Source organism: Aeromicrobium alkaliterrae (genome assembly GCF_039529015.1).
GTDB lineage: Bacteria > Actinomycetota > Actinomycetes > Propionibacteriales > Nocardioidaceae > Aeromicrobium > Aeromicrobium alkaliterrae.
Genome location: NZ_BAAAME010000002.1, coordinates 451,229 through 564,000 on the forward strand (window position 1 = coordinate 451,229; position 112,772 = coordinate 564,000).

Below are 112,772 nucleotides of genomic sequence, written 5' to 3' on the forward strand. Positions count from 1 at the left end.
GCTTCGTGACCGGTTACGACGACGACGACGCGCTCTTCGGTGCGATCGGCGACCTGGTCCTGGGGCCGCTCTCGTTCGTCCTGCTGCTCTCGATCATCACCTCGGGCATCGCCTCGACCCAGACCACGATTCTGCCCGCGTCCCGCGTGTCGCTCTCGATGGGCTCGGTCGGTGCGTTCCCGAAGATCTTCGCCAAGGTCGACCCGCGCTACGGGACGCCGGCGTTCAGCACGTGGTTCATCGGCATCGCCGCGATCGTCTGGTACGTCGGTGCCAGCGCCGTCAGCGACAACTTCCTGTTCGACTCGATCTCGGCGCTGTCGCTCATGATCGCCTTCTACTACGGCCTGACGGGGGTCGCCTGCGCGATCTACTGGCGCTCGCGGCTCTTCACGTCGGTCAAGGCCTTCCTGTTCATCGGCGTCGGCCCGCTCGTGGGCGCGGCGGTGCTGTTCTACCTGCTGTTCGAGTCGGTCAAGAGCCTGGCCGACCCGGACGCCTCCTACAGCGGCTCGTCGATCTTCGGCATGGGCCTGCCGCTCGCGATCGCGGTGTTCTTCCTCGGCCTGGGGTTCGTGCTGATGATCGCCTGGCGCTTCACGCTCGGCGCCGCGTTCTTCAGCCGCAAGGGCTTCGAGAACGTCTCCGACGAGGTCGCGTTCGCGGCCCTGGGGCCCACGCGCCCCGGCACCCCCTTGGAGTGAGCACGTCCACCTGCACGAGCACGACGAGGAACGAGGAACGGTCATGAGGATCCTGCTGGTCGGCGCCGGAGGCGTCGGTGCTGCCTTCACCGCGATCGCGGCACGTCGCGACTTCTTCGAGCTCGTGGTCGTCGCCGACTACGACCTGGCTCGGGCGGAGCGTGCCGTCGCGGCGCTCGAGGACCCACGGTTCGTCGCGGCCCAGGTCGACGCGTCGTCGGCCGACGCCGTCGCTGCGCTGTGCCGTGAGCACGGGGCCACGCACGTCATGAACGCGGTCGACCCGCGGTTCGTCATGGGGGTCTTCGAGGGCGCCTACGCGGCCGGCGCCGACTACCTCGACATGGCGATGTCGCTCTCGCGCCGGCACGCGGACGAGCCGTACGCCAAGGTCGGGGTCAAGCTCGGCGACGAGCAGTTCGCGCAGGCGGGGGAGTGGGAGTCGTCGGGCCGCCTCGCGCTCGTCGGCATGGGCGTCGAGCCCGGCCTGTCGGACGTGTTCGCGCGCTACGCCGCCGACCACCTGTTCTCCTCGATCACCGAGCTCGGCACCCGCGACGGCGCCAACCTCGCGGTGCACGACGAGGACGGCAACGAGCTGTTCGCGCCGTCCTTCTCGATCTGGACCACGATCGAGGAGTGCCTCAACCCGCCGGTGATCTACGAGAAGGCGCGCGCCGGCGAGCCTGACGGCGGCTGGTACACGACGCCGCCGTTCTCCGAGCCGGAGGTCTTCGAGTTCCCCGAGGGGATCGGACCCGTGGAGTGCGTCAACGTCGAGCACGAGGAGGTGCTGCTGATGCCGCGGTGGGTCGACGCGGAGCGCGTCACCTTCAAGTACGGCCTGGGCGAGGAGTTCATCTCGGTCCTCCGCGTGCTCAACACGCTGGGGCTCGACCGGACCGATCCCGTCACGGTGCCCTCGAGCGCCGGTCCGGTGCAGGTCTCGCCACGCGACCTGGTCGCCGCCTGCCTGCCCGACCCCGCCACGATCGGGCCGCGCATGACCGGCAAGACGTGCGCCGGGCTGTGGGTCACGGGCACGGGCAAGGACGGAGCCGAGCGGGAGGTGTACCTCTACCACGTGGTCGACAACGCCTGGTCGATGCAGGAGTACGGCCACCAGTGCGTCGTGTGGCAGACCGCGGTCAACCCCGTGGTCGCGCTCGAGCTCCTCGCCAACGGCACCTGGACGGGCTCGGGCGTCCTGGGACCGGAGGCGTTCGACTCGCTGCCGTTCCTGGAGCTGCTGACGGCGTACGGGAGCCCGTGGGGCATGGAGGACCGCTGACGCGCCGGGGCCGTCGCTTGCCTTGACGTAGCGTCAAGGTCGTTGGCTGGTCGCATGACCTCGCACCCGACCTCCCCGCCGCAGGCGGACCAGGCCGTCCGTCCGTCCGCCGTCCCGCTCTACGTCGGCGGCGGCGCGTTGTCGATGCTGGGCAACGCCTCGATCGGCATCGTCCTGCCGTGGCTCGTCATCGCCACGACCGGCGACCTGTCGACCACGGCGCTCGTCGCGACGGCCGCGGGCATCGCGGCGGTGCCGGCGAGCCTGCTGGGCGGTCGGCTCGCCGACCGGTTCGGCGCTCGGCGGGTCGCCGTCGCTGCCGACCTCGGGTCGGCGCTCGCCGTCGCCGGGCTCGCGGTCGTCGACGCCACGGTCGGGCTGACGGTCGGCTGGTTCGTCGCCCTCGGCGTGCTCGGCGCGTTGTTCGACGTGCCCGGCATGAGCGCGCGTCAGGCCCTGCTCGCCGACGTCGCCCGGGTGGGCGGCCGCCGCGTCGACGTCGTCGCCAGCGCCTACCAGACCGCGTTCTCGCTGTCGTTCCTCGTCGGGCCTGCGATGGCGGGCCTGCTCCTGGCGCACCTCGACCCCGTCGACGTCGTCTGGGTGACGGCGGCCTGCTCGGCGACCGCCGGTCTGCTCACGTGGTGCGTGCCGGTCGCGAACCCGTCGGTGGCCGGCGCCGACCCGCTGCCGGGCGGAGGCTGGGGCGCCCTGCGGCGCGACCCGCGCCTGGGCGCGACGCTCGTGATCGCGTTCGCCGCGACGTTCGTCACCGCCCCGCTGCTCAGCGTCGTGCTGCCCGGACACTTCGCGGACCTCGGTGAGCCGGGGTCGTACGGGGCGACCGTCTCGGCCTTCGCGGTGGGCACGATCGTCGGATCGATCCTGTTCGCGGTGCTGTCGCGGCGCTCGCGGCTGCTGGCCTACGTCGTCGGCATCGGGGCGATGACGACCGGCATGGTCGGGATCGCCGGCCTGGGCGGCGTGCTGGTCGTCGGCGGCGCGATGGCGGTCATGGGCGTGGGCTCCGGGCTCTACGGACCGGTCTGGAACGTGTTCGTCGCCGAGCAGGTCCCGAGCGAGGTGCGCGCCCGGGTCCTGGGCGTCATCAACGCCCTCGCCCTGGTCGCCGGGCCCCTCGGTCTCGGCGCCCTCACGCTCCTGCTGACCGTCGCCGACCTCGGTGTCGCGGCGGTCGCGACCGCCGCGGTGTGGGTCTGTGTCGGGGTCTTCGCGATCCTCAACCCGCACGCGCGCGCCGTCGCCGGGGACGGGCAGGATGGCGAGCATGCTGACGATCGGTGAGCTCGCGGCGTTCGTGGGCGTCTCGACCCGCACCGTGCGCTTCTACCACTCGCTCGGACTGCTGCCGGAGCCGTCGCGCGACGCGTCCGGCTACCGACGGTACGGCGCGGAGGACGTCGTCCGCCTCTCGCGGATCGTGGCACTCGCCTCGGCCGGGGTGCCGCTCGTCCGCGTCGGCGAGCTGCTCGAGGCGGGGGAGCAGGCGTTCGCCGACGGGGTCGCGGAGGTCGACGCCGACATCAGGGCGGAGATGCGGCGGCTGAAGGCCCTGCGCTCGACCCTGGCCGACCTCGACTCGCCCGACCGGCTCGCCCTGCCGCGGGTCCTCGCCGACGCGATCGAGACGATCCGGCGCGCCGGGGCACCGGGCCGCTACGTCGACCTCTACCGGGACTCGTGGATCCTCGCCCACGCGCTCTACCCGGCCGAGGTCCGTCGGTACCTCGAGCGCCAGTCCACGAGCACGTGGTCCGACCCGGCCTACCTCGACCTGCAGGTACGGATGCTGCTGCTGGCCGAGGCGCCGGCCGACGACCCACGCGTGGCGCAGCTCGCGGCGGACACGCTCGACTGGATGGCGGGGCAGGAGCAGGAGGACACGCTGGAGGACTACGGCGAGCTCTTCAGCGACGAGCGCGCCAACCGGATCATGACGGCGCAGTGGATCATGACGCCGGCCTGGGACCGGCTGAGCGAGCTGGTCCTGGCGGGGATGCAGGAGCGGGGCCTCGGGCCGTCGACCCCCGAGGACCCGGACCCGGCGCAGCGTTAGGCTGGCGGCAAGAGCGCTGCCCATTCGTGGGGGTGGCCCAGCTGAACACGAGGAGATCGCCATGTCCCTGAACGTCGTCGTCAACGGTGAGACCAGGGGCGTCGACCCCGGTACCAAGGCCTGGCAGCTGTTCAGCGAGACGCCCGACGTCATCGCGGCCCGCATCGACGGTGAGCTGCGCGACCTCAACGTCGACCTCGTCGACGGTCAGAGCGTCGAGGGGGTCGACATCGCGTCGCCCGACGGTCTCGACATCCTGCGCCACTCGACCGCGCACGTCATGGCGCAGGCCGTGCAGGAGCTGTTCCCGCAGGCGAAGCTCGGCATCGGGCCGCCCATCACCGACGGCTTCTACTACGACTTCGACGTGCCCGAGCCGTTCGTGCCCGAGGACCTCGTCAAGATCGAGGCCCGGATGAAGAAGATCGTCAAGGAGGGGCAGAAGTTCTCCCGCCGCGAGATCGACGACGACGCCGCCCGCGCCGAGCTGGCCGACGAGCCGTACAAGCTCGAGCTGATCGGGCTGAAGTCGTCCGCCGGCGATGCCGCGGAGGGCGCGAGCGTCGAGGTCGGTGACGGCGGGCTCAGCATCTACGACAACCTCAAGCGCGACGGCTCGCTGGCCTGGAAGGACCTGTGCCGCGGCCCGCACCTGCCCACCACCAAGCGCATCCCCGCGTTCACGCTGATGCGCTCGGCGGCGGCCTACTGGCGCGGCAACGAGAAGAACAAGCAGCTGCAGCGCATCTACGGCACCGCCTGGCCCTCCAAGGAGGCGCTCGACGAGCACCTGCACCGCATCGAGGAGGCGCAGCGCCGCGACCACCGACGTCTCGGCACCGAGCTCGACCTCTACAGCTTCCCCGACGAGATCGGGTCGGGCCTGCCGGTGTTCCACCCCAAGGGTGGCGTCATCAAGCGGGAGATGGAGGACTACGTCCGCGCCCGCCACATCGAGGAGGGCTTCGAGTACGTCGGCACCCCGCACATCGCCAACGAGCAGCTCTTCTACACCTCGGGCCACCTGCCGTACTACGGCGAGGGCATGTTCCCGGCGCTCGACGTCGACGGTCAGGACTACCGCCTCAAGGCGATGAACTGCCCGATGCACAACCTGATCTTCCGGTCGCGCCAGCGCTCGTACCGCGAGCTGCCGCTGCGCCTGTTCGAGTTCGGGCACGTGTACCGCAACGAGAAGTCGGGCGTGATCCACGGCCTGACCCGCGTGCGCGGGTTCGCGCAGGACGACTCGCACTCCTACGTGACCCCGGAGCAGGCGCCCGACGAGATCCGTCACCTGTTGAACTTCGTGCTGAGCCTGCTGCGCGACTTCGGGATGGACGACTTCTACCTCGAGCTGTCGACCCGCGACGACTCCAAGCCCGACAAGTTCATCGGGTCGGACGAGGACTGGGCGACCGCCACGAAGGTGCTCGAGGACGTGTGTCTCGAGACCGGGCTCGAGCTCGTGCCCGACCCGGGCGGCGCCGCGTACTACGGCCCCAAGGTCTCGGTGCAGGCGCGCGACGCGATCGGCCGCACCTGGCAGATGTCGACGATCCAGTACGACTTCAACATGCCGTCGGCCGAGCGCTTCGACCTGGAGTACATCGCCCCGGACGGCTCGCGCCAGAAGCCGGTCATGATCCACTCGGCCAAGTTCGGCTCGATCGAGCGGTTCATGGGCGTGCTCGTCGAGCACTACGCCGGCGCGTTCCCTCCGTGGCTCGCGCCGGTGCAGGCCGTCGGCATCCCCGTCGCCGAGCGCCACACCGAGCACCTGCGGGCGCTGGGGGACCGGCTCAAGGCCGCCGGCATCCGCTTCGAGCTCGACGAGAGCGACGAGCGGATGCAGAAGAAGATCCGCAACGCCCAGACGCAGAAGATTCCCTTCATGCTGCTCGCGGGCGACACCGACGTCGAGGGGGGAGCGGTCTCGTTCCGCTTCCGCAGCGGCGAGCAGGAGAACGGCGTCCCGCTCGACGACGCCGTCGCCCGCATCGTCGAATCCGTCCGCTCCCGCACCCAGGTCTGACCCGCCGGGCGGTGAGTCTGTCGGCCTTCGACCGGCGGGCGGTGAGCTGGTCGGCCTTGCGCGCCTGTGAAGGCCGACAGACTCACCGCCGGCTCGGCGACAGCCGACAGACTCACCGCTCCACGGGGTGAGGTGTGCCACGCACTAGGGTGGCCGACGTGATCGAGGGACCCGACCGGCTGCAGCGCCTCTGGACGCCGTACCGCATGTCGTACGTGCGCGGCGAGGAGTCCGAGCCCCAGGTGGGCGACGAGCTGCCGCTCGCCGAGGGAGCCGACCCGGCGTGCCCGTTCTGCCGCATCGCGGCCGGGGGAGCGCAGTCCGAGCTCGTCGTGCACCGCGGCGAGACGTGCTTCGTCGTCCTCAACCTCTACCCGTACAACCCCGGCCACCTCATGGTCGTGCCCCACCGGCACGTCGCCGACTACACCGAGCTGACCGAGCCCGAGACGTCCGAGGTCGCCGCGCTCACCCAGCAGGCCCTGCGGGCGATCCGGCAGGTCTCGCAGCCGCACGGGTTCAACGTCGGGCTGAACCTCGGCGGGGTCGCGGGCGGCTCGCTCTCGCAGCACCTCCACCAGCACGTCGTCCCGCGCTGGTCGGGCGACGCGAACTTCATGACCGTCCTGGGGCAGACCAAGACCCTGCCCCAGCTGCTCGAGGACACGCGCGACCTGCTGGCCGCCGCCTGGTCCGACTCCTGACTCTCCCGAAGGGCCACCCCGCATGCTCGAACGCTTCCGTCAGTTCTGGACCGGCCTCCTGTCGCACCCGGCCAACCTGCTGTTGAAGTGGGGCGTCAAGCCTGACCAGGTCACGCTGGTGGGCACCGCCGGCGTCGTGTTCGGTGCCCTCTTCTTCTTCCCTCGAGGCGAGCTCTTCTGGGGCGTCATGTTCATCACGGCGTTCGTGTTCAGCGACCTCATGGACGGCTACATGGCACGCCAGCTCGGGAAGCCGAGCAAGTGGGGAGCGTTCCTCGACTCGACGCTCGACCGGGTCGGGGACGCCGCGATCTTCGGCGGCCTGGCGATCTACTACGTCTCGGTGCACGCCGAGGCCGACCTGGGGGAGGTGCGCTGGTACTTCTACCTGAGCCTGGCGTGCCTCGTGCTCGGCAACCTCACCTCCTACGCGCGGGCCCGCGCCGAGAGCCTCGGCATGCAGGCCAAGGGTGGCATCGCCGAGCGGGCCGACCGACTCGTCGCGATCCTGGTCATGACGGGGTTCAACGGCCTGCTCGGGTGGGACTTCCTGACCGAGATCACGCTGTGGGTGCTGGCCGTCGCGAGCCTCGTGACGGTCTTCCAGCGCATGGCGATCGTGCACCGCCAGGCCGTGCAGGATCCCGGCCTCCCGGGCTGACGCCCCGACCGGCTGGCGGCATCGTCGCAGGTCAGCAGCCGTGCGACACGCCACACGACCTATGTGACATCGCCGTTGACACATAGGTCGTGACGTGCACATACTGTGGGTATGACCGTGACTGACGCGCACGACCTCGACCAGACCCAGGACGATCTGCCCGGCCTCAGCAAGGCGGAGTACAACCAGACCCTGCAGCAGCTCTCGCAGGCGTCGGTCGATCGTCACTTCAACGCGTTCATCGACATCCCCTGGGACCATCCCGACTTCCAGGTCGACCCCACCGACGAGCGCTGGATCCTGCCCGACGGCATCGACCCGCTCGGCTCGCACTCCTGGTACAAGGCGCTGCCCGTCGAGCGCCAGATCGAGATCGGCATGTGGCGCCAGGCCAACATCCTCAAGGTCGGTCTGCAGTTCGAGAACATCCTGATCCGCGGCATCATGCAGTACGTCTTCACCCAGCCCAACGGGTCGGCCGAGTTCCGGTACCTCACCCACGAGGCGACCGAGGAGTGCCACCACACGCAGATGTTCCAGCAGTGCGTCAACCGCATCGGTGCCGACGTGCCGGGCATGCGCCGCTGGATGCGCGCGATCTCCGGGTTCCTGCCGCTCGTGGCCTCACGGTTCCCGGTCGGCTTCTTCATCGGCGTGCTCGCGGGCGAGGAGCCCATCGACCACACCCAGAAGCAGATCCTGCGCGGTTCGAAGCAGCTGCCCCCGGTGCTCTCGCGGATCATGCAGATCCACGTCGCCGAGGAGGCACGCCACATCTCCTTCGCGCACGCGTTCATCATGCGCAACGGTCCGAAGCTCGGCCGCGTTGAGCGCTGGGTCATCGCGATGCTCTACCCCGTCATCATGCGGGTGCTGGGCGACGCGATCCTGATCCCGCCGAAGGAGATGCGCACGAAGCTCGGCGTCCCCAAGGAGGTCCTCGACGAGCTGTACTGGGACAGCCCGGAGTCGCAGGAGTTCCTGGCCGACCTGTTCAGCGACGTGCGGATGCTGGCCGAGGAGTCGGGCCTGATGACGCGCTCGTCGCGTCGCGTGTGGCGCTGGCTCAAGATCGACGGCCGGTCCTCGCGCTACCGCAGCGAGCCCTCGGCCGCACTGGTCGACGCCGTCTCGGTCGACGCCGCCTGACGTGCCCCACGTCGTCACGCAGCCGTGCTGCGGCGATGCCGCCTGCGCCTTCGCCTGCCCGGTCAACTGCATCCACCCCACACCGGACGAGCCCGACTTCGCGACGGCCGAGATGGTCTACATCGACCCGACCTCGTGCGTCGACTGCGGCGCGTGCGTGCGCGCCTGCCCGGTGGGAGCCATCAAGCCGCACACCAAGCTGGACGACGACGAGCTCGTGTTCATGGAGCTCAACGCGCTGTTCCACGCGGGATCGGACGCCGGCAACGGCCTGGAGTCGGCCACCCGGCCGGCCCAGGCGCCCGTGCCGCCGGTCGTGCGCATCCCGGAGCGCGCGCAGCTCAGCGTCGCGATCGTCGGCGCCGGGCCGGCAGCCCTGTACGCCGCCGACGAGCTGCTGAAGCAGCGCGGGGTCGACGTCACGGTGCTCGACCGGCTGCCCACGCCGCACGGACTCGTGCGGGCCGGCGTGGCGCCCGACCACCAGCACACCAAGGACATCGGGAAGCTGTTCTCGCAGATCGAGGCCCAGTCCGGCTTCGAGTACCGCCTCGGCGTCGAGGTCGGCACCGACGTGAGCCACGACGAGGTGCTCGCGGGCTACGACGCCGTGATCTACGCGACCGGCGCCTCGCGCGACCGCCGGATCGGCATCGCGGGGGAGGACCTGCCGGGCAACGCCACCGCGACGCACGTCGTGGCCTGGTACAACGGCCACCCCGACCACGTCGAGACCCCGCTCGACCTGACGGCCGACCGGGTCGTCGTGGTGGGCAACGGCAACGTGGCCCTGGACGTCGCCCGCGTGCTGCTGAGCGACCCGGCCGAGCTCGCCCGCACCGACATCGCCGACCACGCCCTGGAGGCGCTGCGCGCCAGCGAGGTGCGAGAGGTGGTCCTCGTCGCCCGGCGCGGACCCGCCGAGGCCGCGTTCACGGTGCCCGAGATGGTCGGTCTGCTGACCCACCCCGACCTCGACGTCGTCGTGCCGCAGCAGGAGCTGCTCAGCGGCGACGACACCAAGTCGCGTCTGCTGCGCGAGGGCTCGGTCGCCACGATCGACCCCGATCGGCGCCGCGTCGTGCTGCGCTTCCTCTCGGCGCCCGACGAGATCCTCGGCACCGACCGGGTGGAGGGCCTGCGCGTCACGCGCACCCGGCTCGAGACAGGCCCCGACGGCACCGTGCGGGCCGTGCCCACCGACGAGCGCGAGGTCATCGCCACCTCCACCGTGCTCCGGTCGGTCGGGTACCGCTCCGACCCGATCCCGGGGGTGCCGTTCGACGCCCAGGCCCATCGCATCCCCAACGTCGGCGGTCGCGTGCTGACCGAGCCCGGCGGCGACCTGCTGCCGCGCACCTACGTCGTCGGCTGGGCCAAGCGCGGGCCGACCGGGTTCATCGGCACCAACAAGTCGTGCTCGCTCGAGACCGTCAACGCCCTGCTGACCGACGTCGCCACCGGACGCGTCGTCCCGCACCGGGGCGAACGGGCCGTCCTGGCCGACGGCGCGGCCCTCGACCTCGCCGACTGGAAGGTGCTCGACGCGTTCGAGCGGCGGTCCGGCCGTGCCGACGGCCGACCGCGTCGCAAGGTCACCGACCGTCTCAGGATGGTGGACGTCGTGAGGTCCGGCCAGGCCGCTCGATAGACTCGCGCAGTGAGCACCGAACAGAGCACCAGCGTCCCGAACGAGAGCGGCCCCCAGGAGTCCGGCACCGTCCGCGTGAAGCGCGGCATGGCCGAGATGCTGAAGGGCGGCGTCATCATGGACGTCGTCGACGCGACGCAGGCGAAGATCGCCGAGGACGCGGGCGCGGTGGCCGTCATGGCGCTCGAGCGGGTGCCGGCCGACATCCGTGCGCAGGGCGGTGTGGCCCGGGCGTCGGACCCGGACCTGATCGACGGCATCATCGAGGCCGTCTCGATCCCGGTCATGGCCAAGGCCCGCATCGGCCACTTCGCGGAGGCGCAGATCCTGCAGTCCCTCGGGGTGGACTACGTCGACGAGTCCGAGGTCCTCACGCCGGCCGACTACGCCAACCACATCGACAAGTGGGCCTTCAACGTGCCGTTCGTGTGCGGGGCGACGAACCTGGGTGAGGCGCTGCGGCGGATCACCGAGGGTGCGGCGTTCATCCGCTCCAAGGGCGAGGCCGGCACGGGCGACGTGTCCAACGCGGTCACGCACATCCGCAAGATCACCGGCGAGATCCGCAAGCTCCAGGGGCTGCGTGACGACGAGCTGTACGTCGCGGCCAAGGGGCTGCAGGCGCCGTTCGAACTGGTCAAGGAGATCGCCACGACCGGCAAGCTGCCCGTCGTGCTGTTCACCGCCGGCGGCATCGCGACCCCGGCCGACGCCGCGCTGGTCATGCAGCTGGGCTCGGAGGGCGTGTTCGTGGGCTCGGGCATCTTCAAGTCCGGCAACCCGCAGCAGCGCGCCGAGGCCATCGTCAAGGCCACCACGTTCTACGACGACCCCGACGTCGTCGCGAAGGTCTCGCGCGGCCTGGGCGACGCGATGGTCGGCATCAACGTCTCCGACATCCCCGAGCCCCACCGCCTCGAGACGCGGGGCTGGTAGAGCGCGCGACTCCTTCGTCGTCGCACCACCGGCTCGTTCCTCGCCGGTGCCGGGCTTCGCCCGGGGCGCTTGCCTCGCTGCGCTCGGCCGGTGGTCGGCTCGGGTGCCGGGCTTCGCCCGGCCTGGGCCTTGCCGGGGACCTGAACAAAAGTCGTGCTTCTGCTTGCGTCTGACCCGGTCCAGGCGAACGATGTGAGGTACACCACATGTCGCGGTGGCGAAATCGGGAGGGGAAAGTCGCGTCATGACCTTCGACCTGGCCCGTCTCTCGTGTGCCACGCCGCCTCGGCGTGTTCAACACTCACACTGGAGCAGCACATGAAGAAGTCCACCAAGGGCGCGCTCGCGGCAGGCGCCGCGGCCGTCATCCTCCTCGGCGGCGCTGGCACGCTGGCGTACTGGACCGCCGACACCACGATCGACGGCGGCGACATCAACTCCGGGCAGCTCTTGCTCTCGGCTGCGGACTGTGGCGACGAGTGGACGCTCGACACCGGCGAGGACGCGCCCGGCGCCGAGTTCATCCCGGGCACGACGCTGATCGTCCCCGGCGACGTCATCACCAAGACCTGCGAGTTCGACATCACGGCGACCGGCGATCACCTGCGTGCCACGCTCGCGCCGAGCGACGCCGAGTTCTCCTCGCCGGCCAACGCGCTGTCGGACGACCTGACGATCGACGCGACCTACACGATCGGCGGCGTCGCGGCGCCCGCGGAGATCACCGAGGCCAACGACGGCGACACCGTGGTGGCGGTCGTCTCGGTGACGTTCGACAGCGCGTCGACCAACGAGTCGCAGGACCTCGCGGCGACGCTCGACACGATCACGATCACGGCCACCCAGGTCCACAACTGATCGCAGCTGCTCCGGTTGTCCGCGCCGGGGCCGGCACCTCCGAGGTGCCGCCCCGGCCGGACCGAGCCGCACCCGCCATGACACGACGCGCACACGCCGCCCCCACGCTCCTCGGATGGGCCGGCCAGGTCATCGCCTGGTTCGTCATCCTCGGAGTGCTGGCCGTGCTGTGCGCCGCCGTGCTCGTGCCGCGCGTGGCCGGCGCCACGCCGTACACGGTGCTGACGGGATCGATGAAGCCTGGCATGCCCCCGGGCACCCTCGTGGTCGTCAAGCCGGTCGACGTCGACGACATCGGCGTGGGCGACGTCATCACCTACCAGCTCGAGTCGGGCCGACCCACCGTCGTGACGCACCGCGTCGTCGGTCTCGGGTTCGACAAGAACGGCGACCGGATCTTCCAGACCCAGGGAGACGCCAACTCGGCACCGGACGCCGCAACGGTACTGCCGGTCCAGATCCGCGGGGAGCGCTGGTACAGCGTCCCCCACCTCGGGCGCCTCACGACCCTCGTGAACGGCTCCGAGCGCACGATCCTGACGGGCGTCGTCGTCGTGGTCCTCCTGGGCTACGCCGCCACGATGTTCGTCTCCGCCGCCCGTGACCGTCGCGAGGCGGCAGCACCGAGACGCCAGGCCAGGAACAAGGAGGAGGTGCCGTGATGCGCAGGTCCGTCGCCGCGTCCATCGCGCTCCTGCTGCTCGTGGCCGTCCCGTCGGCCGCCGCCGCGCAGGACACCCGCATCGGCCTGAGCCGTGACGGGGTCACCTGGACCGGCACGCTCGCCTCCCCGCTGTTCGACCCCGACTTCCACTGGGTGCCCGGCGACGAGCAGGTCCGGACGTTCTACGTCCGGAACGAGAGCGTCGATCCTGCTGTGCTCTCGGTCGAGGTGCTCGGCAGCACGTCCGACTCCCTGGTCGAGACCGGCGACCTGACGATCTCGGCACGAGGCGGCGACGGTCCGTGGCACGACGTCTCCACGCCCGGCAACCACACCCTCGTGAGCGAGGTCGGGGCCGCCTCCGGTCAGCCCCGCCGGGTCGACGTGGCGGTCGCGTTCGACCCGACCTCGACCAACCCGTCCCAGGTCCGCCAGCTCGACCTCGACCTGCGGGTCACCCTGCGCCAGGACGGCGTCGGCGGATCCGGCTCCGGATCCCTCCCGACGACCGGCGGGCCCGCCGCCGTCTGGGCCGTCATCGGCCTGTTCCTCATCGCCCTCGGCATCGCCACGACGCGCACGCGTCAGAAGGAGAACCACCATGTCTGACCACCGCACCGCGCGGCGACCCCGCTCGGGTCGCGTCCGTGCCTTCCTGGCCCTGGGCGTCGCCCTCGGCATCGGTGCCACGGGCACGCTGGCGGCCTGGACCGACGACGTCGCCATCAGCGGCACGACGTTCACGTCGGGCTCGCTCGACCTGCGCGTGAACGACCAGGACGCCATCACGGCGTACACGTCGCTCAACCTGAGCAACATGGTGCCGGGCGAGTCGGTCGCGGCCGTGCTCACGGTCAAGAACCAGGGCACCTCCACGCTCAAGTGGACCGCGACGAAGTCGACGACCAACACGGTCACCGGCAAGGACCTGGCGGCCGCGCTCGACGTCAAGATCACGAGCGCCGCGGCGATCTCCGGCACCGGCCGTGCGCTGACGTGCGGCGGAACCGTGATCGCCAACTCGGCGACCACGCTGGCCACCGGCTCCAACACCTTCATCCCGACGGGCCGCACCCTCGCCGCGAGCGCCACGGAGCCCATCTGCGTGCAGGTGACGCTCAACGCCAACGCGTCGACGACCCTGCAGAGCGCCGGGACGACCGCCACCTTCACCTTCACGGGAACGTCGGACCTGTCGTGACGCGCCGAGGATTCCGCAGCACCGCCCGGGAGGTCTTCCTGACCTCCGGGGCGGTGCTCGGCGTCCTCTGCATCCTGGCGACCGTCGCGGGGGTCGCGTTCGGCCTCGTCCCGCTCGTGTTCCGGTCGGGGTCGATGTCCCCGGCGATCCAGACGGGGGACCTCGCGATCTCCCGCACGGTGCCGGCCAGCGAGGTCGAGCGGGGCGACGTCGTCTCGGTCATCGCCTCCACGGGCAGCCGGGTCACCCACCGCGTCGTCAACGTCGCCGAGAACGGGGAGCAGCGACAGCTGACCCTCAAGGGTGACGACAACGCCGACCCCGACGCCGAGGTCTACACCGTGACCTCGGTCGAGCGTGTCTGGTTCTCGATCCCGAAGGCCGGCTACGTCGTCGACGCGGCGACGAGCCCGGCCGGGATCTTCGTGCTGGGCCTGTACGTCGCCGGGATGCTCGTCCTGGTGTTCCGTCGTCGCCCCGCCGCAGGGGACTCCGGGCCCGACGACGCGGCTCCCAGCGGTGGTCGACGCAAGGGAGCGCGCTCCGCTCCGCGCGCCTCGCGCTCGACCGGCACGCGTCGCGCGCGCCGCGTCTCCGTCGTCGTGGTGGTCACGGCCACGGTGGCCCTGCTCGGCACGAGCCCCGGGTGGGCCGCGGCGTGGACCGACAGCGTCCCGTTCAACGTCACGGGCGCTCCTGCGACCTGGACGGCGCTGACGGTGCCGGCACCGACCAACGGGGCGTGCAGCAGCCAGGCCGCCGGCGCCGTCATCTCCTGGACCTCCGCCGGCACCGGCTACAGCTACCGCGTGACGGTCACGAACGCGTCCACCGGGGCGGAGGTCACCTCGACCACCACGACCGGGACGTCGGCGACGATGTCCACGGCGTTGCTCGGCAACCTGGCGTCGACCAACCTCGTGGCGACCGCGAGGGCGTACCCCACCGCGGCGACCACGTGGCTGTCGACAGGGTCGGTCGCGCAGAACTTCCGCGCACGGACCCTGGGGCTCGGCACCGTCTGCGGACACCTCTGAGACCTCGACGCCGGCGTCACTACCCTGATCCGGTGACTTCCAGCCCCACGATCGGCGTGTTCGCCCTGCAGGGCGACGTCCGCGAGCACCTGCACGCCCTCGAGCGGCTCGGTGCGCGCACCCTGCGGGTGCGACGTCCCGAGGAGCTCGCCCAGTGCGACGGTCTCGTGCTCCCGGGTGGCGAGTCGACCACGATGTTCAAGCTCGCCCGGACCTTCGACCTGTTCGAGCCCATCGTCGAGCGGATCGCGGACGGGATGCCGACGTTCGGCACGTGCGCCGGGATGATCATGCTGGCCGATCGCGTCAAGGACGGGACCCGCGACCAGGAGACGTTCGGCGGGCTCGACGTGACGGTCCGCCGCAACGCGTTCGGGCGCCAGGTCGACTCCTTCGAGGGCGACCTCGACGTCGCGGGCCTGGCCGACCCGGTGCACGCGGTCTTCATCCGCGCGCCGTGGATCGAGCAGGCGGGGGAGTCGGTCGAGGTGCTGGCTTCGGTCGCGGTGGCGGGCGCGGATAGGATCGTGGCGGTTCGACAGGGCCACCTGCTCGCCACCGCCTTCCACCCGGAGGTCGGTGACGACGACCGGGTGCACGGTCTCTTCGTCGACCTCGTCACGCAGTAGAGAACAGAGGGGACGCGCCATGTCAGGGCACTCCAAGTGGGCGACCACGAAGCACAAGAAGGCCGTCGTCGACGCCAAGCGCGGCAAGATGTTCGCCAAGCTCATCAAGAACATCGAGGTCGCGGCGCGCACCGGCGGGCCCGATCCTGACGGCAACCCCACGCTCTACGACGCGATCCAGAAGGCCAAGAAGTCCTCGGTCCCCAACGACAACATCGACCGCGCGGTCAAGCGCGGCGGTGGCATCGGCGACGAGGCCGTCGACTACACCACGATCATGTACGAGGGGTACGGCCCCAACGGCATCGCGATGCTGGTGGAGTGCCTCACGGACAACAAGAACCGCGCCGCGATGGAGGTGCGCACCGCGATGACCCGCAACGGCGGCACGATGGCCGACCCGGGCTCGGTGTCGTACCTGTTCCACCGCAAGGGCGTCATCATCGTGCCCGCCGAGCAGGAGGGCGGCGCCACCACCGAGGACGACATCCTGCTGGCCGTGCTCGAGGCCGGCGCCGACGAGGTCAACGACCTCGACGGCGCGTTCGAGGTCGTGTGCGAGCCGACCGACCTGGTGGCGGTCCGCACGGCGCTGCAGGAGGCGGGGCTGGACTACGACTCCGCCGACGCCTCGTTCGTGCCGTCGGTGCAGGTCGAGGTCGACGTCGACGGCGCGACCAAGGTGCTCAAGCTGATCGACGCGCTGGAGGACTGCGACGACGTGCAGAACGTCTTCGCCAACTTCGACGCCAGCGACGAGGTCATGGAGCAGGCCCAGGCCTGAGGCCCCGGGTCTCCCGCCCCGTGAGGTGCGAGGGCCGCCTGCGGTGCGAGCCTCGACGCCACACGTGGCGGGTGCGGCGTTCGGGCGTGTCGTCCGCCCAGGTGTCGGTCGGTCCGCCTAGGCTGTCGAACATGAGTTCGGTCGGCATTCGCGTCCTGGGCATCGACCCCGGTCTGACCCGCTGCGGCGTCGGCGTCGTGGAGGGCTCGGCCGGCCGGCCGATGTCGCTCGTCCACGTCGGTGTCGTGCGCACCCCGGCCGACCTCGACGTCGCCCGCCGCCTGCTCCTGCTGTCGGAGGGCATCGAGGAGGCGATCGCGACCCACCGTCCCGAGGCCGTCGCGATCGAGCGGGTCTTCGCGCAGCACAACGTCCGCACCGTCATGGGCACGGCCCAGGCCAGCGGTGTCGCGATGGCGATCGCCGCCCGGCACGGCCTGGGCGTCCACCTGCACACGCCGAGCGAGGTCAAGGCCGCCGTCACGGGCAACGGTCGGGCCGACAAGGCCCAGGTCGGCCAGATGGTCACCCGCATCCTGCGCCTGGCCGAGGCCCCCAAGCCCGCCGACGCCGCCGACGCGCTGGCCATCGCGATCTGCCACGTGTGGCGCGGGGGAGCGCAGCAGCGCCTCGCTGCGGCGCTGGCCCGGTCCGGCCGATGATCGCCTCGCTGCGCGGCACCGTCGCCGCGATCCAGCTCGACGGAGCCGTGCTCGACGTCTCCGGGGTGGGCTACTTCGTGCGCAGCACGCCGGGCACGCTCGCGACACTGCGCCTCGGCCAGGAGGCCACGGTCGCCACGACGCTGGTCGTCCGCGAGGACTCGATGACCCTCTACGGCTTCGGCGGCCCCGACGAGCGCGACATGTTCGAGCTCGTCCAGACCGCCAGCGGCGTCGGGCCGAAGGTCGCCCTGGCGATGCTCTCGGTGCTCGACCCCGACCGCCTGCGCAGCGCGATCGCGGGCGCCGACTACCCCGTGCTCACGTCGGTCCCCGGCATCGGCCGCAAGGGCGCCGAGCGCATCGTGGTCGAGCTCAAGGACCGCGTCGGCCTGGCCACCACCGCCACGGCGACGGGTGCCCCCGCGTGGCGCGAGCAGGTCCACGAGGCGCTGCTCGGCCTCGGCTGGAGCGCCCGCGACGCGGAGTCCGCCGTCGACACGGTCGCCGCCGACCTCCCGGCCGACGAGACCCCCGACGTCTCGCTCCTGCTGCGCGACGCCCTGCGATCCCTGGCCCGCACCCGATGAACGACGACGAGCCGGGGCTCTCAGACCTCGAGGAGAGCATCGTCGCGCCGGTCGTCGGCACCGACGACCGCGCCTACGAGGCGGCCCTGCGCCCACGCACGCTCGAGGAGGTCGTGGGTCAGGACCGGGTGCGCGAGCAGCTCGCCCTCGTCCTCGACGCCGCCACGGCACGCGGGTCGGTGCCCGACCACGTGCTGCTCTCGGGCCCGCCCGGTCTCGGCAAGACGACCCTCGCGATGATCATCGCGAACCAGCTCAGCGCGCCGCTGCGCATCACGAGCGGTCCGGCCATCCAGCACGCCGGCGACCTCGCCGCGATCCTGTCGGGCGTCATGGAGGGCGACGTCGTCTTCATCGACGAGATCCACCGCATGTCGCGCCCCGCCGAGGAGCTGCTCTACATGGCGATGGAGGACTTCCGGGTCGACGTCATCGTCGGCAAGGGCCCCGGCGCCACGGCGATCCCGCTCGAGATCCCGCCCTTCACGGTCGTCGGCGCCACGACCCGTGCCGGCCTGCTGCCGAGCCCGCTTCGCGACCGCTTCGGGTTCACCGCCCAGCTCGACTACTACGAGCCGCAGCACCTGCAGCAGATCGTGACCCGGTCGGCCGGCCTGCTCGCGCTCGACCTCACGGTCGACGGCGCGGCCGAGATCGCCGGCCGCTCGCGCGGCACCCCGCGCATCGCCAACCGCCTGCTGCGGCGCGTCCGCGACTACGCCGAGGTGCGCACCGGGGGAGTGCTCGACCTCGCGGCGGCCCGCACCGCGCTCGAGCTGTACGAGGTCGACGACCTCGGCCTCGACCGCCTCGACCTGGCCGTCCTGCGGGCGCTGTGCGCCAGCTTCGGCGGCGGACCGGTCGGCGTCTCGACCCTCGCGGTCGCCGTCGGCGAGGAGCGCGAGACCGTCGAGGAGATCGCCGAGCCGTACCTGGTGCGGCTCGGGTTCCTGGCGCGCACGCCCCGCGGTCGCGTCGCGACGCCGGCGGCCTGGCGGCACCTGGGGCTCACGCCCCCGGCCGGCGCCGAGGTACAGCTCTCCTTCGGCGACGACGTCCCCGGTGCCCAATCCTGATTTCTCGCTGAATCCGGGCCATCAGGTGCGGTGTCACGGCGTGTGACGTCTACACTTCCCGATGGCCCACGGGCCGTACCTGTCCGGCACCTGCTGCTCGGACGCACCTCACTCTCGTCTGGAGCTCTCGCGTGTCCGACCTGGCCGGCCTCATCCCTCTGGTGCTCATCGTCGTCGTGTTCTGGCTGTTCATCGTCCGGCCGGCGCGCAAGAAGCAGCAGCAGTTCTCGTCCCTGCAGGACGAGCTCCAGCCCGGGCTCGAGGTGATGACGACCAGCGGCATCTTCGCCGAGATCGTCTCGCTGGACGACCTCGAGGCGCGCCTGCGGATCGCCGACGGCGTCGAGATCCGGGTCCACCGTCAGGCCATCGGCCAGATCGTGCGCCCCGAGCCCGCCGCCGACCCCGAGATCGTCGAAGGCGACTGATGGCCCCGCCCGCTCGCGGCCGGAAGGTCCTGCGTCCTGGACGCACGCTGCTCCTGTTCATGGCCGGGGTGGTGGCGCTGTTCGCCCTGATCGGTCTGGTCGACCTCGAGGACGGCACCGGGCACGGAGCCTGGACCCCGCGGCTCGGACTCGACCTCCAGGGCGGCACGCGGATCACGCTCCAGGCGCAGTCGAGCGACGGTGACGTCACCGCCGAGAACCTCGCCCAGGCGCGCAGCATCATCGACCAGCGGGTCAACGCGACGGGAGTCTCCGAGGCGGAGGTCACGACGCAGGGCGGCAACCAGATCGTCATCGAGATCCCGGGCAAGGAACGCGGCGACATCGTGGACCAGGTCGGGCGCACGGCGCAGATGCAGTTCCGGCTGCTGTGGCAGCCGCAGGTCCAGTCGACGGGGCAGCCCCTCGACGAGGCGACCGCGGCGGCGGCCCAGGACGCCGTCGACGCCGTCGACTGGTCGGCCCTGAGCCTCGACCAGATGATCGCCGGCGAGACGCAGACCCCCGCGGCCCTGCCGCAGGAGTACCAGGCCGGCATCGCTGCCCTTCAGCAGCAGGCCCAGGCCTTCGTGTGCACCCCCGACGACCTCGCGGTCGTCGACACCGCGAACGAGCCGATCGTCACGTGCGACCCCAAGACCGGCGAGGTCATGATCCTGAGCCCCGCCGTCATCGGCGGCTCGCACGTCAAGGGCGCCAGCGCTGGCGTGCCGCAGGGCAGCGTGCAGTGGGTCGTCGACATCGAGCTCGACGGCGAGGGCGGCGACACCTTCGACACCGTCACCGCGGCGCTGACCCCGGCCCAGGGCCGCTTCGCCGTCGTGCTCGACGGCGAGGTGCTGACCGCGCCGACGTCGAACGCGCACATCACCAACGGCAAGGCCCAGATCAGCGGCAGCTTCACGCAGAAGACCGCGGTCGAGCTCGCCAACCAGCTCAAGTACGGCGCCCTGCCGCTGACCTTCGAGGTCAACGGCGTCTCGGTCGAGGGGCCGACGCTCGCCGGTTCGCAGCTCGAGGCCGGCCTGATCGCGGGTGCGGTCGGCATGGTGCTGGTGCTGCTCTACGGCCTCTTCTACTACCGCGGCCTCGGCCTGGTGGTCATGGCCTCGCTCGGCGTCGCCGCGCTCGTGACCTTCGGGCTCGTGCTGCTGCTCGGCCAGGCGATGGGCTTCACGCTGACCCTGCCCGGCATCGCCGGACTCATCGTCGCGATCGGCATCACGGCCGACTCCTTCATCGTCCTGTTCGAGCGCATCCGTGACGAGGTGCGCGAGGGCAAGTCGCTGCGCCTGGCCGTGGAGTCCGGGTGGGCCCGCGCCCGCTCCACGATCCTCGCGGCTGACGCGGTCTCGTTCCTGGCCGCCGCGATCCTGTTCATCTTCGCGATCGGGGTCGTGCGCGGGTTCGCGTTCGCCCTCGGGCTCACGACGCTGGTCGACATCCTGGTGGTGTTCTTCTTCACCAAGCCGTTGATGTCGCTGCTGGCGCGCACGAAGTTCTTCGGCCAGGGGCACCGCCTCTCGGGCCTGGACGCCGCCCACCTGGGCATCAAGGACCGCAAGGTCACGGAGATCGCCGCGAGCCCGGGAGGTCGGTCCTGATGGGACGACTCAGCACGTTCGGCCAGCACCTGTACACGGGCCGCATCTCGATCGACTTCGTCGGCCGCCGCATGGTCTGGTACCTGGTCAGCGCGGTGCTCATGATCGGCTCGGCCGCCGGACTCGGCGTGCACGGCCTCGAGCGCGGCATCGACTTCAAGGGTGGCGTCGAGTTCACCGCCCAGGTCTCCACCGCGAACGCCGCGACGGTCGACGACCTGCGCGAGGCCGCGGTCGACACGGGCCTGGACGCCGCGTCCGCGCCCGTCGTCAACACCTCCGGTGACAGCACGATCCGGCTCCAGACCGGCGCGCTCAGCCAGGACGAGACCTCCCAGGTCGTCGAGGCGCTGAAGGGCGCCGGCGCGAGCGAGGTCAGCCAGAACCTCGTCGGGCCCTCGTGGGGCACCGAGGTCGCCAAGAAGGCCCTGACGGGCCTCATCGTCTTCCTCGTCATCGTGGTGCTGTTCATCTGGGCCTACTTCCGTGAGTGGCGGATGTCGGTCGCAGCGATGGTCGCGCTGGCGCACGACATCGTCATCACGGTCGGCGTCTACGCCTGGTCGGGCTTCGAGGTCACGCCGGCCACCGTCACGGGTTTCCTCACGATCCTCGGCTACTCGCTCTACGACACCGTGGTCGTGTTCGACAAGGTGCGCGAGAACACGCGCGGCATCGCGTCCTCGACGACCCGGATCTACTCCGAGCAGGCCAACCTGGCCGTCAACCAGACGCTCGTGCGCTCGATCAACACCTCGATCACGGCCCTGCTGCCGGTCGGGGCGCTGCTCGTCGTCGGCGTCGGCGTGCTCGGCAGCGGCCCGCTGAAGGACCTCGCGCTCGCGCTGTTCGTCGGCATGGCCGTCGGCACGTACTCGTCGATCTTCATCGCGACCCCGCTCGCGGCGCAGCTCAAGGAGCGTGACCCGGCGGTGCGGGCGCACACCGAGAAGGTGCTCGCGCGGCGGGCCAAGGACCTCGTCGGCGCCTCGGCGTCGACACCGGCCTCACCGGCCCGTCCGGTGACCACCTCGGGCTCGGCGGGTCGCCAGCAGCCCCAGCGCTCGAGCCGACAGAAGCGCCGCGGACGCTGACGCGTCCGGCCCCTCGCCGCCCGCGTCCCAGTACCGTGTCCGTGAACCAAGGAGAAGAACCGATGACGTCCTCTGCCACGACCTCCCACTCCGCCCCCGCCTGGCGGCGCCCGCAGGTGCTCGCGATCGCGGGCGTGCTGGTGCTGGCGCTGGCCGCCGGCGGGTGGTTCTTCCTCCTGCGCGACAGCAGCGGCGCCTACTGCGACGACCTGCAGGCCTGGCAGGACAAGAGCGAGGAGACCCTCGCGCCGGACGCCGACCTGGAGACCTCCGCCACCTACCTGTCCGACAGCGTCACGCGCCGCCTCGACGGGGCCGAGAAGTTCTCCAAGGAGGGGCCGGACGACGTCCGCGCCGACTGGAAGCTGTTCCACGAGCGCCTGCTCGACGTCGTCGACGTGTTCAAGCAGATCGGCTACGACCTGACCGATCCGGCCGCTGTCCAGAAGTTCGCGTCCGACCTCCAGTCGGGTGCGCTCGCGTCGATCGACCCGGAGCTCCAGACCCAGGCGGCCGAGGTGCAGGCCAAGCTGGCCGACAGCGAGTCGACCGCGGCGGTCACGTCGATCACGACCGACGCCAAGGATCGGTGCGACATCGACCTGCAGCTGTCGACCTCGACCTCGTGAGCGCCGACGTGACGGTCCCGGACGTGACCGACCTGGTCGACCGCACCGTTCCGGTCGTGGCGGACTGGCCCGAGCCGGGCGTGCAGTTCCGCGACATCTCGCCGCTCCTGGCCGATCCGCAGGCCTTCGCGACCGTCGCCGACGCGATGGCGCAGGCGACCGGTGAGGTCGACCTGGTCCTGGGGGTGGAGGCGCGCGGCTTCCTGTTCGGGCTGGCCGTCGCCGAGCGCCTGGGCGTCGGCTTCGTCCCGGTGCGCAAGGCCGGCAAGCTGCCGGGCAGCACCGAGAGCGTCTCCTACGACCTCGAGTACGGCAGCGCCACGATCGAGGTCCCGTCGGGTGCCGTGGCCCCCGGTCAGCGGGTCGCGGTCGTCGACGACGTCCTCGCGACGGGCGGCACCCTGGCCGCGACGGTCGAGCTCGCCCGGCGCTGCGGCGGCGAGGTCGTGAGCGCGGTCGTGCTGATCGAGATCGAGGCGCTCGGCGGTCGAGCGGTGCTCGACGTGCCCCTCGCGGCCCTGCGGACCTACTGAGACGGCACGGCACGGCCGCGGAGCGCGCCCCTGCGCGACCGGCGTGACCACGTCTCTGCGATCCTGTGACCTCCACCGATCGGAGGAGGCCTGGTGAACCCGTCCCAGATGCGCGTCGTCGCGCTCGTGCTGGTCGCGATCCTGGTGCTCGGCACCGCCGCGTCCCTCATCAACGGTCTGCTCTGAGTCCGTAGACTGGTCAGCAGGAGGTCGTCGTGGCAGAACGTGGTGAGGTCGCCGAGGCGGCGAGCCACGTCCCGACGCCCGAGGAGGCGGCCGACCAGGCCGTCGCACCCGAGCCCGAGGCTGCGGAGGCGGCGCCCACCACGGCGCGCGTCCGGTCGCGTCTGTCTCGCATCGGCGGCAAGACCCAGACGGGTCAGGCCGTCCTCGAGCCGCTTCTGAAGATCTACCGCGTCACGCACCCCAAGGGCGACGTCACGTCGATCCAGAAGGCGTACACGATCGCCGAGCGGATGCACACGGGCCAGACCCGCAAGAGCGGCGACCCGTACATCACGCACCCCCTCGCGGTCGCCACGATCCTGGCCGAGCTCGGCATGACGGCCCCCACGCTGTGCGCCGCCCTGCTGCACGACACCGTCGAGGACACGCCGTACACGCTCGACGAGCTGCGGGTCGACTTCGGCGACGAGGTCGTCCACCTGGTCGACGGCGTCACGAAGCTCGACAAGGTCAAGTACGGCGCCACCGCGCAGTCCGAGACCATCCGCAAGATGGTCGTGGCGATGAGCCGCGACATCCGGGTGCTCGTCATCAAGCTCGCCGACCGCCTGCACAACATGCGCACCCTGCGGTACCTGCGCCAGGACAAGCAGGAGCGCATCGCGACCGAGACCCTCGAGATCTTCGCGCCGCTGGCCCACCGGCTCGGCATGAACACGATCAAGTGGGAGCTCGAGGACCTCGCCTTCGGCGTGCTCCACCCCAAGGTCTACGACGAGATCGTGCGGCTCGTGGCCGACCGTGCGCCGTCGCGCTCGACGTTCCTCGAGCGGGTCATCGGCGACGTCGAGTCCGACCTCAAGCACACGCGCATCAAGGCCACCGTCACCGGTCGGCCGAAGCACTACTACTCGATCTATCAGAAGATGCTGGTGCGGGGCCGCGACTTCGCCGACATCTTCGACCTCGTCGGGGTGCGCATCCTGGTCGACTCGGTCGCCGACTGCTACGCCGTGCTCGGCGTGCTGCACGCCCGCTGGAACCCGATCCCGGGGCGGTTCAAGGACTACATCAGCGTCCCGAAGTTCAACATGTACCAGTCGCTGCACACGACCGTGATCGGTCCGCAGGGCAAGGCCGTGGAGCTGCAGATCCGCACGTACGCGATGCACCGCCGCGCCGAGTACGGCGTCGCGGCGCACTGGAAGTACAAGGAGGACGGCACCGCGCGCGACAAGGGCTCGAAGGCCGGCGGGGCAGCCCCCGCCAGCTCGGAGATGACCTGGCTGCGCGAGCTGCTCGACTGGCAGTCCGAGACCGAGGACTCGATCGACTTCCTCGACCAGCTCCGCTACGAGATGGGCCAGACCGGTGTCTATGCGTACACGCCGCGCGGCGACCTGATCCAGCTCCCGGACGGCTCGACGCCGGTCGACTTCGCCTACTCGGTGCACACCGAGGTCGGGCACGCGTGCATCGGCGCGCGGGTCAACGGCCGCCTGGTGTCGCTGGAGTCCAAGCTCGAGACGGGCGACGTCGTGGAGGTCTTCACCTCCAAGTCGCCCGACGCGGGTCCGAGCCGCGACTGGCTCGAGTTCGTCGCCAGCCCGCGGGCCCGCAACAAGATCCGCCAGTGGTTCACCAAGGAGCGCCGCGAGGAGGCCGTCGAGCACGGCAAGGACCTCATCGCGCGCCAGATGCGCAAGGAGAGCCTCCCGCTCGTGCGGCTGTTCCGGCAGCGCACGCTCGAGGCGGTCGCGGCCGACCTCAACCTGGCCGACATCACCGCGCTGTACGCCGCTGTTGGCGAGAACCACGTCAGCGCGCAGAGCATCGTCGAGCGCGTGCTGGCGCTCTCGGGCGGGCGTGCGGGTGCCGAGGAGGACCTGGCCGAGGCCACCGTGCCGACCGTCGCGCGCCGCGTCGTGCGGTCCCGCGACGGGTCGGACGCGGGCGTCGTGGTCGAGGGGCTCGAGGGCAACGCGCTGGTCAAGCTCGCCCGGTGCTGCACGCCGGTCCCGGGCGACGACATCGAGGGCTTCGTGACGCGCACGTCCGGGGTCTCCGTGCACCGCGCGAGCTGCGTCAACCTGGTGCAGCTCCGCGCCGACGAGCCGGGCCGCCTGGTGGCGGTGCGCTGGGCGCCGAGCTCGACCAGCACGTTCCTGGTCGCGCTGCAGGTCGAGGCGCTGGACCGGCCGGGCCTGCTGTCCGACATCACGCGCGTGATGTCCGAGCAGCACGTCAACATCCTGTCGGCGGCACTGTCGACGGGCTCGGACCGGGTCGCGAAGAGCAAGTTCACCTTCGAGATGGGCGACGCCAAGCACCTCGGCCACGTCCTCAACGCCGTCCGCACGATCGAGGGCGTCTTCGACGTCTACCGCCTCACCCAGTAACGAACGACCGCTCGCGAGTGAATTCCCGCCCCTCCGCGAGTGGATTCCCGCCCCGCGGGGAGTGAGTTCCCGCCCCGCGGGGAGTGAGTTCCCGTCCTCAGAGATGACCCCACCAGCGCCGGAGCGGCACGAGGCCCAGATGCGCGCCGACCGCCTCCTCGAACGTGGCGTCCTGGCCGAAGATCGACGAGCGACGAGCCAGCACCCACCGCCATCCCCACTGCACGGAGAGGTCGTCGCGCCGCTCCTCGTCCCAGGCGAGATCCGACAGCGCCGAGTGGTGCGCGGAGCCGTCGTACTCGATGGCGACCTTCTGCACCTCGTACGCCAGGTCGATCCGACGGATGACGCCGTCATGGTCGGCCACCTCGACCTGCAGCTCGGGCGGCGGGAAGCCGGCGTCGTGCAGTCGCAGGCGGGTCCACGACTCGCCAGGTGACTCCGCGCGGGCGTCGACCAGGCCGACCAGGGAACGAGCCTGGCGGATGCCCGGGTATCCCTTGAGGTGCATGACGACACTGCTGAGCTCACCGAGGTCGACCAGCCCGGAGCGCGTCATCTGGTCGGCGGACGCGAGCGCGTACGGCCGGTACTGGCGACGGAGGAGGTCGCTGGCCGTGCGGACCGGCGTGGTCGAGAACGTCCCGAAGTCCTCGGTGACGTCGTGCGAGCCCAGCCGAGCCTGGCGACAGTCGATCCCGCTCCGGACGATCCGCGTCTCGCCGTGAGGAACCAGGAAGGTCGGCGTCATGTCGAAGCGTCGCCCAGGCGGGTGCACGTCCAGACCCATGACCCAGGCGGCGGTCTCGCTGCACGCGACGCCGTGCGGCGGGCGGATGCGCTCGACGGCCAGGACCCGCAGGTCGCGATCTTCCGGCACCCGGGCGTCGACGAACACGCCACGCAGGAGCCGGCGCACCGTTCCCGACTGGAGCGCGAGTCGGATCTGCTTGGGCGACATCACCCCGTCGTCGGTGACGAAGGGACGGCCGTCGGCGATGAGCTGCTGCATGGCGACATGCAAGCCCTCACCGCCGTCGGCGTCACCTCGTTGTCCACAGGTGCCCCGCCGCAAGGGCAGGAGTTCACTCCCCGCAGGGCGGAAAGTCACTCCCCGCGGGGCGGAAACTCACTCCTGATGGGGCGGGAATCCACTCGCGAGCGGTAGTTCTGTGGGTGGGGTGGGGTCAGGAGTAGTCGGACTGGGCCTGTTGGGCCATGGCGAGGAAGGAGCGGTGGGACTCGAGCTTGGCGGCCAGGTCCTTCGTCTTCCTCGCGTCACCGGCGGCCTCGGCCTTCGCCAGCGCCTCCTCGGCCTCGGTGATCGCGCGCTCGAGCTTGCTGACCATGTCGTCGGCGCGGGCCGACTTCTCCGGATCGGTGCGCTTCCACTCCTGGTCGCCCGCGGCCTTGATGGCCTGCTCGACCTTCTTGATGCGCCCCTCGAGCTCGGAGATGCGAGCGCGGGGGACCTTGCCGGCGGCCTCCCAGCGATCGGCGATGTCGTTCATGGCCCGGCGCGCGGTCTCGAGGTTCGTGATCGGCAACAGAGCCTCGGCCTCGACCAGGAGCTTCTCCTTGGCCTCGGCGTTGACCGCGAACTCCGCGTCGAGCGCCGCGTTGGCCTCGTCGCGTGCCTGGAAGAAGACGTCCTGGGCCGCGCGGAAGCGCTTCCAGAGCTTGTCCTCGACGTTGCGCGGCGCCGCCCCGGCGGCCTTCCAGCGCGACATCAGATCGCGGTACGCGCCGGCCGTGGCGCCGAAGTCGGTCGAGCTCGAGAGCGCCTCGGCCTCGGCGATGAGCTTCTCCTTGACCTTCTTGGCCTCGGAGCGCTTGCCGTCCTGCTCGGCGAAGAACGTCTTACGACGGCGCATGAAGGACGTGCGCGCCCCGCTGAAGCGGTGCCACAGGGCGTCGTCGGCCGCCTTGGCGAGCCGGGGGAGCGCCTTCCACTCGTCGAGCAGCTCGCTGAGCCGGTCGGCGCCTTTGCGGTAGTCGGTACCCGCGGCGACCTTCTCGGCCTCCGCGACGATGGCGTTCTTGCGGACCTCGGACTCCGCCTGCTCGGCGACCCGTGCTGCCTTGCGCTCCTCGCGGGCCTTCTCGATCTGCGGCGCGAGCGCCTCGAGACGGGTCTCGAGCGACGCGAGATCACCGAGCGCAGCGGCGTCGGTGATGTTCTCGCGGGCCTTGTCGAGCGCCTTGACGGCATCGGTGGGGGAGAGCGCTCCCGACTCGAGGCGCTTCTCCAACAGCTCGACCTCGGTCTCGAGGGCGCCGAAGCGTCGCTCGTAGAACGCGAGGGCCTCGGCGGGGTCGGATCCAGCGGCCCACTGGCCGATGAGTCGCTCGCCGTCGGCGGTGCGGAGGTGGACGTTGCCCTCGTCGTCGACGCGGCCCCACGGGTGCTCGGCGGGTGTGGTCATGGCGACAGTCTAGGAGGACGCGAGCGGGAGCCGTCAGCGCACTCGCGTACCCTGTCCGACGTGCTCCTGACGTCCTTCCCTGCCGGTCCGTTGCAGGCGAACTGCTACCTCGTCGCGCGGGGCCCGGGTACGGGGTGCGCGGTCGTCGATCCGGGCATGGACGCGATCGAGGGAGTGCGGTCCGTCGCGGCCGAGCACGACCTCACGCCGCAGGCCGTCCTGGTGACCCACGGACACTTCGACCACCTCTGGTGCGCCCAGGATGTCGCGCGCGAGTGGGACTGCCCCGTGTGGATCCACCCGGCCGACCGCCACCTGCTGAGCGACCCGATGGCCGCCATCTCGAACGAGTCCGCCGCGATGCTGCGCGGCCAGCTGGGCCTCGACGGCGAGCTGCCGGAGTTCGTCGAGCCCGCCGACGTCCGCGACGCGGTCGACGGTGCCACGGTCGACGTCGACGGCGTCACGTTCACCGTGGCGCACGTGCCCGGTCACACGCCCGGCACGCTCTACTACCTGATCGACTACCCCGACCAGCCCGAGGTCTCGCAGGTCATGTTCTCCGGTGACTTCCTGTTCGCGGGCTCGATCGGGCGCACCGACCTGGTCGGCGGCTCGCACCCGGAGATGATCGACAGCCTGCGCACCAAGGTCCTGCCGCTGCGCGACGACGTCGTCGTGCTCCCGGGTCACGGCCCGCAGACCTCGGTCGGCCGCGAGCGCGCCACGAACCCGTACCTCGTGCAGATCGCCGACGGTCTCAGCTGATGGCCAAGCTGTCCGGCTTCCCGGAGTACACCCCGCGCGAGCGCATCGTCGAGCAGGCCGTGCTCGACCACCTGCGCCGCACGTTCGAGCTGCACGGCTTCGGATCGGTCGAGACCCGCGCGGTCGAGCCGCTCGACGTGCTGCTGCGCAAGGGCGAGATCGACAAGGAGGTCTACGCCGTCAGCCGTCTGCACGGCGCGGAGGCCGCCGAGCTCGCCCTGCACTTCGACCTCACCGTCCCCTTCGCGCGCTACGTCGTCGAGAACGCGAACGACCTCGACTTCCCGTTCCGCCGCCACCAGATCCAGAAGGTCTGGCGCGGCGAGCGCCCGCAGCAGGGCCGCTTCCGCGAGTTCACGCAGGCCGACATCGACGTGGTCGGTCGCGACGTCCTGCCCGCGCACGCCGACGTCGAGGTCGCCCAGGTCATGACCGAGGCGCTCGGTGGGCTGATGGAGCTCGTGGGCTCGCCCACCGCCCACGCGACGCTGCAGGTCGCCAACCGCAAGGTCCTGGAGGGCTTCTACCTCGGGCTCGGCCTGGCCGACCCCACGGCGGTCATGCAGGTCGTCGACAAGCTCGACAAGGTCAGCCCCGAGAAGATCCGCGTCATGCTGGCCGAGATCGGCGTCGACGACGACAGCGCGACGAAGGTCCTCGGTCTGGCCGAGATCGTCACCACCGACACGTCGTTCGTGCAGCGCGTCGAGGCGCTCGGTGTCGAGCACCCGCTGCTCGCCGAGGGCCTGGCCGAGCTCGAGCACGTCGTCGGCTCGATCGTGGCGCCCGAGCGCGTCACCGTCACGGCCGACCTGCGCATCGCGCGCGGGCTCGACTACTACACCGGCACGGTCTTCGAGACCCGCCTGTCGGGCTACGAGCAGCTCGGCTCGATCTGCTCCGGCGGCCGGTACGAGAAGCTCGCCGCCGACAACCGCAGCACCTACCCCGGCGTCGGCATCTCGCTCGGCGTCTCGCGCCTGCTCGCGGCACTGCTCGCCGACGGGCTCACGACGACCCGGTCGGTGCCCTCGGCGGTGCTCGTCGCGGTTGCCGACGAGTCGGAGCGCGCGGCGGCCGACGCCGTGGCCCGGACGTTGCGCGCCCGAGGGATCGCCACCGAGGTCGCCCCCGCTGCGGCCAAGCTCGGCAAGCAGATCCGTCACGCCGAGCGTCGCGGCATCCCGTTCGTCGTATTCGCCCCCGCCGAGCCGGGCGGCGCGCACACCGTCAAGGACATCCGCAGCGGCGACCAGGTCGAGGTCGACCCGGCCACCTGGACACCGCCCGCCGCCGACCTGCGCCCGCAGGTCGTCGCCCCCAGCCCCGTACCCGAGGAGAAGAACTCGTGATCCGCACGCATGACGCCGGCACTCTGACCGCCGACAGCATCGGCCAGCAGGTGACGCTGGCCGGCTGGGTCTCGCGCCGCCGCGATCACGGTGGTGTCGCCTTCATCGACCTGCGCGAGGCCAGCGGCGTCGTCCAGGTCGTCGTGCGCGAGGACGTCGCCCACCAGCTGCGCGCCGAGTACTGCCTCAAGATCACCGGCACCGTCCAGCGCCGGCCCGACGGCAACGAGAACTCCGCCATCGCGACGGGCGAGATCGAGGTCGTCGCCGACGACGTCGAGATCCTCAGCGCGTCGGCGCCCCTGCCGTTCCCGATCGACGACGCCGCTGCCTCGAGCGCCGGCGAGGTCGGCGAGGAGGCGCGCCTGCGCCACCGCTACCTCGACCTGCGTCGCTCGGGCCCGGCCTCGGCGCTGCGCCTGCGCTCGAAGGTCAACGCCACGGCGCGCGAGGTGCTGGCCCGCCACGACTTCGTGGAGGTCGAGACACCCACGCTGACGCGGTCGACGCCCGAGGGTGCCCGCGACTTCCTCGTGCCCGCGCGCCTGCGCCCGGGCAGCTGGTACGCGCTGCCGCAGAGCCCCCAGCTGTTCAAGCAGCTGCTCATGGTCGGTGGGCTGGAGCGGTACTACCAGATCGCGCGCTGCTACCGCGACGAGGACTTCCGCGCCGACCGCCAGCCGGAGTTCACCCAGCTCGACATCGAGATGAGCTTCGTCGACCAGGACGACGTCCTCGCGCTGGCCGAGGAGATCTACGTCGCGCTGTGGAAGCTCATCGACGTCGAGCTGCCCACCCCGTTCCCGCGCATCACCTACGCCGACGCGATGAGCAAGTACGGCTCCGACAAGCCCGACCTGCGCTTCGAGCTCGAGCTCACCGAGCTGACCGAGTACTTCAAGGACACCCCGTTCCGGGTGTTCCAGGCGCCGTACGTCGGCGCGGTCGTGCACCCCGGCGGAGCCGACCAGCCGCGACGCACGCTCGACGGCTGGCAGGAGTGGGCCAAGCAGCGCGGTGCGCGTGGTCTGGCCTACGTGCTGGTGCAGGAGGACGGCACCCTCGGTGGCCCCGTGGCCAAGAATCTTTCCGACGCCGAGCGTGACGGTCTGGCCGCAGCGGCGGGCGCGAAGCCCGGCGACGCGATCTACTTCGCGGCCGGCCCGACCAAGTCGATGCGTCAGCTGCTCGGCGCCGCGCGGGTCGAGATCGCACGCCGCGAGGGCCTGATCGACGAGTCCGCCTGGGCGTTCGCGTTCGTCGTCGACTGGCCGATGTTCGAGCCGGTCAGCGAGCTCGACTCCGGCGACGTCGCGGTCGGCGGCGGGGAGTGGACCGCGGTGCACCACGCGTTCACGGCGCCGCAGGACGTCGCGACGCTGGCCACGCCGGGCGACTCGCTCGCCTGGGCCTACGACATCGTCTGCAACGGCAACGAGGTCGGTGGCGGCTCGCTGCGCATCCACCGCGAGGACACGCAGAAGCGAGTCTTCGAGATCATGGGCATCGGCAACGAGGAGGCGCAGGAGAAGTTCGGCTTCCTCCTCGACGCGTTCAAGTTCGGCGCCCCGCCGCACGGTGGCATCGCGTTCGGCTGGGACCGCACGGTCGCGCTGCTGACCGGCTCGGACTCGATCCGCGACGTCATCGCCTTCCCGAAGTCCGGTGGCGGCTACGACCCGCTGACGGCGGCTCCCGCCCCCATCACCGACGAGCAGCGCGCCGAGGCCGGCGTCGACTTCGAGCCCGAGGACGACGACACCCCGGAGGCCTGAGTCACAGGGGGCTCAGCCCCACCCGCCGTGGTCGGCGTTGCGCGCGACGCTGGGGTTCTGGCCGTGCTCCCGACCGCCGAAGGAGCGGTGCTGCTCGGCCTGCTGCGCCAGCTCCTCGCGGCTGAGCGTCGCGGGAGCAGGGCGACGCGAGCGACGTCGGAGCAGCACGAGGGCGGCCCCCGCAGCGACGACCGCGAGACCTGCGACCAGGACGATGATGCCGAGCGTGCTCATGTCGTCAGTGTCGGTCGGCCGGCCGCGCGGGTCAACGGGTCGAGTGGCCGTCGGTGAGCGTCGCTAGGCTCGCCGGGTGAGCGACGGCCTGTTCGACCTGCCCGGTGGTGGGGCCGACCTGCGCCGCGACTCGAACGGCTCGCTCGCGGGCAGCGCCTCGGCCAACGCCCCGCTCGCGGTGCGCATGCGGCCGCGCACGCTCGACGAGCTCGTCGGTCAGCAGCACCTGCTCGCGCCGGGCTCGCCGCTGCGACAGGTCATCGAGGGCGACCAGCCGCTGACGATCCTGCTCTGGGGCCCGCCCGGCACGGGCAAGACCACGCTCGCGAGCCTCATCAGCAACCACACCGACCGCCGGTTCGTCGAGGTCTCGGCGGTCAGCGCCGGCGTCAAGGAGGTCCGCGACGTCATCGCAGGATCCCGCCAGGCGCTCGCGAACACGGGCCGCGAGACCGTGCTGTTCGTCGACGAGGTCCATCGCTTCAGCAAGGCCCAGCAGGACGCCCTGCTGCCCGGGGTCGAGAACCGGTGGGTCAGCCTCGTCGCCGCCACGACCGAGAACCCGCACTTCAGCGTCATCTCACCGCTGCTCAGCCGTTCGCTGCTGCTGACGCTCGAGAGCCTGACCGACGACGACATCGCCACGCTGATGGACCGCGCCGTCACCGACGAGCGCGGTCTGGGCGGCGCCGTCGAGCTCACCGAGGAGGCCAAGGACCACCTCGTCCGGCTCGCCGGTGGTGACGGTCGTCGGGCGCTCACGTACCTCGAGGCCTCGGCCGGGGCGGCGAAGGCGCAGGGCAAGACCGTGATCGACGTCGAGGACGCCGCGCTCGCGGTCGACAAGGCGGCCGTGCGGTACGACCGCCAGGGCGACCAGCACTACGACGTCGCCAGCGCGCTGATCAAGAGCATCCGCGGCTCCGACGTCGACGCCGCCCTGCACTACCTCGCGCGCATGATCGACGCGGGGGAGGACGTCCGGTTCATCGCCCGACGCCTGATCATCTCGGCCAGCGAGGACGTCGGCATGGCCGATCCCACCGCGCTGCCCACGGCGGTCGCCGCGGCCGAGGCCGTCGCGATGATCGGACTGCCGGAAGGACGCATCCCGCTTGCGCAGGCCGTGGTGCACCTGGCGCTCGCCCCGAAGTCGAACGCCGCCTACAAGGCCATCGACGCCGCGATCGCCGACGTCCGCGCCGGCAAGGCGGGTCCCGTCCCGCCGGCGCTGCGCGACGCGCACTACTCGGGCGCCAAGAAGCTGGGCCACGGTCACGACTACCTCTACGCCCACAACGACGCGCGCGGTGTCGTGGGCCAGCAGTACGCGCCCGACGCCGTCGACGGCGCCGAGTACTACCAGCCCTCGCCCCACGGGTTCGAGGGCTCGCTGCGCGAGCGCCTGGCGCGCCTGCGCGCCATCCTCCGCGACCGCTGAGCCGCGGCACACCAGGTTCCCGTGGGTTGCGGCGCCCCCTTCGAGGCTCGTTCCTCGCACCTCAGGGGGCGGAGGGGGAACGAGGGCTGACCGGGGCGAGGCGGGCCTAGTAGCCTCGGTGCATGTCCACCGACGTCGTCGTGCTCGTCGCGACCGCGGTGCTCGCCCTGGCCGCACTCGTCGCGGCCGTCGTCACGGTCCGAGCCGCGCGGTCGGTCACGCGCGAGCGCGTGCGCCTCGAGGCCCGTCTGCGCGACGTCGAGACGGCCCAGACCGCGGCCCGCGCGAAGGCACGAGAGGCGACCCTCGTGCCGGTGCCGTTCGAGCCCGACCCCGCCGACGCGGCGCTGGTGGTGCGCAGCGGCGGCCTGCCCGAGGCCCCCACCGGCCAGACCGCCGAGACGCGCATCGTCGACGGCCGCGTCGTCGTGGTGCCCACGCAGCACGACCTCGTCGCCACTGCGCTGAGCCGCCCGGCCACGCGTTTCACGGTGCTGGTCCACGGCCTCGCCCACGCCTTGCGGCCCGAGTCGCGCGACCGCATCTCGGCCCTCATGCGGCGGGAGGTGAACCGCCGACGCCGCGAGCGCCAGCGTGCCGCCCGCCGAGCGGCTCGCGTGCACGTCCCCTCGGCGAGCCCGGCCTCGACGGCCTGGGTGTCCGCCCCGGAGGGTGAGCGGTGACGCCGCGGATCGTCTGGTTCGTCGCCGGTACCGCCGCCGGGGTCTACGCCTCGGTCAAGGCGCGCCGCGCTGCGTACCGCCTGTCCGTGCCGGGCATCGCCGACCAGGCCGCAGCCCTCGGTCTCGGACTCCGCGAGATGCGGTCCGAGGTCCGCGACGGCATGCAGGCCAAGCAGCGCGACGTCGTCGACGACCTGTACCGTCACGCTGCACTCCCGGCTGCTTCCGAGCACGCCCTCTCACTTCCCCCGACGTCACACCCCGAGAAGGACACCGACTGATGGAGACCGCCGAGATCCGGCGCCGATTCCTCGCGCACTTCGAGGCCGCCGGGCACACGGTCGTGCCCTCGGCACCGCTGCTGTTCGACGACCCGAACCTGCTGTTCGTCAACGCCGGCATGGTGCCGTTCAAGCCGTACTTCCTCGGGCAGGAGACGCCGTCGTTCGACCGGGCGACCAGCGTCCAGAAGTGCGTGCGCACCCTCGACATCGAGGAGGTCGGCAAGACCACGCGCCACGGCACGTTCTTCCAGATGAACGGCAACTTCTCCTTCGGCGACTACTTCAAGGAGGGGGCGATCACGCACGCGTGGCGCCTCATCACGGGGTCGCTCGACGACGGCGGGCTCGGCTTCGACCCGGAGAAGATCTGGGTCACGGTCCTGCACACCGACACCGAGGCGCGCGAGATCTGGAAGAAGGTCGCGGGCCTGCCCGACGAGCGCATCCAGAACCGCGGCCTGCTCGACAACTACTGGCACATGGGCGTCCCCGGTCCCGGTGGCCCCTGCAGCGAGATCTACGTCGACCGCGGCCCGCAGTACGGCCCCGACGGCGGCCCGGAGGCCGACGAGGACCGCTTCCTCGAGATCTGGAACCTCGTGTTCATGCAGGAGGAGATCACCAACGTCCGGGCGAAGGACCAGTTCGACGTCGTCGGACCGCTGCCGCAGCAGAACATCGACACGGGCATGGGCCTGGAGCGCGTCGCGTACCTGCTCCAGGGCAAGGAGAACCTGTACGAGATCGACGAGGTCTTCCCGGTCATCGCGAAGGCCGAGGAGCTGACGGGCCGCCGCTACGGCGCCGACCACGTCGACGACGTGCGGTTCCGCGTCATCGCCGACCACGTCCGCAGCGGCCTGATGCTGATGGGCGACGGCGTCACCCCCGGCAACGAGGCGCGCGGCTACGTGCTGCGCCGCCTGCTGCGTCGCGCGGTGCGCTCGATGCGCCTGCTCGGCTACGAGGACCCGGCCCTGCCGGCGCTCCTGCCGGTCAGCCTGGACCGCATGAAGGCCAGCTACCCCGAGCTCGAGGCCGACTTCGCGCGCATCAGCCAGGTCGCCTACGCCGAGGAGGAGGCGTTCCGCCAGACCCTCGGCAAGGGCACGCAGATCTTCGACCAGCAGGCCACCGCCGTGAAGCAGGGCGGCGGCACCGGGCTCAGCGGCGAAGCCGCCTTCACCCTTCACGACACCTACGGCTTCCCGATCGACCTGACGCTCGAGATGGCCGAGGAGCAGGGCCTGTCGGTCGACGCCGACGGCTTCCGTGCGCTCATGGCCGAGCAGCGGGCGCGGGCCAAGGCCGACGCCAAGTCCAAGAAGGGCGTCCACGCCGACACCACGGCGTACCGAGCGGCGCTCGACGCCCACGGTCCGACCGACTGGCTCGCGTACACCGACCTCCGGACCGAGTCGCGGGTCCTCGCGCTCCTGAACGAGGGTGCCGCGACCCCGGCCATCACCGCAGGCTCGATCGGGGAGGTCGTGCTCGACCGCACCCCGTTCTACGCCGAGTCCGGTGGTCAGAACGCCGACGCCGGCCACCTGACCTGGTCGGGCGGACGGGCCGAGGTGCTCGACGTGCAGCGACCCATCAAGGGCCTGGTCGTGCACCAGGTGCGCGTGCTCGAGGGCGAGCTGACCCTCGACACGACCCTGGAGGCGCAGGTCGATTCCGAGTGGCGCACCGGTGCCCGCCAGGCGCACTCGGGCACGCACGTCGTGCATGCCGCGCTGCGCGAGGTCCTCGGACCCACCGCGCTGCAGTCGGGCTCGTACAACCGTCCGGGCTACCTGCGTCTCGACTTCGGGTGGGGCGGCGCGCTGTCGCCCGAGCAGGTCCGCGACGTCGAGGCCGCCTCGAACCGTGCGCTGCGCGCAGACCTGCCGGTCAGCGCCAGCTACATGACGCTGCCCGAGGCCCGCGAGGCCGGCGCCCTGGCGCTGTTCGGCGAGACCTACGGCGAGCAGGTCCGCGTCGTCGAGATCGGCGGTCCCTGGTCGCGCGAGCTCTGCGGTGGCACGCACGTCGAGCACTCCTCGCAGATCGGCACGGTCGTCGTGACCTCCGACAGCTCGGTCGGCGCGGGCAACCGCCGCGTCGAGGCGCTCGTCGGACTCGAGGGCTTCGCGTACCTGGCGCGCGAGCGCGACCTCGTGTCGCAGCTCTCCGGCCTGCTGAAGGTCAAGCCCGACGAGATCCCCGGCCGGGTCGGCGACCTCGTCGAGCGGCTCAAGGTCTCCGAGCGCGAGCTCGAGAAGATCAAGGCGGCCGAGCTCCTCTCGGGCGCCGCCACGATCGCCGAGTCCGGCAAGGACGTCGGCGGCACGACCGTCGTCGCGGCCCGCCTGGAGGGTGTCGGCGGCGGTGACCTGCGCACGCTCGCGCTCGACGTCCGCGCCCGCATGGGTGCGGAGCGTCCGGCTGTCGTCGCGCTGTTCGGCGTGGTCGACGCCAAGCCGTCGGTCGTCATCGCGGTCAACAAGCCCGGCATCGACGCGGGCCTCGCGGCCGGCGACCTGGTGCGTACGGCGGGCGAGAAGATCGGCGGCCGCGGAGGCGGCAAGGCCGACGTCGCCCAGGGCGGTGGCACGGACGCGGCGGGTGTCGAGTCCGCGATCGCGGCGGTCGAGGCCGCCGTGGGCGGGGCGTAGCGGGTGCGGCGTGGGCGCCGGCTGGGGATCGACATCGGTGCGGCTCGCATCGGCGTCGCGACCTGCGACCCCGACGGGCTGATCGCGACGCCCGTCGAGACCGTCCCCACCCGGGGCGGGGCCGCCGACGAGCGCGCCATCGCGCGCCTGGCCGAGCTCGCCGAGGAGTACGACGTCCTCGAGCTCGTGATCGGCCTGCCGTACTCGCTGTCGGGCCGGGAGGGCCCGGCCGCGGCGACGGTCCGGGAGGTCGTCGCGGTGCTCGTGCAGGCCACGACACGCCCGGTTCGGCTGGTCGACGAGCGGCTCAGCACCGTCACCGCGTCGCAGCAGCTGCGGGCCAGCGGCACGAAGGCCAAGAAGCAGCGACCGGTCATCGACCAAGCGGCGGCCGTCGTGATCTTGCAGAATGCCCTGGAGGGGGAACGGCTGCGCGGGACACCGCCCGGCCAGCTGATGGCCGACGGAGGAGCTGCATGACGGAGTCAGGACTTGATCTCGTGACCGGTGGCGAGCCCCCTCGCCCGGAGCGGGGCCGACGTCGCGCCGAGAAGCCGAAGAAGAAGCGGGGCTGGCTCAAGCTGCTCCTGCTGCTGGTCGTGCTCGCCGTACTGGCGTTCGGCGGGCTCCAGGCCTACGGCTGGGCGCAGGACCGCTTCGGCGCCGCTCCCGACTACACCGGTGAGGGCTCCGGCGAGGTCGTCGTGCAGGTCGAGTCCGGCGCGAGCTGGCGCAGCGTCTCCTACGACCTGGAGGAGCAGGACGTCGTGAAGTCGGCCAAGGCCTTCTACGAGGAGGCGCTCGACGATCCCGACCAGGCCGTGCTCCAGGCAGGGTCGTACCTGATGAAGGAGCAGATGTCGGCCGAGGCCGCCTACCGGGCGCTCACGACCGAGATCGTGAAGGCCGATGCCCGGATCGCGGTCCCGGAGGGCGCTCGCGTCGACGCCATCGTCGCGTCGATCGCGGAGAAGACCGAGATCCCGCAGGCCGACCTGGAGGCCGCGCTCGCGGACCCGGCCGCGATCGGGCTCCCCGCCATCGCCGCGGGCAACCCCGAGGGCTACCTGTACCCGGCCACGTACACCGTCGACCCGGGCGAGACCGCCGTCTCGCTGCTGTCGAAGATGGTCGCCAAGGGCCTCGAGGTCGCCACGTCGCTCGACATCGAGGGACGCGCTGCCGCGCTCGGGTACACGACCGAGCAGGTGCTGACCGTCGCGAGCATCCTGGAGTACGAGGTCTCGAACGACGACTTCGCGCGGGGTGCGCGGGTCATCTACAACCGGCTCGACATGGGCATGCCGCTGCAGATGGACTCCACCGTCCACTACGTCAGCGGCCGCAGTGGCGACGTGTTCACGACCGACGAGGAGCGTGCGGCCGACTCGCCGTACAACACCTACAAGTACCCGGGCCTGCCGCCCGGACCCATCGGCTCGCCGGGGGAGGCCGCGATCGAGGCGGCGCTCAACCCCGAGGCCGGCGACTGGGTCTACTTCGTCGCCGACCCCGACACGGGCGAGACGACGTTCGCGACGACGTACTCCGAGCACCAGCAGAACTGCCGCGACGCCGGGTTCAGCTGCTGATGCGAGGCGTCTCATGAGGTGCGCGGTCCTGGGCAGCCCCATCGCCCACTCGCTGTCGCCCGTCATGCACCGGGCGGCGTACCTCGAGCTCGGCGTCGAGTGGGACTACGACGCGGTCGAGGTGACCGAGGACGGCCTGTCGGGCTTCCTCGACGGTCTCGACGCCGACTGGCGTGGCCTGTCGGTCACGGCCCCGCTCAAGCGGGCGCTCGTGCCGCTGCTCGACGACGTCAGCGAGGACGTCGAGCGGCTCGGTGTCGCGAACACGGTGCTGCTGGGGGAGGAGCGCGTCGGTTTCAACACCGACGTCCCCGGAGGCCTCAACGCGCTGCGAGAGGCGGGCATCGACGACGTCGTCAGCGCTCGCATCCTCGGTGGCGGGGCCACCGCCGCCTCGATGGCGCTGACGCTCTCGCGCCTCGGCGCCCGTCGCCTGGAGGTCGTGGTCCGTGACGTCACGCGCGCCGACGACGTCGTCGACGTCGCGCGGCGCTGCGGCATGGCAGTCGAGGTGGTCGCCCTGACCGACCACGCGCACGACGAGTCGGGCGTCGACGTCCTGGTCTCGACGGTGCCGGCAGCCGTCGTCGACCCGCACCACGCCCATCGGGCCGACGCCGTGTTCGACGTCGTCTACGACCCGTGGCCCACGGCGCTCGCCGCCGAGGCCGAGACGCGCGGGATCCCGGTCGTGAACGGACTGGACCTGCTGGCGCACCAGGCCGCGCTCCAGGTGCACCTGATGACCGGCGGCACCGTGCGGCCGTCGCTGCTGCGCGGTGCGGCGGCGCTGGAGCTCGCGGCGCGCTAGGGCCTTCGATCCTCCCGGACGCCCGGGGGGGCGGTGCTGCTCGGAGCGGCGGGCGTGGGTGTCGTTCGGCCTGGACCACCCGCGGGGCCGGGACCGGAGATGATGCTTTCGGGTCGCCCGGGGTGCCGCCATGCATCATTCGCGGTCCTCAGCGACGGAGCTCGGGGGATCACGGCAGCTGGAGCGACCACTACCCCCGGATCTTGGTCGCCTGACGGGCTGCCGGTCCCACCGCGTCGGTCCATGCGCGCTCGTCGCCCGCTACGGCGCCCGGTCGGCCGACGAACCCCCTTCGAGGCTCCTCGTTCCTCGTCGCACCTCAGAGGACGGTCTGCGCCACGCCTGTGGACGCGCTGCCCGCGCCTGCCCCTCGCCCCGGCTAGCCTCGCCGGGTGGAGATCGTGCTGAGCGCCGTCGCGGCCGCCCTGATCGGGGCCGCTGGTCCGTGGGTCGTGGCGCGGGTGCCCGAGCCCGAGGAGGCCGACGAGGACAAGGTCTCCTACGCCGACATCGCCCGTCCGCGCTGGCTCGCGCCGGCGCTGGCTGCGGTGGCCGCCCTGTTCGCGGGCACCGTGGCGTGGGGCACGGACCTGCCGGGACTGCTGCCGGCCTGGGTGCTCGTCAGCGGCGTCGGCGCCTGGCTCTCGTACGTCGACATCCGCACGCGCCTCCTGCCGTACGCGATCGTCGCGCCCCTGTACCTCGCGACCTGGCTGCTCGTCGGCCTCGCCGCACTCATCGAGCAGGACGCCCGCCTGCTGCTCCAGGCGCTCATCGCGAACATCGTGGTCTACGTGATCTTCCGGGTCCTGTACGAGATCGGCCGGTTCCTCGGCGGCGCGCTGGGGTACGGCGACGTCCGCCTCGCAGCGGTGCTGGCGGTCGTGCTGGGGCCGCTCGGTCCGGACGCGACGCTCGTCGGGATGTACGCCGGCTTCCTCGTCGGCGCGGTCGCCGGTGTCGTGCTGTCGCTGGCTCGCCTGATCGACCGGCGGAGCTTCGCCTTCGGGCAGTACCTCGTGCTCGGGGCCGTCATCGGTGCCGCCTGGGGTCCACGCCTGTACGGCTCCTGACGACCTCCCGCGGGGTCGTGGGAGAATCACGCCATGCTTCGTTGGTCCACCGCCGGTGAGTCTCACGGCCCGGCGCTCGCCGCCTTCATCGAGGGCATCCCGGCCGGGGTGTCCGTCACGTCCAAGGACGTCGACGCCGCCCTGGCGCGACGCCGTCTCGGCTACGGCCGCGGCGCACGGATGTCGTTCGAGGCCGACGTGCTCGAGATCATCGGCGGCGTCCGTCACGGCCTCACCCTCGGCAGCCCGATCGCGCTGCGCATCGGCAACTCCGAGTGGCCGAAGTGGGAGCAGGTCATGGCGGCCGACCCCATCGACCCCGAGGTGCTCGACGGGCTCAAGCGCAACGCGCCCCTGACCCGTCCGCGACCCGGCCACGCCGACCTGGCCGGCATGCAGAAGTACGACTTCGACGAGGCCCGTCCGATCCTCGAGCGCGCCAGCGCCCGTGAGACCGCGGCCCGCGTGGCCCTGGGCGAGATCGCCGCGCAGTTCGTCGAGCAGGCCACGGGCGCCACGATCGTGTCGCACGTCGTGGAGATCGGCACCGTCGCAGCCCCCGCGGGCCTCGTGCCCGCCAAGCGCGACGTCGACGCCCTCGACGCCGACCCCGTGCGCTGCTTCGACCCCGAGACGAGCGCCCGGATGGTCGCCGAGATCGACCTCGCGCACAAGGACGGCGACACCCTCGGCGGCGTCGTCGAGGTCGCGGTGCACGGACTCCCGCCGGGCCTCGGCTCGCACACCGCGTGGGACCGCCGCCTCGACTCCCGCCTTGCGGCCGCGCTGATGGGCATCCAGGCGATCAAGGGCGTCGAGCTGGGCGACGGCTTCGAGTTGGCCCGCACCCGCGGCTCGCTCGCGCACGACGAGATCGTGCCCGGGGGAGACACCGGCCTGGACAATATCCGGCGCGTGACGGGCCGCTCCGGCGGCACCGAGGGCGGCATGACGACGGGCGAGATCCTGCGCGTGCGCGCCGCGATGAAGCCCATCGCCACCGTGCCGCGGGCCCTGCGCACGATCGACGTCACGACCGGCGAGGAGACCCGGGCGCACCACCAGCGCTCCGACGTCTGCGCCGTCCCGGCGGCCGGCATCGTCGCCGAGGCGATGGTGGCCCTGGTGCTCGCCGAGGCGGTGCTCGAGAAGTTCGGCGGCGACTCCCTGGGGGAGACGCGCCGCAACGTCGAGGGCTACCTGTCCGCGTTGAGGTTCCGTTGAGCCCAGGCGGTGGCGGCCGACCGGCCGTCGTCCTGATCGGCGCGCCGGGGGCAGGCAAGACCACGGTCGGCACCACCCTCGCGCAGCGCCTCGGGCTCGGGTTCCGCGACACCGACGCCGACGTCGTCGCGTCCGAGGGGCGCGAGATCTCCGACATCTTCGTGACCGACGGCGAGCCGGCCTTCCGTGCGCTCGAGGAGGCGGCCGTGGCTGCCGCCCTCACGGAGCACGACGGCGTCCTGGCGCTCGGCGGCGGTGCCGTGCTGAGCCCGGCCACCCAGGCCCTGCTCGCCGACCACCGGGTCGTGCACCTGGAGGTCGGCCTCGCGGGCGCCGCGTCGCGCGTGGGGCTCAACGCGAGCCGGCCGCTGCTGGTCGGCAACGTGCGCGGGCGCATGAAGGCGCTGCTCGACGAGCGTCGCCCGATCTACACCCGGCTCGCGACGTGGACCGTCGGCACCGACGCCCACACCGCCGACGAGGTCGTCGACCTCGTCCTGCAGCTCCTCGAGGAGACACATGAAGCTCAGGGTTGAGACGTCGCACCCGTACGACGTCGTGATCGGCCGCGGCCTGCGCGGCCAGGTGCTGGACCTCGTGGGGCCGGGGGCCGCGCGGGTCGCGATCATCCACGCGCCGAGCGTCGCCGACCGGGCCACGGCCCTGCGGATGCCGCTGGCCGACGCCGGACTGACGGTGCGGGTCATCGAGGTGCCGGACGCCGAGCAGGCCAAGACCTCCGCGGTCCTGGCCGAGTGCTGGCGCGTGCTCGGTGAGGCCGGGTTCACCCGTTCCGACGTCGTCGTCGGCCTGGGTGGCGGTGCGACGACCGACCTCGCGGGGTTCGTGGCGGCCACGTGGCTGCGCGGCGTGCGCTTCGTCAACGTGCCCACGACCGTGCTCGGCATGGTCGACGCGGCCGTCGGCGGCAAGACCGGCATCAACACTGCGCAGGGCAAGAACCTCGTCGGTGCCTTCCACGAGCCTGCCGGCGTGCTGTGCGACCTCGACGCGTTGCAGACCCTGACGCCGCGAGAGGTGCGCAGCGGCCTGGCCGAGGTCGTCAAGTGCGGCTTCATCGCCGACCCGTCGATCCTCGACCTCGTCGAGACCGACCCGCGAGGCGCCACCGACGTGCGTTCCGACGTCCTGGCCGACCTGATCGCCAAGGGCATCGCGGTCAAGGCCGCGACGGTCAAGGGCGACCTGCGCGAGTCGGGCGGCGCCGGGGGAGCGATCGGCCGTGAGGCCCTCAACTACGGGCACACGCTCGGCCACGCGATCGAGCGCCACGAGGGGTACACGATCCGCCACGGCGAGGCGATCAGCATCGGCATGGTCTTCGTGGCCGAGCTGGCGCGAGCCGAGGGCCTGATCGGCGACGACCTCGTCGACCGGCACCGGGCCGCTCTCGAGCTCGTCGGGCTCCCGACGGCCTACCGAGCCGACGCCTGGCCGCAGCTGCTCGATGCGATGCGCCTCGACAAGAAGACGCGAGGCTCGACCCTGCGGTTCGTGGTGCTCGACGGGCTCGCCTCGCCGCGCATCGTCCCCGTCACCGACGAGCCGCTGCTGCGCAGCGCCTACCGCGCGGTCAGCGGCTGATCGCGATGTCGACGGACCGGGGGGAACGTCGTGCGCGGGCCGCGGAGGCGCTGCGCGAGATCGGTGCCGAGCGACTGCTCGTCACGAACCTGCTGAACGTCCGGTACCTGACCGGGTTCACCGGGTCGAACGGTGCGCTCCTGCTGGCGGCCGACGGCTCGGCCGTGCTGGTGACCGACGGCCGCTACCGCGACCAGGCTGCTGCGGAGACCGAGGACGTCCGGGTGCACGTCGCCCCGACCCTGCTCGGCCCGGCCGCCGAGCTCGCTCCCGACGAGCAGTGGGCCGTCGAGACGCACCACCTGACCGTCGACCAGCACGCCGAGCTCGGCGCCGAGCTCACGCACCCGCCGATCGCGGCCGGTCGGCTCGTGGAGCGTCTGCGCGCGGTCAAGGACGCGGGCGAGGTCGAGCTGCTGCGCCAGGCGTGCGCGATCTCGGTCGAGGCGCTGCAGCGCACCTGGGACGGCCCCCTGCTCGGGCGGTCGGAGCGCGACATCGCGATCGGGCTGGAGCGCCTCATGGTCGACCTCGGAGCCGAGGCAGCGGGCTTCTCGACGATCTGTGCCGCGGGGGAGAACTCCGCGATCCCGCACCACGCGCCGACCGACCGGGTCGTCGAACGGGGCGACCTGCTCAAGATCGACTTCGGCGCCCGGGTCGGGGGGTATCACGCCGACTGCACGCGCACGGTCGTGATGGGACCGTCCGCGGAGTGGCAGCGTGAGATCCACGCGGCGGTGCGGCAGGCCCAGGCGCTGGGTGTGGAGGCCCTCAGGGTCGACGCCACGCCGGCCGACATCGACGCCGCGGTGCGTCAGGATCTGGAGGACACGGGGTGGCTGGAGCACTTCACCACGGGCCTCGGCCACGGTGTCGGGCTGCAGATCCACGAGGACCCGTTCTTCGGCCCGACGCGCACGGGTAGACTCAGCCCTCGCACTGTGTTGACGATGGAACCAGGTGTGTACCTGGTCGGTCGCGGCGGCGTGCGCATCGAAGACACCGTCTGCGTCACCCCGGGGGACCCCGAGGTGCTGACGCCGGCGCCCACCGACTTGTTGGAGATTGGCTGATGGCCACCACGAACGACCTGAAGAACGGCTTGGTTCTCAACATCGACGGACAGCTCTGGTCTGTCATCGAGTTCCAGCACGTCAAGCCGGGCAAGGGCCCCGCCTTCGTGCGGACCAAGCTCAAGAACGTCGAGTCCGGCAAGGTCGTCGACAAGACCTTCAACGCGGGCACGAAGGTCGAGACGGCCTCGGTCGACAAGCGCGACATGCAGTACCTCTACAACGACGGCACGAACTACGTGTTCATGGACGTCCAGACGTTCGACCAGATCGAGATCGCCCCCGAGCAGATGGGCACCGCGCCCGACTACCTGCTCGAGAACACCAACGCCGTCGTCGCCACCAACGAGGGCCGCGTGCTCTACGTCGAGCTCCCGCTGTCGGTCGAGCTGCTCGTGCAGCACACCGATCCGGGCCTGCAGGGCGACCGCTCCTCGGGCGGCACCAAGCCCGCCACGCTGGAGACCGGCAAGGAGATCCAGGTCCCGCTGTTCCTCGAGACCGGCGAGAAGATCAAGGTCGACACCCGCGACGGCAACTACCTCGGCCGCGTCAAGTCATGACGGGTCGGCACTGATGGGGGCGCGCACCAAGTACCGCAAGCGCGCCCTCGACGTCCTGTTCGAGTCGGAGATGCAGGGGCTGTCGCTCGGCGGCTCCCTGCCGGAGCGGCTCGTCACGAACCACCCGCCGATCAACGCCTACACCGTCACCCTGGTGGAGGGCGTGGCCGAGAACCAGGAGCGCATCGACGCGGTCCTGTCCCAGCACGCTCGCGGCTGGACGCTCGACCGCATGCCCGGCGTCGATCGCAACCTGCTGCGCGTCGCCGCGTTCGAGATCCTCTTCACCGAGGACGTCCCGGACGCGGTCGCCGTCAGCGAGGCCGTCGAGCTCGCCCGTGAGCTCAGCACCGACGACTCGCCGTCGTTCGTCGCCGGGGTCCTCGGTGCGGTCATCGAGGGCAAGGCCGCGCAGAGCGCGTAGGGCCTCAGCGGGCCGGAGTCAGGGACTCTCGTCGCTCGCGTGAGCGTGAGAGTAAGCGGCGAGCTCGCTCGTCTGGCGGATGATCTCCTCCGGAGCCCACGGCGCGGCCCAGAGGTCGAGCGCGTACGAGTCCGGCGCGAGCGAGCCGACCGAGGTGTCGAGCTCGTGACCGGCGTCCATGCCTCGAGCCCGGAAGCGTGCCCGGCTGGGTCCAGGAGGCATCGCGACGTCGTGGAACTCCTCGAAGGCGCCGATCGTGAGGGTCTCGTCCGGCACGGTCCAGGAGATCTCGACGATCTCCTCGTCCTCGGGATCGAGCGGCGGTGCGAGGTCGTGCCAGGTGACGACGAAGCGGACCTGGCCGGAGTGGATGCCGGTGATGATCGCCAGGACGTGGGGGAGCGCGGCACCGATCAGGCCGTTCTCCTGGCCAGCGGTCGTCCCTGGCGCGGACGGGTCCCAGCTCGACTTCGGGCCGATCCGCACGAAGCCGTAGTGCACGTCGATCTGGGTCAGGAGGATGCGTGCCATGGGACAGGCTGGCACACGGAGTAGGTCACCGGCCTGATCGTGGGCGCTCGTGCGGTGCCCTCGCGCGGCGGATTCGTGAGGACCGGAGAAAACCTCGGATCGTCCAGAAGATCGACGAGAGAAGCACGAGGCTTGCGAGCGCGATCGCGAACGGGCCGGAGGATCCGAGAACGAGTGAGACGAGGAGAGCCGTCCAGAGCGGAACCGTGATGAGGTGGAGCCATCCGGAGAGCATCACCCTCATCACGAGTGAGTCGTCGGGCGCCACTGCCGGGAGATCCTTCACCTGATCGGGTTCGACGATCGGCCCGCCGGCCGCTGCGACGGCCTGGGCCAAGCGCTCCGCGATCTCCTCCTGGCGAGGGATGAGGAACACTCCCGTGCGGCCGTCACACGTCTCGATCAGCAGTCGCCTCCGCGGAAACGTCACGCTCCGGGGGACCGTTGCGAGCGAGCGAATCTCGGACAGCGGAACCGTGAACGTGGTGCTGCCCCCGGTCGCTCGGTCGAAGGCGTGCGGCGTGAACGCCAACCGATCACCGTGGACCACCATGGTTCCGCCGAGCGCACGGTCTCCACGCCAGAAGTTCGCTCGGACGGACCACTGCGACGATTCGCTGTCGTTCTCACGATGCTCCACGGATCGTTCCTAGCAGACGGCCACGGTTTCGTGCCGTCACGGGGACCAAACGGCTGTGGCTGACGGTCTACGTGCGCAGTGGTCGGGTGCGGTCGTGCGCCTGGCGTGTGGTCTGGCGGATCTTGCGCAGGTGTCGGCGCGCGGTGTGGCGGCGGAGGTCGAGAGGGCGGCCGTCGCGGGAGGTGAGGTCGAACTGTCCCTGGCCGAGAGCTTCGATCACCAGCAGGCCGCGGTGGACCAGCGGGTGGCAGCGCGTGCAGAGGCCAATGAGTCCGTCGAGATCGGTCGTGCCGCCGTTGGACCACCAGGTGCTGTGGTGGATCTCGAGGTGGGTGTGGGTGCAGCCCGGGTTGGCGCACTGTCCGCGCTGGCGGGCGATGACGGCCTTGCGCTGTGCGGGGGTGGCGAGACGGATCGTGTCCCCGAGGTTGAGGATCTGGGCCTGGTCGAGGTCGTCGCTGCTGGTCAGGATCGGGGTGGTCTCGCCGGTGCAGGCGAGGTAGGACAGCAGCTGGGGGCCGATGGGGCCGAAGCCGGCCAGCTCGGCCGGTTCTCCGACGGGCTGGGCCGTGCCCGGGGTGGCGGTCATGGCCTCGTGGAGGGTCTCGACGTCGACGATCACGCTGAGCTGGGGGCGGATGCCCTTGTCGGTGGGCAGGCCGTTCTCCAGGACAGAGCTGAGGAGCCGGTCGAGTCCCTCGACCCGGCGGTCGGCCGCGGTGCGGTCGTCACCCGCCTTCATGGGGACCGAAAGCGACTCGAGGACGGCCTTGAGCTTCGCGCCGGTGAGGGTGTTGAGGAAGCCGTTGACGTGCCAGCCGTCTGGCACGGCGGACAGGTGGATGTCCTCCTTGGCCATGCCGTCGATCCAGGCCTGGTCGAGCTCCTCGGGGTAGAGGGCCTCGCGGAGCTTGCGCACGACCTGGCGCAGCTTGCTGGGCTCGTGGGTGCGGGCGACGGGCAGCAGCCACGGCTCGGCGTTGCTGATGACCCCGGCCCCGATGTGCTTGATGCCGAAGGTCAGGATCTTCACGTGCTCCAGGCGGACCTGGCCCTGCGCGGCAGCGTTGGCCACCGCGGGAAGGTCGCGCATCGTGGCATCGGCGGCGAGGTACTGCTTGGTCTGCTTCGCCTCCAGCCGCAGGTACTGGCGCGCCCAGGCGGTGATGGTGGAGGAGCCGTCGAGCTCGAACTCCGCGGTGCGTTCCATCTCGGCCAGGTGGTGGGCCTTGGCCGCGTCCAGGGCGTCCTGCGCGGTCTGGATCGCCACGAGTGCCGCGCGGTGGTCGCCGCTGGTCAGGGCGTGCGCCGCTTCGCGAAGCGCCTGCACCGTGACCGTTGAACTCATGCTCTGATCATACTCGAACACGCGTTCGAGAACAAGGCGTGGACGCAGATAATTCCCTGCGATTCCAGTCTGATCGGTCGGTCGGTCCGGCCTGAGGAGAGCAGTCGCCCGCCGCGACCACGCCCGGTCGCTCCGAGAGTTTTCCGACGGTCTTCGCCCGGCATCTCAGGCACCACGAGCGACACGACGAGGATCACCCCGGCAAAAGGTGAACCGGAGTTGCGTGACGTGATGAGATACCACTCATGCCCTCGCTGATCCCTTCTCGCGTCGACCGGTCCTCCCGGTCCGCGGAGCGGTGGACGTCGGAGACGATGGCGTGACCTCGGTTGCCACGGTCGACCGGGCAACCCTCAGCACCACCGTCCCGCCGCCCCCGCCCCGCTCGCACCTGCCGAGCCTCGACGGCCTCCGCGGCATCGCGGTGCTGCTGGTGCTGGCGTACCACGCGTTCCCGTCGCGCCTGCCCGGTGGTTTCGCCGGCGTCGACGTGTTCTTCGTGCTCAGCGGGTTCCTCATCACGACGCTGCTCCTGCGCGAGAAGAACCAGGTCGGCCGGGTGCAGCTGCGCCGCTTCTGGGTCCGCCGTGTGCGCCGCCTCGTGCCGGCGGTCGTCGCGATGCTGGCGGTCGTCTCGGGCCTGACGGTGCTGGTCGGCAACGACACCGGTGCGGGCCTGCGGAGCCAGGTCGTCGGCGCCCTGACCTGGACCAGCAACTGGATCCAGATCCACCAGGGCTGGTCCTACTCCGACCAGCACCTGCCACCCCTGCTGAACCACCTGTGGTCGCTCGGCATCGAGGAGCAGTTCTACCTGCTCTGGCCGCTCCTCGTCGTCGCCGCTCTGGCCGTGCTGGCGCGCCGTCGCACCCAGCAGGTCACGGTCGCGCTCGCGCTCGTCTCCGTCGGCCTGATGGCGTTCTGGTACCAGACCGGCGACCCGAACCGCGCCTACATGGGCCTGGACTCGCACGCCTTCGGTCTGCTGCTCGGCGCGGGCCTGGCGCTCAGCCGGGTGCCACACCTCCTGGAGCCCGGCCCCGACGGTGCCGGCGCTCGGTCGTCGACCCGCCGCACCGTCGCCGGTGTGCTCGGGCTCGTCGTGATCGGTGCCTTCTCAGCGCTCGTGGCCTGGAACAGCGACATCACGTTCCTCGGTGGCCTCGGCCTGCTCAACCTCGCCGCCGTCGCGGTGATCCTGGCGGCCGCGACACCCGGCCCCGTGGCCGTGGGCCTCGCCTGGCTGCCGCTGCGCTGGATCGGCGAGCGGTCGTACGGGCTCTACCTGTGGCACTGGCCGCTCATCGTGTTCGCGGTGCGCCTGGCCCACCCCGACGACGCCGAGGTCGCCGCCGGCGTCGCGCTGGTCGTCGCGCTCGCGGTCTCCGCGGTCTCGTACCGCTACCTCGAGGTGCCGATGCGGCGCGACGGCATCCGGGTGACGCTCCGCTCGTGGCTCGCCGTGCTGCGTGGGAAGGACGGCCGCGACGCCGTCGTCGCACGCCTCGTGGCCACGATCGCGTGCCTGTACCTCGTGCTCGCCGGTGCAGCCCTGTGGCAGGCGCCGGCCGAGTCCGAGGTCGAGACTCTGCTGGACGCGGGGGAGCAGGTCGCGGTCGACTCGGTCGACGACCTGCCGTCCGTGCCGCAGCCGATGACGCCGCCGGCTCCCGAGCCGGTCCAGCCGGGACGTCTGTGCCAGCAGGTGCCGGTCGGCACGCCGGTCAGCGCCTTCGGCGACTCCGTCACCGTGGCCATCGCGCCGGCCCTGGCCAACCGGCGTCCGGGCAGCACCGCCGTCGCGGCCGTCGGCTGGCAGTACGGCGACGTGGCCAGTGCGATCCGCCAGACCGCGGCGGCCGGACAGCTCCAGCCGACGGTGCTGATCGCGACCGGCACCAACGGCATCATCGACGCCGGTGACCTGAACGCCCTGCTGACCAACGAGCTCGCAGGTCGCCAGGTGGCGCTGGTCGTGCCGTCCGTCCCCGGACGCTCGTGGTCCGACCAGGCGGTGCGCACCGTCAACGAGGCGGCCGCCACCCACGACAACGTGCACATGGTCGACTGGAACGCCCTGGCCCTGCAGCACCCCGAGGTCACGGCCTCCGACGGCGTCCACCCCAACGGACACGGTCAGACCGTCTTCAACGACCTGATCGACCAGTCGCTCGCCGCCTGCTGACGACAGGGCGTCGCGAGGTCCACTAGCGTGCTCGTCGTGCCCGACCTCGACGCCTTCTCGGCCCTGCAGCTCGTGGGGCTCGTCGCGTTCACGCTGTCGGGCGCCGCGGTGGCCGTGCGCGCCGGGATGGACTGGCTCGGCATCGTCGTCCTCGGCACGATCACGTCGATCGGCGGCGGCACGATCCGCGACCTGCTGATCGGTGGGGGAGTCGGCTGGGTCGCGGAGCCGTGGCCGATCTGGGTCGCCCTCATCGTGTCGCTCGTGGTCGTCGCGGTCTCGCACTGGAGCCCGCGCCACGAGCCCGACAGCCTGCGGGTCGTGCTGGTGGCCGACGCCGCCGGACTCGCCGTGTTCACGGTGCTCGGCACGACGCTGGCGCTCTCGGCCGGCATCGAGCGTGACGTGGCCGTGATGCTCGGCGTGATCTCCGGCGTCGGGGGCGGCGTGATCCGGGACGTTCTCGCGGGGCAGCGACCTCTCGTGCTCGTGGGCCAGGTCTACGCGCTGACCGCGATTGCCGGGTCGGTGCTGTTCGTCGCGCTCGACGCCGCCGATCTCGACCGCGACGTCGCGCGGTGGTCGGCCGTCGCGGTCACCTTCGTGCTGCGCGTCCTGGCGATCCGGTTCGACTGGACGCTGCCGCGGCCGGGGGACCCGAGGCGGGCCTCTTGAGCCGTCCGAGCCGCTTCAGGGTCGGGCCGTGCCGCTGATAGGCTGCACCCGTACGACGACATCCTTTAACGGCCGTCCCGTGAGGCGGAGAAGGAGGTCAGCATGGTCACGCCTGACGACGGAACCGATGCTGCCGCGCGCCCTGATCTGGAGCGCACCGACCCTGCCGGCTCCCCTCCCGTGCGCAACGTCTTCGACGCCGGTGAGATCTCCCGCGCGCTGACCCGCATCACGCACGAGATCCTCGAGCGCAACCACGGCTCGGCCGAGGTCGTCCTGCTCGGCATCCCGAAGCGGGGTGTCCCGCTGGCCCGGCGCATCGCCCGACGGATGGGTGAGGTCGAGGGCCGCACCATCTCCGCCGGTGCGCTCGACGTCACGATGTACCGCGACGACCTGCGCCTCAAGCCGGCGCGGGCGCTGGAGCACACCGAGATGCCCGACGACGTCGACGACAAGATCGTCGTCCTCGTCGACGACGTGCTGATGAGCGGCCGCACGATCCGCGCCGCGCTCGACGCGCTCGGTGACCTGGGTCGGCCGCGCGCCGTGCAGCTGGCCGTGCTGATCGACCGGGGCCACCGTGAGCTGCCGATCCGTGCCGACTTCGTCGGCAAGAACCTGCCGACCGCGCTCACCGAGAAGGTGCGGGTGCGCCTCTCGGAGTCCGACGACGTCGAGGACTCCGTCGGCATCGTCGGCGCCGCCCCGGGGGGTGCCGCGTGAAGAAGCACCTGCTGAGCGCCGGCGACCTGACGCGCGACGACGCGGTCCGCGTGCTCGACACCGCGGCTGAGCTGCTGGGCGTCGCCCAGCGGCCCATCAAGAAGCTGCCGACCCTGCGCGGCCGCACGGTCGTGAACCTGTTCTTCGAGGACTCGACCCGCACGCGCATCTCGTTCGAGGCCGCCGCGAAGCGCCTCAGCGCCGACGTCATCAACTTCTCGGCCAAGGGCTCGAGCGTGTCGAAGGGCGAGAGCCTCAAGGACACCGCGCTGACCCTGCAGGCGATGGGGGCCGACGCGGTCGTCATCCGGCACCACTTCTCCGGTGCGCCGCACCGCCTCGCGGCGGCCGGCTGGACCAACGGCGCGGTCGTCAACGCGGGTGACGGCACGCACGAGCACCCCACCCAGGCGCTGCTCGACGCGTTCACGATGCGCTCGCACCTGATGCCCGACGGCGGCACCGGCAACGACCTCCAGGGCAAGAACGTCACGATCGTGGGCGACGTCCTGCACAGCCGGGTCGCGCGCTCCAACGCGCTCCTGCTGCACACGCTCGGGGCGAACGTCACGCTCGTCGCGCCGCCCACGCTGCTGCCGGTCGGCGTCGACGCCTGGCCCGTCGAGACGTCCTACGACCTCGACGACTCCCTCGAGAAGGCCGACGCGGTCATGATGCTGCGCGTCCAGCGCGAGCGCATGAACGCCTCGTTCTTCCCGACCGAGCGCGAGTACAGCCGCCGCTACGGGCTCGACACCACCCGCATGAACCGCCTGCCCGACCACGCGATCGTCCTGCACCCCGGTCCGATGAACCGCGGCATGGAGATCACGGCCGACGTCGCCGACTCCGGCCGCTCGGTCATCGTCGAGCAGGTCACGAACGGTGTCGCGGTCCGCATGGCCGTCCTCTACCTGCTGGTGGGCGGCGCCACGAACGAGGAAGAAGGCTCATGAGCGAGCAGTACCTGATCCGGAACGCGCGGATCCTCGGCGGCGAGCCCACCGACATCGCGATCACCGACGGCGTCATCACCGAGATCGGTGCCGATCTCGAGCTCGCCGGCGCGACCGTGGTCGACGCGACGGGACTCGTCGCGCTGCCGGGTCTGGTTGACCTCCACACGCACCTGCGCGAGCCGGGCCGCGAGGACGCCGAGACCGTGCTCACCGGCACGCAGGCGGCCGCCCGCGGCGGGTTCACGTGCGTGCACGCGATGGCCAACACCGATCCGGTCGCCGACACCGCGGGTGTCGTCGAGCAGGTCTGGCGCCTGGGCCGTGAGGCCGGGTTCTGCGACGTGCAGCCGATCGGCGCCGTCACCGTCGGCCTCGGTGGCACGCAGCTCGCCGAGCTGGGGGCGATGGCCGACTCGGCCGCCGACGTCCGGGTGTTCTCCGACGACGGCAAGTGCGTGTCGGACGCCGTGCTGATGCGCCGCGCGCTCGAGTACGTCAAGGCCTTCGACGGCGTCGTCGCGCAGCACGCGCAGGAGCCGCGGCTCACCGAGGGCGCCCAGATGAACGAGGGCCTGGTCTCCGGCGAGCTCGGCCTGACGGGCTGGCCCGCGGCCGCCGAGGAGGCGATCGTCGCGCGCGACTGCGTCCTGGCGGCCCACGTCGGCTCGCGCCTGCACGTCTGCCACCTGTCGACCCGCGGCTCGGTCGAGATCGTCCGCTGGGCCAAGAGCAAGGGCTGGGACGTCACGGCCGAGGTCACGCCGCACCACCTGCTGCTGACCGACGAGCTCGTGCGCGGCTACGACCCCATCTACAAGGTCAACCCGCCGCTGCGCACCGCCGACGACGTCCTCGCCGTCCGTGAGGGTCTGGCGGACGGGACGATCGACATCGTCGCGACCGACCACGCCCCGCACCCCATGGAGGACAAGGAGTGCGAGTGGTCCGCGGCCGCCTTCGGGATGATCGGCCTCGAGACCGCGCTCTCGGTCGTCCAGCACACCATGGTCGACACCGGCCTGCTCACCTGGGCACAGGTCGCCGACCGCATGTCGGCGGCCCCGGCGCACATCAGTCGCGTCGGCGGCGGCCACGGCCGTCCGATCGCCGTCGGTGAAGCGGCGCACGTCGTCCTGTACGACGACCAAGCCACCCGTACGATCACTCCGGCTGACACCGCGTCGTTGTCGCGGAACACGCCGTACGCCGGCCGGGAGCTCCCCGGCCGGGTCGTCGCCACGTTCCTGCGTGGCGTCCCCATCGTCCTCGACGGTCAACTCCAGGAGGTCCGCGCATGAGTACCGGTAGTCCCACCGAGGCGATCCTCGTCCTCGAGGACGGTCGCACCTTCCGCGGCGAGTCCTACGGTGCGGTCGGCGAGACGATCGGCGAGATCGTCTTCAACACCGGCATGACGGGCTACCAGGAGACGCTGACCGACCCGTCGTACCAGCGGCAGATCGTCGTGCAGACGGCGCCGCACATCGGCAACACGGGCGTCAACGCGACCGACAACGAGTCGAGCCGCGTCTGGGTCGCGGGCTACGTCGTGCGCGACCCCGCACGGGTGCCCTCGAGCTGGCGCAGCGAGGCCACGCTCGACGAGTTCCTCGAGCACCAGCAGGTCGTCGGCATCCAGGGCATCGACACCCGCGCCCTGACGCGTCACCTGCGCGAGCGCGGGGCGATGCGCGCCGGCATCAGCTCGATCACGACGCACCCCGACCTGCTGCTCGAGCGGGTCCGCAAGGCCCCGTCGATGGCGGGCGCCGACCTGGCCGGCGAGGTCTCCACGACCGAGACGTACGTCGTCCCGGCCGTGGGGGAGAAGCGCTTCACGGTCGCCGCGATCGACCTCGGCATCAAGGGCATGACCCCCAAGCTGCTGGCCGAGCGCGGCATCGAGGTGCACGTCCTGCCCTCCAGCGCGACGTTCGGCGACATCATGGCCGTCACGTCCGGCGGTCCTGACGGCGTGTTCTTCTCCAACGGCCCCGGCGACCCCGCGGCCGCCGACGGCCCTGTCGAGGTACTGCGCTCGGTGCTGGACGCCGGCGTGCCGTACTTCGGCATCTGCTTCGGCAACCAGCTCTTCGGTCGTGCGCTCGGCCTGGGCACCTACAAGCTCAAGTACGGCCACCGTGGCATCAACCAGCCGGTCAAGGACCTGACGACCGGCAAGGTCGAGGTCACGAGCCACAACCACGGCTTCGCGGTCGAGGCGCCGCTGACGGGTGAGTTCTCGACGCCCTACGGCCCCGGTCACGTGACGCACGTGGGTCTCAACGACGACGTCGTGGAGGGCATCGCGCTGCTCGAGGCCCCGGCCTTCAGCGTCCAGTACCACCCCGAGGCCGCCGCCGGTCCGCACGACGCGTCGTACCTGTTCGACCGCTTCGTCGACCTGATGAGCCGCCCGCGTGGCGGCGCCGCGGTCGTCGCCGCCGCACCGGCCGAGGCGCCGGTCGCGGAGTCGGAGGACGAGCTGCAGGACGAGGTCTGGGACGACGAGTCCCCGGTCGGCCACCCGGAGCCCGCGCCGACCACGGCGGACGCCGAGGGCGAGCCCCAGGCCGAGGCCGCGCCGGAGCTCGAGGTCACCGAGCAGCCCGCCGAGATCGACCTCGCCGCGCTGCTGGCCGGCACCGGAGCGGACCCGCAGCAGGCCGCCGAGCCCGAGGACCTCGGGTGGACCCCGGCTCCCGAGGCCCTGGGGTGGGAGCCGCCCCCGGCCCCCGCACCGGACACCGACCCGGCACCGGAGCCGGCCGACGAGGTCGCCCCGGAGTCACTGGGCTGGACCCCGGTCGCCGGCGACCCGTCCTCGGACGACCTCGACCTGTCGACGTCCCCGGCTCCGGCTCCCGCAGCGGAGCCGGAGCAGGCGGACGAGACCGTCATCGCGTGGGCCAGCGAGCCACCGCCGTTCGACGTCCCGGCACCTGACGGGCAGGACCGGCCGCCCACGCCCGCCGACCGCCCCACCACCCCCAGCAGCGACACCGACGAGAAGGAGGCCTGATGCCCAAGCGTGACGACATCTCGTCGGTCCTGGTGATCGGCTCCGGCCCGATCGTCATCGGCCAGGCGTGCGAGTTCGACTACTCCGGCACCCAGGCGTGCCGCGTGCTGCGCGAGGAGGGCCTGCGGGTCATCCTCGTCAACTCCAACCCCGCCACGATCATGACCGACCCGGAGTTCGCCGACGCCACGTACGTCGAGCCGATCACCCCGGAGTTCGTCGAGAAGGTCATCGCCAAGGAGCGCCCCGACGCGGTCCTGGCGACCCTGGGTGGCCAGACCGCCCTGAACTGCGCGATGCAGCTCGACGAGCGCGGCATCCTCGAGAAGTACGGCGTCGAGCTCATCGGTGCCTCGATCGACGCGATCAACAAGGGCGAGAACCGCGAGATCTTCAAGAAGATCGTCGAGGACCTGCCGGCCGAGTGGGGCGCGGAGGTCGCGAAGTCGGCGATCTGCCACACGATGGACGAGTGCCTCGCGGCGGTCGGGGAGCTCGGCTACCCGGTCGTCGTGCGCCCCTCGTTCACGATGGGCGGCAGCGGTTCGGGCCTGGCCTACGACGAGGCCGACCTGCACCGCATCGCCGGCTCGGGGCTGGCGCTCAGCCCGACCACCGAGGTCCTCTTGGAGGAGTCGATCCTCGGCTGGAAGGAGTACGAGCTTGAGGTCATGCGCGACCGCGCCGACAACGTCGTGATCGTCTGCTCGATCGAGAACTTCGACCCCGTCGGCGTGCACACGGGCGACTCCATCACGGTCGCCCCGGCGATGACGCTGACCGACGTCGAGTACCAGCGCCTGCGCAACATCTCGATCGGCGTGATCCGTGAGGTGGGCGTCGACACCGGCGGCTGCAACATCCAGTTCGCGATCGACCCGACCGACGGTCGCATCGTCGTGATCGAGATGAACCCCCGCGTCTCGCGCTCGAGCGCGCTGGCGTCGAAGGCGACGGGCTTCCCGATCGCCAAGATCGCCGCGAAGGTCGCGATCGGCTACACGCTCGACGAGATCCCCAACGACATCACGTCGACCCCCGGTGGCTACGGCACGCCGGCCAGCTTCGAGCCGACGCTCGACTACGTCGTCGTGAAGGTGCCGCGCTTCGCGTTCGAGAAGTTCCCGGCCGCCGACGACACCCTCACGACCCACATGAAGTCGGTCGGCGAGGCGATGTCGATCGGTCGCAGCTTCAGCGAGGCGCTCGGCAAGGCGCTGCGCTCGCTCGAGCGGGCCGGCGCGCAGCTCAGCTGGCCGACCCAGCCGGGCGACCGCGCCGCGCTGCTCGCCGAGATCGCGCGTCCGCACGACGGACGCCTGCAGACCACGATGCACGCGCTGCACGCCGGCGCCACGCCGCAGGAGGTCCACGAGGCCACCGGCATCGACCCGTGGTTCGTCGACCAGCTCGTGCTGATCGACGAGGTCGCGACGGAGGTGCGCGACGCGGTCGAGCTGCGGCCCGACCTGCTGCGCCGCGCCAAGCGGCACGGGTTCTCCGACGCGCAGCTCGCCCAGCTCCGCGGCGTCCGCGAGGACGTCCTGCGTGGCGTGCGGCACTCGCTCGGCATCCGGCCGGTCTACAAGACGGTCGACACGTGCGCCGCCGAGTTCGCCGCCAAGACGCCCTACCACTACTCGTCCTACGACGAGGAGACCGAGGTCGCGCCGCGCGAGAAGCCGGCGGTCATCATCCTCGGCAGCGGTCCGAACCGCATCGGTCAGGGCATCGAGTTCGACTACTCGTGCGTGCATGCCGCGCTCGCGCTGTCCGAGGCCGGGTACGAGACCGTCATGGTCAACTGCAACCCCGAGACGGTCTCGACCGACTACGACACGTCCGACCGCCTGTACTTCGAGCCGCTGACGCTCGAGGACGTTCTCGAGATCTACCACGCCGAGCGCACGGCCGGCCCGGTCGCGGGCGTCATCGTGCAGCTCGGCGGCCAGACGCCGCTGGGTCTCGCGAAGGGCCTGGAGGAGGCCGGGGTGCCGATCGTGGGCACCAGCCCCTCGGCGATCGACCTGGCCGAGGACCGGGGCCTGTTCGGCCGGGTGCTCGACGAGGCCGGCCTGCCGGCGCCCAAGCACGGCACGGCCACGACGTTCGAGGGCGCCAAGGCGATCGCGGACGAGATCGGCTACCCCGTCCTGGTGCGCCCGTCGTACGTGCTCGGCGGCCGTGGCATGGAGATCGTCTACGACGAGGGCACGCTGGCCGACTACATCCAGCGCGCGACGGAGATCTCGCCGGAGCACCCGGTCCTGGTCGACCGGTTCCTCGACGACGCGATCGAGATCGACGTCGACGCGCTGTACGACGGCACCGAGCTGTTCCTGGGCGGCGTCATGGAGCACATCGAGGAGGCCGGGGTCCACTCCGGCGACTCGGCGTGCACCCTGCCGCCCATCACGCTCGGCGCGCTGGAGATCGACCGCATCCGTGCCTCGACGGAGGCCATCGCGGCCGGCGTCGGCGTGCGCGGCCTGATCAACATCCAGTTCGCGCTCGCCTCCGACACGCTCTTCGTGCTCGAGGCGAACCCGCGGGCCTCGCGCACCGTGCCGTTCGTCTCGAAGGCGACCAACACCCCGCTCGCCAAGGCGGCGTCGCGGCTCATGCTGGGCGAGTCGATCGCCGAGCTGCGGGCCGCCGGCGTGCTGCCGGCCGAGGGCGACGGTGGCGTGATCCACGAGGACTCGCCCATCGCGGTCAAGGAGGCCGTGATGCCGTTCAACCGGTTCCGCACCTACGACGGCACGTACGTCGACACGGTGCTCGGCCCCGAGATGCGCTCGACGGGCGAGGTCATGGGCTTCGACGCGGGCTTCGGCCCGGCGTTCGCCAAGAGCCAGGCGGGCGCCCAGAACGGCCTGCCGACCTCCGGCAAGGTGTTCGTATCGGTCGCGAACCGCGACAAGCGCAACGTGATCTTCCCGGTCAAGCGCCTCGCCGACCTCGGCTTCGAGATCCTCGCGACGAAGGGCACCGCACAGGTGCTGCGCCGCCACGGCGTGCAGACCTCCGAGGTCCGCAAGCTCGCGGAGGAGCCGCTGCCCGGCGAGACCCGCTCGACGATCGTCGAGAAGATCCACGCGCAGGACGTGCAGCTCATCATCAACACCCCGCACGGCGTGTCGTCGGGCGCCAACGCGCGCATCGACGGCAACGAGATCCGCACCGCCGCGATCGCCGAGGGCATCCCGTGCATCACGACGGTGCAGGGCCTGGCGGCCGCGGTGCAGGGCATCGAGGCCCTGATCGACGGCGGCCTCGACGTGAAGTCGCTGCAGGACTGGGCGGCCGAGGGCGCTGCTCGATGACATTTGGGCGGCGGCTGCAGGCGGCGCGTCAGGCGTACGGGCCGCTGTGCGTCGGGATCGACCCCCACTCCTCGGTGCTCGAGGAGTGGGGCGTCGGTGACTCGGTCGAGGGCCTGGAGCGCTTCGCCGAGGTCTGCGTCGAGGCGTTCGCCGGCCAGGTCGGCCTGGTCAAGCCGCAGTCGGCGTTCTTCGAGCGCTTCGGCTCGCGCGGCGTCGCGGTGCTGGAGTGGCTCCTGCAGGAGTTCCGGCACACCGGCACGCTGACGGTGCTCGACGTCAAGCGCGGCGACATCGGCAGCACCGCGGCGGCGTACGCGGCGGCCTACCTCGACGACGACGCGCCGATGGCGGCCGACGCCGTCACGGTCAGCCCGTTTCTCGGCTTCGGCTCGCTCGAGCCGTTCTTCGCCGAGGCCGACCGCAACGACGCGGGCGTGTTCGTCCTGGCGCTGACCTCCAACCCGGAGGGCCCGGAGTTCCAGCACGCGAACGCGGGCGACGGACGCACCGTCGCCGGGTCGGTGCTGGCCCAGCTCGCGGCGCTCAACGCCTCGTCGGCGCCGCTCGGCTCCTTCGGCGCGGTCGTGGGCGCGACGATCGGCGAGACGTCCGAGGACCTCGCGATCGACGGCCCCCTGCTCGTCCCCGGCTTCGGGGCGCAGGGCGGCACGGTCGACGACCTGCGACGCCTCTTCGGCGCGGTCTGGGAGCAGGTCGTCCCGTCGTCGTCGCGCGGCATCCTGAACGCCGGACGGGACCCGGCCGCGCTCCGCGCGTCGGCCCAGCAGGTCAACGCGCAGCTCGTATCCTCGTGAGGGTGCGCGTCGCCTCCCGTCTGTCCTCCTGTGTCGCCGTCCTGGCGACCGCGACCCTGTTGTCCTCGTGCGGCACGAGCGCGTACTGCACCTCGGTCGAGGAGCAGCGCGGCGCGCTCGACGACGTCGCGATGACGACGGCCTCGCTGACGGCGCTGGGGGAGGCCCTGCGCACGATCGAGAAGCAGGCGACCGGCGACGTGAAGGACGACTACACCGCCGTCGCGGACGCGGTCGAGGCCCTGCTCGCGGCCGAGCAGGTCTCCGGCGTCCCGGTCGAGGAGCTGACCCACGGCGACGTCGTCGACCTCTCCGAGGACGACACCGCAGCGCTGCGCAACGCCTACCAGGCGTTCAACGACACCGCGACGCAGCGACGGGCGATCGCCGACGACGTCACTGACGCGTGCGACGTGACGCTGAAGACTCCCGGTGCGTAGAACGGCACCGGCCGGTGACAGTAGGATCGTCGCCACCCAGTTACCCAGGACGAGGTGAGAGCGTGGCGCTTCCGAAGTTGACCGCCGAACAGCGACAGGCTGCGCTGGAGAAGGCCGCAGCCGCACGTCAGCTGCGCGCCGAGATCAAGCACCGGCTCAAGAACTCCGGCGCCTCGATCGCCGACGTCATCGCCGAGGCGCGGGCCAACGAGGTCGTCGCGAAGCTGCGGGTCGTCGACCTGCTGCAGTCGATGCCCGGGGTCGGCAAGGTCAAGGCGCAGGAGATCATGCGGCGCATCGGGATCGCCGACAGCCGTCGTCTCCGCGGGCTGGGGGCCAACCAGATCCAGGCGCTCCTGCGGGAGTTCGGGCACCGTGACTGAAGCCGGCACCGCCGGTTCCCGTCTCGTCGTCCTCGCCGGTCCCACGGCCGTGGGCAAGGGCACCGTCACGACGTGCGTCCGCCGTGACCACCCCGACATCTGGGTGTCGGTCTCGGCCACCACCCGGGCTCCGCGCCCCGGTGAGGTCGACGGCGAGCACTACCACTTCCTCGACGACGCCGAGTTCGACCGCCTGGTCGAGACCGACGGCCTGCTCGAGTGGGCCGTCGTCCACAAGGCCGCCCGCTACGGCACGCCGCGCGCGGCCGTCGAGGCGCAGCTGCGCACGGGCAGCCCGGCCCTGCTCGAGATCGACCTGCAGGGCGCTCGGCAGGTGCGCGAGGCGATGCCCGACGCGCTGCTGGTCTTCCTGGCCCCGCCGTCGTTCGAGGAGCTCGAGCGCCGCCTGGTCGGCCGCGGCACCGAGTCCGCCGAGGAGCGCGAGCGCCGTCTCGAGACGGCCCGCGAGGAGCTGGCGGCGGAGGGGGAGTTCGACGTCACGATCGTGAACACCGATGTCGAGTCGGCGTGCCAGGAGTTGGTAGACTTGCTCCGATCGGCCCCTGCTGCGGGCTGACCCCAGCTCTGCAGGCACCCCTGCACTCTGTCGAACCGACCACTGTGAGGTCCTTGTGTCCACCACGCGTTCCGTCGCCCACGGCATCACCAACCCGCCCATCGACGACCTGCTCGACAAGGCGGACTCCAAGTACAAGCTCGTCCTGTACAGCTCCAAGCGCGCCCGCCAGATCAACGCGTACTACGCGCAGCTCGGCGAGGGCCTGCTGGAGTACGTCGGCCCGCTGGTCGAGACCCACGTGCAGGAGAAGCCGCTCTCGATCGCGATGCGCGAGATCAACGAGGGCCTGCTGACGGTCGAGGACATCGAGCCCGAGGCCGCGACGGCCGACGGCAAGCCCAAGGCCTGACCTCCCAGGTTCCCGGCCGATGAGCGAGATCGTCCTCGGCGTCAGCGGGGGAGTCGCCGCGTACAAGGCGGCCCTCCTGGTGCGCCTGTTCACCGAGAACGGGCACGGCGTCACGGTGGTCCCCACCGACGCCGCGCTCGAGTTCGTCGGTCGCGCCACCTGGGAGGCGCTCTCGGGCCGTCCCGTGCAGACGGGCGTGTTCGAGAACGTGTACGAGGTCCCGCACGTGCGCCTCGGCCAGAACGCCGACCTGGTCGTCGTCGCGCCCGCCACGGCGAACACCGTGGCGAAGGCGGCGGCTGGCCTCGCCGACGACCTGCTCACCAACACGCTGCTGACCGCGCGGTGCCCCGTGCTGGTCGCACCGGCGATGCACACCGAGATGTGGGAGCACGCCGCCACCCAGGCCAACGTCTCCACGCTGCGCGAGCGCGGCGTCACGGTGCTCGACCCGGCCGTGGGTCGCCTGACCGGGGCCGACACGGGCGCGGGACGCCTCCCGGAGCCCGAGCAGATCTACGCCGCCGCCGTCGCGTTGCTGGCAGGCCACCCGCGTGACCTCGCGGGACGCCACGTCGTCGTCACCGCCGGCGGCACGCGCGAGTACCTCGACCCGGTGCGCTTCCTGGGCAACCGGTCGTCCGGGCTGCAGGGCGTCGCCCTCGCCGAGACGGCGCTCGCCCGCGGTGCCTCCGTCACCCTGGTCGCCGCCAACCTCTCGGTGCCGGCACCGGCCGGGGTCGAGCTGGTCGAGGTCGTCTCCACCGAGGACCTGCGCCAGGCCACGCTGAAGCACGCCGCGAGCGCCGACGCCGTGGTCATGGCCGCCGCGCCGGCCGACTTCCGCCCCACGTCCTTCGCCGACGCGAAGATCAAGAAGCGCCCGGACGGCCAGGCGCCCACGATCGAGCTGGTCGAGAACCCCGACGTCCTCGTCGAGGTCGTGCAGCAGCGCGGCGCCACCGCGAGTCCCGTCGTGGTCGGCTTCGCGGCCGAGACCGGCGACGCCAACGGCTCCGTGCTCGACCACGCGCGCGCCAAGCTGGCCCGCAAGGGCTGCGACCTGCTGGTCGTCAACGACGTCAGCGAGGGCAAGGTCTTCGGACGCGCCGACAGCGAGGCCGTGATCCTCGCGGCCGACGGCAGCGCGCACCCCGTGGCCCTCGGCCACAAGTCGCTGCTCGCGCACGCGATCTGGGCCGAGGTCGCGACCCGCCTGACCTGAGGCGAGCGTCTCACGTGAGGGACACCTCGTCCCAGGTCCTGGGATAACCCACCACCAGATGAGACGTTGTCTAGACTGTGCGAGGCCCCTGGCGTCGCACGCGCGCGCCTCGTGCCACGGGGCGCTCCCCGACACCGCCGTGCCTCAACCAGACCAGGAGCATTGTGAGCCGACTTTTCACGTCCGAGTCCGTGACCGAGGGTCACCCGGACAAGATCGCCGACCAGATCAGCGACAGCGTCCTCGACGCGCTGCTCGCACAGGACCCGAAGAGCCGTGTCGCGGCCGAGACCTTCATCACGACGGGTCTGATCATCGTCGGTGGCGAGGTCACGACCGAGGCCTACGCCGACATCGCGCGCATCGCCCGTGACCGCGTCCTCGAGATCGGCTACGACTCGTCCGTCAAGGGCTTCGACGGCGAGAGCTGCGGCGTGCAGATCACCCTCGACGCGCAGTCGGCCGACATCGCGCAGGGCGTCGACACCGCCGAGGAGGGTCGTGTCGGTGGCGCCACCGACCCGCTCGACCTGCAGGGTGCCGGCGACCAGGGCCTGATGTTCGGCTTCGCGGTCGACGAGACGCCCGAGCTGATGCCGCTGCCGATCACGATCGCGCACCGCCTGGCCGAGCAGCTGACCGCGGTCCGCAAGGACGGCACGCTGCCGTACCTGCGTCCCGACGGCAAGACCCAGGTCACCATCGAGTACGACGACGACGACAAGCCGGTGCGGGTCGAGGCCGTCGTGGTCTCGACGCAGCACGAGGACGGCGTCGACCTGGAGAACCAGCTCCCGACCGACATCAAGAAGCACGTCATCGACGCGGTGCTGTCGCAGTACGACATCGACTCCAGCAGCTACAAGCTGCACATCAACCCCACCGGACGCTTCGTCATCGGCGGTCCGATGGGCGACGTGGGCCTGACCGGCCGCAAGATCATCGTCGACACCTACGGCGGCTACGCCCGTCACGGTGGTGGCGCGTTCTCGGGCAAGGACCCGTCGAAGGTCGACCGCTCGGCCGCCTACGCGATGCGCTGGGTCGCCAAGAACGTCGTCGCCGCGGGCCTGGCCACCAAGGTCGAGGTGCAGGTCGCCTACGCGATCGGCGTCTCCAAGCCGGTCGGCTTCTACGTCGACACCTACGGCACCGAGACGGTCCCGGTCGAGACGATCCGCGCTGCCGTGCTCGAGGTCTTCGACCTGCGCCCCGGCGCGATCGTGCGCGACCTCGACCTGCTGCGTCCGATCTACGCGCAGACCGCCGCGTACGGCCACTTCGGCCGCCCGGGCCTGCCGTGGGAGAACACCGACCGCGCCGACGCCCTCCGCAAGGCCGCCGGCGTCTGAGCCACGCCGCACCGAACGGCCCTCGTCCCCACCCGGGGACGGGGGCCGTTCCGCTTCCCCACCCCTGGTGGGGCGGTGAGTGCTCCACCTTTCGCCCGCGCCCTGGGATGGGCGGTGAGTGTTCCACCTACCCCGGTGGCTCATCCACCGCATGAGCCGCCATCACGTGGAACACTCACCGCCCCGGCGGGCGGGGGAGGCGGCGGGCGGGGACGGTCGGACGTGGCTGGTAGAACTGCCGGGTGACGGACGACGGGCAGCTGGACCTCGGTCTCCCGAGCCCGCCTGTCCCGAAGCCCGCTGCCGCGCCGCGCAAGCCGCCGCCCGAGCCGGCGCCCGACCTGCCGGTCGCCCGGGTCCAGGTCGACACGGGGCTCGCCCACCTCGACCGTCCCTTCGACTACCTGGTGCCCGCCACGCTGCACGAGGCCGCCGTCCCCGGCTGCCGCGTCAAGGTGCGCTTCGCCGGGCGCCAGACCGACGGCTTCCTGCTCGAGCGGGTCGCGCAGAGCGAGCACGAGGGCACGCTCGCCCCGCTCGCCAAGGTCGTGTCGTCCGAGCCGGTGCTCGCCCCTGAGGTCCTCGACCTGGCGCGGGCCGTCGTCGACCGCTGGGCCGGCACCGTGGGCGACGTCCTGCGCCTCGCGATCCCGCCCCGCCACGCCCGGGCCGAGGCCGCCGGCCGTCTCGAGGCGGCCGACGCCGAGCTGCCGGCGCTCGACCCGGACGCCTGGCCGACGATCGGCGGGGGTGCCTCCTACCTGGCTGCCCTGCGCGACGGCCGGTCGGCGCGAGCGGTGCGGAGCGTGCTCCCGACCGAGCTTCCGGCCGAGGTCGTCGCCCACGCCGTGCTGGCGGCCCTGCACGCCGGTCGGGGCTCGATCGTCTGCGTCCCGGACGCCTCCGACCTCGCACGGTGGGACTCGGCGTTCACCGAGGTGCTGGGCCGCGGCCGCCACGTCGTGCTGTCGGCCGCCCAGGGTCCGGCCGCGCGGTACCGGGCGTTCCTGGCGGCGAGCCGCGGCGACGTGCAGGTCGTCCTCGGCACCCGCGCGGCGGCCTGGGCCCCGGTGCGCGACCTCGGGCTCGTCGCGGTCTGGGACGACGGCGACGACCTGCTGGCCGAGCCCAGGGCCCCGTACCCGCACTCCCGCGAGGTGCTGCTCACCCGCGCCCACGAGCAGGAGGCGGGCGTCCTGCTGGCCGGGCACGCCCGCAGCGCGGAGGCCCAGGCGCTCGTCGCGTCGGGCTGGTGCGTCGACCTGAGCGCCGACGACCCGGTCCGGCGCGCCGCCTGGGTGCGCCCGGAGGTCACCGACGGCTCGTCCCACGGCTCGGCGCCGGCCCGGCTCCCCGCGGAGGTGTTCGCGGCGATCCGCGGCGCCGAGGGTGCGGTCCTCGTGCAGGTGCCCCGGCGCGGCTACCGTGCGTCGCTGTCGTGCCAGGCGTGCCGCGAGCCGGCGCGCTGCTCGGCGTGCGCCGGCCCGCTCGTGCAGCTCGCGTCGAAGGCCCAGCTCGTGTGTCGCTGGTGCGCCACCCCGGCGCCGGACTGGACGTGCCCGCACTGCGGCTCGCCGCGACTGCGCGCCCCCGTCGTGGGGCAGCTCCGCACCGCCGAGGAGTACGCGCGGGCGTTCGCCGACCACGAGATCACGACCTCGGGCGGCGACTCGGTGCTGACCGACGTCGAGCCGGGGCACCGCATCGTCCTCGCGACGCCGGGCGCCGAGCCTCACGTCGCGGGTGGCTACGCCGTGATCGTGCTGATGGACACGTGGCTCGCGCTCGGTCGCGACGACGTCCGCGTCACCGAGGAGGCCCACCGCCGCTGGTTCAACGCCCTCGCGCTCGCCGCACCCGGGGGCCGGGCGATCGCGGTCGGCGATCCCGGGTCCCTGCAGGCCCTCGTGCGGGCCGACCCGGTCGGCCTGGCGCACCGCGAGCTCGAGATGCGTCGCGAGACCCACCTCCCGCCGTTCGGCCGCCTGGCCACGGTCGAGGCCGTGCCCGAGGTGCTGGGGCCGCTCGCCGAGCGTGACTGGACGCCGAACACCGAGGTGCTCGGCCCGGTCGCGGCCGATCCCCGCGACCCCACGGTGCAGCGACTGGTGCTGCGCGCTCCTCGGTCGGAGGGGCCGGCGCTGTCGGCGGCGCTGCGCGAGGTCGTGGCCGAGCGCAGCGCCGCGAAGCAGACGTCCGTCCGGGTGCAGGTCGACCCGCTGACGTTCTAGCCGCGGCTAGCGGTTCGCGATGCCGTCGAGGCGCAGCAGGTTCGACTCGTCGCGGTGCGTCCCGGTCGTGCCCACGTGCTTGTCGGAGATCTGCGGACCGTTCTTCACGACGTGGACGAGCGCCATCGCGTGGCCGCGACCCAGCTCGTACTCCTCGGCGAGCCAGGCGATGATCTCGCCGCTCTTCGTGTCGGGGCCGAACCCGCGGGCGTGGGCCTCGTCCACGAGGTCCTGCGGCAGGCGCCCGGTCTTCTTCTCGATCGCATCGATGTAGGCCTGGAAGCTCATGCGGAGATCGTCACACAGACGGTGTTGTTGATCGTGCTCCGCACGGGGGTCCCTAGACTCGGCCTCGATGAGAATCGTCTTCGCGGGAACCCCAGAGACCGCCGTCCCCTCGCTCGAGGCGCTGATCGCGAGCCGGCACGAGGTCGTCGCGGTCGTGACCCGCCCCGACGCCCGGGCCGGCCGTGGTCGCACCCTGTCGGCGTCGCCGGTCGCGGAGGTCGCGGAGCGGCACGGCATCGAGGTGCTCAAGCCGGCCACGCCGTCGGACCCCGACTTCCTCGATCGTCTGCGCGAGATCGCGCCCGACTGCTGCCCGATCGTGGCCTACGGCGCACTGATCCGTCGCGCGGCGCTCGACATCCCCGAGCTCGGCTGGGTCAACCTGCACTTCTCGGTGCTGCCCGCGTGGCGTGGTGCGGCGCCGGTGCAGCGCTCGATCATGGCCGGCGACGAGGTCACCGGAGCCAGCGTCTTCAGCCTCACCGAGGGACTCGACGAGGGTCCGGTGCTCGGCGTCATCACCGAGCTCGTCAAGCCGGAGGACACGGCGGGCACCCTGCTCGAGCGCCTCTCGGTCGAGGGTGCGCGGCTGCTGGTCGACGCGCTCGACCACATCGAGGACGGCGACATCGGGGTGCAGCAGCAGGACGAGGAGCTCGTCAGCCTCGCGCCCAAGCTGACGACCGAGGACGCCCGCATCGCGTGGAACCGGCCGGCGTTCGCGATCGACCGGCACGTCCGTGGATGCACACCGGCACCCGGCGCGTGGACCGAGCTGGGCGACCTGCGGGTCAAGATCGAGCCGCTCACGATCGCCGACGAGTCCACGCTCGAGCCCGGGCAGGTCTCGTTCGGGAAGAAGGAGGTCCGCGTCGGCACCGCCACGACCGACGTCGTCCTCGGCACCGTGCGTCCCCACGGGAAGAAGCCCATGGACGCCGCCGACTGGGGCCGCGGCCTCTCCGACCCGGCCGGGTCGTTCTCGTGATCGGGTCCACGTCATGAGCGATCCGGCACGCGGTGTCGCGTGGTCCGTGCTGGCGGCGGTCCGCGAGGACGACGCCTACGTCAACCTGCTCCTGCCGCGGCTCCTCAGCGACCAGAACCTCGACAGCCGCGACGCCGCGTTTGCGACCGAGCTGACCCACGGCACGATCCGCTGGCAGGGCACGTACGACGCGATCATCGACCACCTCGCCCCGCGCGAGCTCGATCCTCCGGTCCGCGACGTCCTGCGGCTGGGTGCGCACCAGCTCCTCGCGATGCGCGTGCCGGACCACGCGGCGGTCTCGACCTCGGTCGCCCTGGTGCGCCGGGTGGTCGGCCACAAGCCCGCAGGATTCGTGAACGCGATCCTGCGCCGCGTCTCCGAGCGGGACCTGGCGACCTGGATCGACCTGGTCACCGAGGGTCTCTCGGGCGACGCCGCCCTGGCGGTCCGCTATTCGCACCCGGCCTGGGTCGTGGCCGAGCTGCGCCGTTCGCTGCTCGCCGTCGACGCGTCGCACGAGCTCGAGGAGCTGCTGGCGGCCGACAACGTCGCGCCCAAGGTCACGCTCGTCGCGCGGCCCCGGCTGGCCACGGTCGCCGAGCTGCCCGGCAAGCCCGGCCTGCTGTCGCCGTGGGCCGTCGTGCTCGACGCGGGCGACCCCGGCGAGATCCCCGCCGTGCGCGAGGGACGGGCCGCGGTGCAGGACGAGGGCTCCCAGCTCGTGGCGAAGGCGCTCGTCGACCTGCCGCTGGAGCCTCCCCGTGGCCGGTGGCTCGACCTCTGCGCAGGTCCGGGAGGCAAGGCCGCCCTGCTCGGGGCGCTCGCCGCCGAGCGAGGCGCCCATCTGGTCGCCAACGAGGTGCAGCCCCACCGGGCCGAGCTGGTGCGCCAGTCGCTGCGAGCCCTGCCGGACGTCGAGGTCACGTGCCACGACGGCCGCGAGGGTCCGTGGGAGGCGGGTTCGTTCGACCGCATCCTGATCGACGCCCCGTGCACCGGGCTCGGCGCGCTCCGTCGTCGTCCGGAGGCGCGCTGGCGGCGCACCCCGGAGGACCTGGAGTCGCTCGTGCCGCTGCAGCAGGCGCTGCTGCGACGCGGGATCGAGCTGCTGCGCCCCGGCGGCGTCATCGCCTACGCGACGTGCTCGCCGTCGCCGAAGGAGACCCTCGACGTCATCGAGACGGTCGGGCGGGGCGTCGCGGTGCTCGAGCGCGTCGACCGGTGGTGGCCGCACCGCGACGGCACCGACGCGATGTTCGTCGCCCTGCTCCGCAAGCGCTGACCCGAGGGTGCCAGGGGACCGAGGCCCCCCGCTAGGCTGCCCGCCATGGGCCTCCAGATCACCCCGAGCCTGCTCAACGCCGACTTCGCGCACCTCGCCGACGAGGCGGCCCGGATCCCCAGCGCCGACTGGCTCCACATGGACGTCATGGACAACCACTTCGTCCCGAACCTGACCCTGGGGCTGCCGGTCATCGAGTCGCTCAGCCGCTCCGCGGCGCAGCCGATCGACGCCCACCTGATGATCGCCGACCCGGACCGCTGGGCCCCCGCCTACGCCGAGGCGGGCGCGGGCAGCATCACCTTCCACGTCGAGGCCGCAGCGGCTCCCGTGCGCCTGGCGCGCGAGATCCGGGCCCAGGGTGCGCGGGCGTCGATGGCCCTCAAGCCCGCCACGCCGATCGATCCGTATGTCGACCTCCTGCCGGAGCTCGACATGGTGCTCGTCATGACCGTCGAGCCGGGATTCGGCGGCCAGAAGTTCCTCGACCTGTGCCTGCCGAAGATCCGCCGCACCCGTGAGCTCATCGCGGCCAGCGGCGCCGACGTCTGGCTGCAGGTCGACGGGGGCGTGTCGCTCGAGACGATCGAGCGGTGCGCCGAGGCCGGCGCCGACGTGTTCGTCGCGGGGTCGGCCGTCTTCGGCGCCGACGACCCGTCGGCCATGGTCGAGGCCCTGCGCACCTCGGCGTTCGCCGCCTGCGGTCACTGACGACCCGACCGTCTCGCTTCGTGGGCGCTGCTCACCGCCTGGAACGGGCTGCGTAGAATCGTGGGTGAACGAGAAATCGCTCACAAGACTCTGGGGTCGGTGCAATTCCGAGCCGGCGGTGACAGTCCGCGACCCGTGTCCACTCAGGACGCGGTTGACCTGGTGGAACTCCGGGACCGACGGTGAAAGTCCGGATGGGAAGAGTCGAGTGTCGACGCTCTGTGCGTCGACCGTGGACGGCCGCCGTCCTCCGCCCTCCCGTCGCCCCGGAAACGGTGAGCCCGACCGGAGGTATCCATGGCGAGCGAGATCGAGCTGGTGGCCATGCGCCGCGCGATCGACGTGGCGCGTGAGCGCGGCAACTGTCTGCCCAACCCGACCGTCGGCTGCGTCGTCCTCGACGCCGATGGTCGCGAGGTGGGGATCGGTGCGACCGTCCGCAAGGGCGCCCATGCCGAGATCGAGGCCCTGGCGGCCGCGGGGGAGCGGGCCAAGGGCGGCACCGCCGTGGTCACGCTGGAGCCCTGCCGCCACATCGGCAACACCGGCCCGTGCACCGAGGCGCTGATCGCCGCCGGAGTCACCCGCGTCGTGATTGCCGAGACCGACCCGCACTCCGAGGCCGGGGGAGGCGCCGAGGTGCTCCGCGCCGCCGGCATCGAGGTCGAGACCGGCGTGCTGGCCGACGAGGCCGAGCCGCACAACCGTGCCTGGCGGTTCGCCGTCGTCCACGGGCGACCCTTCGTGACCTGGAAGTACGCCGCCACGATGGACGGCCTCAGCGCCGCGCCCGACGGCTCCAGCAAATGGATCACCGGGCCCGACGCCCGGCGTGACGTGCAGACGTTCCGCGCCCAGTGCGACGCGATCGTGGCCGGCACGGGCGCCGTGCTCGCCGACGACCCGCGCCTGACCGTGCGTGACGCCGAGGACCTGCCCCTGCCGTACGACCTGCAGCCCCTGCGGGTCGTCGTCGGCGAGACCCGCATCCCGAACTACTACCGCGTCTTCGACCGGGTCGCGCCGACCCTGCTGATCCAGTCGCGCGAGCCCGAGGAGGTGCTGGACAAGCTGACCGAGAACGGCATCAAGCACGCCTGGCTCGAGGGTGGCCCCCGGCTCGCCGGAGGCTTTTGGAAGGCCGGCCTGATCGACCGCGTGATCGGCTACATCGCGCCGTCGATGTTGGGCTCGGGCCGCGCCGCGCTCGAGGGCGAGGCGGCCACGCTGGCCGACCTGCGGCCCATCGAGATCACCGACCTCAGCACGGTCGGTCACGACATCCGCATCATCGGCACCCCGGGTGCCGCTCCCAGGGAGACCTACATCTGATGTTCACCGGACTCGTCGAGTCGATCGGCACCGTCAGCGCGATCGAGCAGCAGGGCGACGCCGTGCGCCTGACGGTGCGCGACGCCGTCGTCACGAGCGACGCCGGGCACGGTGACTCGATCGCCGTCAACGGCTGCTGCCTCACGGTCGTCGACCCCACGACCGACACCTTCACCGCCGACGTCATGGCCGAGTCGCTCGACCGCACGTCGCTCGGCGCGCTCGCAGTGGGCTCACGGGTCAACCTCGAGCGCGCGCTCGCTGCCGGTGCACGCCTCGGCGGGCACCTCGTGCAGGGCCACGTCGACGGCACGGGTCGCCTGCTGGACCGCACGCCGAGCGAGCACTGGGAGGTCCTGCGCTTCTCGGTGCCGGACGACCTCGCCCGTTACCTCGTCGAGAAGGGCTCGATCACGGTCCAGGGCGTCTCCCTGACCGTCGTCGAGGTCGTCGACGACGACCCCGAGGTCGGCGCGAGCTGGTTCTCGGTCTCCCTCATCCCCACGACGCTCGCCGACACCACGCTCGGCGACCTCCAGCCCGACGACCTCGTGAACCTCGAGGTCGACGTGCTGGCCAAGTACGTCGAGCGCATGCTCGGCCACCGGAAAGGACCCGGTCATGAGTGACATCGTTCTGGACCCCATCGAGCGCGCCATCGACGACATCCGCGCGGGCCGCGCGGTCGTGGTCGTCGACGACGAGAACCGCGAGAACGAGGGCGACATCATCTTCGCCGCGAGCAAGGCCACGCCCGAGCTCATGGCGTTCCTCGTGCGGTACTCCAGCGGCCTGGTGTGCGCGCCGATCACGGGCGAGATCCTCGACCGCCTCGCGATCCCGCTCATGACGCCGCACAACCGCGACCGCCTGCGCACCGCGTACACCGTGTCGATCGACGCGCGTGACGGCGTCACGACCGGCATCTCGGCCTCCGACCGGGCGCGCACGTGCCGCGTGCTGGCCGACTCGGCGACCGAGCCGTTCGAGATCACCCAACCGGGACACATCGTGCCGCTGCGCGCCAAGCCCGGGGGAGTCCTGGAGCGTCCGGGGCACACCGAGGCCGCGGTCGACCTGGCGCGCCTGGCGGGGCTCACCCCGGCCGGCGTCATCGGCGAGGTCATGAACGACGACGGCACGCTCAAGCGGCTCCCGCAGCTGCGCGAGTTCGCCGACGAGCACGGCCTGGCCCTGGTCTCGATCGAGGACCTCCAGATCCACCTGCGCCGCGAGGAGCAGCAGGTCGAGCGGCTCGCCAGCACCAACCTGCCGACCGAGTTCGGCACGTTCCAGGCGCTCGGCTACCGCGACCGCATCGACGGCGCCGAGCACATCGCCCTGGTCCACGGATCGGTCGGCAACCTCGGCGCCACCCCGGCGGGCGGGGAGCTGACCGAGGACGTCCTGGTCCGCGTGCACAGCGAGTGCCTCACGGGCGACGTCTTCGGCTCGCAGCGCTGTGACTGCGGCCCGCAGCTGCAGGCGTCCTTCGCGGCGCTCACCGACGAGGGTGCCGGCGTCGTGATCTACCTGCGCGGGCACGAGGGGCGCGGCATCGGGCTGCTGCACAAGCTGCAGGCCTACGAGCTGCAGGAGCGCGGCCGCGACACGGTCGACGCGAACCTCGAGCTCGGGTTCGGCGAGGACGAGCGCGACTACGCCGCTGCCGCGCAGATCCTGCGCGACCTCGGCATCGCCTCGGTGCGCCTGCTGACGAACAACCCGGAGAAGTCGGCGGCCCTGGAGCGCTACGGAGTCAAGGTGGGCGAGCGCATCCCCGTCCACATCGCGCCGACCGAGCACAACCTGCGGTACCTCACGACCAAGGCGGAGCGGATGGGTCACGACCTCCCGCTCCCCGTCATCACGACCGAGGAGGTCTGACGTGGCAGGACACGGAGCACCATCCCTCGCGATCGACGGCAGTGGCGCGCGCGTCGCGATCGTCGCGTCGCTGTGGCACACCGAGGTCATGGACGGCCTCATCGCGGGCGCACAGGCCGCGCTCGCCGAGGCCGGCGTCACGCAGGTCGAGCTCGTGCGCGTGCCGGGCTCCTTCGAGCTGCCGCTCGTCGCCCAGGGTGCAGCGGTGGCGGGCTTCGACGCGGTCGTGGCGCTCGGCGTCATCATCCGTGGCGGGACCCCCCACTTCGAGTACGTCTCGGCGGCCGCGACCGACGGCCTGACCCGGGTCGCGCTCGACACGGGCGTGCCGGTCGGCTTCGGACTCCTCACGTGCGACGACGACCAGCAGGCGCTCGATCGGGCCGGACTTCCGGGCAGCAAGGAGGACAAGGGGCGCGAGGCCAGCGAGGCCGCCCTGGGCGCCTGGCAGGTGCTGCGCGGGCTCGTCTCGACCGCCCCCTAGACTGAGGGCGCCATGAAGACGTTCGACGAGCTGTTCGCCGAGCTCAGCCACAAGGCGACGACCCGACCGGAGGGCTCGCGCACCGTCGCTGAGCTCGATGCCGGTGTCCACACGATCGGCAAGAAGCTCGTCGAGGAGGCCGCCGAGTCCTGGATGGCGGCCGAGCACGAGGACGCCGCTCGCGCCGCCGAGGAGATCAGCCAGCTGCTGTACCACGCCCAGGTCATGATGATCGCGAAGGGCATCTCGCTGGACGACGTGTACGCGCATCTGTGAGGGGGAGACCCCCGCTGCCGATGCCGCACGCCACCTCCACCGAAGGAACCCCATGCTGAAAGTTGCCGTCCCGAACAAGGGATCGCTGGCCGAGTCGGCCGCCCTCATGCTGGCCGAGGCGGGCTACCGCCAGCGCCGCAACGCCAAGGACCTGGTCTGCGTCGACGCCGAGAACGACGTCGAGTTCTTCTACCTGCGTCCGCGTGACATCGCGATCTACGTGGGGGAGGGCACGCTCGACGTCGGCATCACCGGCCGCGACCTGCTGCTCGACTCCGGCGCGCAGGCCGACGAGGTCATGACGCTCGGCTTCGCCTCGTCCACGTTCCGGTTCGCCGCCCCCGAGGGCGGACCCACGACGGTCGAGGAGCTCGCCGGCCGTCGCGTCGCCACCTCGTACCGCGGCCTGGTGCGCGACTACCTGGCCGAGCGGGGCATCGAGGCCTCGGTCGTCCGTCTCGACGGGGCTGTCGAGTCGTCGATCCGCCTCGGCGTCGCCGACGCGATCGCCGACGTCGTCGAGACCGGCACGACGCTGCGCCAGGCGGGACTCGCGGTCTTCGGGGAGCCGATCCTGTCCTCCGAGGGCGTACTGGCCCGTCGCCGCGGCGACACCGAGCCGGCCGGCTTCGACGTCTTCAAGCGCCGCCTCGACAGCGTCCTCGTGGCCCGCTCCTACGTGATGATGGACTACGACATCCGCACCGAGCAGGTCGAGGACGCCGTCACGCTCACGCCCGGCATCGAGTCGCCGACCGTCTCCCCGCTGCACAGCGAGGGGTGGTCCGCCGTGCGGTCCATGGTGCCGCGCGACCGCGCCCAGCGGGTCATGGACGACCTGTACGCGATCGGTGCGCGAGGGATCCTCGTGACCGACATCCTGGCGTGCAGGATCTGATGACCGTGTCCGCCGCCGACCGGCTCGTCGTCCGCCCGCAGGGCCCCCGCATCGTCGCGTACGCCGTCGCGGTCCTGATGCTCGTCAGCATCGTCGCGATGGGGCGTGCTCTGCCCGACTACGTCTACTTCTCGGTCTCGGAGCGCATCACGATGTGGCTGCTCGCCGTGGCCGTCCTGGCGCTGCTGCACGGCGTGGGGCGCAGCGTCGTGAGGGCCGACGCCGAGGGCATCGAGGTCGTGAACGGCTACAAGCGGCACCACCTGACCTGGGACCAGGTCGAGGGCATCTCGATGAAGCCCGGAGCGCCGTGGGCCACCCTGGTCACGAAGGACGACGAGCGCGTCATCCTCTTCGCGCTCCAGTCGTCCGACGGCGACGGCCGCGAGATCGTCTCGCAGCTGCGCGCCTGGGCGGCATGAGCGCCGAGTCCGGCGAGCACGAGCCGCAGCAGCACGAGCGGGGTCTCGCCGAGCCGGCGTTCCCCGGCGACGACGGACGGACGGCCCCGGAGCTCGTACCCGTGCTGGGGGACCGTGACGCGGTGCTCGCCCAGCTCGGTGCGGCGCGGGTGTTCGTGCCGATCGTGGCGGTCCTGGGGGAGCGGGCCGCGAACGGCGGCGACAAGAACGCCGACATGGCCGCGGTGCTCATGACCGGGGCCGACGGTCGCCAGGCGCTGCTCGCGTTCACCAGCGTCGCGACGATGGAGGCCTGGAACCCGCAGGCGCGTCCTGTCCCGGTGCACGGTCAGGCCGCGGCGCAGTCGGCGGTCGCCGAGGGCGCGTCCGCGATCGTCCTCGACCTCGGCCAGCCGCACTGGCAGGTCGTCGAGACCGACGACCTGCAGCACCTCGCGGCCGGCGACGTCCTGGCGCGCACCGCCACCGGCACCGCGTGGGTCCGCCCCGGCGCCTGAGCCTCGAAACCCTGGCTGGCTCGGCTCGCGTGGTGACCACGGTTTCGAGGCTCCTCGCAGAGCTCGTCGCACCTCAACCACCCGGGGGTGCGCCTGGCGTGAGCTCGGTCAGCCGCGCAGGGGAACGGTGATGTGGACGACGTCGTCGCGTCGCTCCACGCGCGCGACGAAGCCGGCGCTGCCGACCGACCGCAGCAGTGCGTCGTTCGAGCCCGCCGAGAGGAACGTGAGCGCGTCGGCGTGACCAGCCCGGGCCGTGGCAGCGGCCTGACGGACCAGCATCGTGCCGATCCCACGGGCGCTCCAGGCGTCCTCCACCAGCACCTGGGCGGTCCAGCGGGGCTCGCCCGGCTCGACGACCGCGTGACCGACGACGTCGAGTCCGGCCTGGGCGACCAGCGCGACGCCGTGCTCGGGCACGACGAGGCGGCGTGCGAAGCGCGTGGTCATCGGCATGCGCAGCGGGGTCTGGTAGCGCGCGTACAGCGTCTCGACGCTGCATCTGCTGTGCAGGGCGGCGACCGCGTCGATGTCGGCGAGCGCCGCCTCGCGCACGAGCGGGATCGGGTGGAAGGCGGAGGGGGCGATCAGCGGCAGGTCGGCGCCCGCGTCGCTGACGAGCGACAGCAACGCCTGCGCCCGCGAGCGCTCGGCCGGGGTGAACGGCACGGCCCGACTGATGCGCAGGGTCGTGCCGCCGCGCCGGACGAGGTCCAGGACGTCGTGCCCGGCGTAGTCGGCGACGTCCGGCGGCTCGGTCGCGAGCAGCTCGCGCAGGACCTCCTCCACGTCACGCCCCTCCTCGAGCACCTGGTGCACGGCCTCGAGGTAGCGCGTCGGCGCGTCGACGATCGTGCCCGTCTCGATCCGGGTCACCGCGACGTCGGTGCCGCCGGCCTTCGCGAAGACCTCCGCCACCGCGACCTCGTCCAACGGTCCGTCGACGACGAACTCGTCCGTGACGCGGTCGGCGACGCCGAAGACCTGCATCGAGACGATGTTGAGGCCCGCGTGGCCGCAGGCCTGGGCGACCTCGGCCAGGATTCCGGGTCGGTCGTCGAGAGTCGTGCGCACGCGCCAGGGCATGGAGCCATCGTGCGTCACGCGTGTTTCGCATCCACGTCGTGGATGTGTCGGCGACGTGAGGAGTGTCGTTTTGTGCGGGAAGACAGCGCGCTGCTACGATGTTGCACTGAAGTGGAGGCCATCTCCCACCTGCAGGACTCACCGTCCTGGGGTAACGGCCGGTTCGTCCGGCCCACGACGTCCGTCGTGCACCGCTCAGGCGGGGTGCGCCGTGCGTTCCCTGGTGGCCTCCGTTTCTGACGGGGGCCTTTTGTTTTCGGGCCCTCACCACGACCACCAGGAGGATCCATCAGCACCGAGCTGCGCGTCAACGACCGCATCCGCGTTCCCGAGGTCCGTCTCGTCGGACCCGGCGGAGAGCAGGTGGGCATCGTCCGTATCGAAGATGCCCTGCGACTGGCCGCCGAGAGCGACCTCGACCTCGTCGAGGTCGCGCCGACCGCGCGTCCGCCCGTCTGTCGTCTCATGGACTACGGCAAGTTCAAGTACGAGGCGGCCCAGAAGGCTCGCGAGTCACGGCGCAACCAGACGAACACCATCATCAAGGAGATGAAGCTCCGACCGAAGATCGATGCTCACGACTACGACACCAAGAAGGGTCACGTCGTGCGCTTCCTCAAGGCCGGCGACAAGGTCAAGATCACGATCATGTTCCGTGGTCGTGAGCAGCACCGCCCCGAGCTCGGCTACCGCCTGCTCCAGCGCCTGGCTGCCGACGTCGAGGACCTGGGCTTCATCGAGAGCAACGCGCGCCAGGACGGCCGCAACATGACGATGGTGCTCGGACCCCTGAAGAAGAAGTCCGAGGCCCAGGCCGAGGTCAAGGCCGAGAAGGCCAAGGTCACCGCCGAGCGCACGGCCCAGAAGGAGGCCGACGAGGCCTTCGAGAAGGCGCACCGTGAGCAGGCCCACGAGACCGCAACACCCAAGAAGCCCCGTCGACGTTCCGAGAACCTCGACCCAGACATGGAGGCATAGTGCCGAAGTTCAAGCCCCACTCGGGAATGAAGAAGCGCGTCAAGATCACCGGCAGCGGCAAGCTCCGTCGCGAGCAGACCAACCGTCGGCACCTCTTGGAGTACAAGTCCTCGACCCGTACGCGCCGCCTCGCCGGCACGACCGACGTGTCGAAGGCCGACACCAAGAAGGTCAAGAAGCTGCTCGGTCTCTGACCGCTCGCTCGTCCCCACACCCCCCGTTTTAAGGAGTTCCAGATGGCACGCGTGAAGCGTTCTGTCAACGCACAGAAGAAGCGCCGCGAGACACTCGAGCGCGCTTCGGGCTACCGCGGTCAGCGGTCGCGCCTGTACCGCAAGGCCAAGGAGCAGGTCACCCACTCCCTGGTCTACAACTACCGCGACCGCAAGGCGCGCAAGGGCGACTTCCGTCGTCTCTGGATCCAGCGCATCAACGCTGCGGTCCGCGCCGAGGGCATGACCTACAACCGGTTCATCCAGGGCCTCAAGGCCGCGGAGCTCGAGGTCGACCGCAAGAACCTGGCCGAGCTCGCCGTGAGCGACCCGGCCGCGTTCAGCGCCCTCGTGCAGCTGGCCAAGGACAACCTCCCGGCCGACGTCAACGCGCCGAAGGACGACGCGGTCGCCTGACGCGACCGTCGACCTCCCTCACCAGTGGCGAGTCCCGAGCAGCTCACCGTCCGATCAGGACGGGTGAAGCACGCTCGGCGGCTCGCCACTCGTGCGTTCCGGGCCACGGCGGGGGAGTTCCTCGCCGAGGGCCCGCAGGCCGTGCGCGAGGCGGTCACCGCGGGGGTCGTGCTCGAGGTCTTCGCCACGGCTGACGCCACCGCCCGGTACGCCGACATCGCCGACGCCTCGCCCGACTGGCAGGTGGTCCCCGACGCGGTCGTCGCGGAGATCGCCGACGCCGTCGCCCCGCAGGGCATGGTCGCCCGCTGCCGCAGCATCGTGCGCGGTCTGGGCGACGTCGACCTGACGGACGCCCGGCTCGTGGTCGTGTGCGCCGACGTGCGCGACCCCGGCAACGCCGGAGCCGTGATCCGCTGCGCCGACGCCGTCGGTGCCGACGCGGTCCTGCTCGCGGGTGACTGCGTCGACCCGCTCGGTCCGAAGGTCGTGCGCTCCACGGTCGGCTCGCTGTTCCACCTGCCGGTCGTCGTCGAGCGCGACGTCGCGACGGCGATCGACGCCGTGCGGGCGGCCGGGCTGACGGTGCTCGCGGCCGACGGCGGGGGAGACGCCGGGCTGTTCGACGAGGGGCCGGAGCTCGACCTCGCCGCCCCGACCGCGTGGCTGCTCGGCAACGAGGCCTGGGGCCTTCCCCCGGAGCGTCGGGCGATGGCCGACACGGTCGTCTCGATCCCGATCTACGGAGCGGCCGAGAGCCTCAACCTGGCGACCGCCGCCGCGGTCTGCCTCTACGCCAGCGCCCGCGCTCAGCGGGCGTAGCCGCCGGACAGGGCTAGGGTCGGACCGTGGGCCACGACGACTTCGCCGACTTCCCGGACGGCCTGATCGTGGCCGGACCCGACGGACGCGTCACCTACGTCAACGAGCGGGTGCGCAAGCTGGCCCGGGCGCACGGCGACGAGATGATCGGCATGATGCTCGACGACGCGCTGCCGTTCGACGACCTCAACGGCCACACGTGGATGGCCTCGATGCGTCCGTACGACGGGCTCAACACGCGCACCGCGATCTCCGAGCAGTCCTGGTACTCGCCGCGCGGCTCGGAGTACCTCATCACCGCGTCGATCCAGCGCGACCGGCCCGCGGGCACCGTGCAGCAGGTCGTCGTCGGCATCCGCAGCGCCCGCGCCCGCAACCAGCGCGACCGCGAGCGCTCCGACCTCGTCGCAACAGTCGCGCACGAGCTGCGGTCGCCGCTCACGGGCATCAAGGGGTTCACGGCCACGCTGCTCAGCAAGTGGGACCGCTTCACCGACGAGCAGCGGCAGTTCATGCTCGAGACCGTCGACGCCGACGCCGACCGGCTGACCCGCCTCATCACCGAGCTGCTCGACGCGGCGCGCATCGACTCCGGACGTCTGACGCTGAAGCGCGGCCCGGTCCGGCTCGACGAGCTCGTCGACCGCGTCCTGCGCAGCGTCTCGGCGGCCGGGAGCGAGCCGTCGTGGGAGTCGGCGATCGCGGGGGTCGAGGTCGTCTGGGGTGACGGCGACCGGATCGTCCAGGTCATGACGAACCTCGTCGAGAACGCGATGCGGCACGGTCACGGCCTGCGGCGGGTCGAGGTGGCCGACCTCAAGCACGACGGCGCCCCGGGCGTGCGGGTGCGGCTCGTCGACCAGGGGCCGGGCATCCCGGCCGAGCTGCGGCAGCGGGTCTTCAGCCGTTTCTGGAAGGCCGGACCCGGTGCGGGCAGCGGTCTGGGCATGTACATCGTCGGCGGCATCGTGACCCAGCACGGCGGCCTCGTCACGATCGACGACGCCGACGGCGGGGGAGCGCAGATCGACGTCTGGCTCCCCGTGAACGAGCCCGACGCCCTCACCGACTGAGCCGGGATCAGGCCGCGTCGAGCGCTGCGCGCACGCGGATCTCGTCGGGGTCAGTGAGGCCGGCCAGCCGCGGCTCGGTGCGTCGCTCTTCGTAGGCCAGGGTGCGCGCCAAGGTGTCGGCGAGGGGCCGTGTCACCAGCCCTGCGGTCCGAGCAGCCACCGTGTCCATCGTGGCGAACCAGCGCCACGCCGGGTCGTCGATCCAGAGGGGGAGCGAGGTCGGCCCCATCCAGGCCGCCACCCCGAGACGCTCGAGCTCGGCCGGGTCGACCCAGCGGGGTGTCGCGTCACTCCCCGCGACGTCTGCGGCCAGGCGGACGACCTCGGCCAGCGTGGTCGTCCGACCCGTCGCGTTGAAGGTGCCGTCGATGCGTCGCTCGGCCGCGAGGACGAGCCATCGCGCAAGGTCCTCGACGTCGATGAGCGCGACCGGGAAGTCCGGGACGGCGGGAAGCAGCACGTCGGCGCCGGTGGGGTGCGCGAAGCGCCAGGGATAGTAGCCGCTGCGGCCGCTCGTGTCGCCCGGGCCACCGATCAGGCCGGAGCGCACGACGGTGCTCGTCGCGGAGGCTGCGCGGACGAGACTCTCGCACGCGACCTTGCCGCGGCCGTAGTCGCTGATGTCGTCGAGGTCGTCGACGGGCGCGCACAGGGCCGCGTCCTCGGACTGCTCGGGACGGTCGAACCGTGCGTAGACGTTGCCCGTGGAGACGAGCACGTGGTGCTGGGTCGTGAGGTCGCGCACCGCGCGCTCCGTGTGGCGCGGGGTGCGGGTGACGTCGACGACGGCGTCCCACGAGTGGTCGACGACCGGCGCGAGACCGCGGTCGTGGTCACGGTCGAGCCGGACGAGCGAGGCTCCGTCAGGCACCGGAGCGGAGCCCCGCGCGGCACACACCACCCGGTGCCCGCGTGCCACGGCCTCGGTGGCGACCGCCCGCCCGAGAAACGCGGTTCCGCCGAGCACGAGCAGGTCCATCGCCCCATCCAACGCCGATCGCTGCCGGGTCTCAAGCCGGTTCGCCGACGGCGCAATCGTCACCCGTAGACTCAGGGACCGTGTCCGCTCCGAACTCCGACTACGACCCCGTCGAGGTCACGCCCCTGCACCCCGACGAGGTCGCCCGCGTCGCCCGCGAGGCCCTCGAGGCCGTCGCTGCGGCGACGACGCTGGCCGACCTCAAGCAGGCGCGTCTCGACCACGCCGGCGACCGATCGCCCCTGGCGCTCGCGAACCGCGAGATCGGTGCGCTGCCCCCGCAGGCGCGCAAGGAGGCCGGTCAGCGCATCGGTCAGGCCCGCGGCGAGGTCAACCGAGCCATCGCGGCCCGCACCGAGGAGCTGGAGGCCGTCGAGTCGGCCGCGCAGCTCGCGGCGGAGGCGGTCGACGTCACCCTGCCGGTCGATCGTGAGGTCGTCGGCGCGCGCCACCCCATCACCACGATCCAGGAGCTCGTCGCCGACATCTTCGTCGCGATGGGCTGGGAGGTCGCCGAGGGCCCCGAGGTCGAGGCCGAGTGGCTCAACTTCGACGCGATGAACCTGGGGCCTGACCACCCGGCGCGCACGATGCAGGACACGTTCTGGGTCGAGCCCGCGGAGTCGGCGCAGGTCCTGCGCACGCACACGTCGCCGGTGCAGGCGCGCTCGATGCTCACGCGCACGCCCCCCATCTACGTCGTCTGTCCCGGGCGGGTCTACCGCACCGACGAGGCCGACGCGACGCACATGCCGGTCTTCCACCAGGTCGAGGGCCTCGCGATCGACGAGGGCCTGTCGATGGCGCACCTCAAGGGCACGCTCGACCACTTCGCCCAGGCCGTCTACGGCGACGGCATGACGACGCGGTTCCGCCCGTCGTACTTCCCGTTCACCGAGCCGAGCGCCGAGGTCGACCTGCTCTGCTACGTCTGCCACAACGACCCCGCCTCGGTGGGCTCGTGCCGCACGTGCGGCGGCGAGGGCTGGATCGAGTGGGGCGGCTGCGGCGTGGTCAACCCGCGCGTGCTGGTGGCCTGCGGCGTCGACCCCGAGCGGTACTCGGGCTTCGCCTTCGGCATGGGCCTCGACCGCACGGTCACGAGCCGCTACGACATCGCCGACCTGCGTGACCTCTGGGACGGCGACGTCCGCTTCACCGAGCCGTTCGGAGTTGGTCTCTGATGAAGGTGCCCGTCGAGTGGCTTCGCACTCTCGTCGATCTGCCGGCTGAGGTCACGACCGAGCAGCTGGCCGACCGCCTGACGATGTACGACCTCAAGCTCGAGGAGATCATCGGCGGCGGCATCTCCGGCCCGCTGACGGTGGGGCGCGTGCTCGCGATCTCGCCCGAGGAGCAGAAGAACGGCAAGACCATCAACTGGTGCCGGGTCGACGTCGGCGCACAGAACGTCGCGTCCGTGCCGGATGCACCGGGCGACGACGTCGCCTCGCGCGGCATCGTCTGCGGCGCGCACAACTTCGCCGTGGGCGACCTCGTCGTGGTGTCGCTGCCCGGCACGTTCCTGCCCGAGCTCGGGTTCGAGATCGGCTCACGCAAGACCTACGGCCACGTCTCCGACGGCATGATCTGCTCCACGAAGGAGCTGGGCCTTCCGGACGACGAGTCCAGCGCGGCGGGCATCCTCGTGCTCGCTCCCGGGTCCGCGGAGCCGGGCGACTCGGCCACCGAGCTGCTCGGACTCGCCGACCAGACGCTCGACCTCGAGGTCAATCCCGACCGCGCGTACGCCCTCAGCCTGCGCGGCGTCGCCCGCGACACGGCCCTCGCGTTCGACCTGCCGTTCTCGGACCCGGTCGACGCGGTCACGCTGCCGGTCGGCGAGGGCGGGTACCCCGTGCGGGTGGAGGACCCGGAGGGGTGTCCGGTGTTCACGACGGTCGTCGTCACCGGCATCGACCCCACGCGCACGGCACCGGACTGGATGGTCCGGCGCATCACGCAGGCCGGCATGCGCTCGATCTCGCTCACGGTCGACGTCAGCAACTACGTCATGCTCGAGCTCGGCCAGCCGAACCACTGCTACGACCGAGCGAAGGTCAGCGGCGACATCGTCGTGCGCCGGGCCACGGCGGGGGAGACGGTCACGACGCTCGACGACGTGAAGCGCACGCTGACGCCCGAGGACCTGGTGATCGTCGACGACTCCGGCATCATCGGCCTCGCGGGCGTCATGGGCGGTGCCTCGACCGAGATCGGACCCGAGACGACCGACGTCGTCGTGGAGGCCGCGTTCTGGGACCCGGTCACGATCTTCCGTGGCGAGCGCCGTCACAAGCTTCCGTCCGAGGCGGCCAAGCGGTACGAGCGCGGCGTCGACCCGGCGCTCACGCTCGCCGGTGCCGCGCGGGTGGCCCAGCTGCTCGCCGAGCTCGGCGGTGGCACGGTCGAGCCCGGCGCCGCGCACGTCGGCACGGTGCCGGCGTCCGTCCCGGTGACGTTCCCGGTCGACCTCCCGGCCCGAGTCTCCGGCGTCGACATCACGCCGGCGTTCGCCCAGGACGTCTACGAGCGCAACGGCTGCATCGTCGCCACCGACGGCGCGACCTTCACGGTCACGCCGCCCACGTGGCGCTTCGACCTCAACGACCCGAACGACTTCGTCGAGGAGGCGCTGCGCTCGGCCGGCTACGACACCGTGCCGTCGGTGCTTCCGACGCCCACGGGCGGTCGGGGCCTGTCGAGGAACCAGGTGCTGCGCCGCCGCGTCGGGCACGTGCTCGCCGGTGCGGGCCTGACCGAGGTCATGACCCTGCCGTTCGTGGGCGCTGCCGACCTCGACCGTCTTGGCCTGCCCGCCGACGACGAGCGTCGCCGTCAGGTGATCCTGGCCAACCCGTTGTCGGCCGAGGAGCCGGGGCTCACCCCGACGCTGCTGGTCGGCCTGCTGCGCGCGGCCTCGCTCAACGTGAGCCGCGGGCACGACGTCGTCGAGATCAGCGAGATCGCCCGCGTGTTCCTGGCGGCGGCCGAGCCGGTCGGTGCGCCGATCTACGGCGTCGATCGTCGCCCGACCGATGCAGAGATCGCAGCGCTCGACGCGGCGCTGCCGCACCAGCCGCAGCACGTCGGCCTGGTGCTCGTCGGTGAGCGTGAGCGCTCCGGCTGGGACGGCGCCGGGCGCGCCGTCGCGTGGTCGGACGCCCTCGCGGTCGTGCGGCGCGTGACGCAGGTCCTGCACGTGGAGGTCGAGGTGCGCGCGGCCCAGGTCGCGCCGTTCCACCCGGGGCGCTGCGCCGAGATCGTCCTGGCCGACGGCACCGTCGTGGGCCATGCCGGTGAGCTGCACCCCGCCGTCGCGGCCGAGCACGGGCTGCCCGGCCGGGTCGGTGCCGCCGAGATCGACCTCGACGTCCTCCTGGCGGCCTCGCCCGAGGTCGGGCCCAAGCCGGCGTTCTCGTCGTTCCCCGTCGCCAAGGAGGACCTCGCGTTCCTCGTGGCCGACGACGTCGCGGCCGAGGCGCTGCGGTCGACGCTGGCCGGCGCGAGCGAGCTGATCGAGTCGGTCCGGCTGTTCGACGTCTACACCGGCGGCCAGGTGCCGGAGGGCCAGCGCTCGCTCGCGTTCTCGCTGCGCCTGCGCGCCCCGGACCGCACGCTGACCGACGCCGACATCAAGTCGGCCCGCGACGCCGCGGTCCAGGCCGCCTCCGCCCAGCACTCCGCCACCCTCCGGTAACGACCGCTCGCGAGTGGATTCCCGCCCCTCGGCGAGTGGATTCCCGCCCCTTCGCGAGTGAGTTTCCGCCCCACATCGGGGCGGAAACTCACTCCTCGAGGGGCGGGAACTCGCTCGCGAGCGGTCGGGTGGTGGTGGAGTGCTCCCGTCGCGGGTCAGACTCTGGGGATCTGAACGGCGCAGAGGGGGCACGATGACGTCGACCTGGAGGCGGGGCGCCGTCGACGCGGCACGGCGTCAGGGGTCGCGCATCCGAGTGGAGCTGGCCGTCGCCGTCGCGATGGGAATCGTCGGCGTCCTGACGTTCCACGGTCGGGCGACGTCCTGGGCGATCCTCGCCTCGCTCATCCTCGCTGTCGGGCTCATCGAGGCCGATCGGTGGTGGGGGTTGCGGTATCCCGTGCCCGACCGGTCCGAGGTGGCGTGGCATCGGCGGTACGGGCGGCTTCGACTCGCGCTCGCAGTGCCGGTCGTCGTGCTGTTCCTCGGACTGGCACTGTGGTTCGTGGGTGATGATGACAGCGTCTGGGCCGGCTTCGGCCTGGTCTGGGGCGTGGTCGTCGTGACCACCCTGGGTGAGTGGGCCCTGCGGAAGAGGCTCACGACCTGACCTGGTGGGGCGGGAACTCACTCCTCGTGGGGCGGGAACTCACTCGCCGCGGGGCGGGAACTCACTCGCCGCGGGGCGGGAATTCACTCGCGAGCGGTCGTCCGTGGGGTGGTGTGCAAGATCTTGCAGGAGTGTGCAAGAATGTGAGACATGTCCAAGGTACTCACGTCATTGCCCGTCGGTCAGCGGGTCGGGATCGCGTTCTCCGGGGGTCTCGACACCTCCGTGGCCGTCGCGTGGATGCGCGACAAGGGCGCCATCCCGTGCACCTACACCGCCGACATCGGCCAGTACGACGAGCCGGACATCTCCGGCATCCCGGGCCGGGCGATGCAGTACGGCGCCGAGCTGGCGCGGGCCATCGACATCAAGAAGCCGCTGGTCGACGAGGGCCTCGCGGCGCTCGCCTGCGGCGCGTTCCACATCCGCTCCGCCGGCCGGACGTACTTCAACACGACGCCGCTCGGCCGGGCCGTCACCGGCACGCTCCTGGTGCGGGCGATGCACGAGGACGGCGTCGACATCTGGGGTGACGGCTCGACCTTCAAGGGCAACGACATCGAGCGGTTCTACCGCTACGGCCTGCTGGCCAACCCCGCGCTGCGGATCTACAAGCCGTGGCTCGATGCGGACTTCGTCAGCGAGCTCGGCGGCCGCACCGAGATGAGCCAGTGGCTCACCGAGCGCGACCTGCCGTACCGCGACAGCCAGGAGAAGGCGTACTCGACCGACGCCAACATCTGGGGCGCGACGCACGAGGCCAAGACGCTCGAGCACCTCGACGTGTCGCTCGAGACCGTCGAGCCCATCATGGGCGTGAAGTTCTGGGACCCCTCGGTCGACATCGACACCGAGGACGTCACGATCTCGTTCGAGGCGGGTCGCCCGGTCGCGATCAACGGCAACACCTTCGACGGTGACGCCGTGGCGCTCGTGCACGAGGCCAACACGATCGGCGGTCGCCACGGCCTCGGCATGTCCGACCAGATCGAGAACCGCATCATCGAGGCCAAGAGCCGCGGCATCTACGAGGCCCCGGCGATGGCGCTGCTGCACATCGCCTACGAGCGCCTCGTCAACGCGATCCACAACGAGGACACGATCGCGAACTTCCACCAGCACGGCCGTCGTCTCGGTCGCCTGATGTACGAGGGCCGCTGGCTCGACCCGCAGGCGATGATGCTGCGCGAGTCGGTCGAGCGCTGGATCGCCTCGCTCGTCACGGGCAGCGTCACGCTGCGGCTGCGGCGCGGCGAGGACTACTCGATCCTCGACACGCAGGGCGAGAACTTCTCGTACCACCCCGACAAGCTCTCGATGGAGCGCACCGACAACGCCGTGTTCGGTCCCACCGACCGCATCGGCCAGCTCACGATGCGCAACCTCGACATCGCCGACTCGCGCGCCAAGCTCGAGATGTACGCCGAGCAGCCGCTCGACCAGGGTCAGGTGCTCGTCGAGAACGGCACGCTGTTCGGCGAGCTGCCTGCGGGCGGCGCCGTGCGGATCGAGGCCAACCCGGCCGCGACGGCGGAGGCCGAGCAGGCCCTCGACGCCGCTGCGATGGAGCTCGGCGCCGACTGAGGCCCGAGGCCTGCCGGGTGTGACGTCCTCCGGGGCGTCGCGCCGCCCCCACCCACTTCTGCAAGGGTTGACAGATGAGCCACACCTACAACGTCGCCGTCGCCGGCGCGAGCGGGTACGCCGGTGGCGAGGTCCTGCGCCTCCTGCTCCAGCACCCGGACGTCACGATCGGCGCTCTCACCGCGGCCTCCAGCGCGGGGTCGCGCCTGGTCGAGCACCAGCCGCACCTCGTCGCGCTGCACGACCGCGTGATCGAGCCGACCACGGCCGAGACCCTCGCGGGCCACGACGTCGTGTTCCTCGGCCTGCCGCACGGTGAGTCGGGCAAGGTCGCCGCTGCCCTCGGACCGGACACGCTCGTGATCGACTGCGGTGCCGACCACCGGCTCGAGAACGCTGACGACTGGGTCGCGTACTACGGCAGCGACCACGCCGGCACCTGGCCGTACGGCCTGCCGGAGCTCTTTACCGGAGCGACCAAGCAGCGCGAGGCGCTCGGCGCCGTCAAGCGCATCGCGGTGCCCGGCTGCAACGTCACCGCCGTGACCCTCGGCCTCCAGCCGGCGATCGCGGCGGACCTGGCCGAGAGCACCGACATCGTCGCGGTGCTGGCCAACGGCTACTCCGGTGCCGGCAAGGCGGCCAAGCCGCACCTGCTGGCCTCCGAGGGCCTCGGCGCCGCAGTGCCGTACGCCGTGGGCGGCACCCACCGGCACATCCCCGAGATCGCCCAGAACCTGCGCCACGCGGGCGCCGGGGAGGTGGCGCTGTCGTTCACGCCCACGCTCGTGCCGATGTCGCGCGGCATCCTGGCCACGGCGACGGCGCGCCTGCGCCCCGGCGTCGACCTCGCCGCCGTGCGCCAGACCTACGCCGCGGCCTACGACGCCGAACCGTTCGTCCACCTGCTGCCCGAGGGCGTCTGGCCCTCCACGGCCTCGACCCTCGGCTCGAACCACGCCCTCGTGCAGGTCGCGGTCGACGAGAAGGTCGGTCGTCTGGTGACCGTCACCGCCATCGACAACCTGGTCAAGGGCACCGCCGGCGGCGCCATCCAGTCCATGAACCTCGCCCTGGGTCTCCCCGAGACCACGGGCCTCCCCACCGAAGGAGTTGCGCCATGAGCGAGCGCCAGCGAGCGACGATGTCGGGGTGTCTCATGACGGCACCGCCTATCGTTGCTCCTTCCAAGGCGGTGGCGCCATGAGCGTCACAGCAGCGCTCGGGTTCCGGGCCTCCGGCGTGGCCGCCGGCCTGAAGTCCACCGGCGCGCCCGACGTCGCCCTCGTCGTCAACGACGGACCGGTCTCGTCGGCCGCCGCGGTGTTCACCTCCAACCGCTGCAAGGCGAACCCGGTCCTGTGGAGCGAGAAGGCCATCACGACGGGCAGCGCCCGCGCGGTCGTGCTGAACTCCGGAGGCGCCAACTGCTACACCGGCGCCGCGGGCTTCCAGATCGTGCACGAGACGGCCGAGCTGGCCGGTGAGCTGCTGGGTGTCGGTCCGATCGACGTGCAGGTGTGCTCGACGGGCCTGATCGGGCTGCTGAACGACAAGGACGACCTCCTCGGTGGCGTGCGCGAGGCCGCGTCCGCGCTCAGCGCCGATGGGGGAGCGGCGGCGTCGACCGCGATCATGACGACCGACACGGTGAGCAAGCAGGCCGTGCGCACGTTCGAGGGCGTGACGATTGGTGGGATGGCGAAGGGTGCCGGCATGCTGGCGCCCGCCCTGGCCACGATGCTCGTGGTCATCACCACCGACGCCGACCTGTCCGCGGCCGACCTCGACGCGGCCCTGCGCACGGCCACGGCCCGGTCGTTCGACCGTCTCGACTCCGACGGCTGCCAGTCGACCAACGACACCGTGCTGCTGATGGCGAGCGGGTCCGCGGAGGTCACGCCCGACCTCGCGGAGTTCACCGCGCAGCTGACCGAGCTGTGCCGTGACCTCGCGCTGCAGCTCCTGGCCGACGCCGAGGGTGCCGATCACGAGATCGCGATCGAGACCGTCAACGCCGCCACCGAGGAGGACGCGCTCGCCGTGGGCCGCTCGGTGGCCCGCAGCAACCTCTTCAAGTGCGCGATCTTCGGCAAGGACCCGAACTGGGGCCGCATCCTGGCCTCCGTGGGCACCACCGACGCTGCGTTCGACCCGGCCGACCTCGACGTCGCCCTCAACGGCGTGTGGGTGTGCCGCAACAGCGGTCCCGCCGAGGACCCCGCGGGGATCGACCTCGAGCAGCGCGCCGTCTCCGTCACGATCGACCTCAAGGCAGGAAAGGAGGCGGCGACGATCTGGACCAACGACCTGACGCAGGCGTACGTCCACGAGAACTCCGCCTACTCATCATGAGCGAGTACGAATCGACCCCCACCAGCACCGACGGTGAGCCCGACGCGTGGCACCCGCAGGACTGGAAGAAGGCCACCACCAAGGCCGGCATCCTCGCCGAGGCCCTGCCGTGGCTGAAGAAGTACCACGACAAGGTCATCGTCGTGAAGTACGGCGGCAACGCCATGACCGACGACGCCCTGAAGCAGGCCTTCGCGGAGGACATCGTGTTCCTGCGCCTGGCCGGCTTCAAGCCGGTCGTGGTGCACGGTGGCGGCCCGCAGATCAGCACGATGCTCGAGAAGCTCGACATCCAGTCGGAGTTCCGCGGCGGCCTGCGGGTCACGACGCCCGAGACGATGGACGTCGTCCGCATGGTGCTGACGGGCCAGGTCGGGCGCGAGCTCGTCGGACTGCTCAACCGGCACGGCGCGATGGCCGTGGGCCTGTCGGGCGAGGACGCGGGCCTGTTCACGGCCGAGCGCACGATGCCGCTGGTCGACGGCGTGCCGGTCGACGTGGGGCTCGTCGGTGAGGTCGTCGACGTCCGCCCGGAGGCGGTGCAGGACATCATCGACGCCGGTCGCATCCCCGTCGTGTCCAGCGTCGCTCCCGACAAGGACGGTCAGGTGCACAACGTCAACGCCGACACCGCGGCAGCGGCGCTCGCGGTGGCCCTGGGGGCCGAGAAGCTCCTGGTGCTCACGGACGTGGAGGGCCTGTACGCCGACTGGCCGAACTCGACCGACGTGATCGGCGAGATCAGCCCGGAGAGCCTCGAGGCGCTCATCCCGTCCCTCGCGAGCGGCATGATCCCGAAGATGACGGCCTGCCTCAAGGCCGTGCAGGGCGGAGTCGCGCGCTCGACCGTGATCGACGGCCGCGAGTCGCACGCCGTGCTGCTGGAGATGTTCACCGACGAGGGCGTCGGCACGCAGGTCGTGCCGGGCGCGGAGACGCGCGTGCGCACCGCCCTGTACTCGACCAGCGTCGACAAGGAGAAGCCATGAGCGGCCAGAGGCCCGAGGGCTGGGCCGGCACGCCCGTCACGGGCGCCGAGCTGACCGAGCGCTACCAGGGCTCGGTCATGAACACCTTCGGCGTACCTGCACGGGTCCTGGCGCGTGGCGAGGGCTCCACGGTGTGGGACGTCGACGGCAACCGCTACCTCGACCTGCTCGGCGGCATCGCGGTGAACTCGCTCGGCCACGCGCACCCGGCGATCGTCGAGGCGGTCTCGACGCAGCTGCAGACCCTCGGTCACGTGTCGAACTTCTTCATCTCCGAGCCGCAGGTGCGCCTCGCCGAGAAGCTGTTGAGCCTGATCGGCTCCGACGGCCGTGGTCGCGTGTTCTTCGCGAACTCGGGGACCGAGGCGAACGAGGCGGCCTTCAAGGCGGCCCGTCGCACCGGCCGCACGCGGATCATCGCGACCGAGGGCAGCTTCCACGGCCGCACGATGGGCGCGCTCGCGCTGACCTCCAAGGCGCAGTACCGCGAGCCGTTCGAGCCGCTGCCCGGTGACGTCACCTTCGTGCCGTACGGCGACGTCGCGGCGCTCGAGGCGGCCGTCGACGACACCGTCGCGGTGTTCGTGGTCGAGCCCATCCAGGGCGAGGCCGGCGTGGTCGACGCGCCCGAGGGCTACCTGCAGGCGGCGCGCGAGATCACGTCCCGTCACGGTGCGCTGCTGTGGCTCGACGAGGTGCAGACCGGCGTCGGTCGCACGGGCGACTGGTTCGCGCACACCGCGTCCGGCATCGTGCCCGACCTCGTGACGCTCGCGAAGGGTCTGGGCGGTGGCATCCCGATCGGCGCGATGATCGCCCTCGGCGACGCCGCGACGCTGCTGCAGCCCGGAAACCACGGCACGACGTTCGGCGGCAACCCGGTCGCGACGGCTGCGGCCCTCGCGGTGATCGAGACGATCGAGTCCGAGGGCCTGCTCGCGCACGCCACCGCGCGCGGCGATCAGCTCGCCGACGGACTGGCCCGGCACCCGCGCGTCAAGGCCGTCACGGGTCGCGGGCTGCTCCGCGGCGTGGTGCTGACCGAGCCCCGGGCGGCGGACGTGCAGACGGCCGCCTACGACGCGGGCCTCATCGTCAACGCGCCCACCGCCGACCGGCTGCGCCTCGCCCCGCCGCTCGTGCTGACCGAGGACGAGGCCGCTCAGGCGGTCGCGACGCTCTCGGCCCTGCTGGACGAGGTGCTGGCATGACGAGCGCAGTGCGGCACCTGCTGCGCGACGACGACCTGAGCCCGGCCGAGCAGGCCGAGGTGCTGGCGCTGGCGGCCGAGCTCAAGGCCGCGCCGTACAGCCGCAAGCCGCTCGAGGGACCGCAGACCGTCGCGGTCATGTTCGACAAGTCCTCCACCCGCACGCGCGTCTCGTTCGCGGTCGGCATCGCCGACCTCGGCGGCTCGCCCCTGATCATGGACCGCGGCACGACCCAGGCCGGTCGGGGTGAGCCGGTCGAGGACACCGCGCGGGTCCTCGGGCGGATGGTCAGCGGGGTCGTGTGGCGCACCTACCACCAGCGCGACCTCGAGGTCATGGCCGAGCTGTCGGGCGTGCCCGTCGTGAACGCGCTGAGCGACGACTTCCACCCGTGCCAGATCCTGGCCGACTGGCAGACGATCATCGAGCACAAGGGCGCGCTGGCGGGCCTGCAGGTCGCCTTCGTCGGCGACGGTGCCTGCAACATGGGGCACTCGTACGTGCTCGGTGGTGCGACGGCCGGCATGGACATCCGCATCGGCTCGCCGGCGGGCTACCAGCCCGACGCCCAGGTCGTGGCCGACGCCGAGCGCATCGCCGCCACGACGGGCGGGTCGGTCACGATCACCGACGACCCGGTTGCCGCCCTGAGCGGTGCCGACGTCGTCATCACGGACACGTGGGTCTCGATGGGCACCGAGGACACCAAGGCCGAACGGCTCGAGGTCTTCGGCCCGTACTCGCTGACGAGCGAGCGCGTCGCCCTCGCCAAGCCCGACGCGATCGTGCTGCACTGCCTCCCGGCGTACCGGGGGCTGGAGATCGCCGCCGACGTGATCGACGGACCGCAGAGCGTCGTGTGGGACGAGGCCGAGAACCGGCTGCACGCCCAGAAGGCCGTCCTCGCCTGGCTCCTGGAGAAGGCCCGATCGTGAAGGTCGCATCGTGAGTGTTCCCGACACCAAGGCGGGGCGTCAGCAGCTGGTCGTGGACCTGCTGCAGCGTCACGCCGTGCGGTCACAGGGCGAGCTCGTCGCGCTGCTGGAGGAGCGCGGCGTGACCGTGACCCCGTCGACGCTGTCGCGGGACCTCGTCGAGCTCGACGCCGTGCGCGTGCGCCACTCCGGCGGCGGCCTGGTGTACGCCGTGCCCGCCGAGGGCGGCGACCGCACGCCGCAGCCGGCCACCGACAGCGCCGCGTCGCAGGCCCGCCTCGCGCGGATCTGCCGCGAGCTGCTCGTCAGCGCCGACGCGTCCGCCAACCTCGTGGTGCTGCGCACGCCCCCCGGCGGCGCCCAGTACTTCGCCTCCGCGATCGACCACGCCACGATGCCCGCGATCCTCGGCACGATCGCCGGCGACGACACCGTGATGCTGATCTGCCGCGATCCCGCCGGCGGCGACGCCCTGGCCGCCTCCTTCACCGACCTCGCCCGTAAGGTGCCCTCCGATGACTGACCTTGAGAAGACCAGCGGCGAGGTCGAGGCCGCCGACTCCCGCCTGTGGGGCGGCCGCTTCGCCAGCGGACCCTCGCCGGAGCTCACGGCGCTGTCGCGCTCGACCCACTTCGACTGGCGCCTCGCGCCGTACGACCTGGCCGGATCGCGCTCGCACGCCCGGGTGCTGCACACCGCCGGCCTGCTCTCCGCCGACGACCTGTCGGCGATGCTCGCCGGCATCGCGGCGCTCGACGCCGACGTCCGCTCCGGGGCGTTCACCCCCGCGCCGGAGGACGAGGACGTCCACTCCGCGCTCGAGCGGGGCCTGATGGAGCGCCTCGGTCCCGAGCTCGGCGGGCGCCTGCGCGCCGGCCGCTCGCGCAACGACCAGGTCGCGACGCTGTTCCGCGCCTACCTGCGCGAGCACGCCCGCATCGTCGCGCGCCTCGTCCGCGACCTCGTCGTGGCGCTCGCCGACCAGGCGGAGGCACACCTCGGTGCCCCGATGCCCGGTCGCACCCACCTGCAGCACGCCCAGCCCGTGCTGCTGTCGCACCACCTGCTGGCGCACGCGTGGCCGCTCGTGCGCGACCTCGACCGCCTGGGGGAGTGGGACGCGCGCGTCGCCGGGGAGTCGCCGTACGGCTCGGGCGCGCTCGCCGGGTCGTCCCTCGGCCTGGACCCGGAGGCCGTCGCGGCCGACCTCGGCTTCACGGGCTCGACGCCGAACTCGATCGACGGCACGTCCTCGCGCGACTTCGTGGCCGAGTTCGCCTTCGTCGCCGCCCAGATCGGCGTCGACGTGTCGCGCCTCGCGGAGGAGATCATCCTCTGGAACACCAAGGAGTTCGGCTTCGTCACGCTGCACGACGGGTACTCGACCGGGTCGAGCATCATGCCGCAGAAGAAGAACCCCGACATCGCCGAGCTCGCGCGCGGCAAGTCCGGTCGCCTGATCGGCAACCTGGCGGGTCTGCTCGCCACGCTGAAGGCCCTCCCGCTCGCGTACAACCGCGACCTCCAGGAGGACAAGGAGCCGGTGTTCGACTCGGTCGACACCCTCGAGGTGCTCCTGCCCGCCTTCACCGGGATGGTCCGGACCCTCACGTTCCACACCGACCGCATGGCCGAGCTCGCGCCGCAGGGCTTCGCGCTCGCGACCGACATCGCCGAGTGGCTCGTCCGCGAGGGCGTGCCGTTCCGGATCGCCCACGAGCTGTCGGGGGCGTGCGTCCAGGTGTGCGAGGAGCGCGGCATCGAGCTCGACGAGCTCAGCGACGACGACTTCGCCGCGATCTCGCCGCACCTGACCCCGGGGGTGCGTGAGGTCCTCACGGTCGAGGGCTCGATCGGCTCGCGCGACTCCCGCGGCGGCACCGCGCTGGTGCGCGTCACCGAGCAGCTCGCCGAGCTGCGCTCGCGCGTCGACTGAGGTCACCGGGGGGCGTCCGGGACGCTAGAGTGTCCCGAAGTCCATGAGCGTGCCGAGTCCAGCTGAACGGGGTGTCGATGAGTCAGGAAACCGGACCCACGGGGCGGCCGACTCCCACCTTCGGTGACCCGCAGCCCCGCCGTCCCGGTCCGGCGACGGTCCTGTCGATGTGCAACCAGAAGGGCGGGGTGGGCAAGACCACCACGACCATCAGCCTGGGTGCCGCGCTCGTCGAGGCGGGTCGCAAGGTCCTGCTGGTCGACTTCGACCCGCAGGGCTCGCTGACGGTCGGGCTGGGCCTCAACGCCCACGAGCTCGACCAGAGCATCTACCACGTGCTGATGGACCGTTCGCTGACGCTGCGCGACATCATCCACCAGACGTCGGTGCCCGGGCTCGACCTGGCCCCGGCCAACATCGACCTCTCGGCGGCCGAGATGCAGCTCGTGACCGAGGTCGGCCGCGAGCAGGCGCTCGCACGCGCGCTGCACGAGGTGCGCGACGAGTACGACGTGATCCTGGTCGACTGCCAGCCGTCCCTCGGGCTGCTCACGGTCAACGCCCTGACGGCGTCCGACGGCGTCATCATCCCGCTCGAGTGCGAGTACTTCGCGCTGCGCGGCGTGGCGCTGCTCAAGGAGACGATCGAGAAGGTCCGCGAGCGCACCAACCCGCGCCTGCAGATCGTCGGCCTGCTCGGCACGATGTTCGACAGCCGCACCCTGCACGGCCGTGAGGTCCTGCAGACGCTGGTGCAGGGCTGGGGCGACCTGGTCTTCCACACCGTCATCCGCCGCACCGTGAAGTTCTCCGACTCCACCGTCGCCGGCGAGCCCATCACCGAGTACGCCACGACCTCGCCGGGCGCGGCCTCCTACCGCCAGCTGGCGCGGGAAGTGCTGGTGCGATGCCCGACCGTGTGAAGCCCGACGCGCGGGCGAAGGCGGGCGGCAAGGCCACCCGGCGTCCGGCGATGCCGGGTGCCGACGAGCTGTTCCGCTCGACCGCGAAGGCGGCGCCGGAACCGGCTGAATCGGTGGCCGAGGTCGCGGAGCCCGCTGCTGCGGAGCCGACGAAGCCGGCTGCGAGCGGCCGCGTCAAGCACGACGAGAAGATCACCGTCTACGTGACGGCCGAGGAGCTGCTGGCGCTCGAGCAGACGCGCCTCGCGGTCCGCTCGGCCGTGGGGCGCAACGTCGACCGCGGCCGCATCGTGCGGGCCGCGCTCGCCGCAGCGCTCGAGGACTTCGCCGCCCACGGCGCCGAGAGCGACCTGGTGCGGCGCATCGACGGCGCCGCGGAGAGCCGGTGAGCGAGCCGCTGGTCGAGACCGATCCGGCGGCGCCCGAGTCCGGTTTCTCGATCAGCATCGACGGCTTCGAGGGGCCGTTCGACCTGCTCCTGCAGCTGATCAGCCGGCACAAGATGGACGTCACCGAGGTGGCGCTCTCGGAGGTCACGACCGAGTTCATCGCCTACATCCGCGAGCTCGGGGGCGACCTGGAGCAGACGACGCAGTTCCTCCTGGTCGCCGCGACCCTGCTCGACCTCAAGACCGCGCGGCTGCTGCCGCAGGCCGAGGTCGAGGACGAGGAGGACCTCGCGCTGCTGGAGGCGCGCGACCTGCTCTTCGCCCGTCTGCTGCAGTACCGGGCGTTCAAGCAGGTCGCGGCTCGGATCGCGGCCACCCTGGAGACCGAGCAGCGCCGCTACCCGCGGGCCGTCGCGCTCGAGCCCCGCTTCGCGCAGCTGCTGCCGGAGATCCTGATCGCGGCGACACCGGACGACCTGGCCCGGCTGGCCGCAGCCGCGCTCACGCCGAAGCCCGAGCAGATCCTGTCGCTCGCGCACCTGCACGCGCCGCAGGTCAGCGTGCGCGAGCAGGCCCACGTCGTGGTCGACCGCCTCCGCCGCGAGCGCAGCATCACGTTCCGCACCCTCACCTCCGACTCGCCCGACCTGATGACGACGGTCGCGCGCTTCCTGGCGCTGCTCGAGCTGTTCCGCGAGGGGATGGTCGCCTTCGAGCAGGCGACCCCGCTGGGCGACCTGCACCTGCGCTGGACCGGCAGCGACGACGGCGAGGTCGAGGTCGGGCTCGAGTTCGACGCGCCGGCCGACACCGGCGACGCGCACGTGATCCCGGCCGAGCTGCTCGACGCCGACCTCGACGCCCCCGCGACCCCTCTGCCGGACGATGCTGAGAAGGACACCCCCGATGAGTGACGCCAGCCTGCCCCGCGGCCCCCACGAGCTCGAGCTCGAGATGCTCGAGCTGCGGCCCGCGCTGGAGGCCGTCCTGATGGTCGCCGACCAGCCGCTCGACCACCTGACCCTCGCCCAGGCCGTCGGGCACCCGCCGGTCGACGTCGCCGAGGCCCTCGTCGCCCTGGCAGCGGAGTACGACGAGCAGGAGCGCGGCTTCGAGCTGCGCTCGATCGCCGGCGGCTGGCGCTTCTACACGCGCGAGACCGTCGCCGCGGCGGTCGAGCGGTTCGTCCTCGACGGCCAGCAGGCGCGCCTGACGCAGGCCGCTCTCGAGACCCTCGCCGTCGTGGCGTACCGCCAGCCGATCAGCCGCTCGCGGATCTCGGCGATCCGTGGCGTCAACGTCGACGGCGTCGTGCGGACGCTGGTCTCGCGCGGCCTGATCGAGGAGGCCGGCACCGACGCCGAGAGCGGCGCGATCCTCTACCGCACCACGAGCTACTTCCTGGAGCGCATGGGCCTGGGCTCGCTCGACGAGCTGCCCGAGATCGCCCCGATGCTGCCGGAGCTCGACGAGGTCGAGGACGACCTGTTCGCGCCCGCGAAGCCGCCGGTCGCCGAGACCGAGCCCGACTCGGCCGAGCAGCCTGCTGCGCCCACCGACGAGGCCCCGACCGACTCGGACCCGACCGATGAGGCACGAGATGACTGACAGCCCCGCCGACGAGGGCATCCGTCTGCAGAAGGTGCTGGCCAAGGCCGGTCTCGGCAGCCGTCGTGCCTGCGAGATCCTGATGCTCGACGGCCGCGTCGAGGTCGACGGCGAGATCGTCAGCCAGATGGGCCTGCGGGTCGACCCGCTGCGCGCCGTGATCCGGGTCGACGGCCGGCGCCTGCCCCCGCCCAGCGAGCACGCCTACGTGCTGGTCAACAAGCCGCGGGGCGTCGTCACGTCGATGAACGACGAGCGCGGACGGACCGACCTGAACTCGCTGCTCGGGGGCCGTGAGGACCGGCTGTTCCACGTCGGCCGCCTCGACACCGACACCTCGGGCCTGCTGATCATGACCAACGACGGCGACCTGGCCCACAAGCTGGCCCACCCGTCCTTCGAGATCACCAAGACGTACGTCGCCCTGGTCGATGGCCGGGTCGCCGACACGCTCGGCAGCCGGCTCATGGCCGGCGTCGACCTCGACGACGGTCGCGCGTCGGTCGACCGCTTCCTGGTCAAGGACGTCAGCGGCGACCGCTCGCTGGTCGAGCTCGACCTGCATATGGGGCGCAACCGGATCGTGCGCCGGCTGCTCGACCACGTCGGCCACCCCGTGCGCGAGCTGACCCGCACCGCGTTCGGCCCCCTGCACCTCGGCAACCTGCGCAGCGGCAGCACCCGTGATCTCACGCGCGACGAGCTCGGAGCGCTCTTCGATAGCGTGGAGGCATGACCGCGACCGACCTCCCCGGGAGTGCGTTGGTCGTCGGATGCGGACTCATCGGCACCTCCGTGGCCCTGGCCCTGACCGCCCGGGGCGTCGACGTCCACCTGCGTGACGCCGTGCCGGGTGTCGCCGAGGTCGCGTCCAGCATCGGTGCCGGGTCGGTCGAACCGGTGACCGATCCCGACCTCGTCGTCGTGGCTGTCCCGCCCACGGTCGTCCCGGCCACGGTGCTGAGCGCGCTGCAGGAGTTCCCGCACGCGGTCGTGACCGACGTCGCCAGCGTCAAGCGCCCCGTCGCGGCAGCCGTCGCGGGCACGCCGGGTGCGGAGCGCTTCGTCGGTGGCCACCCCATGGCCGGCACCGAGCGGTCCGGCCCGACGGCGGGCTCCGCGCTGCTGTTCGAGGGCCGCCCCTGGGCGGTCGTGCCGCTGCCCGAGTCGACCCCCGAGGCCGTCGCGCTGGTCACCGCCGTCGTGAGCGCCCTGGAAGCCGTCCCGACGTCGTTCGCGCCCGACGAGCACGACGAGGCCGTCGCCCTGGTCTCCCACGTCCCGCACCTCGTCTCGGTGCTCACGGCAGGCCTCCTGGCCAGCGCACCGCGCGCGCACATCGACCTGGCCGGTCCGGGCCTGCGCGACGTCACCCGCATCGCGGGCAGCGCCACCGGGATGTGGTTGCAGATCCTCGACAGCAACTCCGCCGCCGTCACGACGCTCCTCCAGTCGCTGCGCGGCGATCTCGACCGGGTGCTCGACGCCCTCGGTGCCGGGGGAGACGTGCTGACCGGTCGACTCTCGGACGTGCTCGACGCGGGCCGGGCCGGCACGCAGCGCATCCCGGGCAAGCACGGCGAGGTCCGCACCGAGAGCGCGTCGGTGTTCGTCCCGGTCGAGGACCGTCCGGGCGTCCTGTCCCAGCTCATGAGCGACATCGGCGAGTCCGGCGTCAACATCGAGGACTTCCGCATCGACCACGAGTACGGTCGTCCCGTGGGTCTGGCCCAGGTCGAGGTCGCCGCCGATCGCGCCGACCACCTCACGTCGTCCCTCACCGCACGCGGCTGGTCCGCGTACCGATAGGAGTTCTGTGTCCCTGCCTCTCGTCGTCGCCCTCGACGGTCCGTCCGGCTCCGGCAAGTCCAGCACCGCGCGGGGCGTCGCCGCCCGACTCGGACTGGCCTACCTCGACACCGGTGCGATGTACCGAGCGGTGACGTGGGCGCTGTTGCAGCGCGGTGTCGACACCGACGACGCGGCTGCGGTCGCGGCCGCGGTCGCCGACGTCACGATCGAGTCGGGCACCGATCCGGCCGAGCCGACGATCGTGGCCGACGGCGTCGACGTCGCCGTCGAGATCCGCAGCGACGAGGTCGTGCGCCACGTCAGCCCCGTCTCGACCGTCCCGCAGGTGCGCACCCACCTGGTCGACCTGCAGCGGCAGGTCATCGCCGCGGCGACGCCGGGCATCGTGGTCGAGGGACGCGACATCGGCACCGTCGTCGCGACGGACGCCGCCGTGAAGGTCTACCTCGTGGCCGACCCGGAGGCGCGCGCCTCGCGCCGCGCCGCGGAGGAGGGGGGCAGCGACACCGCCGCCACCGCCGCCTCGCTGCTGCGCCGCGACCGCATCGACTCCACGCGCGCGACCTCGCCCCTGGCGAAGGCCGACGACGCGGTCGAGATCGACACGACCTTCTTGACGCTCGACGAGGTCATCGGGCAGATCGTCGCCCTCGCGGAGGAGGCCCGCTCGTGACCACCATCGCGCAGCCGGGGCCGGTGCGGTCGGGCCTGGCCGAGTGGTCCCACCGACTCCTCAAGCCCGTGCTTCGTCGACGCGTCAGCCGCCGGTGGGACGTCCACGTGCGGGGCATGGGGCAGGTGCCCGAGGCGGGCCCCGTGATCCTGGCCAGCAACCACATCGGCTGGCTCGACGGTCCCGTCACGGTGCTGACCTCCGACCGACCGGTCCACGCGCTCGTGAAGCACGAGTCCTTCGAGGGCGGTGCGGGGCGGCTGCTGCGTCTCGGCGCGCAGATCAAGCTGCACCGGGGGCGCACCGACGCGGGGGCACTACGCGCCGCGCTGCGGGTCCTGCGGGCCGGCCAGGTGCTGCTCGTCTACCCCGAGGGGAAGCGGGGCGACGGCCTCGTCCACGAGATCTTCGGCGGTGCGGCGTACCTCGCGCTGACCACGGGGAGCCCGGTCGTCCCGGTCGCCGTGATCGGCACGCGCGAGCCCGGCGCGGGCATCGAGACCAAGCCGAGTCCCGGGCGACGTGTGGACGTCGTCTACGGTAGTCCTTTGACCTTCGCAGCCACGCCGTGGCCGCGCGACGCAGCATCGGTCTCCGCCACGAGCGAACAGATCGCCGATGCGATGCGAGCCCACGTCCAGTGGGCCACCGAGACCCTCCAGCGCGACCTCCCGGGTCCGCCTCCCCAGCAGGACACCTTCACATGACAGACACCGAGCTCGACCAGCCCACCGGGCCGACCCCCGTCCTGGCGGTGATCGGACGCCCGAACGTGGGCAAGTCGACCCTCGTCAACCGCATCATCGGCCGCCGTGAGGCCGTCGTCGAGGACGTCCCGGGCGTGACCCGCGACCGCGTCTCCTACGACGCGACCTGGAACGGCCGCAACTTCACGGTCGTCGACACCGGCGGCTGGGATCCCGACGCCCGGGGCCTGGCCGAGCGCATCGCCGCACAGGCCGAGATCGCCGTGTCGGTCGCCGACGCCGTCCTGTTCGTGGTCGACGCGACGGTCGGCATCACCGACGCCGACGAGGCGGTCGTGAAGATCCTGCGCGCCTCCGGCAAGCCCGTCGTGCTCGCCGCGAACAAGGTCGACGACCAGCGCACCGAGGCCGAGGCCGCGTCGCTGTGGAACCTCGGGCTCGGGGAGCCGTACCCCGTCTCGGCTCTGCACGGGCGTGGCAGCGGCGACATGCTCGACGCGATCCTCGACGCGCTGCCCGAGGCCCCGGAGTGGGACGGCGAGCTGCCGGTCGGTCCGCGCCGCGTCGCGATCGTGGGCAAGCCCAACGTCGGCAAGTCCAGCCTGCTGAACAAGCTGGCCGGCGAGGAGCGGGTCGTCGTCGACGACGCCTCCGGCACGACCGTCGACCCCGTCGACGAGATCGTCGAGCTGGGCGGTCGCACCTGGACCTTCATCGACACCGCCGGCATCCGCAAGCGGGTGCGCGAGGCCTCGGGCCACGAGTACTACGCGAGCCTGCGCACGAGCTCGGCGATCGAGCGGGCCGAGGTCGCCGTCATGATCGTCGACGCGAGCCAGTCGCTCAGCGAGCAGGACATCCGCATCGTGCAGTCGATCCGCGAGACCGGCCGCGCCCTGGTGATCGCCTTCAACAAGTGGGACCTCGTCGACGAGGACCGTCGCTTCTACCTCGAGCGCGAGATCGACCGCGAGCTCGTGCAGGTGCAGTGGGCGCCGCGCATCAACATCGCCGCCCGCACCGGCTGGCACGTCGACCGGCTCGTGCGCGCGCTCGACACGGCCCTCGAGGGCTGGGAGACCCGCGTCTCGACGGGGCAGCTCAACGCCTTCCTCGGGCGCCTCGTCGCCGAGCACCCGCACCCCGTGCGCGGCGGCAAGCAGGCCAAGATCCTGTTCGGCACGCAGGCCCAGACCGCGCCGCCGACGTTCGTGCTGTTCACCTCGGGCAAGCTCGAGGAGACCTACCTGCGCTTCGTGGAGCGTCGTCTGCGCGAGGAGTTCGGCTTCGCGGGGACGCCGATCCACCTCACGCAGCGCGTCCGCGAGAAGCGCAAGCGCCGCTAGGTCGTCCGGTGCCGCCGCGCTCGCCGCTGCCGGCTCGCCACGGGCTCGGGGCGGCGTGGGTCCGCACGCCGGACCGCTCGCCCGGGGCGCCCGCGTGGGCGACGATGGGGCAGTGGCTGCGCGACAAGCTGCCGGACCGGGTGGACGTCGTCGGCATGCTCGCGGACGAGCGCTTCGTCACGGGCGACGGCTCACCGGTGCGCGAGGCGGACCCGTACCGTCCGCACACGTTCGTCTGGTTCCACCGCGACCTCCGCGAGGAGCCGGACGTGCCCGGCACGTTGCACGTGCTGCACCGCGACGATCGCCTCGTGGTGGTCGACAAGCCACCGTTCCTCTCCACCATCCCGCGGGGTCGGCACGTCGCCCAGAGCGTCGTGGTGCGCCTGCGTGACGAGCTGGGGCTGCCCGAGCTGTCGCCCGCGCACCGGCTGGACCGCATCACGTCGGGCGTCCTGGTGCTGACGACGGAGCGTCGCTGGCGAGGGGCCTACCAGGGACTCTTCCAGGCGCGCGCGGTCGAGAAGACCTACCTGGCGCTCGCGGCCCACGACCCAGCACTGGAGCTGCCGCTGGTCGTGCGCAACCACCTCCGCAAGGAGCGCGGCGCGTGGCAGGTCGAGGTCGTCCCCGACGCACCTGCGAACGCCGAGACGCTCGTCGAGCGCGACCACGTCGTGGGGGAGCGGGCCGTCTACCGCCTCACGCCGAGGACCGGTCAGACCCACCAGCTCCGCGTCCACCTGGCCGGTCTCGGCCTGCCGATCGTGGGCGACCCGTTGTATCCGCAGGTGCTGGACGTGGACGTCGACGACTTCAGCACGCCGCTCCAGCTGCTCGCGCACGAGCTCTCCTTCACCGATCCCGTCGACGGCGCCGAGCGGAGGTTCCGGTCGCGGAGGGTGCTGCCCCTGGTGCCCGAGTGACTGCGATAGAGTGTCCGACGGTTCACGGGCTGTAGCGCAGCTTGGTAGCGCACCTGACTGGGGGTCAGGGGGTCGCAGGTTCAAATCCTGTCAGCCCGACACCGGACAAGGGTCCGCCGACATCGTCGGCGGGCCCTTTGTCGTCGGTCCGGAGATCCGTAGACGGGCCCGTTCGGTACCGCTCCGTGGGATCCTGGGTTCGTGCCCGCCGATGCCGAGTTCTCCAGCGATCGGCGGGTGTTCGTCCGGTATGCGGTGGTGATGGGCGCGATGTTCGTCGTGATGATCGTGGCTCCGATCCTCGCGGTTGGACTGGGCGAGCCGCAGTCCGCATGGCTTCAGCTGCTGCTGGCAGGAGGGGCGCTCCTGGGATTCTGGATCGTCGTGAATGGTGCACTGATGGTCTGGTGGTGGTGGCACGCCGGACGCACCACATACGTCCTTGGTGACGGCGTCCTGACCGTCGAGGTCCGGGGCCGAGTCGTGCTGTCGATCCGCATGGAGGACGTGTACGTGGTGCAGCTCGAGGGTGGACTCTCGTGGCGCGAGCTGATCCACCCGCTTGGACTCGACGACTTCCCTCGTCTGGTGCTCCGTGGCCGCGAGATGACCAAGACTCCGCGGATCGCGCTGTGGCGAGGCGAAGCGCTACGGCTGCACGGAGTCGTGCGATCGGAGTCCGACCGCCATCGCCGCGCGCGTCGTGCCGCCGCCGACAGGCGACCCTAGCGCCGAGCTTCGCACGATGTGTGCGCGTATCGACTGGAATCGTCCCGAGGCAGGTCGATACGCGCACACATCTGGCGGAGGGGGGTCAGGCGGGTCCCCGGAACGTCGAGACAGCCCAGTCGCTGCTGTCGGTGTACGGGTCGAGGTTCCAGGTGCCCCACCGGTGCTCGAGCCGCCAACCCACGGCCGTCCCGTCCCGGTCGAGGTCGGCGACGGTGTAGTCACGATCGGTGTGGAAGCCGAACACGGCCCGGCCGTGGGGCGCGAGCACCGTCGCCATGGCGGTCAGGATCGCGGGCTCCGTGCCGGGCTCGGCGTACGTCATGACGTTGCCGGTGCACACGATCACGTCGAACGGCCCCCCGACCTCGGGCGTCAGGTCGACCAGGTCCAGCACACGGAGGTCTGCCGCGGGGTGCTGGTCGCGCCCGGCCTCGATCAGCAACGGGTCGGCGTCGACGCCGATGACCTGGTGCCCGCGGGCCGTGAGTGCCGCGGTGATCCGTCCGGCACCGCACCCGGCGTCCAGGATGGTGCTCCCGGGTGCTGCCATGGCGTCGATCAGGCGCGCCTCACCGTCGATGTCCCCACCCTTGGCCGTGATGTCGACGAACCGTCGAGCGTAGGCGCGTCGCTGGACCTCGTCACGCTCCACGAACCACCGCGTCGACCGTTGCTCGCCCATGAACCCGATCCTGCCAGGTGGCAGCCCCGGGCCAGGGCGTCAGGCGGCGGTAAGGGTGACGGCGTGGCGGCCGGCGACGGTGCGGACGGCGGTGACCGAGAAGCCGGCCTCGCGCGCCACCTCGTCGATCGCGTCGAGGCCGACGACGGCCCATGCGAACGCGGAGGAGAACCGGCCCTCGACCCAGAGGCGGCGCTCGTCGCGGACGAGCCCGGCGCCGAGGGCCGAGACCTCGACGAGTGCCGTGCCGTCCGGCCGCAGCAGCTCGCGAGCACGGCTCAGGAGCCGCACCGGGTCGCCGCCGATGCCGATGTTGCCGTCGGCCAGCAGGGCGTGCGCCCAATCACCGACGCCCGGGACGTCGTCGAAGACGTCGAGGCGCAGGGCCTGGACGCCGCGGCGACGGGTCTGGCGGACGGCCTCGGCGGAGACGTCGATCCCGAGCGCGGGGATGCCGCGCTCGGCGAGGTCGCTGATCAGGCGGCCGGGACCGCAGCCGAGGTCGATCGTCGGACCGGAGCAGTGATCGATGAAGAGCTGGCGGTCGGCGAGATCGGTACGTCCGGCCCACTGGCGCACGGCCAGGTGCTCGAACGTGCCGTCGGACCCGACGAAGCGGCCCGATCCGGCCGTGAACATGCCGTCGAAGGCGCTGCCGGCGTCCATCGTGCTGCTCATGCGGCTGCTCCTTCGGCCACGACGGCTGCCAGGTGGGTGCCCGGCAGGTCGGCGGCGATCGCGAGGGCGTCAGCCCAGGTGTCCATGTCGGTGAGGGTCCGCAGCAGGTCGACCTGGCCGCCGAGAGCCTCGATCGTGCGGTCAGCGGTGTCGTCGCGGGACATCGGGACGTCCGCAAGCGCCGCGGCATCGGTGCCGCGCTGCACGCCGAGGAGCCACCAGCCGCCGTCGGACGCGGGGCCCAGGACGGTCGTGCCGCGGGCCAGCGCACGCCCGGCCTGCTTGTAGTCGTCGCGCGTCACCTGCGGGCTGTCCATGCCGACCTGCACGACGCCGTGGCCGGCGTCGGCGTCGAGGTGCGCGTGTGCGAGACGCTCGGCGAACGTCTCACCGCGCTGCTCCACGACGCGCACGTCGGACAGGGCGGCTGTGATCTCCGCTCCTCGGGTCGCACGGGACAGGTCGCCGGTCATCGCGACGACGACGGGCCACCCCACCGTGGCCGCCGTCTCGAGGGTGTCGAGCAGCGACGCCGCGGCGATCTCGGCAGCGCGGGCGTGGCCAAGCACGCGGCCGATGCGGGTCTTGGCCAGGCCGGGGACGGGCGCCTTGGCGACGATCAGCAGGGTCGGCGCGGTCATCGCAGCACCCCGGCGAAGTCGTGGATGACGCGAGCGGTGCCACGCACGGAGCCCGACACCTTCGAGCGCGTGCCCGCTGCGCGGCGGCCGTACGGGACGTCGATCTCGTGCACGGTCCAGCCCGCGGCGGCAGCCTTCAGCATCATCTCCAGGGGGTACCCGAAGCGTCGGTCCTCCACGCCCAGGGCGAGCAGATCCTCACGGCGGCACACGCGCATCGGCGCGAGGTCGTGGATCCCGAAGCCGCTGCGGCGACGGATCATCGTCGCCAGCGCGAGGGTGCCGGCGCGGGCGTGCCACGGCCACACACCACGCTCGACGGGGCGCCGGCGGCCGATGGCCATGGTGGCGCGCCCGGAGCGGACGATGTCGAGCATCGGGACCAGGTCGACCAGGCGCATCGACGCGTCACCGTCGATGACGGCGACGTGCTCGGCGGTCGCGGCGAGGACCCCGGCGTGCACGGCGGCGCCGTACCCGGGGAGCGTCTCGGTGACCACCGTGGCGCCGAGCGAGCGGGCCACGTCGGCAGTTCCGTCGGTCGAGCCGTTGTCGACGACGATGACGTTCCAGCCCTCGGGGACGGACGCCAGGACGATGGGGAGGGCCAACGCCTCGTCCCGACAGGGGATCACGACGTCGCAGGTCCTCATGCTCATGGTTCGACGCTACGACCTCGACGTATTGGTCGCGCGCCCAGAATTCTCCTCACGTGCTCGTCGCCCGGCGAGCCACGAGGGGCACCCCTACGCTGGATCGTGTGAGAGACCGCCTGTTGTCCCGTCGGGCCGCCCTGATCTCCGCCGCCGCCGGGCTCGTCCTCGTCCTGCTGGCGATCTACGTCCCGCAGTGGACCGGCGAGAACGTCATGGTCAACTGGCCGCCGCTGCACGCCGACTGGGATCCGCGGATCGGTCTGCTGACGATCCCGGCGGTGCTGATCGGCATCCTGATGGTCGCCGGACTCCCGCGCCTCGTCGCCGCTTCGGGCTGGCGCCGCACGCTGCTGATCGCCTACCTCGCGACCTGGCTGTGGACCATGGCCGTCGCCATGACGGAAGGGCCCGACGGCCTGGCCCGGGTCTTCGACGTCGTCGACCGCCCCGGCGAGTACGTCTACGACGCCCAGCGCGTCGACGCGATCCTGCCGATGCTGCGCACGTTCATCGACCACATCCCGATGGACTCGGTCGACAACTGGAAGACGCACGTCGCCGGGCACCCGCCCGGAGCGCTGCTGTTCTTCGTGCTGGTGGACCGGCTCGGGATCACCGACCCGTTCTGGATCGGTGTCGTCGTCGTGACCGTCGGCAGCTCGGCGATCGTCGCGGTGCTGCACACGCTGAAGATCCTGGGCTCGGAGAAGCTTGCCCGAGCGGCCCTGCCGTGGATCGTGCTCGCGCCGGTCGTGGTCTACATGGGGGTCAACGGCGACGCGATGTTCACGGCCGTGGCGGCGTGGGGGCTGTGCCTGCTCGCGGTGGCCACCAAGGTCCCGCGACATCGCGTCTCCGCGGGGATCGGTGCCGGGCTGCTGCTCGGCTTCTGCGTGTACCTGTCGTACGGGCTGGTGCTGCTGGGCATCCTGGCGCTGGCCGTGCTGTGGATCGGACGCTCGTGGCGGGCGCTCCCATGGGCCCTCGGCGGGGCGCTCGCGGTGGCGGCGACCTTCACGGTCCTCGGTTTCCACTGGTGGGAGGCCTACCCGGTGCTGCGCGAGCGCTACTACGACGGCATCGCGTCGGACCGCGCGTACTGGTACTGGGTGTGGGCCGACGTCGCAGCGTGGACCTTCACGGTGGGGCTCGCGGTCTGGGCGGCCTTCCCCCGAGGTCTGGCGGCACTCCTCGCCTGGCGCAGGGGCGGGAACTCACTCGCCGAGGGGCGAGAATCCACTCCTGAGGGGGCGGGAATTCACTCGCGAGCGGTACCGGACGGGAGGGACCGGGGGGTGCTCGCGGCCCTGGCGGCTGCGGCGCTGCTGACGATCCTCGTGGCGACGCTCTCGGGCATGAGCAAGGCGGAGGTCGAGCGGATCTGGATGCCGTTCACCATCTGGGTCGTGGCGCTGCCGCTGCTGCTGCCGACCCGCTGGCACCGTCCGCTCCTGGCCTCCCAGGTCGTCACTGCGCTGCTCGTGCAGCAGCTGCTCCTGACCCGCTGGTAGTCAGCGGGTGCGCAGGGGATCGGAGGCGAGCCGCGCGAGGCCGTCCTCGGGAGCGACCTCCGCGGTGAAGCCGAGGCCCTCGCGCGCGGCGGCGGGCGAGGCCACGACGTGGCGCACGTCGAAGCGCCGGTAGTCGCCGGTCAGCTCCGGAGGCGACCCACCCGCGGCGCGAGAGAGCGTCTCGGCCATCTGGCCGATCGTGAAGGTGCGCCCGGACGCCACGTTGTACGCCGTCAGTCCCGTCCGGTGCTGGGCGACCTGCTCCAGGGCGAGCACGTTCGCGCGGGCGACGTCGTGCACGTGCACGAAGTCGCGCACCTGCTGCCCGTCCTCGAAGACCCGCGGAGCCTCGCCCCGCGCGATCGCCGACCGGAAGATCGCCGCGACGCCCGAGTAGGGCGTGTCCGCGGGCATGCCCGGGCCGTAGACGTTGTGGTAGCGCAACGCGATCGCCCGCCCGCCCTGCAACGTGCACCACGCGCTGGCGTAGTGCTCCTGGGCGACCTTGGAGGCGGCGTAGCTCGTGCGCGGCAGGAACGGTGTGCTCTCGTCGATCTCGCGCCAGGCGATGTCACCCCCGCACCGCGGGCAGCGCGGCTCGTACCGGCCGGCCTCGAGGTCGGCGTCGGTGCGGTCGGCCGGCGGCACGTCGCCGTCGATCGGGCAGGTGTAGCGACCGTCGCCGTAGACGACCATCGACGACGCCAGCACCACGTCGTGCACGCCGGCGCGGGCCATCGCGGCCAGCAGGCGGGCGGTGGCGGCGTCGTTGTGCTCGGCGTAGGCCGGCAGGTCCTGCGCGTCGACCCCGTTGCCGACCATGGCCGCCTGGTGGCACACGACGTCGACGTCCGTCAGCAGGTCGTCGACGTCGTCGGTGCGCAGGTCGCGGCGGGCGATCGCGGGGTCGGGCGCGACGTCAGGACCGTGGGCGGCCGCCAGGTAGGCGTCGAGTCCGACGACCTCGTGGCCGCGGGCGCGGGCCTGCTCACCGATGTGGGTGCCGATGAAGCCGGCGGCACCGGTCAGGAGGATCCTCACGGTAGCTCGAACGGCAGCGTCATGCCGTCGACGGCGGAGCCGCACTCGCAGGACCGCTCGCCGACGCCGGCGACGACCGAGCGCAGCGCGCCCTTGAGCGTGTCGGTGTGCGACGCGAAGACCGCGAAGACCTCGTCCATGCTGACCGACGACGCGGCGTCGACGCCCGCGTCGTGGTCGGTGACCAGGGCCACCGTGGCGTAGCAGAGCGCCAGCTCGCGGGCCAGGACCGCCTCGGGGTGCCCGGTCATGTTGATGATCGAGCCACCCTGGGCGGCGTACCACTGCGACTCGGCGCGGGTGGAGAACCGCGGGCCCTCGATCACGACCATCACGCCACCGTCGACGGGCGCGTGGTCGGTCAGGCCGTCGACCAGGTGCGTGCGCAGCCGCGGGCAGTACGGGTCGGCGAACGAGACGTGGACGGCGCCCTGGTCGTAGTAGGTCTGGATGCGGGTCGAGGTGCGGTCGACGAGCTGGTCGGGCACGACGAACGTGCCGGGTCCGAGCTCAGGCGTCAGCCCGCCCACGGCGCAGGGGGCCAGCACCTGGCGCACGCCGAGGCTGCGCAGTGCCCAGAGGTTCGCGCGGTACGGGACCCGGTGGGCGGGGAACTGGTGGTGCGGGCCGTGGCGAGGCAGGAACGCGACCCCGCGGCCCTCGACGGTGCCGATCGCGATCGGCGCGGACGGCGGGCCGTACGGGGTGTCGACCTCGACCTCGACCGGGTCCTCCAGGAACGTGTAGAAGCCGGATCCGCCGATCACGGCGACCTCGGCCTGCGGGGGAGTGTTCACGCGTCCGAGCATGTCACTTGGGGTCGGGAGCGGCAGCGCGGGTCGCGCGTGAGCGTCGCAGCAGACCCACGGCCGCGGCGGCGACGAGCAGCAGCGCCGTCATGACGAGCCAACTCTCCACGTAGGGCCGGTTGAGGATCGTGTCGTTGTCGGGCTTGCCCCCCTGCCCGCTGAGCACCGGGACGAACACGATGGTCAGCGTCGCCCACACGAGGAAGGCCAGGCCCATCGGTGCGCGGAAGTACCCGGGCAGCAGGCGGACCGCGACGACGCCGATCGCGACGGTCAGCGGCGCCAGGACGGCGTCGTGCAGCACGATCCCGCCGGCCAGCCAGGTGCCGGCCGACACGAGTCGGTCGGAGGTGAAGTCGCGCATCAGCCACACGCCCCAGAGACCCGCCGCGACTCCTGCGGCGAGCAGCGCCGCGCGCACGGCCCTCATGAGCGGACCTCGATCTGACGGACCCACTTGGTCTGCAGGACGCCGGGCCGGTTGGGCGCGATGATGCGGCACGGGAAGCCGTGGTCGAGGCTCAGGTCCTCGCCGTTGAGCTGCAGCGCGAGCAGGGTGCGGTGGTCCTCGACGAAGCGGGCCGGCAGCACCGAGGTGCCGAAGGCGCCCTTGGTCTGCATCGATCGCACGAGCACTTCCGAGCGCCCGGGGGCACCGGCCATCTCGAGGAGGTCGCGCACGGCGACGCCCGTCCAGCTGGCACTGCGGCTCCAGCCCTCGACGCAGGCGATGGGCAGCTCGTGCGTGCGCTGGGGGAGCGCGGCGAGCTGGTCGCGGTCGAGGGTCGTCGTGACGCCGTCGACGATGATCTCCAGCACGAACGACGGGTCGGACGCCGCCTCGACGGCGCCGGCGGCCTTCGCGGTGCGGTTGATCGGGAGCCCCTGCGGGCCCTCGCCGTCGCGCACGGCGAAGACCGAGATCTTGCGGAGGAACGGGACGGTCTGGCCGGCGGTCAGGAGTGCGGCGAGGCCGGCGGAGGCGAACGCGCCGAGCATCACCGTGCGGCGGGTCAGCGACTCCGGGTCGTCGTGGTCGTCGTGGACGTCGTCTGCGGGGTCGTCGTCGACCGCGTCACTGATGGGCGCGCCGAGCGCCTGGCGGATGACCGGGAGCTTGACGGCGATGTGCACCAGCAGGGAGCCGATCGCGACCCAGGCGACGGCGTAGTGCGTCGCGCGGAAGCTGAAGTCCCAGGGATACCACTGGGCGATGTTGAGCAGGCCGCTGGCGAGCATGAAGATCGAGGACCCGACGAGGGCGCCGATCGACGCTCGCTCGAGGGCCTCCACGAGCAGGGCGCGGGGGCCACGGGGCGGCCGGATGAACAGCCGCGGGAAGACCGACCAGAGCTTGACCAGGATCAGGGGGATCGAGGCGATCCCGGTGATGACGTGGGTGCCCTGCGTGATGCGGTAGAGCTGCGTCGGCTGGGGACCGAGCGGGAGCCAGCCCGGGGGGTCGTACTGCAGGTGGCTCCAGATGCCGGTCAGGAAGCAGATGGCGAACGCGATGCCGAGGGCGGTGCCGACCCGGGCCGTGAGTCCGGTGCCGCGCGCGCGACTCTCGAAGTCCTCCGGCCGGGGGATCAGCTTCTCGACGTCGTCGACGGTGGGAAGCCTCATGCGGTCACCACCTCACGATCGGAGCGGACGGGGCGTGGGCCGGGACCTCGCTGGTCTCGAACCTACCCCCGCGAAAGGGCAGCGCCCCGCACTTCGGTGAGGAAGGCGGGGCGCTGCTGGTCAGCACGGTGGCTCAGGAAGCCGGCGTGGTGTTGACCGTGATCTTCGCGATGCCGACGAGGAGCTGGTCGGTCACGGCGTCGGTACCGAAGGTCTCGTTCAGGAGACCGGCGGCGACCGGCGAGATGAAGACCTTGGTGCCCTCGAGGATGGCGGTGTCGCCCTCGGTCTGCAGCGGCTTCAGCGTGGCGCCACGCAGCTGGAAGAGGAACGCGCTCTGGACGACGGGCTCGCCGTTGACCGTGACGTCACCGTAGACGCGCGAGATGCCCGGGTCCACGTTGAAGTTGGTCAGCTCGACGACGGTGTCGCCGGCGGTCAGGGACAGGCCCGAACCCTCGTGCTGGACCTGGCCGATGACGTACGGCTTGGCCGTGCCGGGCTCGAAGTAGGTCACGTTGCCGCCGGTGATCGGGAAGTTGATCGAGCCGTCGGCGAGGGTCGCGGAACCGACGGTGCCGGGCGTCAGGCCCAGGCTCGTCAGCGCCTCGGCGAAGCCGGCGTCCAGGAGGATGCCGGTGTCGACGCCCGAGAGGGCGTTGATGCGGGCGACCGGCTCGGCGACCGAGCTGGAGTCCGAGTCGGAGCTGGAGCTGCTGTCGTCGGTGGACGAGCAAGCCGCCAGCGGCAGCGAGATGACGGCGGCGAGCGCCAGGCCCGTCATGACCTTGCGAGTCTTGTGCGTGCGGATGGTGCTCATGGTGAATGTCCTTCGATTGACTGGTCGTGCGTACACCTGGCATTCGCCACCCCGCCATGGCCGGATGGGTCCATCTGCAGAAAGTTTTCTGCAGGCTACGATCCGAGCATGAATGACAGGATCCAAGCCGAGCGTCGGGCGCGGGGCTGGTCGCAGGCCGAGCTGGCGCGGCGGGCCGGCGTGAGCCGCCCGCTCGTCGGCGCGATCGAGGCGGGCCGGCAGGACCCCGGCGTCACCGCCGCCATGGGCCTAGCCCGTGCCCTCGGCACCACGGTCGAGGACCTCTTCGCGCCTCCGGCCGCCCGCGCGGTCGACGTGCTGGGGGAGGTCCGTCCTCCGGGCACGGCCGTGGTCGGGGCCCGGGTCGGCGAGATGCTCGTGTCCGTCCCGCGGTCCTACGGGGTCGACGGCTCGGAGTCGTGGTCCGTCGCGGACGGCGTCTGGGACGGCACCCAGGTCTCCTGGATGCCTGGCGGCTCGCCTGCCGACCTCGTGCTCGCGGGGTGCGATCCGATCCTCGGCGTCCTGACCGGACTCGCGGGGCGCACCGGGCACCGGGTGCTCGGCGTGCACGCGTCGACCGGGCGGTCGATCGCGGCCCTCGCGGCGGGACGGGTGCACGGCGTGCTGGTGCACGCCCGGCCGGGCGACCTGCCCGAGCCGCCGGTCGCGGTGGACCGCTGGCACGTGGCGCGCTGGCAGGTGGGTCTCGGTGCGGAGGGAGCGGCAGCGCCGCAGGTCGAGCAGCTCGCCGACCGTCGGCCCGTCGTCGTCCAGCGGGACGCCGGCGCCGGCACGCAGCAGGCGTTCGCCCGGGCCCTGTCCGAGGTGGGCGCGACCGCCGACCTCCCCGGC

The 112,772-nt window shown here is 71.8% G+C and carries 115 protein-coding genes, 1 tRNA gene, 1 pseudogene and 1 riboswitch (1 of these 118 cut by a window edge); of the genes and pseudogenes, 99 read left to right on the forward strand and 18 right to left on the reverse strand.

Translation table 11 applies throughout. The features are described from left to right. The 26 genes from ABD127_RS03290 to ABD127_RS03415 form a co-directional block, all read left to right on the forward strand. Positions 1-704: APC family permease (locus ABD127_RS03290; protein ID WP_486303283.1), on the forward strand; the 704-nt coding region annotated here is incomplete at its 5' end. 43 nt (positions 705-747) lie between these two features. Continuing rightward, the gene (locus ABD127_RS03295; RefSeq protein ID WP_344197687.1) at positions 748-1,995 is read left to right on the forward strand and encodes a saccharopine dehydrogenase family protein; all 1,248 of its coding nucleotides are present in this window, start codon (positions 748-750) and stop codon (positions 1,993-1,995) included. Positions 1,996-2,049: 54 nt separating this feature from the next. Continuing rightward, positions 2,050-3,300: an MFS transporter gene (locus ABD127_RS03300; RefSeq protein ID WP_344197689.1), complete on the forward strand. Its 1,251-nt coding sequence runs from the start codon at positions 2,050-2,052 to the stop codon at positions 3,298-3,300. Next, the gene (locus ABD127_RS03305; RefSeq protein ID WP_344197691.1) at positions 3,284-4,072 is read left to right on the forward strand and encodes a MerR family transcriptional regulator; all 789 of its coding nucleotides are present in this window, start codon (positions 3,284-3,286) and stop codon (positions 4,070-4,072) included. Before ABD127_RS03300 ends, ABD127_RS03305 begins: the two co-directional genes overlap by 17 nt. A 61-nt stretch (positions 4,073-4,133) precedes the next feature. Next, positions 4,134-6,107, forward strand: coding sequence for a threonine--tRNA ligase (gene thrS / locus ABD127_RS03310; RefSeq protein WP_344197693.1), 1,974 nt, complete (start codon positions 4,134-4,136; stop codon positions 6,105-6,107). 158 nt (positions 6,108-6,265) lie between these two features. Then, complete coding sequence (locus ABD127_RS03315) at positions 6,266-6,811, forward strand: HIT family protein (protein ID WP_425545782.1); 546 nt, start codon at positions 6,266-6,268, stop codon at positions 6,809-6,811. A gap of 22 nt (positions 6,812-6,833) precedes the next feature. Further along, positions 6,834-7,472, forward strand: a complete 639-nt coding sequence (pgsA, locus tag ABD127_RS03320; RefSeq protein ID WP_344197695.1) for a phosphatidylinositol phosphate synthase — start codon at positions 6,834-6,836, stop codon at positions 7,470-7,472. A gap of 111 nt (positions 7,473-7,583) precedes the next feature. Next, positions 7,584-8,621 (forward strand): AurF N-oxygenase family protein, encoded by a 1,038-nt coding sequence (locus tag ABD127_RS03325; protein ID WP_344197697.1) that lies wholly within the window; start codon positions 7,584-7,586, stop codon positions 8,619-8,621. Between the two features lies 1 nt (position 8,622). After that, positions 8,623-10,272: an FAD-dependent oxidoreductase gene (locus ABD127_RS03330; protein WP_344197699.1), complete on the forward strand. Its 1,650-nt coding sequence runs from the start codon at positions 8,623-8,625 to the stop codon at positions 10,270-10,272. Positions 10,273-10,281: 9 nt separating this feature from the next. Next, on the forward strand, positions 10,282-11,208 hold the full coding sequence (gene pdxS, locus ABD127_RS03335) for a pyridoxal 5'-phosphate synthase lyase subunit PdxS (protein ID WP_344197702.1): 927 nt from the start codon (positions 10,282-10,284) through the stop codon (positions 11,206-11,208). A 318-nt stretch (positions 11,209-11,526) separates the two neighbouring features. Further along, the gene (locus ABD127_RS03340; protein ID WP_344197704.1) at positions 11,527-12,066 is read left to right on the forward strand and encodes an alternate-type signal peptide domain-containing protein; all 540 of its coding nucleotides are present in this window, start codon (positions 11,527-11,529) and stop codon (positions 12,064-12,066) included. A gap of 77 nt (positions 12,067-12,143) precedes the next feature. Next, positions 12,144-12,728, forward strand: a complete 585-nt coding sequence (locus ABD127_RS03345; protein WP_344197706.1) for a signal peptidase I — start codon at positions 12,144-12,146, stop codon at positions 12,726-12,728. After that, positions 12,725-13,339, forward strand: coding sequence for a hypothetical protein (locus ABD127_RS03350; protein ID WP_344197708.1), 615 nt, complete (start codon positions 12,725-12,727; stop codon positions 13,337-13,339). Before ABD127_RS03345 ends, ABD127_RS03350 begins: the two co-directional genes overlap by 4 nt. Beyond that, positions 13,332-13,931, forward strand: coding sequence for a TasA family protein (locus tag ABD127_RS03355; RefSeq protein WP_344197712.1), 600 nt, complete (start codon positions 13,332-13,334; stop codon positions 13,929-13,931). Before ABD127_RS03350 ends, ABD127_RS03355 begins: the two co-directional genes overlap by 8 nt. Further along, positions 13,928-14,968 carry a signal peptidase I gene (locus tag ABD127_RS03360; protein WP_344197714.1) on the forward strand — a complete coding sequence of 347 codons (1,041 nt, stop codon included), beginning with the start codon at positions 13,928-13,930 and terminating at the stop codon, positions 14,966-14,968. The genes ABD127_RS03355 and ABD127_RS03360 overlap by 4 nt, the downstream gene beginning before the upstream one ends. 32 nt (positions 14,969-15,000) lie before the next feature. Further along, positions 15,001-15,597, forward strand: coding sequence for a pyridoxal 5'-phosphate synthase glutaminase subunit PdxT (gene pdxT / locus ABD127_RS03365; RefSeq protein WP_344197716.1), 597 nt, complete (start codon positions 15,001-15,003; stop codon positions 15,595-15,597). Positions 15,598-15,616: 19 nt separating this feature from the next. Further along, entirely contained in the window at positions 15,617-16,381 is a 765-nt protein-coding gene (locus ABD127_RS03370; RefSeq protein WP_344197718.1) for a YebC/PmpR family DNA-binding transcriptional regulator, read from the forward strand. A 155-nt stretch (positions 16,382-16,536) separates the two neighbouring features. Further along, complete coding sequence (ruvC, locus tag ABD127_RS03375) at positions 16,537-17,043, forward strand: crossover junction endodeoxyribonuclease RuvC (protein WP_344199397.1); 507 nt, start codon at positions 16,537-16,539, stop codon at positions 17,041-17,043. Further along, positions 17,040-17,633 (forward strand): Holliday junction branch migration protein RuvA, encoded by a 594-nt coding sequence (ruvA, locus tag ABD127_RS03380; RefSeq protein WP_344197720.1) that lies wholly within the window; start codon positions 17,040-17,042, stop codon positions 17,631-17,633. Before ruvC ends, ruvA begins: the two co-directional genes overlap by 4 nt. Beyond that, positions 17,630-18,709 carry a Holliday junction branch migration DNA helicase RuvB gene (gene ruvB, locus ABD127_RS03385; protein WP_344197722.1) on the forward strand — a complete coding sequence of 360 codons (1,080 nt, stop codon included), beginning with the start codon at positions 17,630-17,632 and terminating at the stop codon, positions 18,707-18,709. The genes ruvA and ruvB overlap by 4 nt, the downstream gene beginning before the upstream one ends. Before the next feature lie 131 nt (positions 18,710-18,840). Continuing rightward, a complete protein-coding gene (gene yajC / locus ABD127_RS03390) occupies positions 18,841-19,137 on the forward strand; it encodes a preprotein translocase subunit YajC (RefSeq protein WP_344197724.1) in 297 nt (98 codons plus the stop codon). Beyond that, on the forward strand, positions 19,137-20,762 hold the full coding sequence (gene secD / locus ABD127_RS03395) for a protein translocase subunit SecD (protein WP_344197726.1): 1,626 nt from the start codon (positions 19,137-19,139) through the stop codon (positions 20,760-20,762). The genes yajC and secD overlap by 1 nt, the downstream gene beginning before the upstream one ends. Beyond that, a complete protein-coding gene (gene secF, locus ABD127_RS03400) occupies positions 20,762-21,856 on the forward strand; it encodes a protein translocase subunit SecF (RefSeq protein WP_344197728.1) in 1,095 nt (364 codons plus the stop codon). The genes secD and secF overlap by 1 nt, the downstream gene beginning before the upstream one ends. A gap of 62 nt (positions 21,857-21,918) precedes the next feature. Further along, entirely contained in the window at positions 21,919-22,485 is a 567-nt protein-coding gene (locus ABD127_RS03405; RefSeq protein ID WP_344197730.1) for a hypothetical protein, read from the forward strand. A gap of 23 nt (positions 22,486-22,508) precedes the next feature. Beyond that, positions 22,509-23,018, forward strand: a complete 510-nt coding sequence (locus ABD127_RS03410) for an adenine phosphoribosyltransferase (RefSeq protein WP_344199399.1) — start codon at positions 22,509-22,511, stop codon at positions 23,016-23,018. Positions 23,019-23,233: 215 nt separating this feature from the next. Continuing rightward, a complete protein-coding gene (locus ABD127_RS03415) occupies positions 23,234-25,603 on the forward strand; it encodes a RelA/SpoT family protein (protein WP_425545783.1) in 2,370 nt (789 codons plus the stop codon). 97 nt (positions 25,604-25,700) lie between these two features. On the opposite strand, the gene ABD127_RS03420 is transcribed toward ABD127_RS03415, so the two are convergent. Further along, positions 25,701-26,615 carry a hypothetical protein gene (locus ABD127_RS03420; protein ID WP_344197732.1) on the reverse strand — a complete coding sequence of 305 codons (915 nt, stop codon included), beginning with the start codon at positions 26,613-26,615 and terminating at the stop codon, positions 25,701-25,703. A 175-nt stretch (positions 26,616-26,790) separates the two neighbouring features. Then, complete coding sequence (locus tag ABD127_RS03425; protein WP_344197734.1) at positions 26,791-28,029, reverse strand: DUF349 domain-containing protein; 1,239 nt, start codon at positions 28,027-28,029, stop codon at positions 26,791-26,793. Positions 28,030-28,089: 60 nt separating this feature from the next. On the opposite strand from ABD127_RS03425, the gene ABD127_RS03430 reads away from it, so the two are divergent. From ABD127_RS03430 to aspS, 3 genes are read left to right on the forward strand one after another with little or no spacing between them, the layout of a single operon-like run. Next, complete coding sequence (locus ABD127_RS03430) at positions 28,090-28,797, forward strand: MBL fold metallo-hydrolase (RefSeq protein WP_344197737.1); 708 nt, start codon at positions 28,090-28,092, stop codon at positions 28,795-28,797. Beyond that, positions 28,797-30,149, forward strand: a complete 1,353-nt coding sequence (gene hisS / locus ABD127_RS03435) for a histidine--tRNA ligase (RefSeq protein ID WP_344197740.1) — start codon at positions 28,797-28,799, stop codon at positions 30,147-30,149. Before ABD127_RS03430 ends, hisS begins: the two co-directional genes overlap by 1 nt. After that, positions 30,146-31,924, forward strand: coding sequence for an aspartate--tRNA ligase (aspS, locus tag ABD127_RS03440; RefSeq protein WP_344197742.1), 1,779 nt, complete (start codon positions 30,146-30,148; stop codon positions 31,922-31,924). The genes hisS and aspS overlap by 4 nt, the downstream gene beginning before the upstream one ends. A gap of 12 nt (positions 31,925-31,936) precedes the next feature. On the opposite strand, the gene ABD127_RS03445 is transcribed toward aspS, so the two are convergent. Beyond that, positions 31,937-32,158, reverse strand: coding sequence for a hypothetical protein (locus ABD127_RS03445; RefSeq protein ID WP_344197744.1), 222 nt, complete (start codon positions 32,156-32,158; stop codon positions 31,937-31,939). 76 nt (positions 32,159-32,234) lie between these two features. Between ABD127_RS03445 and ABD127_RS03450 the strand changes: the two genes are divergently transcribed. The 14 genes from ABD127_RS03450 (at position 32,235) to nusB (ending at position 45,594) form a co-directional block, all read left to right on the forward strand. Continuing rightward, positions 32,235-33,599: a replication-associated recombination protein A gene (locus ABD127_RS03450; protein ID WP_344197746.1), complete on the forward strand. Its 1,365-nt coding sequence runs from the start codon at positions 32,235-32,237 to the stop codon at positions 33,597-33,599. A 122-nt stretch (positions 33,600-33,721) separates the two neighbouring features. Beyond that, entirely contained in the window at positions 33,722-34,282 is a 561-nt protein-coding gene (locus tag ABD127_RS03455; protein ID WP_344197748.1) for a hypothetical protein, read from the forward strand. Further along, entirely contained in the window at positions 34,279-34,563 is a 285-nt protein-coding gene (locus ABD127_RS03460; protein WP_344197750.1) for a DUF6167 family protein, read from the forward strand. The genes ABD127_RS03455 and ABD127_RS03460 overlap by 4 nt, the downstream gene beginning before the upstream one ends. Further along, positions 34,563-37,226: an alanine--tRNA ligase gene (alaS, locus tag ABD127_RS03465; protein WP_344197752.1), complete on the forward strand. Its 2,664-nt coding sequence runs from the start codon at positions 34,563-34,565 to the stop codon at positions 37,224-37,226. The genes ABD127_RS03460 and alaS overlap by 1 nt, the downstream gene beginning before the upstream one ends. Positions 37,227-37,229: 3 nt before the next feature. Further along, entirely contained in the window at positions 37,230-37,706 is a 477-nt protein-coding gene (gene ruvX, locus ABD127_RS03470) for a Holliday junction resolvase RuvX (protein WP_344197754.1), read from the forward strand. Beyond that, positions 37,703-38,818, forward strand: a complete 1,116-nt coding sequence (gene mltG, locus ABD127_RS03475) for an endolytic transglycosylase MltG (protein WP_344197756.1) — start codon at positions 37,703-37,705, stop codon at positions 38,816-38,818. The genes ruvX and mltG overlap by 4 nt, the downstream gene beginning before the upstream one ends. A gap of 13 nt (positions 38,819-38,831) precedes the next feature. Continuing rightward, the gene (locus tag ABD127_RS03480) at positions 38,832-39,629 is read left to right on the forward strand and encodes a shikimate dehydrogenase (RefSeq protein WP_344197758.1); all 798 of its coding nucleotides are present in this window, start codon (positions 38,832-38,834) and stop codon (positions 39,627-39,629) included. 392 nt (positions 39,630-40,021) lie between these two features. Beyond that, a complete protein-coding gene (locus ABD127_RS03485; protein ID WP_344197760.1) occupies positions 40,022-40,702 on the forward strand; it encodes a prepilin peptidase in 681 nt (226 codons plus the stop codon). Positions 40,703-40,735: 33 nt separating this feature from the next. After that, entirely contained in the window at positions 40,736-41,926 is a 1,191-nt protein-coding gene (gene aroC, locus ABD127_RS03490) for a chorismate synthase (protein ID WP_344197762.1), read from the forward strand. After that, on the forward strand, positions 41,923-42,462 hold the full coding sequence (locus tag ABD127_RS03495; RefSeq protein WP_344197764.1) for a shikimate kinase: 540 nt from the start codon (positions 41,923-41,925) through the stop codon (positions 42,460-42,462). The genes aroC and ABD127_RS03495 overlap by 4 nt, the downstream gene beginning before the upstream one ends. Then, the gene (aroB, locus tag ABD127_RS03500; protein WP_344197766.1) at positions 42,446-43,531 is read left to right on the forward strand and encodes a 3-dehydroquinate synthase; all 1,086 of its coding nucleotides are present in this window, start codon (positions 42,446-42,448) and stop codon (positions 43,529-43,531) included. Before ABD127_RS03495 ends, aroB begins: the two co-directional genes overlap by 17 nt. 5 nt (positions 43,532-43,536) lie before the next feature. Then, positions 43,537-44,607: a M24 family metallopeptidase gene (locus ABD127_RS03505; protein ID WP_344197768.1), complete on the forward strand. Its 1,071-nt coding sequence runs from the start codon at positions 43,537-43,539 to the stop codon at positions 44,605-44,607. Further along, complete coding sequence (efp, locus tag ABD127_RS03510) at positions 44,607-45,170, forward strand: elongation factor P (protein ID WP_344197771.1); 564 nt, start codon at positions 44,607-44,609, stop codon at positions 45,168-45,170. Before ABD127_RS03505 ends, efp begins: the two co-directional genes overlap by 1 nt. A gap of 13 nt (positions 45,171-45,183) precedes the next feature. Further along, positions 45,184-45,594, forward strand: a complete 411-nt coding sequence (gene nusB, locus ABD127_RS03515) for a transcription antitermination factor NusB (RefSeq protein WP_344197773.1) — start codon at positions 45,184-45,186, stop codon at positions 45,592-45,594. A gap of 18 nt (positions 45,595-45,612) precedes the next feature. On the opposite strand, the gene ABD127_RS03520 is transcribed toward nusB, so the two are convergent. The 3 genes from ABD127_RS03520 to ABD127_RS03530 form a co-directional block, all read right to left on the reverse strand. Further along, entirely contained in the window at positions 45,613-46,125 is a 513-nt protein-coding gene (locus ABD127_RS03520) for a hypothetical protein (RefSeq protein ID WP_344197775.1), read from the reverse strand. 25 nt (positions 46,126-46,150) lie between these two features. Then, positions 46,151-46,765: a hypothetical protein gene (locus ABD127_RS03525; RefSeq protein ID WP_344197777.1), complete on the reverse strand. Its 615-nt coding sequence runs from the start codon at positions 46,763-46,765 to the stop codon at positions 46,151-46,153. A 67-nt stretch (positions 46,766-46,832) separates the two neighbouring features. Next, positions 46,833-48,113, reverse strand: a complete 1,281-nt coding sequence (locus ABD127_RS03530; protein WP_344197779.1) for an HNH endonuclease — start codon at positions 48,111-48,113, stop codon at positions 46,833-46,835. 319 nt (positions 48,114-48,432) lie between these two features. Between ABD127_RS03530 and ABD127_RS03535 the strand changes: the two genes are divergently transcribed. The 15 genes and pseudogenes from ABD127_RS03535 (at position 48,433) to ABD127_RS03605 (ending at position 66,381) form a co-directional block, all read left to right on the forward strand. Further along, the gene (locus tag ABD127_RS03535; protein ID WP_344197781.1) at positions 48,433-50,298 is read left to right on the forward strand and encodes an acyltransferase family protein; all 1,866 of its coding nucleotides are present in this window, start codon (positions 48,433-48,435) and stop codon (positions 50,296-50,298) included. A 36-nt stretch (positions 50,299-50,334) separates the two neighbouring features. After that, positions 50,335-50,973, forward strand: coding sequence for a trimeric intracellular cation channel family protein (locus ABD127_RS03540; protein WP_344197783.1), 639 nt, complete (start codon positions 50,335-50,337; stop codon positions 50,971-50,973). A 102-nt stretch (positions 50,974-51,075) separates the two neighbouring features. Then, positions 51,076-51,699 carry a bifunctional pyr operon transcriptional regulator/uracil phosphoribosyltransferase PyrR gene (gene pyrR / locus ABD127_RS03545; protein ID WP_344197785.1) on the forward strand — a complete coding sequence of 208 codons (624 nt, stop codon included), beginning with the start codon at positions 51,076-51,078 and terminating at the stop codon, positions 51,697-51,699. Further along, entirely contained in the window at positions 51,696-52,655 is a 960-nt protein-coding gene (locus ABD127_RS03550; protein WP_344197787.1) for an aspartate carbamoyltransferase catalytic subunit, read from the forward strand. Before pyrR ends, ABD127_RS03550 begins: the two co-directional genes overlap by 4 nt. Then, positions 52,652-53,956: a dihydroorotase gene (locus ABD127_RS03555; protein WP_344197789.1), complete on the forward strand. Its 1,305-nt coding sequence runs from the start codon at positions 52,652-52,654 to the stop codon at positions 53,954-53,956. The genes ABD127_RS03550 and ABD127_RS03555 overlap by 4 nt, the downstream gene beginning before the upstream one ends. Beyond that, positions 53,953-55,071, forward strand: a pseudogene (gene carA, locus ABD127_RS03560) (glutamine-hydrolyzing carbamoyl-phosphate synthase small subunit); the annotation flags it as partial. The gene ABD127_RS03555 and the pseudogene carA, both read left to right, overlap by 4 nt. A 608-nt stretch (positions 55,072-55,679) precedes the next feature. Next, the gene (gene carB / locus ABD127_RS03565) at positions 55,680-59,006 is read left to right on the forward strand and encodes a carbamoyl-phosphate synthase large subunit (RefSeq protein ID WP_344197791.1); all 3,327 of its coding nucleotides are present in this window, start codon (positions 55,680-55,682) and stop codon (positions 59,004-59,006) included. After that, the gene (gene pyrF, locus ABD127_RS03570) at positions 59,003-59,821 is read left to right on the forward strand and encodes an orotidine-5'-phosphate decarboxylase (RefSeq protein WP_344197794.1); all 819 of its coding nucleotides are present in this window, start codon (positions 59,003-59,005) and stop codon (positions 59,819-59,821) included. Before carB ends, pyrF begins: the two co-directional genes overlap by 4 nt. Positions 59,822-59,823: 2 nt before the next feature. Continuing rightward, positions 59,824-60,261 (forward strand): hypothetical protein, encoded by a 438-nt coding sequence (locus ABD127_RS03575; protein ID WP_344197796.1) that lies wholly within the window; start codon positions 59,824-59,826, stop codon positions 60,259-60,261. Between the two features lie 62 nt (positions 60,262-60,323). Continuing rightward, positions 60,324-60,644 carry an integration host factor, actinobacterial type gene (gene mihF, locus ABD127_RS03580; protein ID WP_344197798.1) on the forward strand — a complete coding sequence of 107 codons (321 nt, stop codon included), beginning with the start codon at positions 60,324-60,326 and terminating at the stop codon, positions 60,642-60,644. After that, positions 60,637-61,221: a guanylate kinase gene (gene gmk / locus ABD127_RS03585; RefSeq protein WP_344197800.1), complete on the forward strand. Its 585-nt coding sequence runs from the start codon at positions 60,637-60,639 to the stop codon at positions 61,219-61,221. Before mihF ends, gmk begins: the two co-directional genes overlap by 8 nt. A gap of 55 nt (positions 61,222-61,276) precedes the next feature. After that, positions 61,277-61,573, forward strand: coding sequence for a DNA-directed RNA polymerase subunit omega (rpoZ, locus tag ABD127_RS03590; protein WP_344197802.1), 297 nt, complete (start codon positions 61,277-61,279; stop codon positions 61,571-61,573). Positions 61,574-61,592: 19 nt separating this feature from the next. Then, positions 61,593-62,798: a bifunctional phosphopantothenoylcysteine decarboxylase/phosphopantothenate--cysteine ligase CoaBC gene (coaBC, locus tag ABD127_RS03595; RefSeq protein WP_344197805.1), complete on the forward strand. Its 1,206-nt coding sequence runs from the start codon at positions 61,593-61,595 to the stop codon at positions 62,796-62,798. A 161-nt stretch (positions 62,799-62,959) separates the two neighbouring features. After that, positions 62,960-64,150, forward strand: coding sequence for a methionine adenosyltransferase (gene metK / locus ABD127_RS03600; protein WP_344199403.1), 1,191 nt, complete (start codon positions 62,960-62,962; stop codon positions 64,148-64,150). Positions 64,151-64,392: 242 nt separating this feature from the next. After that, positions 64,393-66,381, forward strand: a complete 1,989-nt coding sequence (locus ABD127_RS03605) for a primosomal protein N' family DNA-binding protein (RefSeq protein ID WP_344197807.1) — start codon at positions 64,393-64,395, stop codon at positions 66,379-66,381. Positions 66,382-66,387: 6 nt separating this feature from the next. On the opposite strand, the gene ABD127_RS03610 is transcribed toward ABD127_RS03605, so the two are convergent. Beyond that, a complete protein-coding gene (locus ABD127_RS03610; protein WP_344197809.1) occupies positions 66,388-66,669 on the reverse strand; it encodes a DUF4287 domain-containing protein in 282 nt (93 codons plus the stop codon). A gap of 67 nt (positions 66,670-66,736) precedes the next feature. On the opposite strand from ABD127_RS03610, the gene fmt reads away from it, so the two are divergent. From fmt to ABD127_RS03665, 11 genes are all read left to right on the forward strand, one after another. Further along, positions 66,737-67,657, forward strand: a complete 921-nt coding sequence (gene fmt, locus ABD127_RS03615; RefSeq protein WP_344197811.1) for a methionyl-tRNA formyltransferase — start codon at positions 66,737-66,739, stop codon at positions 67,655-67,657. 13 nt (positions 67,658-67,670) lie between these two features. Further along, positions 67,671-68,942 carry a transcription antitermination factor NusB gene (locus ABD127_RS03620; protein ID WP_344197813.1) on the forward strand — a complete coding sequence of 424 codons (1,272 nt, stop codon included), beginning with the start codon at positions 67,671-67,673 and terminating at the stop codon, positions 68,940-68,942. Between the two features lie 45 nt (positions 68,943-68,987). After that, positions 68,988-69,653, forward strand: a complete 666-nt coding sequence (gene rpe, locus ABD127_RS03625; protein WP_344197815.1) for a ribulose-phosphate 3-epimerase — start codon at positions 68,988-68,990, stop codon at positions 69,651-69,653. 82 nt (positions 69,654-69,735) lie between these two features. Continuing rightward, a riboswitch (FMN riboswitch) is annotated at positions 69,736-69,863 on the forward strand. A gap of 87 nt (positions 69,864-69,950) precedes the next feature. Then, on the forward strand, positions 69,951-70,985 hold the full coding sequence (gene ribD / locus ABD127_RS03630) for a bifunctional diaminohydroxyphosphoribosylaminopyrimidine deaminase/5-amino-6-(5-phosphoribosylamino)uracil reductase RibD (RefSeq protein ID WP_344197817.1): 1,035 nt from the start codon (positions 69,951-69,953) through the stop codon (positions 70,983-70,985). Then, the gene (locus ABD127_RS03635) at positions 70,985-71,614 is read left to right on the forward strand and encodes a riboflavin synthase (protein ID WP_344197819.1); all 630 of its coding nucleotides are present in this window, start codon (positions 70,985-70,987) and stop codon (positions 71,612-71,614) included. The genes ribD and ABD127_RS03635 overlap by 1 nt, the downstream gene beginning before the upstream one ends. Next, positions 71,607-72,872 carry a bifunctional 3,4-dihydroxy-2-butanone-4-phosphate synthase/GTP cyclohydrolase II gene (locus ABD127_RS03640; protein ID WP_344197821.1) on the forward strand — a complete coding sequence of 422 codons (1,266 nt, stop codon included), beginning with the start codon at positions 71,607-71,609 and terminating at the stop codon, positions 72,870-72,872. The genes ABD127_RS03635 and ABD127_RS03640 overlap by 8 nt, the downstream gene beginning before the upstream one ends. Position 72,873: 1 nt before the next feature. Then, positions 72,874-73,356: a 6,7-dimethyl-8-ribityllumazine synthase gene (gene ribH / locus ABD127_RS03645; protein WP_344197823.1), complete on the forward strand. Its 483-nt coding sequence runs from the start codon at positions 72,874-72,876 to the stop codon at positions 73,354-73,356. A 12-nt stretch (positions 73,357-73,368) separates the two neighbouring features. Further along, positions 73,369-73,632: a phosphoribosyl-ATP diphosphatase gene (locus ABD127_RS03650; RefSeq protein WP_229053762.1), complete on the forward strand. Its 264-nt coding sequence runs from the start codon at positions 73,369-73,371 to the stop codon at positions 73,630-73,632. Positions 73,633-73,684: 52 nt separating this feature from the next. Continuing rightward, positions 73,685-74,530, forward strand: coding sequence for an ATP phosphoribosyltransferase (gene hisG, locus ABD127_RS03655; protein WP_344197827.1), 846 nt, complete (start codon positions 73,685-73,687; stop codon positions 74,528-74,530). Further along, positions 74,530-74,952 (forward strand): PH domain-containing protein, encoded by a 423-nt coding sequence (locus ABD127_RS03660; RefSeq protein WP_344197829.1) that lies wholly within the window; start codon positions 74,530-74,532, stop codon positions 74,950-74,952. The genes hisG and ABD127_RS03660 overlap by 1 nt, the downstream gene beginning before the upstream one ends. After that, entirely contained in the window at positions 74,949-75,449 is a 501-nt protein-coding gene (locus ABD127_RS03665) for an SseB family protein (RefSeq protein ID WP_344197831.1), read from the forward strand. Before ABD127_RS03660 ends, ABD127_RS03665 begins: the two co-directional genes overlap by 4 nt. Before the next feature lie 108 nt (positions 75,450-75,557). Here ABD127_RS03665 and ABD127_RS03670 read toward each other — a convergent pair whose 3' ends face one another. Then, entirely contained in the window at positions 75,558-76,535 is a 978-nt protein-coding gene (locus ABD127_RS03670; RefSeq protein WP_344197833.1) for an ACT domain-containing protein, read from the reverse strand. Between the two features lie 318 nt (positions 76,536-76,853). On the opposite strand from ABD127_RS03670, the gene infC reads away from it, so the two are divergent. The 5 genes from infC (at position 76,854) to ABD127_RS03695 (ending at position 80,037) form a co-directional block, all read left to right on the forward strand. Further along, positions 76,854-77,513, forward strand: a complete 660-nt coding sequence (gene infC, locus ABD127_RS03675; RefSeq protein WP_425545793.1) for a translation initiation factor IF-3 — start codon at positions 76,854-76,856, stop codon at positions 77,511-77,513. Next, positions 77,513-77,707, forward strand: coding sequence for a 50S ribosomal protein L35 (gene rpmI, locus ABD127_RS03680; RefSeq protein ID WP_344197835.1), 195 nt, complete (start codon positions 77,513-77,515; stop codon positions 77,705-77,707). Before infC ends, rpmI begins: the two co-directional genes overlap by 1 nt. Positions 77,708-77,749: 42 nt before the next feature. Next, complete coding sequence (gene rplT, locus ABD127_RS03685) at positions 77,750-78,142, forward strand: 50S ribosomal protein L20 (protein ID WP_344197837.1); 393 nt, start codon at positions 77,750-77,752, stop codon at positions 78,140-78,142. Between the two features lie 63 nt (positions 78,143-78,205). Further along, positions 78,206-78,964, forward strand: coding sequence for a TrmH family RNA methyltransferase (locus ABD127_RS03690; RefSeq protein ID WP_344197839.1), 759 nt, complete (start codon positions 78,206-78,208; stop codon positions 78,962-78,964). Between the two features lie 26 nt (positions 78,965-78,990). Then, on the forward strand, positions 78,991-80,037 hold the full coding sequence (locus ABD127_RS03695; RefSeq protein ID WP_344197841.1) for a sensor histidine kinase: 1,047 nt from the start codon (positions 78,991-78,993) through the stop codon (positions 80,035-80,037). A gap of 7 nt (positions 80,038-80,044) precedes the next feature. On the opposite strand, the gene ABD127_RS03700 is transcribed toward ABD127_RS03695, so the two are convergent. After that, complete coding sequence (locus ABD127_RS03700) at positions 80,045-81,016, reverse strand: Rossmann-fold NAD(P)-binding domain-containing protein (protein WP_344197843.1); 972 nt, start codon at positions 81,014-81,016, stop codon at positions 80,045-80,047. A gap of 80 nt (positions 81,017-81,096) precedes the next feature. Between ABD127_RS03700 and pheS the strand changes: the two genes are divergently transcribed. The 23 genes from pheS (at position 81,097) to ABD127_RS03815 (ending at position 103,450) form a co-directional block, all read left to right on the forward strand. Next, positions 81,097-82,200: a phenylalanine--tRNA ligase subunit alpha gene (gene pheS, locus ABD127_RS03705; protein ID WP_344197845.1), complete on the forward strand. Its 1,104-nt coding sequence runs from the start codon at positions 81,097-81,099 to the stop codon at positions 82,198-82,200. Then, a complete protein-coding gene (gene pheT, locus ABD127_RS03710; protein WP_344197847.1) occupies positions 82,200-84,716 on the forward strand; it encodes a phenylalanine--tRNA ligase subunit beta in 2,517 nt (838 codons plus the stop codon). The genes pheS and pheT overlap by 1 nt, the downstream gene beginning before the upstream one ends. Positions 84,717-84,909: 193 nt before the next feature. Beyond that, positions 84,910-85,326 carry a hypothetical protein gene (locus tag ABD127_RS03715; RefSeq protein WP_344197849.1) on the forward strand — a complete coding sequence of 139 codons (417 nt, stop codon included), beginning with the start codon at positions 84,910-84,912 and terminating at the stop codon, positions 85,324-85,326. Positions 85,327-85,476: 150 nt separating this feature from the next. Next, positions 85,477-86,910, forward strand: coding sequence for an argininosuccinate synthase (gene argG / locus ABD127_RS03720; protein WP_344197851.1), 1,434 nt, complete (start codon positions 85,477-85,479; stop codon positions 86,908-86,910). Between the two features lie 74 nt (positions 86,911-86,984). Next, entirely contained in the window at positions 86,985-88,034 is a 1,050-nt protein-coding gene (gene argC, locus ABD127_RS03725; RefSeq protein WP_344197853.1) for an N-acetyl-gamma-glutamyl-phosphate reductase, read from the forward strand. Between the two features lie 79 nt (positions 88,035-88,113). Next, positions 88,114-89,265 (forward strand): bifunctional glutamate N-acetyltransferase/amino-acid acetyltransferase ArgJ, encoded by a 1,152-nt coding sequence (gene argJ / locus ABD127_RS03730; RefSeq protein ID WP_344197855.1) that lies wholly within the window; start codon positions 88,114-88,116, stop codon positions 89,263-89,265. After that, on the forward strand, positions 89,262-90,254 hold the full coding sequence (gene argB, locus ABD127_RS03735) for an acetylglutamate kinase (protein WP_344197857.1): 993 nt from the start codon (positions 89,262-89,264) through the stop codon (positions 90,252-90,254). Before argJ ends, argB begins: the two co-directional genes overlap by 4 nt. Continuing rightward, complete coding sequence (locus ABD127_RS03740; RefSeq protein ID WP_344197859.1) at positions 90,251-91,465, forward strand: acetylornithine transaminase; 1,215 nt, start codon at positions 90,251-90,253, stop codon at positions 91,463-91,465. Before argB ends, ABD127_RS03740 begins: the two co-directional genes overlap by 4 nt. After that, positions 91,462-92,400, forward strand: coding sequence for an ornithine carbamoyltransferase (gene argF / locus ABD127_RS03745; protein WP_344197861.1), 939 nt, complete (start codon positions 91,462-91,464; stop codon positions 92,398-92,400). The genes ABD127_RS03740 and argF overlap by 4 nt, the downstream gene beginning before the upstream one ends. Before the next feature lie 10 nt (positions 92,401-92,410). Continuing rightward, positions 92,411-92,923, forward strand: a complete 513-nt coding sequence (locus ABD127_RS03750) for an arginine repressor (RefSeq protein ID WP_344197863.1) — start codon at positions 92,411-92,413, stop codon at positions 92,921-92,923. Further along, a complete protein-coding gene (gene argH, locus ABD127_RS03755) occupies positions 92,916-94,337 on the forward strand; it encodes an argininosuccinate lyase (RefSeq protein WP_344197865.1) in 1,422 nt (473 codons plus the stop codon). Before ABD127_RS03750 ends, argH begins: the two co-directional genes overlap by 8 nt. A 77-nt stretch (positions 94,338-94,414) precedes the next feature. Further along, complete coding sequence (locus tag ABD127_RS03760; protein WP_344197867.1) at positions 94,415-95,260, forward strand: ParA family protein; 846 nt, start codon at positions 94,415-94,417, stop codon at positions 95,258-95,260. Beyond that, complete coding sequence (locus tag ABD127_RS03765) at positions 95,245-95,649, forward strand: hypothetical protein (RefSeq protein ID WP_344197869.1); 405 nt, start codon at positions 95,245-95,247, stop codon at positions 95,647-95,649. Before ABD127_RS03760 ends, ABD127_RS03765 begins: the two co-directional genes overlap by 16 nt. Next, the gene (locus ABD127_RS03770) at positions 95,646-96,563 is read left to right on the forward strand and encodes a segregation and condensation protein A (protein WP_344197871.1); all 918 of its coding nucleotides are present in this window, start codon (positions 95,646-95,648) and stop codon (positions 96,561-96,563) included. The genes ABD127_RS03765 and ABD127_RS03770 overlap by 4 nt, the downstream gene beginning before the upstream one ends. Then, the gene (gene scpB / locus ABD127_RS03775) at positions 96,556-97,257 is read left to right on the forward strand and encodes an SMC-Scp complex subunit ScpB (RefSeq protein WP_344197873.1); all 702 of its coding nucleotides are present in this window, start codon (positions 96,556-96,558) and stop codon (positions 97,255-97,257) included. The genes ABD127_RS03770 and scpB overlap by 8 nt, the downstream gene beginning before the upstream one ends. Then, on the forward strand, positions 97,250-97,993 hold the full coding sequence (locus ABD127_RS03780) for a pseudouridine synthase (protein ID WP_344197875.1): 744 nt from the start codon (positions 97,250-97,252) through the stop codon (positions 97,991-97,993). Before scpB ends, ABD127_RS03780 begins: the two co-directional genes overlap by 8 nt. Then, positions 97,990-99,066, forward strand: coding sequence for a prephenate dehydrogenase (locus ABD127_RS03785; protein WP_344197877.1), 1,077 nt, complete (start codon positions 97,990-97,992; stop codon positions 99,064-99,066). Before ABD127_RS03780 ends, ABD127_RS03785 begins: the two co-directional genes overlap by 4 nt. A gap of 7 nt (positions 99,067-99,073) precedes the next feature. Further along, entirely contained in the window at positions 99,074-99,742 is a 669-nt protein-coding gene (cmk, locus tag ABD127_RS03790) for a (d)CMP kinase (RefSeq protein WP_344197879.1), read from the forward strand. Further along, on the forward strand, positions 99,739-100,449 hold the full coding sequence (locus ABD127_RS03795; RefSeq protein WP_344197881.1) for a lysophospholipid acyltransferase family protein: 711 nt from the start codon (positions 99,739-99,741) through the stop codon (positions 100,447-100,449). The genes cmk and ABD127_RS03795 overlap by 4 nt, the downstream gene beginning before the upstream one ends. After that, positions 100,446-101,795, forward strand: coding sequence for a ribosome biogenesis GTPase Der (gene der / locus ABD127_RS03800; protein ID WP_344197883.1), 1,350 nt, complete (start codon positions 100,446-100,448; stop codon positions 101,793-101,795). Before ABD127_RS03795 ends, der begins: the two co-directional genes overlap by 4 nt. Before the next feature lie 104 nt (positions 101,796-101,899). Further along, positions 101,900-102,721 carry a pseudouridine synthase gene (locus tag ABD127_RS03805; protein ID WP_344199407.1) on the forward strand — a complete coding sequence of 274 codons (822 nt, stop codon included), beginning with the start codon at positions 101,900-101,902 and terminating at the stop codon, positions 102,719-102,721. A 25-nt stretch (positions 102,722-102,746) separates the two neighbouring features. After that, positions 102,747-102,820 (forward strand) — tRNA-Pro (locus tag ABD127_RS03810). Positions 102,821-102,922: 102 nt separating this feature from the next. Beyond that, on the forward strand, positions 102,923-103,450 hold the full coding sequence (locus ABD127_RS03815; RefSeq protein ID WP_344197885.1) for a hypothetical protein: 528 nt from the start codon (positions 102,923-102,925) through the stop codon (positions 103,448-103,450). Between the two features lie 85 nt (positions 103,451-103,535). Here the strand turns inward: ABD127_RS03815 and ABD127_RS03820 are convergent, their stop codons facing one another. The 4 genes from ABD127_RS03820 to ABD127_RS03835 are packed head-to-tail and all read right to left on the reverse strand — an operon-like array spanning position 103,536 to position 106,113. Next, the gene (locus ABD127_RS03820) at positions 103,536-104,135 is read right to left on the reverse strand and encodes a class I SAM-dependent methyltransferase (protein ID WP_344197887.1); all 600 of its coding nucleotides are present in this window, start codon (positions 104,133-104,135) and stop codon (positions 103,536-103,538) included. A gap of 39 nt (positions 104,136-104,174) precedes the next feature. Next, entirely contained in the window at positions 104,175-104,813 is a 639-nt protein-coding gene (locus ABD127_RS03825) for a class I SAM-dependent methyltransferase (protein WP_344197889.1), read from the reverse strand. Then, complete coding sequence (locus ABD127_RS03830) at positions 104,810-105,454, reverse strand: TIGR04282 family arsenosugar biosynthesis glycosyltransferase (RefSeq protein WP_344197891.1); 645 nt, start codon at positions 105,452-105,454, stop codon at positions 104,810-104,812. Before ABD127_RS03830 ends, ABD127_RS03825 begins: the two co-directional genes overlap by 4 nt. Continuing rightward, on the reverse strand, positions 105,451-106,113 hold the full coding sequence (locus ABD127_RS03835; protein ID WP_344197893.1) for a glycosyltransferase family 2 protein: 663 nt from the start codon (positions 106,111-106,113) through the stop codon (positions 105,451-105,453). Before ABD127_RS03835 ends, ABD127_RS03830 begins: the two co-directional genes overlap by 4 nt. Before the next feature lie 101 nt (positions 106,114-106,214). Between ABD127_RS03835 and ABD127_RS03840 the strand changes: the two genes are divergently transcribed. After that, positions 106,215-107,621 (forward strand): hypothetical protein, encoded by a 1,407-nt coding sequence (locus tag ABD127_RS03840; RefSeq protein ID WP_344197895.1) that lies wholly within the window; start codon positions 106,215-106,217, stop codon positions 107,619-107,621. Here ABD127_RS03840 and ABD127_RS03845 read toward each other — a convergent pair whose 3' ends face one another. The 5 genes from ABD127_RS03845 to ABD127_RS03865 form a co-directional block, all read right to left on the reverse strand. Further along, on the reverse strand, positions 107,622-108,662 hold the full coding sequence (locus ABD127_RS03845) for an NAD-dependent epimerase/dehydratase family protein (RefSeq protein WP_344197898.1): 1,041 nt from the start codon (positions 108,660-108,662) through the stop codon (positions 107,622-107,624). After that, on the reverse strand, positions 108,659-109,459 hold the full coding sequence (locus ABD127_RS03850; protein WP_344197900.1) for an S-methyl-5'-thioadenosine phosphorylase: 801 nt from the start codon (positions 109,457-109,459) through the stop codon (positions 108,659-108,661). The genes ABD127_RS03845 and ABD127_RS03850 overlap by 4 nt, the downstream gene beginning before the upstream one ends. 13 nt (positions 109,460-109,472) lie before the next feature. Continuing rightward, the gene (locus ABD127_RS03855; RefSeq protein WP_344197902.1) at positions 109,473-109,901 is read right to left on the reverse strand and encodes a hypothetical protein; all 429 of its coding nucleotides are present in this window, start codon (positions 109,899-109,901) and stop codon (positions 109,473-109,475) included. Then, positions 109,898-111,097, reverse strand: coding sequence for a molybdopterin-dependent oxidoreductase (locus ABD127_RS03860; RefSeq protein ID WP_344197904.1), 1,200 nt, complete (start codon positions 111,095-111,097; stop codon positions 109,898-109,900). Before ABD127_RS03860 ends, ABD127_RS03855 begins: the two co-directional genes overlap by 4 nt. A 133-nt stretch (positions 111,098-111,230) precedes the next feature. After that, positions 111,231-111,917, reverse strand: a complete 687-nt coding sequence (locus tag ABD127_RS03865; protein WP_344197906.1) for a hypothetical protein — start codon at positions 111,915-111,917, stop codon at positions 111,231-111,233. A gap of 108 nt (positions 111,918-112,025) precedes the next feature. Here ABD127_RS03865 and ABD127_RS03870 point away from each other — a divergent pair, with 108 nt between their 5' ends. Beyond that, positions 112,026-112,772 carry the 5' portion of a substrate-binding domain-containing protein gene (locus ABD127_RS03870; RefSeq protein ID WP_344197908.1) on the forward strand. The gene runs 318 nt beyond the window's last position, so 747 of the gene's 1,065 nt are visible here — the first part of the coding sequence; it begins with the start codon at positions 112,026-112,028; its stop codon lies off the right edge, out of view.

Excerpts from the sequence above, each read along its gene's own strand:
- ABD127_RS03865 (WP_344197906.1), bottom strand. The coding sequence starts at position 111,917 with ATGAGCACCATCCGCACGCACAAGACTCGCAAGGTCATGACGGGCCTG.
- hisG (WP_344197827.1), top strand. The coding sequence starts at position 73,685 with ATGCTGAAAGTTGCCGTCCCGAACAAGGGATCGCTGGCCGAGTCGGCC.
- ABD127_RS03780 (WP_344197875.1), top strand. The coding sequence starts at position 97,250 with ATGACTGACAGCCCCGCCGACGAGGGCATCCGTCTGCAGAAGGTGCTG.
- ABD127_RS03295 (WP_344197687.1), top strand. The coding sequence starts at position 748 with ATGAGGATCCTGCTGGTCGGCGCCGGAGGCGTCGGTGCTGCCTTCACC.
- ABD127_RS03505 (WP_344197768.1), top strand. The coding sequence starts at position 43,537 with ATGTCGACGGACCGGGGGGAACGTCGTGCGCGGGCCGCGGAGGCGCTG.
- pyrR (WP_344197785.1), top strand. The coding sequence starts at position 51,076 with ATGGTCACGCCTGACGACGGAACCGATGCTGCCGCGCGCCCTGATCTG.
- ABD127_RS03340 (WP_344197704.1), top strand. The coding sequence starts at position 11,527 with ATGAAGAAGTCCACCAAGGGCGCGCTCGCGGCAGGCGCCGCGGCCGTC.
- ABD127_RS03640 (WP_344197821.1), top strand. The coding sequence starts at position 71,607 with ATGAGTGACATCGTTCTGGACCCCATCGAGCGCGCCATCGACGACATC.
- ABD127_RS03785 (WP_344197877.1), top strand. The coding sequence starts at position 97,990 with ATGACCGCGACCGACCTCCCCGGGAGTGCGTTGGTCGTCGGATGCGGA.
- ABD127_RS03345 (WP_344197706.1), top strand. The coding sequence starts at position 12,144 with ATGACACGACGCGCACACGCCGCCCCCACGCTCCTCGGATGGGCCGGC.
- ABD127_RS03425 (WP_344197734.1), bottom strand. The coding sequence starts at position 28,029 with ATGACCACACCCGCCGAGCACCCGTGGGGCCGCGTCGACGACGAGGGC.
- ruvB (WP_344197722.1), top strand. The coding sequence starts at position 17,630 with ATGAACGACGACGAGCCGGGGCTCTCAGACCTCGAGGAGAGCATCGTC.
- ABD127_RS03355 (WP_344197712.1), top strand. The coding sequence starts at position 13,332 with ATGTCTGACCACCGCACCGCGCGGCGACCCCGCTCGGGTCGCGTCCGT.
- pyrF (WP_344197794.1), top strand. The coding sequence starts at position 59,003 with ATGACATTTGGGCGGCGGCTGCAGGCGGCGCGTCAGGCGTACGGGCCG.
- aroC (WP_344197762.1), top strand. The coding sequence starts at position 40,736 with ATGCTTCGTTGGTCCACCGCCGGTGAGTCTCACGGCCCGGCGCTCGCC.
- ABD127_RS03520 (WP_344197775.1), bottom strand. The coding sequence starts at position 46,125 with ATGGCACGCATCCTCCTGACCCAGATCGACGTGCACTACGGCTTCGTG.
- ABD127_RS03665 (WP_344197831.1), top strand. The coding sequence starts at position 74,949 with ATGAGCGCCGAGTCCGGCGAGCACGAGCCGCAGCAGCACGAGCGGGGT.
- ABD127_RS03325 (WP_344197697.1), top strand. The coding sequence starts at position 7,584 with ATGACCGTGACTGACGCGCACGACCTCGACCAGACCCAGGACGATCTG.
- ABD127_RS03530 (WP_344197779.1), bottom strand. The coding sequence starts at position 48,113 with ATGAGTTCAACGGTCACGGTGCAGGCGCTTCGCGAAGCGGCGCACGCC.
- ABD127_RS03805 (WP_344199407.1), top strand. The coding sequence starts at position 101,900 with ATGGGGCAGTGGCTGCGCGACAAGCTGCCGGACCGGGTGGACGTCGTC.
- ribD (WP_344197817.1), top strand. The coding sequence starts at position 69,951 with ATGGCGAGCGAGATCGAGCTGGTGGCCATGCGCCGCGCGATCGACGTG.
- ABD127_RS03635 (WP_344197819.1), top strand. The coding sequence starts at position 70,985 with ATGTTCACCGGACTCGTCGAGTCGATCGGCACCGTCAGCGCGATCGAG.
- ABD127_RS03480 (WP_344197758.1), top strand. The coding sequence starts at position 38,832 with ATGAGGTGCGCGGTCCTGGGCAGCCCCATCGCCCACTCGCTGTCGCCC.
- carB (WP_344197791.1), top strand. The coding sequence starts at position 55,680 with ATGCCCAAGCGTGACGACATCTCGTCGGTCCTGGTGATCGGCTCCGGC.
- scpB (WP_344197873.1), top strand. The coding sequence starts at position 96,556 with ATGAGTGACGCCAGCCTGCCCCGCGGCCCCCACGAGCTCGAGCTCGAG.
- ABD127_RS03700 (WP_344197843.1), bottom strand. The coding sequence starts at position 81,016 with ATGGACCTGCTCGTGCTCGGCGGAACCGCGTTTCTCGGGCGGGCGGTC.
- secF (WP_344197728.1), top strand. The coding sequence starts at position 20,762 with ATGGGACGACTCAGCACGTTCGGCCAGCACCTGTACACGGGCCGCATC.
- der (WP_344197883.1), top strand. The coding sequence starts at position 100,446 with ATGACAGACACCGAGCTCGACCAGCCCACCGGGCCGACCCCCGTCCTG.
- ABD127_RS03860 (WP_344197904.1), bottom strand. The coding sequence starts at position 111,097 with ATGAGGCTTCCCACCGTCGACGACGTCGAGAAGCTGATCCCCCGGCCG.
- ABD127_RS03420 (WP_344197732.1), bottom strand. The coding sequence starts at position 26,615 with ATGCAGCAGCTCATCGCCGACGGCCGTCCCTTCGTCACCGACGACGGG.
- ABD127_RS03670 (WP_344197833.1), bottom strand. The coding sequence starts at position 76,535 with ATGCCCTGGCGCGTGCGCACGACTCTCGACGACCGACCCGGAATCCTG.
- argB (WP_344197857.1), top strand. The coding sequence starts at position 89,262 with ATGAGCGAGTACGAATCGACCCCCACCAGCACCGACGGTGAGCCCGAC.
- ABD127_RS03370 (WP_344197718.1), top strand. The coding sequence starts at position 15,617 with ATGTCAGGGCACTCCAAGTGGGCGACCACGAAGCACAAGAAGGCCGTC.
- pheT (WP_344197847.1), top strand. The coding sequence starts at position 82,200 with ATGAAGGTGCCCGTCGAGTGGCTTCGCACTCTCGTCGATCTGCCGGCT.
- ABD127_RS03445 (WP_344197744.1), bottom strand. The coding sequence starts at position 32,158 with ATGAGCACGCTCGGCATCATCGTCCTGGTCGCAGGTCTCGCGGTCGTC.
- ABD127_RS03715 (WP_344197849.1), top strand. The coding sequence starts at position 84,910 with ATGACGTCGACCTGGAGGCGGGGCGCCGTCGACGCGGCACGGCGTCAG.
- argF (WP_344197861.1), top strand. The coding sequence starts at position 91,462 with ATGACGAGCGCAGTGCGGCACCTGCTGCGCGACGACGACCTGAGCCCG.
- ABD127_RS03765 (WP_344197869.1), top strand. The coding sequence starts at position 95,245 with ATGCCCGACCGTGTGAAGCCCGACGCGCGGGCGAAGGCGGGCGGCAAG.
- ABD127_RS03760 (WP_344197867.1), top strand. The coding sequence starts at position 94,415 with ATGAGTCAGGAAACCGGACCCACGGGGCGGCCGACTCCCACCTTCGGT.
- ABD127_RS03820 (WP_344197887.1), bottom strand. The coding sequence starts at position 104,135 with ATGGGCGAGCAACGGTCGACGCGGTGGTTCGTGGAGCGTGACGAGGTC.
- coaBC (WP_344197805.1), top strand. The coding sequence starts at position 61,593 with ATGAGCGAGATCGTCCTCGGCGTCAGCGGGGGAGTCGCCGCGTACAAG.
- argJ (WP_344197855.1), top strand. The coding sequence starts at position 88,114 with ATGAGCGTCACAGCAGCGCTCGGGTTCCGGGCCTCCGGCGTGGCCGCC.
- ABD127_RS03830 (WP_344197891.1), bottom strand. The coding sequence starts at position 105,454 with ATGACCGCGCCGACCCTGCTGATCGTCGCCAAGGCGCCCGTCCCCGGC.
- ABD127_RS03405 (WP_344197730.1), top strand. The coding sequence starts at position 21,919 with ATGACGTCCTCTGCCACGACCTCCCACTCCGCCCCCGCCTGGCGGCGC.
- mltG (WP_344197756.1), top strand. The coding sequence starts at position 37,703 with ATGACGGAGTCAGGACTTGATCTCGTGACCGGTGGCGAGCCCCCTCGC.
- hisS (WP_344197740.1), top strand. The coding sequence starts at position 28,797 with ATGGCCAAGCTGTCCGGCTTCCCGGAGTACACCCCGCGCGAGCGCATC.
- fmt (WP_344197811.1), top strand. The coding sequence starts at position 66,737 with ATGAGAATCGTCTTCGCGGGAACCCCAGAGACCGCCGTCCCCTCGCTC.
- ABD127_RS03835 (WP_344197893.1), bottom strand. The coding sequence starts at position 106,113 with ATGAGCATGAGGACCTGCGACGTCGTGATCCCCTGTCGGGACGAGGCG.
- nusB (WP_344197773.1), top strand. The coding sequence starts at position 45,184 with ATGGGGGCGCGCACCAAGTACCGCAAGCGCGCCCTCGACGTCCTGTTC.
- rplT (WP_344197837.1), top strand. The coding sequence starts at position 77,750 with ATGGCACGCGTGAAGCGTTCTGTCAACGCACAGAAGAAGCGCCGCGAG.
- pgsA (WP_344197695.1), top strand. The coding sequence starts at position 6,834 with ATGCTCGAACGCTTCCGTCAGTTCTGGACCGGCCTCCTGTCGCACCCG.
- argG (WP_344197851.1), top strand. The coding sequence starts at position 85,477 with ATGTCCAAGGTACTCACGTCATTGCCCGTCGGTCAGCGGGTCGGGATC.
- ABD127_RS03305 (WP_344197691.1), top strand. The coding sequence starts at position 3,284 with ATGCTGACGATCGGTGAGCTCGCGGCGTTCGTGGGCGTCTCGACCCGC.
- argC (WP_344197853.1), top strand. The coding sequence starts at position 86,985 with ATGAGCCACACCTACAACGTCGCCGTCGCCGGCGCGAGCGGGTACGCC.
- thrS (WP_344197693.1), top strand. The coding sequence starts at position 4,134 with ATGTCCCTGAACGTCGTCGTCAACGGTGAGACCAGGGGCGTCGACCCC.
- ABD127_RS03650 (WP_229053762.1), top strand. The coding sequence starts at position 73,369 with ATGAAGACGTTCGACGAGCTGTTCGCCGAGCTCAGCCACAAGGCGACG.
- aroB (WP_344197766.1), top strand. The coding sequence starts at position 42,446 with ATGAAGCTCAGGGTTGAGACGTCGCACCCGTACGACGTCGTGATCGGC.
- rpe (WP_344197815.1), top strand. The coding sequence starts at position 68,988 with ATGGGCCTCCAGATCACCCCGAGCCTGCTCAACGCCGACTTCGCGCAC.
- ABD127_RS03610 (WP_344197809.1), bottom strand. The coding sequence starts at position 66,669 with ATGAGCTTCCAGGCCTACATCGATGCGATCGAGAAGAAGACCGGGCGC.
- ABD127_RS03620 (WP_344197813.1), top strand. The coding sequence starts at position 67,671 with ATGAGCGATCCGGCACGCGGTGTCGCGTGGTCCGTGCTGGCGGCGGTC.
- ABD127_RS03660 (WP_344197829.1), top strand. The coding sequence starts at position 74,530 with ATGACCGTGTCCGCCGCCGACCGGCTCGTCGTCCGCCCGCAGGGCCCC.
- alaS (WP_344197752.1), top strand. The coding sequence starts at position 34,563 with ATGGAGACCGCCGAGATCCGGCGCCGATTCCTCGCGCACTTCGAGGCC.
- ABD127_RS03555 (WP_344197789.1), top strand. The coding sequence starts at position 52,652 with ATGAGCGAGCAGTACCTGATCCGGAACGCGCGGATCCTCGGCGGCGAG.
- ruvA (WP_344197720.1), top strand. The coding sequence starts at position 17,040 with ATGATCGCCTCGCTGCGCGGCACCGTCGCCGCGATCCAGCTCGACGGA.
- ABD127_RS03825 (WP_344197889.1), bottom strand. The coding sequence starts at position 104,813 with ATGAGCAGCACGATGGACGCCGGCAGCGCCTTCGACGGCATGTTCACG.
- secD (WP_344197726.1), top strand. The coding sequence starts at position 19,137 with ATGGCCCCGCCCGCTCGCGGCCGGAAGGTCCTGCGTCCTGGACGCACG.
- ABD127_RS03300 (WP_344197689.1), top strand. The coding sequence starts at position 2,050 with ATGACCTCGCACCCGACCTCCCCGCCGCAGGCGGACCAGGCCGTCCGT.
- ABD127_RS03740 (WP_344197859.1), top strand. The coding sequence starts at position 90,251 with ATGAGCGGCCAGAGGCCCGAGGGCTGGGCCGGCACGCCCGTCACGGGC.
- ABD127_RS03455 (WP_344197748.1), top strand. The coding sequence starts at position 33,722 with ATGTCCACCGACGTCGTCGTGCTCGTCGCGACCGCGGTGCTCGCCCTG.
- argH (WP_344197865.1), top strand. The coding sequence starts at position 92,916 with ATGACTGACCTTGAGAAGACCAGCGGCGAGGTCGAGGCCGCCGACTCC.
- efp (WP_344197771.1), top strand. The coding sequence starts at position 44,607 with ATGGCCACCACGAACGACCTGAAGAACGGCTTGGTTCTCAACATCGAC.
- ABD127_RS03855 (WP_344197902.1), bottom strand. The coding sequence starts at position 109,901 with ATGAGGGCCGTGCGCGCGGCGCTGCTCGCCGCAGGAGTCGCGGCGGGT.